Here is a 115,343-nt window from a genome sequence, read left to right on the forward strand (position 1 = left end):
TGATCTTGAAGGAATACGAAGTCCAGTGTCCCGGGTTGGAAGGCTTAAGGATCAAGCGGTCTTCCTGAACGCGCAGTCCGCCGAAGCCATGTACAATCGACATCCAGGTTCCCGCCATGCTTGTAGTATGGCAGCCGTCTTCCGTGTCATTGTTATAATTGTCGAGATCCAGCCTCGAAGTCCGCAGGTACATTTCATAAGCCTTGTCCTTATACCCCAGCTCACAGGCAAGAATTGCATGGATACATGGGGAGAGGGAGGATTCATGAACGGTAATCGGCTCGTAGAAGTCGAAATTCCGTTTCTTGGTGTCCAGATCGTAACGGTCGCCAAGGAAATATAAACCTTGCAGCACATCGGCCTGTTTAATGAAGCAGGAACGCAGAATGCGGTCCCAGGACCATTTTTGATTCAGCGGCAGATTCTCCGGCAGAACATCCTTCACCTGAATGATCTCTTTATCGAGGAAGCCGTCCTGCTGCAGGAAGATGCCGCGTTCTTCATCGGCCGGATAGTACATTTTGGCGATGATTTCATTCCATTGTGTGGTTTCGCTGTCCTGCAGCTCCAGCTTATCGGCAAGCTCTGCGTACCGGGAAGCCTCGTTCTCCTGCAGATATGCCAAGGCTTCCAGCGTGTATTCCATCGTCCAGGCAGCAATCCGGTTTGTATACCAGTTGTTGTTGACGTTATTCTCGTATTCATTAGGTCCGGTTACGCCGAGCATCACATATTTGTCCTTGTGGGCCACGTAGTGAACGCGTTCTTCCCAGAAGCGGGAGATTTCCACAAGCACTTCAAGACCATATTGGCCGAGATAAGCTTTGTCCCCGGTGTAATTAACGTAGTTGTAAATCGCATAGGCAATCGCACCGTTACGGTGAATTTCTTCGAACGTGATTTCCCACTCATTGTGGCATTCTTCACCGTTCATCGTTACCATCGGGTACAGTGCACCTTTTTTATAACCAAGCTTAAGCGCATTTTCTTTGGCTTTTTCCAGATGTTTATAACGGTAAATCAGCAGGTTACGGGCGATTGAGGAATCCGCTGTACTTAAGTAGAACGGCACACAGTAAGCTTCTGTATCCCAATAGGTGCTGCCGCCGTATTTTTCCCCGGTAAAGCCTTTGGGTCCGATGTTCAGACGGTCATCTTCACCGGTGTAGGTCTGGTTAAGCTGGAAAATGTTAAAGCGGATCGCCTGCTGTGCCGACACATCACCTTCAATGATAATGTCGCTTTCCTTCCATTTATCGCCCCACACAGTAGCCTGTTCGGTCAAAAGTGCGACGAATCCGGCTTCCCGGGCACTTTGCAGTGCCGTCTGCGCAGCATCAACCAGCTGTCCCAGGCCGTAATTGCGGGAAGTGACATTGGCAGCATATTTATAGATGACAACCTGATCGCCGGTTTGCACGGGGAGAGTTACCGTACTGCCCACATATTTCTCATCCTCGGTGACTTCAGCTTCTGCAGTAAGCTTTTCGCCGTTGACCAGAATATCAAAGGTAAATGCCGAGGTGACGTGAAAATCAAGTTTTTTCGTCTTCAGGGTGAGGTATCCGCCGTCCGGCTCGCCTTTCTTCTCCACTTCGTTCCAGAATTTCTCGTCATAGTTGGCATCCTTGTTCTTGATGTCGCCGTCAAGGTAAGGGGTAACGGTAAGCTTTCCGGCAAAATTCACCGGAATGATCGAGTAGCGGATCGCGCCGATCTCACGGCGGGCCATGCTGACGATGCGGATACTTTCCACCTTAACTTCCTTGCCGTCCTCAAGAGTGGCGGTGAAGCTGCGGGAAAGTGTACCTTCCTTCATGTTGAGCACCCGGCGGAACTCAGTAACGGTGCAGGTAGCCAAATCCAGCGGTGTGCTGTCGATGTCGATGTTAATACCAATCCAGTTGGTGCTGTTCAGCACTTTGGCAAAATACTCCGGATAGCCGTTTTTCCACCAGCCGACCCGGGTTTTGTCCGGATAATACACACCGGCCATGTAGCTGCCTTGCAGGCTGTGTCCGCTGTATTGCTCTTCAAAGTTGGCTCTTCCGCCCATATATCCGTTTCCGATGCTAAATACGCTCTCAGAAATTTCTTGGGTCTGGGGATCGAAGGATTCTTCAATGATTGACCATTCATCAATTTTTAGATATTGCTTCATTATTACCGGCTCCTTTTTAGGTGGGGATGATATAAATGGAACTATGAGTTCGACTATACAGGTTACGTGCTGGCTGCCCCTCGGGCGAATGGATGTTACGATCGCTGTTGTCCCCGGATGCTCGGAAATGGGGGTATTGGGCAAGCATCCGGGGACAAAGACGAACGCAGGGTCTTCTTCGAAGGTCCGTCCGCCTTCACTGCTGCTCAGCGTAACTTTGTTCTCACATATAGTTCAGGTAAATAGAGTAGGGCAAAAGAAAATTCACAGGGTTGCTGATAGATGTTAATGTTCGTCAAACCGTTGCAAAAGATTCCCGCAATTCCGCTAGTGCGATCTGCTGGAGAGAAGGCACAACGATGTTCGCTGCCCCCAGTGTTGCAGGAGAACCGATGCCTACGCTGCGCATACCGGCGCGGGTGGCAGCGAGGATTCCGGCCTCGGCGTCCTCAAAGACCACGCAGTGCTCAGGGGATACGGCGAGTGCCTGGGCCCCCAGCAGGAACACTTCAGGATCAGGTTTGGCCGCGCTGGTATGTGTGCCGTCGATGATCGCATCGAAATACGGTGTCAGACCGGTGTTATTCAAGATGGTCATCGCGTTTTTGCTGGCGGAGCCAAGGGCGACTTTGATGCCGGATTCCCGGCATTCCTTCAGAAAGTCCAGGGCACCGGGCAGAATCTCCGAGCTGTCCATCTTGGCGATGTATTCGACATAGCGGTTGTTTTTTTGCTCGGCCAGCCGGGCTTTTTCCGCCTCGTCCAGAGAAAGTCCGCCGATTTCCAGCAGAATATCCAGTGAAGCGGCGCGGCTGACACCCTTAAGGCGTTCGTTATCCTGTTCGGTGAATTCAAACCCAAGGTTTTCCGCGAGTTCTCTCCAGGCGATAAAATGATATTTGGCAGTGTCGACGATCACACCGTCCAAATCGAACAGGCAGGCTTTAATTTCTGACATGTTGATCCTCCTAAAAGTTTTGTAAGCATAGCTTCCTTGAATCGACTTCGTACAAAACTCACTTCGAAAGCATAAACTTAAGTTTTGTAAGCTATTTTGACGGATATATTGCGGTTTATAAGTAGCGCAAACGTTTGAACAAAGTTCGAAAAAATAAATGAAGCACTTTCGCTTCATTTATTCTTGTGACTTGGTCATTTCTTCCCTGGAGCATACATAGATGACTCTCTAACGATCAAGCGGTGGGGAATGACAAAACGGTTCGTATATCCTGCCTGAATATCCGGCTTCTTGATGCTTTGGATCAGCACTTGGGAGGCCGTATAGCCAAGATGATAAATTCCGATGTCGATGCTGCTGATCGGCGGGCTGGACAGTTCCGATAGTGGGATGTTGTTAAAGCTGACAATCGCCAAATCTTCCGGAACCTTGTATTTCAGTTCATTCAGTCCGCGCAATACTCCGAAAGAGACCATATCGTCCACTGCAACAAGTGCCGTTGGACGGTTCGGGAGATTCATGAAAAATGACATCGCCCTATATCCGCTGTCCTGCAGAAACTCGCCCTCTACAATCCACTCTGTACGCATCTCCAGGCCACTGTTCAGCATGGCTTTGCGGTATCCTTCGAGGCGGTCGCGTGAAACGATGAGGTTAGGCGGTCCGCTGACAAAACCAATGCGTTCATGTCCCATGGAGATTAGGTGGTTTGTAGCGTCGTAAGCGGCCATGACATTATCATTATCCACGGATAAAATATCCTCATAGCGGTCGCTTCGCCCAACAAGCACGAAGGGGTAGCCGCCTGATTCCAGAAAATCAATAACCGCATCATCTTTGCGTGAATACAGCAGAATAACGCCATCAACACGGCGGCCCTTCAGCAGGCGGGAAACAGCCTCAAGCTCTTCCTTTTCGTTCGCTCCGGAGCTAATCAACACATCATAACCGGATCGGCTCGATTGAGTCACAATCCCTCTGATTAATTCCATAAAAAACAGATTGGAGAACAGCTCCTCAGCTGGTTTCGGTAAGATGATGCAAATACTGTTAGTGGTCTTCGAAACGAGGCTTTTAGCCATCATATTCGGAGTGTAGCCCATTTCCTCCATAATCACTTTGACCTTGCGGGAAGTTTCTAGGCTGATTCTGGGATGACCTGACAACACCCGGGATACAGTGGAGGGAGAAACTCCCGCTTTCTTAGCCACGTCCTTGATGGTAACTGTCATAGAAACCTCCTCATGGAACCGTTTGCTTTACAAAGTAATATTAATCGAAGTGCTGTAAATTGTAAATAGACAAAGTCTTTCTAAAGGCCCTTTAGAGCCGATTTGGGAATAAGGGCTAGAACCTTCGCTTAAAATTTGCACATTTCCACAAATGAAATGGAAAAATATAAGAAATATTTGTATTTTGATGTAAAAATGCTGCCGGGTAATCTGAAATGTAAAGTCATAAAATGCGCAAACGGTTTTTCTTTAAAACTCTTACGCTACATATGTTTATTTTATTGATGATGCAAATCTGTGCAAAAAATGGCATTACTACAGGCCCATTAGTATGAACTCTCTGTCCCGGCTGACGGGTGGTTTAGCAATTTATTTTTTTGGTTGACAACAAGTTGAGACTAAGATTAGTATGTTAAACAAGGTATAAAAGCGCTTACAAGTGCTTATTTTGTGCACCATGTCTGCTGCACAAAATAAAGTTTGCAGTGAATGTGTAGGGTTGTTATTTTTGCAAACGTTTGCGCAATGAATTCAAAATTGAAATCTATAAGGGGGTGTCATTCCATCAGGCTTTAGAAGCATGAAATGTTGGATCAAGGCATATGAAATCAATGTTTTCTCTGTTTAGGAATCGAATGCAAATATGGGGGGATTGAAGGAATGAGATTGGCTTTATGGGGTAAAAAGGCTTTTGCCATTAGTATGATCCTTATTCTTGTGTGCTCTTACTTTACAGGGTACACGGCAAAAGTGGATGCAGCCACATCCAAAGTTGTGCTTGTAGGCGACCTCCAGTCAGAATTGTCTGCTGGTTCAGGGCAAGTGGATGACTGGTCACCAGATGCAACAGTCACTCAGATGACCTACACAAACAATGGTACTTATGTCTTTACAGGCACGCTGCCGGCAGGGACCTATAAGTACAAGGTAGCCCTTAACGGCACCTGGGACGAAAGCTATGGATACAGCAGTTATACCCATACTGAAGGAATCGATGACGGCGGCAACATCGTGATTACGTTGGCTGCTGAAACAACGGTTACCTTCTATTTCAACGAGATTACCAAAAAAATTGCCGACTCGACGTATTACTCGCCAATCGCAGACAACAGACTGCCGCGGCTGGTGGGTACTCTGCAAAGTGAGCTTGGCGATGCGGGCGATTCCTCGCCAGCCGATGCGAAGATGACATTGTCCGATCCGAACTTTGACAATGTATATGAGCGTACGGCTGATCTTCCTAAAGGCGACTATTCGTACAGCGTCTTTGTGCCGGGAGCAACCCCGCAGGAGGATAAGTCTTATCCTGAGCATGAACAGGCCTTGAATCTGCCGGCGGATCTGCCGGTCACCTTCAAATACAACGCGGCGGATCATGCTGTCAGTGCCAAATTTACGGCTCCGGTTGTTCCGGGTAACAATGCCCCTGTACCGGATGGGCATATGCGGGTTCACTACCAACGTACAGCCGGTGATTATGCGGATCAGGGTTTATGGCTCTGGGATGATGTAGCTGTACCTTCCTCCGGGTGGCCGGCGGGTGCCACACCATTCCCTGAAGGTCAAACTGATTCTTATGGGGCGTATACCGACGTGCCGCTTAAGGCAGGAGCCAAAAAAGTCTCCTTCTTAGTCGTCAACCGCAACAATGAGGCCAAAGACGGCGGCGACAAGCTGTTCACAATCAATACTCCGCAAGCTAATGAAATCTGGATCAAGGAAGGTTCGGATCAGGTGACGCCGTATGAGCCGGCAGTAATTCCTGCGAATACCGTCCGGATTCATTACATGAGAGGCGACAATCATCAAAGCCAGTACGGTTTATGGCTGTGGGATGATGTCGCAACAGCACCGGTTAACTGGCCGTCGGATGCTGCTCCGTTTCTCCCTGAGAATGTGGACCGCTTCGGTGCGTATATCGATATTCCGCTGAAAGAAAATGCCAAGAAAATTGGCTTCCTTATCGTTAACCCGACAAACGAGGACAAGGACGGCGGCGATAAAGCTTTCAGCCTGCTGGACCGTTACAATCAGCTGTGGGTAAAGGAAGGGGATAACAATGTCTATGTTTCTCCGTTCGGGGAACAACCGGTAGGACTCGTGTCGGCTGAAGTACTATCGACCAGCAAAATCCTTCTGGGCTTCACCTTAACCGACGGTTTAGATGCTGCTGCATTAAAAGCTGGAATTACCGTCAAGGACAAAGAAGGTACAGCTGTCCCGGTAAATGCAGTAACCATTAAGAGCCCGACTTCCATTGAGGTGGATACAGCAGCTTTTGATCTGGGTAAAACGCCGTTGAGTGTATCTTTTTCCGGCAAAACGGTGTCCGCTTCCGGCGGCTGGAGAATGATCGATGAAATGTACAATTATACAGGGGACGACCTTGGGGCTGAGTATAATGCGGCTGAGAAGTCGGCCACGCTCAAGTTATGGGCTCCTGTGGCCAGTTCTGTTGTAGCAAATGTGTACGATAAGAGTGATGCTACCAAACTTGTCGGCCATATCAGTCTGACTAAGGGCGAACAAGGCGTTTGGTCTGCGAAGCTGAAGGCGTCTGATTTAACCGGCGCTCCCGGGGAGTCAGATGTAAGCGGATACTATTATCAATATGAAGTTACCAATGACGGGGTTATGAAGCAGGTGCTTGATCCGTACGCCAAGTCCATGGCCGTGTTCACTGTGGATACCACAGGTGCTGCGGGCGCTGGCGGAGATACAGTGGGTAAAGCAGCCATCGTTGACCTGAGCCGGACCAATCCGGCTAACTTCCATGAGGCAGATATCGCCGGTTATGAACAACGCGAGGATGCCGTCATTTATGAAGTCCATGTCCGTGATTTCACGTCGGATATTTCAATCGAAAGCAGTCTCGGCGGCGAACGCTGGGGCTCCTATGCCGCTTTTGAGAAGAAGCTGGATTATATTAAATCTTTGGGCGTAACCCATATTCAGCTGATGCCTGTAATGGCATGGTATTACGGCGACGAGACGAAGATGGGGCAAAGAGAAAGTGAATATTCAGCGCAAAATAATCAGTACAACTGGGGATATGATCCGCATAGCTACTTCTCCCCGGATGGTGCATATTCACAGAATCCTGCCGATCCAGAACTGCGGATCAAGGAACTTAAAGGGCTTATCGACGCAGTGCATGAGGCCGGGATGGGCGTCGTTCTGGATGTTGTCTATACCCATATGGCGAAGAAGGAATTCTTGAACGATATCGTGCCTAATTATTATGCGTTCCAGGATGCAAACGGCAACTTTATCGGCGGTTTCGGCAACAACCTGGCGACAAACCATAAGATGGCGGAGAAGCTGATGGTGGATTCCGTCAAGTACTGGTTCAGTGAATACAAAATCGACGGCATGCGCTGGGACATGATGGGCGATGCCACGGCAGATGCTGTGCAGGCTGCCTATGATGCAGCAGCAGCCATTAACCCGCAGGCGCTGTTCATCGGCGAGGGCTGGAAAACGTTCGGCGGAGCCGCTTCCGATCCTTCTCTTGCAGGTAAAGGCGCGGATCAGGATTGGATGAATAAGACGGATAGTGTCGGCGTATTCTCCGATGAATTCCGCAATGAATTGAAATCAGGTTATGGTTCGGAAGGTGAACCAAGGTTTATTACGGGCGGGGCACGTTCCATTGAGACGATTCTGGACAATATTAAAGGCCAGCCGTCCAATATCCCGGCGGATGATCCGGGGGATATCGTGCCGTACATTGAAGCCCATGACAATCTGACACTGCATGATGTAATTGCGCAGTCCATCAAGAAGGATCCGGCAATTCCCGGGAACGAGCTGGAAATACAGAAGCGGATCAGGCTCGGAAACATGCTGGTATTCACTTCCCAGGGTACCTCCTTCCTGCAGGCAGGCCAGGAGTATGGACGCACCAAGCAGTGGAAGGCAGATACTATTCCTGAGCAAAAAGCTACAGAGCTAAAGGACGCAAACAATAATTCATTCGGGTATTTCATTCATGATTCCTATGATTCATCGGATGCGGTCAACATGTTCGATTGGTCCAAGGTAACCGATGAAGTGAACTTCCCGGTGCAGAACATGACCAAAGATTATACCTCAGGCCTCATTAAGCTGAGAAAGTCTACAGATGCATTCCGTCTGGGCGACATGAGTCTGGTGGATTCTAATGTCAGCCTGATTCCGGCGCCGGAAATGAAGGAGACCGGTCTTGTGATCGGGTACAAGAACAAGGCCACTGATGGCACCGGCATCTATTATGTGTTCATGAATGGCGACAATGTATCACGAACGCTGACACTTTCCGAGGATTTAACAGGCGGCAGCGTACTGGTTGATGATGACGAAGCGGGTACTGAAGTTATCCCTGCTGCAGCCCAGTCCGGTTTTGCATTAACGGCTACGTCCATTGAACTGCAGCCGTTGACTGCTGTAATTATCAAGATGGATGCCGCAGCAGCTGTGCTGAGTTCTCTGGAAACGGACAGCAGCAGCTACTCACTGCAAATTGGCAGCACACATCAATCGGTTGTATATGCCAAATATGATGACGGCAGCAAACGGTCGGTTACGAATACTGCCACCTATATTTCCGATAAACCGGAAGTGGCTGCCGTTACAAGCAAAGGTCTCGTAAAGGGGCTCAAGGCTGGAACAGCCAATCTTACCATTACCTATGGCGGAAAAACAACGAAGGTAACCGTGAAGGTAACGAAAGAGCCGGTGGATAGCAAACGTTATGTCCAATTGACCTATGTCCGTGACGACAAGGATTATACGGATTGGAATCTCTGGATATGGAACACTGGAGTTAAAAATGATCAAATTGATTTCACAACGTTTAAGGATGGTAAAGCCAGTGTTCTGATTGAGGTGGCGCCAAATGCCACAAGCGTGGGCTTCGTACTGCGCAAAGGAACGGACTGGAATACGGGCAAACAAGACTACCCGGATGACCGTGTTATTCCGCTTACCCCGGGTGAAAATTTCACAAAGGTCATTGTGACCAGTATGGTGAAGGAGCTTGACATCAAGCCGGTTATTAGCGGTCCGGTCATGAAGGACGGAACGATTACCTTCAAGTACCGTGATGACGAGCTTTTCCGCGGCGGCAACCTGGAATCTATCAGCGAGGCCAAAGTGAAAGTAAACGGCAAAGAATACCCGATGGTGTATGATCCGTCGAGTGAGTGGTTCAGTTATCAACTGACTGGCGTGGAGGAAGGAACGTATAAGTATACCTTCCTGATCACTAAGGATGGAGTTACTGAAGAACTCACCGATCCGAAAAATACGGTGAACGGTGAATCGGTTGCCGTATATCACCGTCCAGACGTTACAGTCAGTGCAAAAGTTCAACCGGAAGCTGTCACATCGAGTGAAAATGCAATTGTGACGGTCAGTGCAGCCTCCGAAGAAGCTGTAACCTATACGCATGGATTCATGGATCTGACTGCCATTGGGGGTCCAAGCGAAGTGAAGCTCGATACCGGGCTCATGAAACAGACCATTGCGGTGAAGGATACCGTAGCCGCGGGCATCAAAACCATTCCGGTCACGCTTATTGACCAGTACGGAAATACGCATAAAGGCAGCACCTCCATTGAAGTGAAAGCCAGAACCTATACGGGAGCCAAGCTGGATTTCGATTGGGATGAGGCACGGATCTATTTTGCCCTGACCGACCGCTTCAAGGATGGTGACCTCACCAACAATGAGAACGTCGATAAAACACATCTTGAAGCCTACCACGGCGGAGACTTCCGCGGGATGATCAACAGTCTGGATTACCTTCAACAGCTGGGGATCAACACGCTCTGGATCACGCCGATTGTCGACAACATTGATTTCAATAAGGGGGTTGACTTCGGCGGTACCCAGCATGCTTACCATGGATACTGGGCCAAGGATTTCACCCAGCTGGATGAACATCTTGGCGATATGGCGACCTTCCGCGAACTGATTGAGAAGGCACATGACAAGGGTATCAAAATCATGGTAGACGTTGTGCTGAATCATGCAGGCTACGGTTTGAAAGCAGAGGATAACTATCCGACCGTTACCGCAGAGGATAAAGCGCGCTTTGACGGCATGCTCCGTACGGACGGTATATCGGCCGATACTGACCCGATCAAGGGAGAACTTGCCGGCTTGCCGGACTTCAAAACGGAAGATCCTGCAGTTCGTGCGAAAATTATTGAGTGGCAAACGGGCTGGCTGGACAACGCACGGACAGCGCGTGGCGATACCATCGACTATTTCCGTGTGGATACCGTTAAGCATGTGGAAGATACGACATGGAAAGCATTCAAAAATGCGCTGACGGCGATTGATCCCGACTTCAAACTGGTCGGTGAATACTACGGAGGCACCATTGACAGCGATGGCGGCATGCTGCAAACCGGGCAAATGGACGGCTTGCTGGATTTCGGCTTCAAGAATGCGGCAAGAGATTTCACGAACGGCAAAATCAGTGATGTGGATGCTTACCTGCAGGACCGTGAATCGAAGATTGACAATACCCGGATGATGGCTCAGTTCCTGAGCAGCCATGATGAGAACGGCTTCCTGTCCGACTATGTAGGCGGGGACAAAGGCAAGCTTAAGATCGCTGCCGCCCTGCAGATCACGGCTAAAGGACAGCCTGTCATTTATTACGGGGAAGAACTTGGACGTTCGGGCAGAAATGCCGGAGACATGTCGAAGGGAGAATTCAGCGAGAACCGTTCGGATATGCCGTGGGATCAGCTTACTGCAGAGCAGGGTCTTCACGATCACTATCAGAAGCTGCTGAATATCCGTGCCAAATACTCTGCGGTATATTCCAAAGGTATACGTACGAAGCTGGCAGGTTCGGATGAACTGGGATATTTAGCTTTTGACAAGCAGTATGGTTCCCAGAATGTTGTGACGCTCATCAACACCAGCACCAAGGCTGTAACTGTAAGTATTCCGGTGCCGTTCACAGCATTTGCTTCTGTCCAAGATGAGTATAGCGGCAGAACATATGCCGTATCGGCCGACCGGAAAGTAACGCTTGAGCTCCCGGGAAGAGATGAGGGAGGAACAGTTATTCTGGCGGTGGTATCTGAGGGTACGCCGGGACCCACTCCGACACCGACACCAGCACCAACGCCAACAACAACTGCAGATCCGCAAAGCATTGGGGTAGACAGTTTGAAAAACGGCAAGGATGGCAAGGTGGAAGTGCAGGTTGCTGCAGGCAAGCAATCAGTGCTCATACCGATTCAGGCAGCGGGCGTCCTCGGAACAAATGATTTGGTGCTTCATATGGGCGGCATTTCTGTAACCCTGCCTAGTGCAGTGCTGAGCGGGATTCAAGGAAGCTTGTCCGGGACTGAGGGGGAGGGTGCGCACATTCTGTTCGCAACCAGTCCGCTTCAAGGCAAGGCGGCAGACACTTTCCTGGCCGGGCTGAAGCTTCAGGATACCAGAGTGACCGCTGCATCGGATGTATATGAGTTTACACTGCATATTGTCAAAAAAGACGGCACCCGTATTCCGGTTACGACCCTTAAAGCGCCGGTTACGCTTGCTTTCAAGATTACCGGCAATCCGGATAAAGATCTGCTCGGTATCTATGTTCTGGGCGATAGCGGAAGTGTGGCATATGCGGGGGGAACCTTGAACGGGAATGTCATTACGGCACAAGTTACACATTTCAGTAAATATGCGGCACTTGAGCTTGACAAGACCTTTAAGGATGTTCCGGCAGCCAATTGGGCGGCAGCGGCAATTAAATCGCTTAGCGCCAAACAAATCGTTACGGGTGTTACCTCTTCCGAATTCAAACCAAAGAGCAATGTCAGCCGCGCGGAATTTACCGCACTGCTGGTTCGTGCGCTTGGTGTGACTGCGGAAGGTCAGGCTGCATTCACTGATGTGAAGCCTGATGCCTGGTACTCTTCGTACGTGGCAACAGCAGTAAGCCGGGGAATTGTGACCGGACGAAGCCAAGAGAGCTTTGCGCCAAATGCTGCCATCAGCCGCGAGGAAATGGCCGTTATGGTTATTCGTGCGCTGGAAGTCAAACAAGGTAAGAAGGTTGAGGTGGCCTCCGGGACAACCCGGTTTGCAGATGCTTCCGGCATCAGTGCCTGGGCGGGCTCTTATGTAAATGCCGCTGCAGAGCTGGGGTTAGTGCAAGGAAAAGCCGATCATAAGTTTGCTCCCAAAGAGCTGATGACCCGCGCTGAAAGCGCACAAGTGATCTACAATCTGCTTGGCAAATAAATAGCCACATAACGAAAACGGCACTCTTCATCGCGAAGAGTGCCGTTTTTTATTTATGAATGATATCAGGTCTGGATTGAATTGATGGAGCTTGTTATACTACCGCCTTAATGACGGTATAGCCGTATGCTGGCAGCTTAACGGACAGCTTGCCGCGCTCAGCGCGCAAGGATTCGCCGGTGAACAGGTTCTCCCATTGACGTTCTTCTACGCCAATGTGGAAAGTCTGGCCTGTCCCTTCTGTGTTCATCAGTACGATGATAATATCATCGCCAAGACTGCGTTCATAAGCCAGCTTGCTGCCCTGCGGGGCCGCCTCCAGGAAGGTGAGAGCACCGGTGCGGAGTGCAGGATGGCTGCCGCGGATCTCAATCAGCTTGCGGAAAAAGCTGAACAGCTCGCGGTCCTGCTTCTCGGGATCCCACTCCATGCATTTGCGGCATCCCGGATCGCCTTCGCCATCCATGCCAATTTCAGCGCCGTAGTAGATGCACGGCGTGCCCATAAAGGTGAACTGGAACAATGTGGCCAGTTTCAGCTTGTTCTTGTCTCCTCCGGCCAAGGTCAAGAGGCGCGGTGTATCATGGCTGTCCAGCAGATTGAAGGCCACTTCACTGGCCTGCAGCGGATAACGCGACAGCTGCTTGCCGATGGCATTGGCAAAACCTTCGGCGTCAAGCGTGCCGGAGACGAAGAAATCAATTACGGCATCGGTGAACGGATAGTTCATTACCGCATCGAATTTATCACCTTCCAGCCAAGGGGCAGATTCATGCCAGATTTCACCCAAAATATAAGCTTCGGGATTTGCGCGTTTTACTACTTTGCGGAAGTCGCGCCAGAATTCATGATCGACCTCATTGGCAACGTCCAGACGCCAGCCGTCAAGGCCTACCTCACGAATCCAGTATTCAGCTACATTCAGCAAATATTCTTTAACTTCAGGATTCTCTGTATTCAGCTTTGGCATCAGCGGTTCGAAGGCAAAGGAATCATAATTCGGGATGTTGTCCACCACTTGCAGCGGGAATTCACGGACATGGAACCAGTCCTTGTAGCGGGAGTTTTCACCGTTCTCCAGCACATCAACGAATGGGGCAAAGGTTCTGCCCGAATGATTGAACACGGCGTCCAGCAGCACGCGAATGCCGCGTTCATGGCAGGCATCGACGAGTTTTTTGAGTGTCTTCACATCACCGAAATGCGGATCAACCTTCATATAGTCCTCTGTATCATACTTATGGTTGGTAGTAGCCGCGAAGATAGGAGTGAAATAGATGCCGGTAATGCCAAGCTCGGTCAAATGATCCAGATGGTCAATGACTCCTTGAAGATCTCCGCCAAAGAAATTTTCCGGTGTAGGCGTACCGCCCCAAGGCTGCACATTCTCGGGATTCAGACTGGGATCACCGTTCGCAAAGCGCTCCGGAAAGATCTGATAGAAGACAGCGTCCTTCACCCATGCCGGTGGTGCGAACACATCTACAGGGTTTATGTACGGAAATTCAAACAGCCGGTTCGGATTCGCCGGACGTTCTGTCTGAAAGTCGCTTTCCGTCATCCAGATTCGCTCATGACCTTTTTGCAGCAGGAAACCGTATTTCAGCCTGCGGTACAGGGGAACCGACTCGCATTCCCAATAATCAAACATCGCATCTGAAGTGAAAAGCTTCATCGGAATCAATTCTTTAGTAGCATCCCAGGCATATTTATCGCCGGCCCAGGCGAACACCTCTGTCAAATCTCCCTTTTTGGCACGTAGACGAAGATGGATGGTTTGGCGGTCATAGGCATAAGACCAATTCAAGCGCGGACGGTGGTATACAGCTTCCAATAACATGATAATTCCTCCTAAAAAGTTGGTTTGTGTTGTGGAATCCCAATGCAGAACTAAGACGGTGCATTATGCGCAATTTGCATGAAGTGGATATATAAGGAACTTAAGGGGTGATATACGGACATGTGCCCGCAGTGCGCAAACATTGTGCCACGATTGCACAATATCGCCCTTACATTCGCCCATAGCAAAGAGGCACAACCGCCGCCGAAGAGATAGTTCCGAGGTTGTACCTGTGTCAAGTAACATTGCCTTTTAGTTATAAAAGAACAAAGGGCGGATGCTTCTGCTGCTTCCAACAGATCAAGCTGCTCATAATGGTTTGGATTATAGCACGGAATAAATAGCCGTTCAATACTATTGTTCAAACCATTGCACAATTATTCACTTGCGATCAGGCGCTTTTACGGTGACCCAATTTTCAAGAAATTCATTAGAGGAGATAAGTGTGGCTATAAATTGTTAATAAAAACAAATGATTGACTTGAGATTGAAGAAAACAAAAGAAAATAAGAGTAATCTTGCGAATAAGGGATATATTGTATTATGATCATGGATAAATAGCCGAAAATGGACGAATACACCATGTGCAAACGTTTTAACAATTAAGATTCCTGTTGTATTATAAATTAAGTAATGAAGCGCTTTCTAGAACTTGACTAAAGCGGATACAGAAGGTTGAAAGAATAAAACAGACATTTTTTTTGGATCTTCTGAAATCGTTTGCGCAAGTTCTGCAGTATCATTGTTGGCAAGCGTACACAAATTAGGAGGGGTTAAAGCATGAAGTTGAAAAAGCTTATGGTTCTTACCGCCGCAGCGTCTATGGCACTTTCTGTTACTGCCTGCGGATCTAACAACAACGGAAATAACGGGGGCAGCAACTCAACCGCAACGAACGCACCATCAGAAAGCACGGCTCCGGCCGGAAACGCAGGCACAGACAACACTGGCGCCGAAACCACACAAATCACCCCAGAAGATGGCGCGACCCTGACCGTATGGGAAAGTAAGGAAGAAAGAGCCTTTACAGACGCAATCGCGAAGGAATTCACTGAAAAATACAATGTTCCGGTAAAAATTGAAGAGTTGTCACCGGTACAGCAAGTTACCAAGCTGTCCCAAGACGGTCCTTCCGGTTTGGCTGCCGACGTTATTCTGATTCCGCATGACAACCTGGGCAGAGCAGCAAGCGCACAGCTTTTGCTTCCAAACGATGTGTTCGAGCAAGAAACAGTAAAGAACAATACAGAATCCTCGATTACCGGTGCCAGCTATGACGGTCTCCTGTACGGCTACCCGCGTGCAGCTGAAACTTATGCTTTGTACTACAATAAGTCTCTTGTTACTGAAGCGCCTAAGAGCTTTGATGATGTACTCACCTTCGGCAAAACCTTCACCGACAAATCCAAAAACCGTTATGGAATCATGTGGGAAGTCGGCAACATGTATTTCGACTATCCGTTCATCGCTTCCAACGGCGGTTATCTCTTCGGGGATAACGGCACGAACAAAGACGATATCGGGATCAATACCGACGGCGCAATCCAAGGCTTGAGTGAATTTAAGAAACTGAAAGAAATTCTGCCAATCAACAGTGGCGATATTAACCCGGATATTAAGCGCAGTCTCTTCAACTCCGGCGATGTCGCAATGGATATCAACGGACCTTGGGAACTGGCCGGATACAAAAAGGCTCTGGGCGACAATCTGGGACTGGCACCGCTGCCGACTGTCGGTGGAAAAACTGCCATCTCCTTGGCCGGCTTCAAGATCTTCGCGGTTAACGCGTATACGCAATATCCAAATGCCGCCAAGCTCTATGCTGAGTTCGCTTCCAGCAAGGATGCCCAGCTTAAGCTGAACAAACTGGTCGGATCGATTCCAACCAACTTGGAGGCTCTGGAAGACCCGCAAATCAAGGATGACCCTTATGTATCCGTTTTTGCTGAACAGGCTAACAACTCCCAGCCAATGCCTTCCATTCCTGAAATGGGCAATGTGTGGAGTCCTGTAAATGCAGCCCTGCCGGAAATCTGGGACAAAGGCGTAGACCCTAAGACTGCAATGGACAAAGCAGCCCAACAGATCAAAGATCTGAACAACGGCGCTTCGAAGTAAACATCTGCAGGTCTATTCCAACAGAATATTTATGAAATCAAATCACCCGCCGCCTGGTAGCGGCGGGCGATTCTCTGATTTCCCAGGAGAGGAGAACGGAAGGGAAATGCAGCGACACCATACTAGAACAGCAACGATACTGTCTACATTGTTTATGGGATTGGGACAAATATATAACCGCCAATTTATCAAAGGTTTTATTTTTTTGATTGTAGAGGCATTAAGCTTAACTTACTTTATTGAGAAGCTGGGACGGGCGTTCTGGGGTATCGTTACCTTGGGTACAACCTCCCAACATTTTGAGAAGGTCAAAGGGATTGCCAAGTTGGTCAAAGGTGATCATTCTATATTTATTCTAATTCAGAGTTTGATTACAATTATATTCTTTGTTCTGTTTCTGCTTGCGTGGTATATGAACATTAAAGATGCCCGAAAGACTGGAGCTGCGCGAGACGCAGGCCAAACTCCGGCTACATTTAAGCAGAGCATCCGTTATATCCTCGATTACAAGTTTGCGCAGACATTTCTTATTCTGCCGTCTGTAGGTATTCTGCTATTTACAGTAATGCCGATCATCTTCATGATCATGCTGGCATTTACGAACTATGCTGCGCCTAACCATATGCCTCCGGCCAAGCTGGTGGATTGGGTTGGCTTTGAAACATTCCGTAATCTGGTGGTACTTAAATCATGGAGCCAGACCTTTTACGGGGTACTTACTTGGACTATTATCTGGGCGATCTTGTCCACGGTTACTACCTATTTCGGCGGCATGCTGGTCGCGATGCTGGTCAGTCAGCAAGGCATTCGTTTCAAGGGCTTCTGGAGAGCCATTCTGATTGTTCCATATGCTATTCCGCAGATGATCTCCCTTCTGCTCATGCGTAACCTGTTCAACGGCCAGTTTGGTCCGATTAACCAATATCTAAAATTTTTCGGGCTCGGTGGCCTTCCTTGGTTAACGGATCCATTCTGGGCCAAAGTAACGGTTATCGTGGTTAACTTGTGGGTCGGTATTCCGGTATCCATGCTGCTGATTATGGGGGTTCTGACAACGATTCCGCGCGATATGTATGAAGCGGCCGAAGTGGATGGGGCGACCAACTACCAGAAATTCCGCATCATAACATTGCCTATGGTGCTGTTCTCGACGGCGCCTACACTGATTGCCCAGTTTGCAGGCAACATCAATAACTTTAATGCGATCTTCCTGTTAACAGCCGGTAATCCCCCAAACGGGGATTATCAGTACGCCGGTTCCACCGACTTGCTCGTGACGTGGCTTTACAAGCTCACGCTTGACCAGAACAAATATAACATGGCATCTGCGGTCGGAATCATTATCTTCTTGATCGTAGCCAGCTTCTCGCTTTACAATTACCGGCGGTCGAAATCATTCCAGGAGGAGGACATGATCCAATGAGCGGAGCAAAAATTAAAACAAAAATACGGCTCGGATTAAGTTATTTGATGTTGCTGATTCTGTCTGTTGCAGCACTCTATCCTGCCATTTGGATTCTGTTATCGTCGCTGCGGCCGGGCAAATCCCTTTACAGTAAAACACTGATTCCTGAAACGTTTACGCTTGAACATTACCGGGCGCTATTCTATGATAACACCCTGCTGTTCCCTACCTGGTGGCTTAATACGTTTAAGATTGCCTTGTTCTCAATGATCCTGGGCGTTTTCTTGACATTGCTTACAAGCTATGCAGTTTCCCGGTTCAGATTCAAGGCGCGCAAGACCACCATGTCCGGACTGCTGGTGCTTGGAATGTTTCCAGGCTTCATGAGTATGATTGCCATCTATTTGCTGCTGAAAGAGTTTGATCTGCTGGATAAACATCTGGCTCTGATTATCGTATATGCAGCCGGTGCTCCGCTAGGCGGGACCCTAATCGCGAAAGGGTTCCTCGATACGATACCGCGTTCGCTGGACGAAGCTGCCCGCATTGACGGAACAAGTAACTTTGGAATCTTCTGGAGAATTATTCTGCCTCTGTCGAGACCGATGATTACCTACATGGCGCTTACCCAATTTGTCGGACCGTGGGTTGACTTTATCTTTGCAAGACTCATTCTGCGGACCAAGGATAAATGGACCGTTGCCGTCGGTATGTGGGACATGGTGGACTCGAATCAGAACTCCAATTTCACGACTTTTGCTGCAGGCGCTGTACTGATCTCTATTCCGATCATGATTCTCTTTGGCTTCCTGCAAAAATTGCTCGTCGAAGGGTTGACGGCTGGGGCGAGCAAGGGGTAATCTGGCCCTTTGCCACTTTGCACGATTTAACGAAAACAAGGTACAGCCTTCATTTGACTGCGAAGGGTGTACCTTGTCTTATGTATTTTTATTTAATTTAGGGGTTTAATAGCGGGGCCCTTGCAAAGGATCTGAACCGGCATCCAGGCAAATCACCACTTTGTGGAGTTATTCAGGGCCTTCAGCTGGGCACCTGATTAGGCTTCAAGGATAAAACCCACTAATGTGGCGTTATTTTATTCTATGGGAGAGTAGACTTATGAAACGGCAGCGAAGCCTGCATCTGCAATCGGTTGGCGTCAAATTATTTGTAATCCTGTTCAGTACCATTCTGTTGTTGTCCTCCGTGCTTGGTTTGACTTCTTATTACGCCGCCAAAGGTATTATTACCGATGAAGTAGCTGCTGCTTCATCGCAAGCGATTGTCCAGGCCGCTGATAAACTGGATTTCCTCTTTGTCGAGTATGAAGCGCTCTCGCGGCAATTTGCCGTAGATCAGGCGCTCAAGGCAGATCTGGAGGCGGTAAATGATCCCGGTATCGGGATCGTGGCTAAGGTTGCCACCGAAGGGCGTATCAGCAGCAAGCTGGATGCAGTCAAAAGCTCCGATGAGCGTCTATTGGGCATCCGGCTTGTTTCCCGCAGCCTCGCCGAAGTTGAATCTTATAAAACCTCGGGCGTTACGGGGATCCGCACCGATGAAGGGATCCTGGCGAGATTCAAGCAGATTGACGAGGCCAAGGGCAATCCAGTGTGGTTCCCGGTCCGGCCGACGGGTTTCTTCGATACATACTCGGAAGCTTCTCTCACGATGGGACGGCTTCTGCGCAATATGCAAAATCCGCAAGCGGAATATTATATGCTGATTGAGATCAAGCGAAGCTCTCTCAACGACATGTTAGCGAATCTGCGCATCGGAGAAGACGGTGAGCTGCGCATCCTTGATGCTGACCGAGAGGTTGTGTATGCGAAGGATGATGCTCTGCTGGAGCAGACCTCATTCATCAAGCCCTCGAGGGCAGAGGTCGAGCCGCAGCCGGGCCAAGAATTGGATCGTTCCTTTATGGCAGACGATGAAGCCGGAACAGAGCAACTGGCGGTGTACCAGCCGCTGACCACAGGTGGTTGGACACTGCTTGGCTATGCGCCGGTCAGTGATTTCACCAAGTCGGCCGACCGCCTGTTGTACATTACAATGCTCGTAGTATTCGCGGCGGCGCTGATTGCTCTCTTGATCGGCTATGTGCTGGTCCGTCTGATTGGCCGGCCGCTCGGTAAGCTGGCCCTGCTGATGGAGGAAGGGGAGCGAGGCAACCTTAATGTTCGTACCAACTTCAAGGGCCGCGATGAAATCGGCCGGCTTGGACATAGCTTCAACCAAATGATGGAGCAGATTTCCCGGCTGGCCGGCCAGAGCGGCGCTTCGGCGACAGAGGTTCTGGCGACATCCGAACAGCTGGTTCATGCTTCGGCAACGATCTCGGACCACGCCCGTGAGCTGGCGGTAGCCACGGATGAAATTGCCCAAGGTGCTGCCAGTCTGGCGGCGGAAGCCGAGAGCAGCAACCATGATGTGGAGCTGATGGGCGGCAAGATGCATGAGGTGGACCAGATTAACCGGGTAATGGATGCGGCAGCCGAGAAAGTGATCGCAGTCAGCGAGCAGGGAGCGGCGCTGATGAAGACACTGGTTGCACAAAGTGAGTCGACGGTGGAGATGATGCGGCTGATTGAAGAGAATTCGGCCAAGCTGCAGGAAAGCACTCATTTGATCCGCAATATTCTGGCGCCAATGATTGCCATGAACAAGCAGACCAATATTCTGGCGCTTAATGCTTCCATTGAAGCAGTCCGTGCCGGAGCGGCCGGCAGAGGCTTTATTGTTATCGCCGACGAGATCCGTGCCCTGGCCGGCCAGTCCAGCCAATCGATTACCTCCGTCTCGCAAATTACGGAGGAGATCGGGCGGAGTATCGAGGACACCGTCAAGGTGGTGGGCGAGGCCGTGCCGCTGTTCAGCGAGCAGATCGGCTCGGTGCGGGAATCGTCCCAGATTTTCGCGGCTGTACGCAAGGAAATGGAAGACTTCATTGAATACCTGGGTCAATCCTCGGCTGCGGTTTCTGAGTTGACTATTTTCCAGGCACGCCTTGGCGAGTCGATGGGCAGTGTCCGTTCCGTGGTGCAGCAGACCAGTGCATCTACGGAAGAAGTGGCGGCGATGTCTTCCCGGCAATTGACGGTAAGCAGCGAACTGGTGGCGCTGTCCAAGCAGCTGGAGGAACTGGCAGAGAGCTTGAAGCAATCGCTGATATCTTTTCACGGGCAAGCTGAAAATCCGGAAGCGGACAGTCCGGAACAATTGCAGTAGAGTTGTTCCGAAGAACCTCAAAATTAGTTGTGTATCTTTCCAGGCAGGCAGCGGATAGCAGAATTTCAGCATGTTGCCTTACATCAAGATTCCTCTAACCCCGCTGATGCGGGCTGGAGGGGTCTAGTCTGGATATCCTCATTCTAAGTTTAGTAAGTATTACTTCGAACTACCCTGGTTATTTTATTCTAATCAGTTAATTGGGATTTTCTTTCAAATATTAAAAAAACATGAAAGAGATGGACTATGAAATTATTCTGTATACCTTATGCAGGTGGTTCGGCCTTCTTCTACAGTCAATGGTCAAGCCATTTAAACGGAATCGCTGAGATTATTCCTGTGGAGTTAGCTGGCAGAGGCAGGAGAGTGCACGAGCCGTTTTATCGATCTTTTGAAGAAGCAGTTGAAGATATTACATCGATTATTGTGCCGCAATTAAGTGGAGATCCCTATGGGATTTTCGGGCATAGCTTGGGGGCAATTCTTGCCTATGAAACGATTCATCAACTGAAAAGTAGGGGGTATAAGGAGCCTGATGCCGTTTTTTTCTCAGGAAGATCTGCTCCGCATATACCAGACAAGGATGAAACCATCGTTCACACGCTCCCGGATGAAGAGTTTAAGCGGCACTTAATGGAATTAGGCGGAACGCCGCCGCAGTTTTTTGATAATACGGAATTGATGGATCTTTTTTTGCCTATTATCAGGTCGGATTTCCGGTTGTCAGAGACTCATATGTTCAAAGAAAGAAACAGTAAACTTGGGTGTGACGTCTACATATTCTTCGGTTACAAGGATGACACCCTGTCAGGAGATATAGAAGAGTGGGACCAAGTTTCTGACAACGCTTGCAAGTATGTTGGTTTTGATGGAGATCATTTTTTTATTCATAGTCATTCGCAATTGGTTATAGAGGCTCTTATGAAGGCTCTCAATTTCCGCTAATCGCAGCAAGATGTGTTTTTACAACAAGAACCTATAATCCAGGCCAATCATCATACTGCCTAATTCGACCTCACTTTCTCAGATTGGTTTGCGGTTGCCTTCAGAAGCATGCAGTTCATTCAGAGTCAGCATAATTAATGAGGGGGACTTACTTGTATGAGACCGTTAAGCGGGAGCAAATCTGCATTTCCATTAACGCACGCACAGAAGAGAATTTGGATGATGGAGCAGCATTATCCTGACACTTCGCTCAATAATATAACGCTGTATTTTATTTTTAAAGGAGAAGCGAATTTAGATTGGATTGAAGCAGCCATCCACTATAATCTTAGCAACCACGCAGGCTTTGGATTGCGAATCTCCCGCAACCAGGACGGTGAGCCCTATCAATATTATGTGCCCCATCATAAAACCCCGTTCCCACTAATCGATTTCAGTACTTCAAATAACCCTAATGAGGCGCTTGAGCTTTGGACGCAGCAGCAAGCGGCAATCCCCTTCCAATTCGAGAATAACCCATTATATTACGTAGCCCTCTTCAAAATCAGTGACGATGAGTTCGGATATTTAATCAAGGCACATCACATCATTGCTGATGGATGGTCAGGGCAAGCATGGCTTCAAGATACACTGGCAATTTATGAAAAGCTGGCGAAAGGTGAAAACAATCCGGTTGGCAGGTCCAGCAATTTTCTTGATTTTGCAGATCATGAAGAAAATTATTTAACGTCTAACCGGTACATAAAAGACAAGCAGTTTTGGTTAAACCGTTATCAGGACTATGAGTCCCCCACGATTATGGGAACTTCCAGAGTTGTCACCAGCGATTCGGCCGGAACACGGAAATCATTCCAGCTGAACAAAGAGCTCTCTGACCGGATCAGAGAAAGACTTGATGAGAACCGGGTTTCACTAAACGCCTGGTTTGTCTCGTTAATGCTCGCCTATTTGTATCGGACGACAGGGCAAAGCGATTTAGTAATTGGGACTCCAGTCCTGAATCGTTCCGGAGCGAAAGAAAAATCTGCAATAGGTATGTTTGTAAGTACAATGCCGCTTCGGGTTCAGATCAATGCTATGCAGAGCTTCGACTCGTTTAGCAGGGAAGTACAGCGGGAATTGATGTCATGTTACTTTCATCAAAAATATCCTTACGATAATCTGGTGCAAGAATTAGAACTGCGCAAAAGGGGAATAGATCAGCTATTTTCTGTTGTTGTAAATAATCTTGGCACCAGACTTGTGACGAATTTGGCAAACCTGACTGTAAAAGCGAACGAGGTTTACAATGGGCATCAATTTTATCCATTTCAGCTTATGATTAAAGACTGGTCTCTGACTGGTGAACTCGAATTGGCTTTTGATTACAAAGCTGACCATTCGGATGGAATTGTAGAACAGATATTTAACTCTTTTAATGTCATGCTTCAGGATATCCTTGGGGAGCCTAGTCTCATGATGCAAGATATCCGTCTATTAGATGAAGAGGGGACCCGTCAACTTACAGTTGGATTCAACGACACGGCGGCGGAGTATCCGTGGGAAGCGACAATCCACGGTCTGTTCGAGGAGCAGGTGGAGAAGACGGCGGATGCGGTAGCGGTTGTTTACGGGGAACAGCAGCTCACCTATACGGAGCTGAATGCGCGGGCGAATCAGCTGGCGTGGACGCTGCGCGGGCAAGGTGTGGGGCCGGACCGTATTGTGGCGATCATGGCGGAACGCTCGCTGGAACTGATTGTAGGGATCTATGGCATCCTGAAGGCCGGCGGGGCGTACTTGCCGATCGATCCGGCATACCCGAAAGAGCGCATCCAATACATGCTCGGGGACAGCGGCGCGGAAGCGCTGCTGATTGACGCTGGCCTTGATCCATGCGGATTTGAGGGCGCGGTCATCGAGTTGACTTCCAGAAGGCATGCACAATCCGTGGCTAACCCGCCGCTAGAGCTGGATTCCCGGCATTTGGCGTATGTGATGTATACCTCGGGGACCACAGGCAACCCCAAAGGGGTCATGATGGAGCATCGCGCGGTCATTAACCGCCTGCAGTGGATGCAGAATTGGTACCGCATCGGAGAAGAGGATGTCATTCTGCAGAAGACGCCGATAACGTTCGACGTTTCGGTGTCGGAGTTGTTCTGGTGGGGAATGACCGGGTCCCGGGTCTGCATGCTTTCTCCGCAGGGAGAGAAAGATCCAGCGGTGCTGGCCGAAACCATCGAGCGTCACGGGGTCACGGTGATGCACTTTGTGCCGTCGATGCTGAGCGTCTTCCTGGAGCAGGCCGGGCAAGCATTTAGCCCGGAGAAGCTCGGCAGCTTGCGCCGGGTATTTGCCAGCGGAGAAGCGTTGAAGCCGCAGCATGTGGCCGGGTTCTACAAGTTAATGGAAGGGAGCGGAGCCACGCTTCACAACCTGTACGGGCCGACGGAAGCAGCTGAGGTTTCCTATTTTGATTGCATGCCACTCATCGCGGAAGCGGCGGTGCCGATTGGCAAGCCGCTTGCCAATACGCAGCTGTACATTGTAGATGACGACTTGCAGCTGAAGCCGATGGGCACCGCTGGAGAGCTGTACATCGCGGGGGACGGTCTGGCGCGGGGTTACTTCAATCGGCCGGAATTGACGGCGGAGAAATTCGTAGACAACCCGTTCGAGCCGGGTGCGCGGATGTACCGGACCGGGGATTTGGCGAGATGGCTGCCGGACGGCAACGTGGAGTACCTGGGCCGGATCGACCACCAAGTGAAGATCCGCGGCTACCGGATCGAGTGCGGGGAGATCGAAGCACAGCTTATGGCGCATGCGCAGATCCGCGAAGCGGTGGTCATGGCCCGCGAGGATGAGCAAGGACAGGCGTACTTGTGCGCGTATCTCGTAAGTGAAGAAGCGGTTCCGGTACCGGAGCTGCGGGCGCAACTGGCAACACAGCTGCCGGATTACATGATCCCGTCCTACTTTGTGGAGCTGGAGAAGCTGCCGCTGACCCCTAACGGCAAAGTCGACCGCAAGGCGCTGCCTGCGCCGGACCGGGAGGCGTACAGCGAAGGCTATGAAGCGCCGCGGGATGCGCTGGAGACGCAATTGGCGGAGTTGTTCGCAGAGGTGCTGGGGGTAAACGAAGTCGGCATCGGCGATTCGTTCTTTGAGCGCGGCGGTCACTCGCTGAAAGCGATGACGCTGGTGTCGCGCATTCATCAGCAGCTGGCGGTGGAGCTGCCGCTGCGGGAGCTGTTCGCGCGTCCGACGGTGAAGGCGTTGGCAGTCTATGTGCGCAGCACGGAGGAAAGCGGCTACGGCCGGATCGAGCCGGCAGCGGCGCAGGCATCGTACCCGCTGTCTTCGGCGCAGCGGCGGCTATACGTGCTGCATGAGGTGGAGCCGGAGAGCACGCGCTACAACATGCCGGGGGTCATGGAGTTAACAGGGCAGGTGGATGCGGATCGGCTGGAGGAAGCGATTCGCTCGGTCATCGCCCGTCACGAATCGCTGCGCACGTCGTTCAGGTGGATCGACGGCGAACCGAGACAACAGGTACACGAAGACGTGTCGTTTGAATGGGGATGCCGGGAGGCAGATGAAGTGCAAGCCCGGGAGCTCATCCGGAACTTCGTGCGGCCGTTCGCGTTGGATCAGGCGCCGCTGCTGCGGGCTGGGCTGCTGCGACTGGCAGAGGAGCACCATTGGCTGGTGTGGGACATGCACCATATCGTCTCGGACGGCGTGTCGCTGAACCTTCTGGTGTCGGACCTCATGGCGGCGTATGCCGGTGAGGAGCTGACGCCGCTGCGGATCCAGTACAAGGATTACGCGGTCTGGCAGCAGGACACGCTCGGGGTAGAGCGGATGCAAGGGCATGAGGCGTACTGGCTGTCGGCCTATGCGGAGGAAGTGCCGGTGCTGGAGCTGCCGGCCGACCGGACGCGTCCGGCGGTGCCAAGCAGCGAAGGCGGACAGGTTCATGCGCAGATCAGCGCGGACGTAGCTGAGGCCCTAAAACGAATTGCCGCAGAGACCGGAGCTACGCTGTACATGGTACTGCTGGCCGCCTATAACGTGTGGCTGCACAAGTACACTGGGCAGAGCGATATTGTGGTCGGGACGCCGGTGTCGGGGCGGACGCATGGGGATACGGAGCCGATGATCGGGATGTTCGTGAACACGCTGGCACTGCGCAACGCCCCGTCCGGGGAGAAGCGGTTTATGGACTTCGTGCGCGAAGTGAAGGAGCGGACGCTGACGGCATTCGAGCATCAGGATTACCCGTTCGAGGAACTGGTCGAGAAGCTGAACGTACGGCGCGATATGAGCCGCAATCCCTTATTCGACACGATGCTGGTGCTGCAGAACATGGAGCAGGCGCGCTTTGGCCTGGCAGATGTTGATGTTCGTCCGGTCGAGCTGGACCACCGGGCGACGAAGTTTGACCTGACGCTGAACGTTGCGGAGAGTGAGCAAGGACTTCAGTTGTTGCTGGAATACAGCAGCGCGCTGTTCAATGAGGAGACAGCCGGGCGGTACCTGATACACTTTGTACAACTCTTGTCGCAAATGGCCGGTCAGCCGGAAGCAAGCATTGGGTCGTATGAGCTTGTGACGGCGGAGGAGAAGCAACAGCTGCTGCATGCGTTCAATGACACACTGGCGGAGTATCCGCAGGAAGCAACGATCCACGGTCTGTTCGAGGAGCAGGTGGAGAAGACGCCGCATACGGTGGCGGTAGTGTACGGGGATCAGCAGCTGACCTATGCGGAGCTGAACGCGCAGGCGAACCAGCTGGCGTGGACGCTGCGCGGGCAAGGTGTGGGGCCGGAAACGATTGTAGCAATTATGGCGGAACGCTCGCTGGAGCTGATGGTAGGGCTTTATGGCATCCTGAAGGCCGGCGGGGCATACTTGCCGATTGATCCGGCGCTGCCGGCCGAACGCATCCGGTATATGCTCGGGGACAGCGGTGCGGCGGTACTGCTGATTCAGCCCGGCCAGGATTCATGCGGATTTGAGGGGACGGTCATCGAGTTGACGCATGGAGGGCGGGTGCAATCCGAGGCCAATCCGCCGCTAGAGCCGGATTCCCGGCGTTTGGCGTATGTGATCTATACCTCGGGGACCACTGGCAACCCGAAAGGGGTCATGATTGAGCATCGTGCGGTCATCAACCGCCTGCAATGGATGCAGAACCGCTACCCCATCGGAGAACAGGACGTCATTCTGCAGAAGACGCCGATAACGTTCGACGTTTCGGTGTGGGAACTGTTCTGGTGGGGCATGACCGGGGCCAAGGTCTGCATGCTTCCGCCGCAGGGAGAGAAAGATCCAGCGGTGCTGGCCGAAACGATGGAGCGTCACGGGGTCACGGTTATGCATTTTGTGCCGTCGATGCTGAGCGTCTTACTGGAGCAGGCCGGGCAAGCATTTAGCCCGGAGAAGCTGGGCAGCTTGCACCGGGTATTTGCCAGCGGGGAAGCGTTGAAGCCGCAGCATGTGAGCGGGTTCTACAAGTTAATGGAAGGGAGCGGAGCCACGCTTCACAACCTGTACGGGCCGACGGAGGCCACGGTCGATGTCGCGTATTACGACAGCGCTCCGACCTTCGCGAAAGCGGCGGTGCCGATCGGAGGGCCGATCGCCAATACGCAGCTGTACATTATGAACGACAACCGGCAGCTGCAGCCGATAGGCGTCGCGGGTGAACTATGTATAGCGGGCGACGGTCTGGCCCGGGGCTATCTGAACCGGCCGGAGCTGACGGCGGAGAAATTCGTAGACAACCCGTTCGATCCGGGTGCGCGGATGTACCGGACCGGCGATTTGGCGAGATGGCTGCCGGACGGCAATCTGGAGTACCTGGGCCGGATCGACCATCAGGTAAAGATCCGCGGCTACCGGATCGAGTGCGGGGAGATCGAGGCGCAACTCATGGCGCATGCGCAGATCCGCGAAGCGGTGGTCATGGCCTGCGAGGACGAGCAAGGGCAGGCGTACTTGTGCGCGTATCTCGTAAGTGAAGAAGCGGTTCCGGTACCGGAGCTGCGGGCGCAACTGGCAACACAGCTGCCGGATTACATGATCCCGTCCTACTTTGTGGAGCTGGAGAAGCTGCCGCTGAACTCTAACGGCAAGGTGGACCGGAAGGCGCTGCCGGCGCCGGACCGGGAGGCGTACAGCGAAGGCTATGAAGCGCCGCGGGATGCGCTGGAGACGCAATTGGCGGAGTTGTTCGCAGGAGTGCTGGGGGTAAACGAGGTCGGCATCGGCGATTCGTTCTTTGAGCGCGGCGGTCACTCGCTGAAAGCGATGACGCTGGTGTCGCGCATTCATCAGCAGCTGGCGGTGGAGCTGCCGCTGCGGGAGCTGTTCGTACGCCCGACGGTGAAGGCGTTGGCGGTCTATGTGCGCAGCACGGAGGAAAGCGGCTATGGCCGGATCGAACCGGTGAAGCCGGGCAAGGATTATCCGTTGTCTTCGGCGCAGCGGCGGCTATACGTGCTGCATGAGGTGGAGCCGGAGAGCACGCGCTACAACATGCCGGGGGTTATGGAGCTAACAGGGCAGGTGGATGCGGATCGGCTGGAGGAAGCGATTTGCTCGGTTATCGCCCGTCACGAATCGCTGCGCACGTCGTTCACGTGGATCGACGGCGAACCGAGACAACAAGTACACGAAGACGTGGTGTTTGAATGGGTATGCCGGGATGCAGATGAAGGGCAAGCCCCGGAACTCATCCGGAATTTTGTGCAACCGTTCGCACTGGGTCAGGCGCCGCTGCTGCGGGCCGGGTTGCTGCGACTGGCGGAGGAGCGCCATTGGCTGGTGTGGGACATGCATCATATCGTCTCGGACGGCGTGTCGATGAACCTTCTGGTGTCAGACTTCATGGCGGCGTATGCCGGCGGGGAGCTGGCGCCGCTGCGGATCCAGTACAAGGATTACGCGGTCTGGCAGCAGAGCACGCTCGGGGTGGAGCGGATGCAAGGGCATGAGGCGTACTGGCTGTCGGTCTATGCGGAGGAAGCGCCGGTGCTGGAGCTGCCGGCCGACCGGACGCGTCCGGCGGTGCCAAGCAGTGAAGGCGGGCAGGTTCATGCGCAGATCAGCGCGGACGTAGCTGAGGCCCTAAAACGAATTGCCGCAGAGACCGGAGCTACGCTGTACATGGTACTGCTGGCCGCCTATAACGTGTGGCTGCACAAGTACACTGGGCAGAGCGATATTGTGGTCGGGACGCCGGTGTCGGGGCGGACGCATGGGGATACGGAGCCGATGATCGGGATGTTCGTGAACACGCTGGCACTGCGCAACGCCCCGTCCGGGGAGAAGCGGTTTATGGACTTCGTGCGCGAAGTGAAGGAGCGGACGCTGACGGCATTCGAGCATCAGGATTACCCGTTCGAGGAACTGGTCGAGAAGCTGAACGTACGGCGCGATATGAGCCGCAATCCCTTATTCGACACGATGCTGGTGCTGCAGAACATGGAGCAGGCGCGCTTTGGCCTGGCAGATGTAGATGTTCGTCCGGTCGAGCTGGACCACCGGGCGACGAAGTTTGACCTGACGCTGAACGTTGCGGAGAGTGAGCAAGGACTTCAGCTGTTGCTGGAATACAGCAGCGCGCTGTTCAATGAGGAGACAGCCGGGCGGTACCTGATACACTTTGTACAACTCTTGTCACAAATGGCCGGTCAGCCGGAAGCAAGCATTGGGTCGTATGAGCTTGTGACGGCGGAGGAGAAGCAACAGCTGCTGCATGCGTTCAATGACACACTGGCGGAGTATCCGCAGGAAGCAACGATCCACGGTCTGTTCGAGGAGCAGGTGGAGAAGACGCCGCATACGGTGGCGGTAGTGTACGGGGATCAGCAGCTGACCTATGCGGAGCTGAACGCGCAGGCGAACCAGCTGGCGTGGACGCTGCGCGGGCAAGGTGTGGGGCCGGAAACGATTGTAGCAATTATGGCGGAACGCTCGCTGGAGCTGATGGTAGGGCTTTATGGCATCCTGAAGGCAGGCGGCGCGTACTTGCCGATCGATCCGGCATACCCGGCAGAGCGCATCCAATACATGCTCGGGGACAGCGGCGCGGCGGTACTGCTGATTCAGCCCGGCCAGGATTCATGCGGATTTGAGGGGACGGTCATCGAGTTGACGCATGGAGGGCGGGTGCAATCCGAGGCCAATCCGCCGCTAGAGCCGGATTCCCGGCGTTTGGCGTATGTGATCTATACCTCGGGGACCACTGGCAACCCGAAAGGGGTCATGATTGAGCATCGTGCGGTCATCAACCGCCTGCAATGGATGCAGAACCGCTACCCCATCGGAGAACAGGACGTCATTCTGCAGAAGACGCCGATAACGTTCGACGTTTCGGTGTGGGAGCTGTTCTGGTGGGGCATGACCGGGGCCAAGGTCTGCATGCTTCCGCCGCAGGGAGAGAAAGATCCAGCGGTGCTGGCCGAAACGATGGAGCGTCACGGGGTCACGGTTATGCATTTTGTGCCGTCGATGCTGAGCGTCTTACTGGAGCAGGCCGGGCAAGCATTTAGCCCGGAGAAGCTGGGCAGCTTGCACCGGGTATTTGCCAGCGGGGAAGCGTTGAAGCCGCAGCATGTGAGCGGGTTCTACAAGTTAATGGAAGGGAGCGGAGCCACGCTTCACAACCTGTACGGGCCGACGGAGGCCACGGTCGATGTCGCGTATTACGACAGCGCTCCGACCTTCGCGAAAGCGGCGGTGCCGATCGGAGGGCCGATCGCCAATACGCAGCTGTACATTATGAACGACAACCGGCAGCTGCAGCCGATAGGCGTCGCGGGTGAACTATGTATAGCGGGCGACGGTCTGGCCCGGGGCTATCTGAACCGGCCGGAGCTGACGGCGGAGAAATTCGTAGACAACCCGTTCGATCCGGGTGCGCGGATGTACCGGACCGGCGATTTGGCGAGATGGCTGCCGGACGGCAATCTGGAGTACTTGGGCCGGATCGACCATCAAGTGAAGATCCGCGGCTACCGGATCGAGTGCGGGGAGATCGAGACGCGGCTTCTGGCGCATGCGCATATCCGCGAAGCGGTGGTTATGGCCCGCGAGGACGAGCAAGGGCAGGCGTACTTGTGTGCGTATCTCCTAAGTGATGAAACTGTTCCGGTTGCAGAACTACGAGCGCACCTGACGGCACAGCTGCCGGATTACATGATCCCGTCCTATTTTGTGGAGCTGGAGAAGCTGCCGCTCAGCCCTAACGGCAAGGTCGACCGCAAGGCGCTGCCGGAGCCGCAAGGACGGATGCAGGCGGGAAGTGAATATGTAGCGCCGCGCAGCAAGACGGAGGCGAAGCTGGCAACGATTTGGCAGGACGTGCTCCAAGTCGGACAAGTCGGGATCCAAGACAACTTCTTCGAGCTGGGCGGGGATTCGATCAAAGCCGTTCAGATCGCCGCGCGGCTGCGGGGGCATGGGCTGCACTTGGGGATCCGCGATCTGTTCCGGTATCCGACGATTATGGAGCTGAGCCCGCATGTGCAGAAGTTGGCGCGGCAGATCGATCAGCGTCCGGTAGAAGGCGAAGTACGATTAACTCCGATCCAGCAAGGGTTGTTTGAACGGTCGCCGCAGCTGCCGCACCATTATAACCAGGCGGTCATGCTGCATCGCCGGGGCGGATTCGACGAAGGTGTCCTGCGCCGTGTGTTTGAACGGATCGCCCAGCATCATGATGCGCTGCGGATGAGGTATCGGGAAGAAGCTACGGGCATGGTGCAGTGGAGCCGCGGGCCACTAGAGGCGAGTTTCGGGCTGGACGTGATCGACTTGCGCGGGGAAAATGCCGTGGACACACGGATTGCGGCGGAAGCCGAGCGGCTGCAGCGGGGGCTGCACCTGGAGCAGGGGCCGCTGATACGCCTGGGGCTGATGAAAACCGGCGAGGGCGATCATCTGCTGATCGTCATCCACCATCTGGTGGTGGACGGGGTGTCGTGGCGGATCCTGTTCGAAGATGTGCAGACCGGTTATGAGCAGGCAGAGCGGGGCGAGGAGATCCGCTTTCCGGAGAAGACGGATGCGTTCCAGACGTGGTCGGAGGCACTGGCGCGTTATGCGGACAGTGAGGAACAGCTGAATGAAATCGCTTATTGGAAGCGAATCGAGGAGACGCCGGCTGCGGCGCTGCCGGCGGACGAAGGGCTCAAGGAAGCGGAGCGAACCGGCGGAGCGGTGAGCATCCGGCTGTCACGGGAAGAGACGGCGCAGTTATTGAACCAGGCGGGCCGGGCGTACTATACGGAAATCAACGACATCCTGCTGACGGGGCTGGGCCTGGCGCTGCAGGAATGGATCGGTGATCGGCGGTTTGTGGTGGACCTGGAAGGGCATGGCCGGGAAGAGATCGGGGAAGCGGTGGATGTCAGCCGTACGGTGGGCTGGTTTACAACGATAGTGCCGACGCTGCTTGACCTGGGGGCATGCGAGACGTTGTCCGACTGCATCAAGGCGGTGAAAGAAGGGCTGCGCAGCGTACCGAACAAAGGGCTCGGGTATGGCGTGCTGAAGTATATGACAGCAGCGGAGCACAAACAGGAGCTGACGTTTGACCTTCGCCCGGAGATCTGCTTCAACTACTTGGGCCAGCTGGACCGGGACGTGACCACTGGCGTATTCGAAACGTCGGTGTACGGGACGGGCACCAGCATCGACCCGAACCTCCCCAGTGAGTACAAGCTGAGCCTGAACGGGATGGTGATCGGCGGGGAGCTCGTGTTTACATGCGACTATGCGGCAGACGTGTACCGGAGGGAAACGGTGGAAGGCTGGATGGCGTGTTATGCGGAACAGCTTCGCAGACTGATTGCCCACTGCATGGGGCAGGCGCACAGCGAGAAGACCGCGAGCGATTTTAGTTCTAGTGGATTAGATATTGATGAAGTAGAGAACATTTACTCATTGCTTGAACAAATAGACTAGGAAAAAAAGGGTTAACAGAAGGGGGAGAGATAAAAACATCTCCCCTAACGTTGTTATTGAAGAGAACGAGGTACCAAGTATCTAAACTAAATGGTCGGAGGAATTAGCCCAGGTTTTATAATAGCGTCTCTAAACAACTTGCCGGGAGGTAAACATGAGTAGAAGAAGAGACTCGATAAAAGACATCTATTATCTTACGCCGATGCAAGAAGGTATGTTATTTCATTCTTTGCTTCACAAATCAAATGAGTATTTTGAACAATATACTTTGGAGCTTGCAGGTGATTTAAATGTAACCCTAGTTAATCAATCCTTTGCGAAGCTGATTGAGCGATACGATATACTTCGAACCATCTTCGTCTGGGAAAAGGTGAAGAAATCTGTTCAAGTCGTAGTGAAAAATCAAAAGACGGACTTGATTTTCGAAGATATTTCTCAGTTGAGTGAAAATGAAAAGTCTAGGTATGTGAACGAGTACATGCAAAATGATCGAGATGAGGGCTTTGACCTATTGAGGGGGCCTTTAATTCGATTAGCTGTTCTAAAAAAGGATTCTGATTCACACATAATGATTTGGAGCTTCCACCATATTTTGATGGATGGTTGGTGTGTAAGCATTCTTATGCAGGAATTTATGCATATATATCAATCCTTGAAGACTAAGCAGCCCATTCGACTTGACACGCCAATACAATTTAACAGTTACATGCAATGGCTTGAAAAGCAGGACGGGGAAGCGGCGCGACAGTACTGGAGCCGGTACTTGGCAAACTATGAGCAACAGGCGAGTGTGCCGCGAGCGCTTTGGACAGCAGGGCATGCGGGAGCCGAGCCGCAGGAGCATGCCTTCCGTCTGGATCGGGGGATGACCAGGGAGCTGGAGCAGTTGGCCCGCCAGGCACAGGTGACGCTGAACACAGTGATGCAGACGATCTGGGGACTGCTATTGCAGAAATACAACCAGAGCGGTGATGTGGTATTCGGGACTGTCGTATCGGGGAGACCGGCGGAAGTTCCGGGAATCGAGCGGATGATCGGCCTGTTTATCAATACGACGCCGGTACGGGTCAGCAGTTCCCCCGACCAGAGCGTAACGGCGCTGCTGCAGCAGGTGCAGGAAGCGGCGCTGGCGTCGGAATCACACAGCTATTATCCGCTGTATGAGATTCAGGGGCTGTGCGCGCTGAAGCAAGGATTGGTTGATCATATTTTGGTGTTCGAGAACTATCCGATTGCTGAAGCGATTGGCCAAGCAGGCGGAACGCTTGGGATCCGTGACGTTGAAGTATTTGAGCAGACGAATTATGACCTAACCGTCGTGCTAGCCCCGGGCGAAGCGTTGTCGATTGAATTCCGGTACAACGCCAAGGTATATGATGGAACATTCATCCGGCGAATGGAGGGGCATATCCGAGAGATCGCGCAGCAAATGCTGGCGGATGCGCAGCGGCCGGTGGCCTCGATATCGCTTGTCACGGCGGAGGAAAAGCAAGAGCTGCTGCATGCGTTCAACGACCCGGCGGCGGAGTATCCGCGGGAAGCGACGATTCACGGCCTGTTCGAGGAACAGGTGAAGAAGACGCCGGATGCGGTGGCGGCCGTGTACGGGGATCAGCAGCTGACCTATGCGGAGCTGAACGTGCGGGCGAATCAGCTGGCGTGGACGCTGCGCGGGCAAGGTGTGGGGCCGGACCGTATCGTGGCGATCCTGATGGATCGCTCAGTGGAGATGCTCGTCGGGATGCTCGGCATCCTGAAGGCCGGCGGGGCGTACTTGCCGATCGATCCGGATTATCCGGCAGAGCGAATCGCCTATACGCTGGCGGACAGCGGGGCGCAGTGGCTGGTGACGACCCGTGACGTCGAGCTTCGGACGCCGGCGCTTCCGTTTGCGGGATGCCGGGTATATGCCTTAGAAACGGAGCCGATGCCCGCGGAGAATCCGCCGCAGGCGACGAAGCCGGAGCATCTGGCTTACGTGATCTATACCTCAGGGACAACCGGAAAGCCGAAAGGGACGATGATTACGCACCGGAACGTGGTGCGGCTGTTGTTCAACGACCGCATGGCATTTGATTTCAACGAACGGGACGTGTGGACGTTGTTCCACTCGTATTGCTTCGATTTCTCGGTATGGGAAATGTACGGAGCGCTGCTTTATGGAGGCAAGCTGGTTGTTGTGCCGCTGATGACGGCGAGGGACCCGGAGCAGATGGTGCGGCTGCTGCGGCAAGAGCGGGTGACGGTGTTGAATCAGACGCCGAGCGCGTTTTATGCGTTGTCAGAGCGGGAAATGGAAGAGGCGGACGCGGAGCTGTGCGTGCGAGCCGTGATCTTTGGCGGAGAAGCGCTGGCGCCGGTCCAGTTGCGGGCATGGCAGCGGAAGTATCCCCATACGGAATTGATCAATATGTACGGGATCACGGAAACGACCGTGCACGTGACGTACAAGAAGCTTGGAGAGGCGGAGATCACAAGCGGCATCAGCAACATCGGCAAGCCGCTCCCGACGCTGCGGGCCTATATTCTGGGCGAAGGGCAGCAACTGCAGCCGATGGGCGTCGCGGGGGAGCTGTGCATCACGGGCGACGGACTGGCACGGGGTTATTTAAACCAGCCGGAATTGACGGCGGAGAAATTCGTAGACAACCCGTTCGAGCCGGGGACGCGGATGTACCGGACCGGCGATTTGGCGAGATGGCTGCCGGACGGCAACCTGGAGTACCTGGGCCGGATCGACCATCAAGTGAAGATCCGCGGCTACCGGATCGAGTGCGGGGAAATCGAGGTGCGGCTTCTGGCGCATGCGCAGATCCGCGAAGCGGTGGTCATGGCCCGCGAGGACGAGCAAGGGCAGGCATACTTGTGCGCGTATCTCGTGAGTGACGAAGCTGTTCCGGTTGTAGAACTACGGGCGCACCTGGCGGTACAGCTGCCGGAATACATGATTCCGTCTTACTTTGTGGAGCTGGAGAAGCTGCCGCTGAACTCTAACGGCAAGGTGGACCGCAAGGCGCTGCCGGAGCCGCAAGGGCTGGTGCAGGCGGGAAAGGAATACGAAGCGCCAAGCACGCCGACGCAGCGGCAACTGGCGGAGATTTGGCAGGAAGTGCTGGGAGCGGAGCAGGTCGGCGTCTACGATAACTTCTTTGTGCTGGGCGGCGACTCGATCAAGGCGATCCGCCTTGTCAGCCGGATGAATTGCGACATGGAGGCGGATCTCCCGTTAAGAGAGTTGTACCTGCATCAGACTATCGGAGAGCTGTCCGACTTCTTATCTCAGGAGCGCAAGCCGGACCGGCAGCTGGAGTCGGGGCGGGAGATGCTGGAGCAGATGAAGCGGCGCATCATGGAGGATTCCGAGCAGGCGAAGCACCTGCCGGAGGATTACGAGGACGTGTATCCGCTTAGCAAAATTCAACAGAGCATGGTGTTCTACTCGAGATTGCGGCCGGAGGAGCCGATCTACCACGATCAGTTTTTGCATCACCTCAGGATCGTGTCGGCGGACCGGTTCGCAGAAGCGCTGCAGCGGTTATCCGATAGGCATCCGATTCTGCGCACCACCTTCGATCTCACGCATTTCGAGGAAGAGGTCCAGCTTGTGCACGCCCGGATCGTGCCAGAGCTTTCGGTGGAAGATGTCTCCTCATTTAGCCGGGAGGAGCAGGAGCGCGTCATCCGTGCGCATATCGATCAGGACCAGCGCAACTTGTTCCGGTTTGACGGCAAGGTGCTGTGGCGAGTTCGCTTGTTCCGGATGAATACACAGCATGATTATTGCATGGTGTTTACGGTCCACCATGCGATTCTGGACGGATGGAGCGTGGCGTCCTTTCAGCAGGAGTTTGCAGGCATTTATCAGCAGCTGCTGCAGGGAGAGCCGGCGGAGGTCAAGCCGCTGGATAGCAATTACAAGGATTATGTGGCCATCAACCGGTTCCGGGAGAGCGACGAGGAGAGCCGGCAATATTGGATCCGCGAATTGGCGGGGTATACCCGAAACAAGCTGCCGTTTAACTACGCGGGCAAGAAGAGGGACCGCGGAGCGGCCAGCAAAATTTACCGCAGGCCACTGAGCAGCACGCTGCTGGGAGCCTTGAAGTGGCAGGCGAAGCGGTACGGTTGTACCGTCAAGGAGCTGTGCTTGAGCGCGCACGTGTATTTGCTGGGCATCCTGACGACGGAGGAAGAGATTGTCACGGGCGTGGTCAGCCACGACCGGCCGGCCATCGAAGATGCAGACAAAGTATTAGGCTGCTTCCTCAATACGGTGCCGATCCGCATGGGGCTAGCGCGCGAAGTGTCCAAGCGGGAACTGGTGAACCGTACAAAACGGCAGCTTGGGCAAATGAAGGCGCATGAACTGTTTCTGGCCGACATTGCCCAGGCAATTGGTGAAGTGTCGAGCCCGTCCGTCAACCCGATCTTCGATACGCTGTTTAACTATACGGATTTCCATGTGCTGGAGGAGATGGGGCCGGGGCAAGAGTTGGCATCGGAGATGGCGGCGCTGAGCTTGGAAGCAAACGAAATGACGAATACCTGGTTTGATCTGGAAGTATCGCAATACTTTAACAGGCTGAACATGCAGATCAAATATGCGCCAGCTTATTTTGAGGATCAGGAGATCGAAACGGCGTTCGTTTGGTACGAACGAATCCTTGAGGCCCTATGTGACGAGGAGACCGATATCTTGTCGGTAGAGCGCCTGATGGCGACTGCGGAACGGCAAGATATCGTGTACGAATGGAACCGGACGGATATGCCGTACGCAGCAGAGAAGACGCTGCACCAACTGTTCGAGGAACAAGCGGCGAGGACACCCGGGCGGACCGCTTTAAACTGGAACGGCCAGCCATTGACCTACCGGGAGCTGGACGAGCGGTCGAACCGGTTGGCGCGGCGGCTGCGGGCCCAGGGGGTGAAACTCAATGATCATGTCGGGCTGATGACCGGGCGGGGCTTTGAGATGATCATCGGTATGCTGGCGATTCTGAAAGCCGGCGCGGCGTATGTACCGATGGATCCGGACTACCCGCAAAGCCGGATCGCACATATGATCAGCCATGCGGGAGTGAGCGTCGTTGTCGTCGATCAGGCGTATGCAGAAGCGCCTGCGCAAATCATCGACAGCCGGGACCCTTCGCTAATCGAGCATTCCGGCGAGGCGCTTCGCCTTGCCAAAGATTCGCATGAGTTGGCGTACATTATATATACATCCGGTTCAACCGGGGAGCCGAAAGGCGTCATGATTGAGCATCATTCGGCAGTGAACCTGGTCAGCTGGGTCAATCAGGAATTTGGCGTGCATGAGGAAGACCGGCTGTTGTTCATCACGTCGATGTGCTTCGACTTGTCGGTGTATGACATTTTCGGACCGCTGGCGGCAGGCGCCCAGATTGTGATTGCAAGCCGGGAGCAGGTGCAGGATCCTAAGCAGATGCAGCAGTTGCTGGAAGAGGAAGCCATTACGATTTGGGACTCGGTGCCGACGACGCTGAATCATGTGCTGCATGGCCTAGAGGAACAGGAGGAGGCGATCAGCCAGAAGGTTTTACGGCTGGCGCTGGTGAGCGGGGACTGGATTCCGGTCGATTTGGCGGAACGCGCGAAGGCATACTTCCCGAACGTCCAAATGATAGGACTTGGGGGGGCGACGGAAGCCACCGTATGGTCTAACTACTATCCGATCCAGGAAGTTACGGCGGATCAAACGGGCATTCCGTACGGAAAGCCGCTGGCGAACAATACCTTCTACATTCTGGACGCAGATCGGCATCCGGTGCCGTACGGGGTGGCCGGCGAGCTGTATATCGGGGGAGTGGGCGTAGCCAGAGGCTATTTGAACGATCCGGCGAAGACTAGCGCATCGTTTATGACCAATCCGTTTGTGCCGCAGGGGCGGATGTACCGGACGGGGGACATGGGGCGCATGCTGCCGGACGGCAACATGGAGTTCCTGGGACGCCAAGATTACCAGGTGAAGATCCGCGGCTACCGGGTGGAACTGGGAGAAATCGAGAACCAGTTGCTGAAGCATGAGGCGGTCCGCGAAGCGGTGGTGATCGCCCGGGAGGATGCGGCCGGCGGGAAATACTTGTGCGCGTATGTGGTGCTGCAGCAGGAGACGGCTTCGGCGGAGATTCGGGAGCACCTCGGGCGGGCACTGCCGTCCTATATGATACCGGGGTATATGATGCCGATGGAGCGCTTGCCGCTGACCCCTAACGGCAAGCTGAACCGTAAAGCGTTGCCGGAGCCGGATGCCAGAATGCATTCGGAAGAACGGTATGAGGCAGCGAGTACCGAGACGGAACGGAAGCTGCTCGGGATTTGGCAGGACGTGCTTGGCGTAGAGAACATCGGGATGCGCGACGACTTTTTTGCGATTGGTGGGCATTCGCTGCGGGCAACCACGCTGGTGTCCAAAATCCAGAAGACGATGAACGTAGAGCTGACGCTGCAGGACGTATTCCGACTGCCGACGATCAAGGAGCAGGCGCGGAAGATCGAGGGGATGTCGAAGATGGCATACAACGCCATCGAACCGGTGAAGCTGGGCAAGGATTATCCGCTGTCTTCGGCGCAGCGGCGGCTATACGTGCTGCATGAGGTGGAGCCGGAGAGCACGCGCTACAACATGCCGGGCGTCGTGGAACTGGCCGGGCAGGTGGATGCGGATCGGCTGGAACAAGCGATTCGTTCGGTCATCGCCCGTCACGAATCGCTGCGCACGTCGTTCACGTGGATCGACGGCGAACCGAGACAACAGGTGCATGATGACGTGGCATTGGAATGGGTATACCGGGGTGCAGATGAAGCGCAGGCGCGGGAACTCACCCGGAGCTTCGTACGGCCGTTCGAACTGAGTCAGGCGCCGCTGCTGCGGGCCGGGCTGCTGCGGCTGGCGGAGGAGCGCCATTGGCTGGTGTGGGATATGCATCATATCGTGTCGGACGGCGTGTCGATGAACCTTCTGGTGTCGGACTTCATGGCGGCGTATGCCGGCGAAGAGCTGGAGCCGCTGCGGATCCAGTACAAGGACTACGCGGTCTGGCAGCAGGGCACGCTCGGGGTGGAGCAGATGCAAGGGCATGAGGCTTACTGGCTGTCGGCCTATGCGGAGGAAGCGCCGGTGCTGGAGCTGCCGGCCGACCGGAGGCGTCCAGCGGTGCCAAGCAGTGAAGGCGGACGGGTATACACCGAAGTGAACGTCAAGACGGCAGAGGCCCTAAAACGAATCGCTGCGGAGACCGGAGCCACGCTGTACATGGTGCTGCTGGCCGCCTATAACGTGTGGCTGCACAAGTACACGAGGCAGACCGACATTGTGGTCGGGACGCCGGTGTCGGGACGGACGCATACGGATACGGAGCCGATGATCGGGATGTTCGTGAACACGCTGGCGCTGCGCAACGCCCCGTCCGGGGACAAGCGGTTTATGGACTTCGTGCGCGAGGTGAAGGAGCGGACGCTGGCGGCATTCGAGCATCAGGATTATCCGTTCGAGGAACTGGTAGAGAAGCTGAACGTGCGGCACGATCGGAGCCGCAACCCGCTGTTTGACACGATGCTGGTGCTGCAGAACATGGAGCAATCGAGTCTCTATTTAACAGATATTGAGGTTCGCTCCGTTGAACAAGAGACTTCGACAACGAAGATGGATCTGACGATGATTGTTGTCGAAATCGAACAGGGCCTTCAATTATCTTTAGAGTATAGCCGGGATTTATTCGAGCATGGGACGGCGACGAGACTGCTTCAAGGATTTTGTGAACTTATCAAAGCCACGGCCACCGATCCTTCCGTTTGCATTAGAGAATTAAAAATGGAAATCTTTCAACATGAAAAAGAAGAGGAGGAAGACGAATTATTCGATATTATTCATTTTGAATAACAGGGTCTGTTGTATTACTAGGGTTAATCTTCGGTAACAATGGCCAAGTCGGTTTATATGAATCTAGTTTCTGTGCTGATCGATAGTGTGTACTCTTTTATCTGAAATAGTTACAGAATTCTAGTTCCAGCGATGAAAAGCTTCGGAGCCATTGGCTTGGTAGTTGATCTGGAAAGAAGCTGGAACTAGAATTCACAAAAATCAATTTCTAATTTTGTCAGATTTATTACATGCATAATTTCACGTTCCTATTCATTTTTTAATGCGAATGCATCGATTTTTGTGACTCTTCGATAAAAAACCGATAAAAGTTAATAATTGGACATTATGGACATTAATGGATTTATTATAATGAGGTGTTGTATTTGTATAAAATGGCATTTATATTCCCTGGCCAAGGCTCGCAATATGTCGGGATGGGTCAAGCATGGCATTCAGCGTATCCTATCGCACGGGAATTATTCGAGATGGCCAACGATGCTCTTGGGTTCGATCTTAAAAAAATATGTTTCGAGGGAAGCACGCAAATACTTAGAAAGACGGAAATCGCCCAACCCGCAATTTTAACTGTAAGTTTGATTGCCTATCGCATAATACTTCAAGAGGTTGAAATTGTGCAACCCGTCCTTGCGGGGCATAGCCTTGGGGAGATATCGGCGTTATGTGCAGCGGAAGCTATATCGTTTGCCGACGCAGTCAAGCTAGTGCATGCCAGAGGGAAATATATGCAAGAAGCGGTGCCGGAGGGCCGGGGTTTGATGTATGCCGTGGTTGGACTTTCATCAGAGCAAGTGAAGGAGATATGCAGGGAGATTTCGCTAAATATAGGGACCGTGGTGCCATCTAACTATAATGCCAGCAAACAAACTGTAATATCAGGGGTAAAGGGCGCAGTGGAAGAAGCAGCGATTTCCATGAAACATGCAGGTGCGCAAGTGATACCGTTAAAAGTCAGCGCGCCCTTTCACAGTCCGCTCATGGAACCGGCCTTAGCTCCGTTTCGCGAATTCTTGGGCGGACTTACACTTCATCCTTTGCAGCATCCAGTTGTCTCGAATGTTACAGGGAATTTTTACAAAAGTGAACAGGATATTATTCCGTTGCTCACTGACCAATTAATGAACCCGGTTTTGTGGACGGCTTGCATGAACAGGATGGCGACTCTGCCCGTTCAAGCATTTATCGATACGGGGCCTCGTGAAACACTAGGGCCGCTTTTGAAGGAACATTTTCCAGAAGCGAAGGTATATGCAACAGATTCCATCCATTCGACAATGCAAGATTGTCTTGACAACCTGAGGGGTGATTCGGAGAGAAGTCATCTAAGAAGCACGGGTAATCTGATGGATAAATGCTTATCTATTGCCGTATGCACCAAAAATCACAATTCAAATGCGGATGAATATCAAAGAAATGTGATCGGGCCGTATAAGATGATCCAGAGAATGAAGGAAGAAATAACTGTTTCCGGAAAAGAACCAACATTAGAGCAGACAGAGAAAGTGCTACATCTGCTTCGGACTATTCTTAAAGGGAAGAAGCTGCCTGCCGATGAGCTGAAATTACGTTTGGAACAGGCAATTAACGAAACGGGTATGCCCGGTTATTTCAAGGACTGCTGATGTTTTGACTGACTGGTAGAGATACAGATCGAACGCAAAGCTACTCAATGTATTGGAGGTTCAAAAATGGATTCTTTAACCGTTAGGCTTATGGCTTCTAGTGGTAAATACTCGGAGGCCGTTGATTATTGGCTTGAACAGCTTGCGGAATCTCCCGCACCAACAACCCTCTCTCTAGGCAGAGAAGGCGTTATAGCCGGCCAGTCGTTCCGGCAGGTTGAGCAGCAACTTTCGAATGAGACCTTACATCGTGTAGAGTCGCTATCTAAAAACTCGGAACAGGCAATGTTCATGGTATTAATGTCCGGAACGCTGTTGTTTCTTTCCCGGTATCTGAATCTTACGGATTTATTAGTAGGTATGCCTCCACTGAAAAAAAAAGGAAGCGAAGAAGTTGCTTCGGCTGTATTGCCGATTCGAATCCAAATCCGCTCTGAGAGTACTTTCAGGGACGTGCTAATCCAGGTGCGCAATGGCTTAACGGAAGCCGCCAAACATCAGAAATTTCCCCATCCTTATATAGCCGAGAAAACCGGGCTGCCTATGAACCGTAACGAGTTATTGCGTTTCGGTACGATTGTCTCACTTAACAGCATTCACCAAACGATTGACCCTATCCTCTCTGAATGTCTCATACACATATCTTTTCAAAAGAAGGACGACACACTTTCATTTGTAATGCATTATGATGCAAGTCGCTATGCTCATGAGAGCCTGATCAGGTTGAAGCAGCAGCTCGTTTACTTCCTTGATTTAATAATGGAACAGATAAACACGCCGCTTGCTCAGATCGATATGGTTTCGGATCAGGAGAAGCAAGAGCTGCTGCATGCGTTCAACGACACGGTAGCGGAGTATCCGCAGGAAGCGACGATCCACGGTCTGTTCGAGGAGCAGGTGAAGAAGACGCCGGATGCGGTGGCGGCCGTGTACGGGGATCAGCAGCTGACCTATGCGGAGCTGAACGCGCGGGCGAACCAGCTGGCGTGGACGCTGCGCGGGCAAGGTGTGGGGCCGGACCGTATCGTGGCGATCCTGATGGATCGCTCGGTGGAGATGCTCGTCGGGATGCTCGGCATCCTGAAGGCCGGCGGGGCGTACTTGCCGATCGATCCGGATTATCCGGCTGAGCGAATCGCCTATACGCTGGCGGACAGCGGAGCGGAGTGGCTGGTGACGACCCGTGACGTCGAGCTTCGGACGCCGGCGCTTCCGTTTGCGGGATGCCGGGTATATGCCTTAGAAACGGAGCCGATGCCCGCGGAGAATCCGCCGCAGGCGACGAAGCCGGAGCATCTGGCCTACGTGATCTATACCTCAGGGACGACCGGAAAGCCGAAAGGGACGATGATTACACACCGGAACGTGGTGCGGCTGTTGTTCAACGACCGCATGGCATTTGATTTCAACGAACGGGACGTGTGGACGTTGTTCCACTCGTATTGCTTCGATTTCTCGGTATGGGAAATGTACGGAGCGCTGCTTTATGGAGGCAAGCTGGTTGTTGTGCCGCTGATGACGGCGAGGGACCCGGAGCAGATGGTGCGGCTGCTGCGGCAAGAGCGGGTGACGGTGTTGAATCAGACGCCGAGCGCGTTTTATGCGTTGTCAGAGCGGGAAATGGAAGAGGCGGACGCGGAGCTGTGCGTGCGAGCCGTGATCTTTGGCGGAGAAGCGCTGGCGCCGGTCCAGTTGCGGGCATGGCAGCGGAAGTATCCCCATACGGAATTGATCAATATGTACGGGATCACGGAAACGACCGTGCACGTGACGTACAAGAAGCTTGGAGAGGCGGAGATCACAAGCGGCATCAGCAACATCGGCAAGCCGCTCCCGACGCTGCGGGCCTATATTCTCGGAGAAGGGCAGCAACTGCAGCCGATGGGCGTCGCGGGGGAGCTGTGCATCACGGGCGACGGACTGGCGCGGGGCTATCTGAACCGGCCGGAATTGACGGCGGAGAAATTCGTAGACAACCCGTTCGAGCCGGGGACGCGGATGTACCGGACCGGCGATTTGGCGAGATGGCTGCCGGACGGCAACCTGGAGTACCTGGGCCGGATCGACCACCAAGTGAAGATCCGCGGCTACCGGATCGAGTGCGGGGAGATCGAGGCGCATCTCATGGCGCATGCGCAGATCCGCGAAGCGGTGGTCATGGCCCGCGAGGACGAGCAAGGGCAGGCATACTTGTGCGCGTATCTTGTAAGCGACGAAGCCGTTCCGGTACCGGAGCTGCGTGCGCACCTGGCGGTACAACTGCCGGAATACATGATTCCGGCTTACTTTGTGGAGCTGGAGAAGCTGCCGCTGAACTCTAACGGCAAGGTGGACCGGAAGGCGCTGCCTGCGCCGGACCGGGAGGCGTACAGCGAAGGCTATGAAGCGCCGCGGGATGCGCTGGAGACGCAATTGGCGGAGTTGTTCGCAGAGGTGCTGGGGGTAAACGAAGTCGGCATCGGCGATTCGTTTTTCGAGCGCGGCGGTCACTCGCTGAAAGCGATGACGCTGGTGTCGCGCATTCATCAGCAGCTGGCGGTGGAGCTGCCGCTGCGAGAGCTGTTCGCACGCCCGACGGTGAAGGCGTTGGCGGTCTATGTGCGCAGCACGGAGGAAAGCGGCTACGGCCGAATCGAGCCGGCATCGGCGCAGGCATCGTACCCGCTGTCTTCGGCGCAGCGGCGGCTATACGTGCTGCATGAGGTGGAGCCGGAGAGCACACGCTACAACATGCCGGGAGTCATGGAGCTAACAGGGCAGGTGGATGCGGATCGGCTGGAGCAAGCGATTCGCTCGGTTATCGCCCGTCACGAATCGCTGCGCACGTCGTTCACGTGGATCGACGGCGAACCGAGACAACAGGTACACGAAGACGTGGTGTTGGAATGGGTATGCCGGGATGCAGATGAAGGGCAGGCACGGGAACTCATCCGGAATTTTGTGCAACCGTTCGCACTGGGTCAGGCGCCGCTGCTGCGGGCCGGGCTGCTGCGGCTGGCAGAGGAGCGTCATTGGCTGGTGTGGGACATGCATCATATCGTGTCGGACGGCGTGTCGATGAACCTTCTGGTGTCGGACTTCATGGCGGCGTATGCCGGCGGGGAGCTGGCGCCGCTGCGGATCCAGTACAAGGACTACGCGGTCTGGCAGCAGAGCACGCTCGAGGTGGAGCGGATGCAGGGGCATGAGGCGTACTGGCTGTCGGTCTATGCGGAGGAAGCGCCGGTGCTGGAGCTGCGGGCCGACCGGACGCGTCCGGCGGTGCCAAGCAGTGAAGGCGGGCAGGTTCATGCGCAGATTAGCGCGGACGTAGCCGAGGGGCTGAAGCAGATTGCCGCAGAGACCGGAGCCACGCTGTACATGGTACTGCTGGCTGCCTATAACGTGTGGCTGCACAAGTACACGGGGCAGAGCGACATCGTGGTTGGCACGCCGGTGTCTGGACGGACGCATGCAGATACGGAGCCGATGATCGGGATGTTCGTGAATACGCTGGCGCTGCGCAACGCCCCGTCCGGGGAGAAGCGGTTTATGGACTTTTTGCGCGAAGTGAAGGAGCGGACGCTGGCGGCGTTTGAGCATCAGGACTATCCGTTCGAGGAACTGGTCGAGAAGCTGAACGTACGGCGCGATATGAGCCGCAACCCCATGTTTGACACGATGCTGGTACTGCAGAACATGGAGCAGGCGCGCTTTACCCTGGCGGATGTTGACGTACGTCCGGTCGAGCTGAACCACCGGGCGACGAAGTTTGACTTAACGCTGAACGTCGCGGAGGGCGATCAAGGACTTCAGCTGTTACTGGAATACAGCAGCGCACTGTTCAACGAGGAGACAGCCGGGCGGTACCTGATGCACTTTGTGCAGCTCTTGTCGCAAATCACCGGGCAGCCGGAAGCAAGCATCGGCTCGTATGAGCTTGTCACGCCAGAGGAGAAGCAACAGCTGCTGCACGGGTTCAACGACACGGCAGCGGAGTATCCGCGGGAAGCGACGATCCACGGTCTGTTCGAAGAGCAGGTGGAGAAGACGCCGCATGCGGTGGCGGTAGTGTACGGGGATCAGCAGCTGACCTATGCGGAGCTGAATGCGCAGGCGAATCAGCTGGCGTGGACGCTGCGCGGGCAAGGTGTGGGGCCGGACCGTATCGTGGCGATCCTGATGGGTCGCTCGGTGGAGATGCTCGTCGGGGTGCTCGGCATCCTGAAGGCCGGCGGGGCGTACTTGCCGATCGATCCGGCGCTGCCGGCCGAACGCATCCGGTATATGCTCGGGGACAGCGGCGCGGGGGTACTGCTGATTCAGCCTGGCCTGGATCCATGCGGATTTGAGGGCACGGTGCTGGACCTGGCGGAAGCCGGGCAAGCACCGGCCGGGGTGAATTTCGCACTTCACGCAACGTCGGGCGAGTTGGCGTATGTGATCTATACCTCGGGGACAACAGGAAACCCCAAAGGGGTCATGATTGAGCATCGCTCGGTGGTTAACTTCATCACAGGGATGACGAGAGTGATTCCATTCGCTCCGGCGAAGTCGATTTTATTTGCGACCACACTGTCATTCGACATCTCGGTGGTGGAGACGCTGCTAGCGTTGACGCAAGGCATGCGGGTCGTGGCAGCGAGCGAAGAACAGCAGAAGGACCCTCAGCAGCTGGCGGCGCTGATCGAACGCCAGCGCATTGGCATGGTGCAGATGACGCCGTCGCGGCTGAAGATGCTGTTGTCGGCGGGCTGCGTGGCGTGGCTTGAAGGCGTAACGGAAATACTAGTCGGCGGGGAGGCATGGACGGACGATCTGCTGGCTGATTTGCAAAGCAAATCGAAGGCCGTGCTGTTCAATATGTACGGTCCGACGGAGACGACGATTTGGTCAGCGGTGCGGGAAGCGACCGTCGACCAGACAGTGACCGTCGGGGGGCCGATCGCCAATACGCAGCTGTACATTGTAAGTGACAACCGGCAGCTGCAGCCGATAGGCGTCGCGGGGGAGCTGTGCATCGCGGGGGACGGACTGGCACGGGGTTACTTCAACCGGCCGGAGCTGACGGCGGAGAAATTCGTAGACAACCCGTTCGAGCCGGGGACACGGATGTACCGGACCGGCGATTTGGCGAGATGGCTGCCGGACGGCAATCTGGAGTACCTGGGCCGGATCGACCATCAAGTGAAGATCCGCGGCTACCGGATCGAGTGCGGGGAGATCGAGATGCAGCTCATGGCGCATGCGCAGATCCGCGAAGCGGTGGTCATGGCCTGCGAGGACGAGCAAGGGCAGGCATACTTGTGCGCATATCTTGTAAGCGACGAATCCGTTCCGGTACCGGAGCTGCGGGCGCATCTGGCGGCACAGCTGCCGGATTACATGATCCCGTCCTACTTTGTGGAGCTGGAGAAGCTGCCGCTGAACTCTAACGGCAAGGTGGACCGGAAGGCACTGCCGGCGCCGGACCGGGAGGCGTACAGCGAAGGCTATGAAGCGCCGCGGGATGCACTGGAGACGCAATTGGCGGAGTTGTTCGCAGAGGTGCTGGGGGTAAACGAAGTCGGCATCGGCGATTCGTTCTTTGAGCGCGGCGGTCACTCGCTGAAAGCGATGACGCTGGTGTCGCGCATGCATCAGCAGCTGGCGGTGGAGCTGCCGCTGCGGGAGCTGTTCGCACGCCCGACGGTGAAGGCGTTGGCGGTCTATGTGCGCAGCACGGAGGAAAGCGGCTACGGCCGAATCGAGCCGGCAGAGGCGCAGGCATCGTACGCGCTGTCTTCGGCGCAGCGGCGGCTATACGTGCTGCATGAGGTGGAGCCGGAGAGCACGCGCTACAACATGCCGGGTGTCGTGGAGCTAACAGGGCAGGTGGATGCGGATCGGCTGGAGGAAGCGATTCGCTCGGTCATCGCCCGTCACGAATCGCTGCGCACGTCGTTCACGTGGATCGACGGCGAACCGAGACAACAGGTGCACGAAGACGTGGCGTTTGAATGGGTATGCCGGGATGCAGATGAAGTGCAAGCCCGGGAGCTCGTCCGGAACTTCGTGCGGCCGTTCGCGTTGGATCAGGCGCCGCTGCTGCGCATCGAACTGTTGCGGCTGGCGGAGGAGCGCCATTGGCTGGTGTGGGACATGCACCATATCGTGTCGGACGGCGTGTCGATGAACCTTCTGGTGTCGGACTTCATGGCGGCGTATGCCGGCGAGGAGCTGGCGCCGCTGCGGATCCAGTACAAAGACTACGCGGTCTGGCAGCAGGGTACGCTTGGGGTCGAGCGGATGGAGGCGCATGAGGCATACTGGCTGTCGGCCTATGCGGAGGAAGCGCCGGTGCTGGAGCTGCCGGCCGACCGGACGCGTCCGGCGGTGTTAAGCAGTGAAGGCGGACGGGTATACACCGAAGTGAACGCCGAGACGGCAGAGGCCCTAAAACGAATCGCGGCAGAGACCGGAGCCACGCTGTACATGGTGCTGCTGGCCGCCTATAACGTGTGGCTGCACAAGTACACAGGGCAAAGCGACATTGTGGTCGGGACGCCGGTGTCGGGACGGACGCATGGGGATACGGAGCCGATGATCGGAATGTTCGTGAACACGCTGGCGCTGCGCAACGCCCCGTCCGGGGAGAAGCGGTTTATGGACTTCGTGCGTGAGGTGAAGGAGCGGACGCTGGCGGCGTTTGAGCATCAGGACTATCCGTTCGAGGAACTGGTAGAGAAGCTGAACGTACGGCGCGATATGAGCCATAACCCCTTGTTTGACACGATGCTGGTGCTGCAGAACATGGAGCAGGCGCGATTTGGCCTGGCGGATGTTGACGTTCGTCCGGTCGAGCTGAACCACCGGGCGACGAAGTTCGATCTGACGCTAAACGTCGCGGAGGGTGATCAAGGACTTCAGCTGTTGCTGGAATACAGCTGTGCACTGTTCAACGGGGAGACAGCCGGGCGGTACCTGATGCACTTTGTGCAGCTCTTGTCGCAAATCACCGGGCAGCCGGAAGCAAGGATTGGCTCGATATCGCTTGTCACGGCGGAGGAAAAGCAACAACTGCTGCATACGTTCAACGACACGGCGGCGGAGTATCCGCAGGAAGCGACGATCCACGGTTTGTTCGAAGCCCAGGTGGAGAAGACGCCGGATGCGGTGGCGGCCGTGTACGGGGATCAGCAGCTGACCTATGCGGAGCTGAACGCGCGGGCGAACCAGCTGGCGTGGACGCTGCGCGGGCAAGGTGTGGGGCCGGACCGTATCGTGGCGATCCTGATGGATCGCTCGGTGGAGATGCTCGTCGGGATGCTCGGCATCCTGAAGGCCGGCGGGGCGTACTTGCCGATCGATCCGGATTATCCGGCTGAGCGAATCGCCTATACGCTGGCGGACAGCGGAGCGGAGTGGCTGGTGACGACCCGTGACGTCGAGCTTCGGACGCCGGCGCTTCCGTTTGCGGGATGCCGGGTATATGCCTTAGAAACGGAGCTGATGCCGGCGGAGAATCCGCCGCAGGCGACGAAGCCGGAGCATCTGGCCTACGTGATCTATACCTCAGGGACGACCGGAAAGCCGAAAGGGACGATGATTACGCACCGGAACGTGGTGCGGCTGTTGTTCAACGACCGCATGGCGTTTGATTTCAACGAACGGGACGTGTGGACGTTGTTCCACTCGTATTGCTTCGATTTCTCGGTATGGGAAATGTACGGAGCGCTGCTGTATGGAGGCAAGCTGGTTGTTGTGCCGCTGATGACGGCGAGGGACCCGGAGCAGATGGTGCGGTTGCTGCGGCAGGAGCGGGTGACGGTGTTGAATCAGACGCCGAGCGCGTTTTATGCGTTGTCAGAGCGGGAAATGGAAGAGGCGGACGCGGAGCTGTGCGTGCGAGCCGTGATCTTTGGCGGAGAAGCGCTGGCGCCGGTCCAGTTGCGGGCATGGCAGCGGAAGTATCCCCATACGGAATTGATCAATATGTACGGGATCACGGAAACGACCGTGCACGTGACGTACAAGAAGCTTGGAGAGGCGGAGATCACAAGCGGCATCAGCAACATCGGCAAGCCGCTCCCGACGCTGCGGGCCTATATTCTGGGCGAAGGGCAGCAACTGCAGCCGATGGGCGTCGCGGGGGAGCTGTGCATCACGGGCGACGGACTGGCACGGGGTTATTTAAACCGGCCGGAATTGACGGCGGAGAAATTCGTAGACAACCCGTTCGAGCCGGGGACGCGGATGTACCGGACCGGCGATTTGGCGAGATGGCTTCCGGACGGCAACCTGGAGTACCTGGGCCGGATCGACCATCAAGTGAAGATCCGCGGCTACCGGATCGAGTGCGGGGAGATCGAGGTGCGGCTTCTGGCGCATGCGCAGATCCGCGAAGCGGTGGTCATGGCCCGCGGGGACGAGCAAGGGCAGGCATACTTGTGCGCGTATCTCGTGAGTGACGAAGCTGTTCCGGTTGTAGAACTACGGGCGCACCTGGCGGTACAGCTGCCGGAATACATGATTCCGTCTTACTTTGTGGAGCTGGAGAAGCTGCCGCTGAACTCTAACGGCAAGGTGGAGCGCAAGGCGCTGCCGGCGCCGGAATCGGCGCATACCGGCAGCGTCTACGAAGCGCCAAGCACGCCGACGCAGCGGCAACTGGCGGAGATTTGGCAGGAAGTGCTGGGAGCGGAGCAGGTCGGCGTCCACGATAACTTCTTTGTGCTGGGCGGCGACTCGATCAAGGCGATCCGCCTCGTCAGCCGGATGAATCGCGACATGGAGGCGGCCCTCCCGCTAAAAGATGTGTACCTGCATCAGACCATCGGAGAGTTGGCTGAGCTTTTGGCGCAGGAGCACAAGCCGAACCGGCAGCTGGAGTCGGGGCGGGAGATGCTGGAGCAGATGAAGCGGCGCATCATGGAGGATTCCGAGCAGGCGAAGCACCTGCCGGAGGATTACGAGGACGTGTATCCGCTTAGCAAAATTCAACAGAGCATGGTGTTCTACTCAAGATTGCGGCCGGAGGAGCCGATTTACCACGATCAGTTCTTATATCATTTCAAAATCGTTTCGGTAGAACAGTTCGCAGAAGCGCTGCAGCGGTTATCCGATAGGCATCCGATTCTGCGCACCACCTTCGATCTCACGCATTTCGAGGAAGAGGTCCAACTCGTGCACGACCGGATCGTGCCAGAGTTTTCGGTGGAAGATGTCTCCTCACTTAGCCGTGAGGAACAGGAGCGCGTCATCCGCGCGCATATCGATCAGGACCAGCGCAACTTGTTCCGGTTCGACGGCGAGGTGCTGTGGCGAGTTCGTTTGTTCCGGCAGAACGCACGCTACGATTATTGCATGGTGTTTACGTTCCACCATGCGATTCTGGACGGATGGAGCGTGGCGTCCTTCCAGCAGGAGTTTGCAGGCATTTATCAGCAACTGCTGCAGGGAAAACCGGCGGATATCAAGCCGCTGGATAGCAATTACAAGGATTATGTGGCCATCAACCGGTTCCGGGAGAGCGACGAGGAGAGCCGGCAATATTGGATCCGCGAATTGGCGGGGTATACCCGCAATAAGCTGCCGTTTAACTACGCGGGCAAGAAGAGGGACCGCGGAGCGGCCAGCAAAATTTACCGCAGGCCACTGAGCAGCACGCTGCTGGAAGCCTTGAAGCGGCAGGCGAAGCGGTACGGTTGTACCGTCAAGGAGCTGTGCTTGAGCGCGCACGTGTATTTGCTGGGCATCCTGACGACGGAGGAAGAGATTGTCACGGGCGTGGTCAGCCACGACCGGCCGGCCATCGAAGATGCAGACAAAGTATTAGGCTGCTTCCTCAATACGGTGCCGATCCGCATGGGGCTAGCGCGCGAAGTGTCCAAGCGGGAACTGGTGAACCGTACAAAACGGCAGCTTGGGCAAATGAAGGCGCATGAACTGTTTCTGGCCGACATTGCCCAGGCAATTGGTGAAGTGTCGAGCCCGTCCGTCAACCCGATCTTCGATACGCTGTTTAACTATACGGATTTCCATGTGCTGGAGGAGATGGGGCCGGGGCAAGAGTTGGCATCGGAGATGGCGGCGCTGAGCTTGGAAGCAAACGAAATGACGAATACGTGGTTTGATCTGGAAGTATCGCAATACTTTAACAGGCTGAACATGCAGATCAAATATGCGCCAGCTTATTTTGAGGATCAGGAGATCGAAACGGCGTTCGCTTGGTACGAACGAATCCTTGAGGCCCTATGTGACGAGGAGACCGATATCTTGTCGGTAGAGCGCCTGATGGCGACTGCGGAACGGCAAGCGATCGTGTATGAATGGAACCGGACGGATATGCCGTACGCAGCAGAGAAGACGCTGCACCAACTGTTCGAGGAACAAGCGGCGAGGACACCCGGGCGGACCGCTCTAAACTGGAACGGCCAGCCATTGACCTACTGGGAGCTGGACGAGCGGTCGAACCGGTTGGCGCGGCGGCTGCGGGCCCAGGGGGTGAAACTCAATGATCATGTCGGGCTGATGACCGGGCGGGGTTTTGAGATGATCGTCGGCATGCTGGCGATTCTGAAAGCCGGCGCGGCGTATGTACCGATGGATCCGGACTACCCGCAAAGCCGGATCGCACATATGATCAGCCATGCGGGAGTGAGCGTCGTTGTCGTCGATCAGGCGTATGCAGAAGCGCCTGCGCTATTCGTCGACAGCCGGGACCCTTCGCTGATTGAGCATTCCGGCGAGGCGCTTCACCTTGCCAAAGATTCGCACGAGTTGGCGTACATTATTTACACCTCCGGCTCAACCGGGGAGCCGAAGGGCGTCATGATTGAGCATCATTCGGCAGTGAACCTGGTCAGCTGGGTCAATCGGGAATTTGGCGTGCATGAGGAAGACCGGCTGTTGTTCATCACGTCGATGTGCTTCGACTTGTCGGTGTATGACATTTTCGGACCGCTGGCGGCAGGCGCCCAGATTGTGATTGCAAGCCGGGAGCAGGTGCAGGATCCTAAGCAGATGCAGCAGTTGCTGGAAGAGGAAGCCATTACGATTTGGGACTCGGTGCCGACGACGCTGAATCATGTGCTGCATGGCCTAGAGGAACAGGAGGAGGCGATTAGCCAGAAGGCTTTACGGCTGGCGCTGGTGAGCGGGGACTGGATTCCGGTCGATTTGGCGGAACGCGCGAAGGCATACTTCCCGAACGTCCAAGTGATAGGACTTGGGGGTGCGACGGAAGCCACCGTATGGTCCAACTACTATCCGATCCAGGAAGTTACGGCGGATCAAACGGGCATTCCGTACGGAAAGCCGCTGGCGAACAATACCTTCTACATTCTGGACGCAGATCGGCATCCGGTGCCGTACGGGGTGGCCGGCGAGCTGTATATCGGGGGAGTGGGCGTAGCCAGAGGCTATTTGAACGATCCGGCGAAGACCAGCGCATCGTTTATGACCAATCCGTTTGTACCGCAGGGGCGGATGTACCGGACGGGAGACATGGGGCGCATGCTGCAGGACGGCAACATGGAGTTCCTGGGACGCCAAGATTACCAGGTGAAGATCCGCGGCTACCGGGTGGAACTGGGAGAAATCGAGAACCAGTTGCTGAAGCATGAGGCGGTCCGCGAAGCGGTGGTGATCGCCCGGGAGGATGCGGCCGGCGGGAAATACTTGTGCGCGTACGTGGTGCTGCAGCAGGAGACGGCTTCGGCGGAGATTCGGGAGCACCTCGGGCGGGCACTGCCGTCCTATATGATACCGGGGTATATGATGCCGATGGAGCGCTTGCCGCTGACCCCTAACGGCAAGCTGAACCGTAAAGCGTTGCCGGAGCCGGATGCCAGAATGCATTCGGAAGAACGGTATGAGGCAGCGAGTACCGAGACGGAACGGAAGCTGCTCGGGATTTGGGAGGACGTGCTTGGCGTAGAGAACATTGGGATGAGCGACGACTTTTTTGCAATCGGAGGGCACTCCTTGCGGGCAACCGCGCTGGTGTCCAAAATCCAGAAGACGATGAACGTAGAGCTGACGCTGCAGGACGTATTCCGACTGCCGACGATCAAGGAGCAGGCGCGGAAGATCGAGGGGATGTCGAAGATGGCATACAGCGCCATCGAACCGGCGAAGCCGGGCAAGGATTATCCGCTGTCTTCGGCGCAGCGGCGGCTATACGTGCTGCATGAGGTGGAGCCGGAGAGCACGCGCTACAACATGCCGGGAGTCGTGGAGCTAACAGGGAAAATTGATGCGGATCGGCTGGAACAAGCGGTTCGTTCGGTTATCGCCCGTCACGAATCGCTACGCACGTCGTTCACGTGGATCGACGGCGAACCGCGGCAACAGGTGCACGAAGACGTGGCGTTGGAATGGGTATGCCGGGATGCAGATGAAGCGCAGGCGCGGGAACTCACCCGGAGCTTCGTACGGCCGTTCGAACTGAGTCAGGCGCCGCTGCTGCGCACCGGGCTGCTGCGGCTGGCGGAGGAGCGCCATTGGCTGGTGTGGGACATGCATCATATCGTGTCGGACGGCGTGTCGATGAACCTTCTGGTGTCGGACTTCATGGCGGCGTATGCCGGCGGGGAACTGGCGCCGCTGCGGATCCAGTACAAGGACTACGCGGTCTGGCAGCAGGGCACGCTCGGGGTGGAGCGGATGCAAGGGCATGAGGCGTACTGGCTGTCGGCCTATGCGGAGGAAGCACCGGTGCTGGAGCTGCCGGCCGACCGGAGGCGTCCAGCGGTGCCAAGCAGTGAAGGCGGACGGGTATACACCGAAGTGAACGCCGAGACGGCAGAGGCCCTAAAACGAATCGCTGCGGAGACCGGAGCCACGCTGTACATGGTACTGCTGGCCGCCTATAACGTGTGGCTGCACAAGTACACAGGGCAGACCGACATCGTGGTCGGGACGCCGGTGTCGGGGCGGACGCATGGTGATACGGAGCCGATGATCGGAATGTTCGTGAACACGCTGGCGCTGCGCAACGCCCCGTCCGGGGAGAAGCGGTTTATGGACTTCGTGCGCGAGGTGAAGGAGCGGACGCTGGTGGCGTTCGAGCATCAGGACTATCCGTTCGAGGAACTGGTAGAGAAGCTGAACGTGCGGCGCGATCGGAGCCGCAACCCGCTGTTTGACACGATGCTGGTGCTGCAGAACATGGAGCAGGCGCGCTTTACCCTGGCGGATGTTGACGTTCGTCCGGTCGAGCTAAATCACCTGGCGACGAAGTTTGACTTAACGCTGAACGTTGCGGAGAGTGATCAAGGACTTCAACTGATGCTGGAATACAGCTGCGCGCTGTTCAACGAGGAGACAGCCGGGCGGTACCTGATGCACTTCATGCAGCTCTTGTCGCAAATCATCGGGCAGCCGGAAGCAAGCATCGGCTCGTATGAGCTTGTCACGCCAGAGGAGAAGCAACAGCTGCTGCACGGGTTCAACGACACGGCGGCGGAGTATCCGCGGGAAGCGACGATTCACGGTCTGTTCGAGGAACAGGTGAAGAAGACGCCGCATGCGGTGGCGGCCGTGTACGGGGAACAGCAGCTCACCTATACGGAGCTGAATGCGCGGGCGAATCAGCTGGCGTGGACGCTGTGCGGGCAAGGTATGGGGCCGGACCACATCGTGGCGATCCTGATGGAACGCTCGGTGGAGATGATCGTCGGGGTGCTCGGCATCCTGAAAGCCGGCGGGGCGTACTTGCCGATCGATCCGGCCTATCCGGCAGAGCGCATCCAATACATGCTGGAGGACAGCGGCAGTCAGTGGCTGATAGGCGATGAGGCGCTGCTGGCGGAAACTGCCTTTGCGGGAGCGAAGCTGGGACTGACGATAGCAAAGGCCGAAACCGCTGCGACCGGTACAATGTCTGTCGGGGAAAGCAGCAGTATCGATGGCTGCAATTTAGAAGCGGTCAGCGGGCCGGAGAACCTGGCATACGTCATCTACACTTCAGGCTCGACGGGGCGGCCCAAAGGAGTGATGGCCGAGCACCGGAGTGTGGCCAACTTGACGTCCATGTTTCAACGTACGCTGCAGATTACCGGAGATGACCGGATTCTCCAATTTGCATCGCTCTCGTTCGATGCCTCTCTATCGGAAATCGTGATGAGCCTGTGCAGCGGGGCGCAATTGCATATAGTGCCGGTGGAAGTGATCCATCACCTCGGGGAGTTCGAGCAGTACATCCGGGAAAACGGCATTACAGTAATCACTCTGCCGCCGGCGTACTTAACACGGATGCATCCGGAGCAGGTCCGCCCGTTGAGAACGGTCATCACGGCGGGCTCGGCCTGTCCGCAGGAGGTGGTGCGGAAGTGGAGTCCTTACGTCAACTTAATCAATGCGTACGGGCCGACGGAAACGACGGTGTGCGCCACGATGTGGCCGGCAGACGAGGCGGAAGAAGAGATGGGAATCGTTCCGATCGGTAAACCGGTGTCCAATGTGCGGGTGTATATTCTGGATCAGGAAGGCCGGTTACTGCCCATGGGTGTGCCGGGCGAAATCTGTCTCACGGGAGCCGGCGTGGCCCGGGGCTATCTGAACCGGCCGGACCTGACAGCGGAGAAGTTCGTAGACAACCCGTTCGAGCCGGGGATGCGGATGTACCGGACCGGGGATTTGGCGAGATGGCTGCCGGACGGCAACCTGGAGTACCTGGGCAGGACCGACCATCAAGTGAAGATCCGCGGCTACCGGATCGAGTGCGGGGAGATCGAGGCGCAGCTTCAGGCGCATGGGCATATCCGTGAAGCTGTCGTAGTCGACCGGAAGGACGAGCAAGGGCAGGCATATCTATGCGCTTATCTGGTATGCAGCATGCCGCTGACTGTAGCCCAAATACATGCTCACCTGTCCAGACATCTGCCGGACTATATGATCCCGTCCTATTTTGTGGAATTGGACCATATTCCGCTCAATAATAACGGCAAAGTGAACCGAACACTTCTGCCTGTTCCAGATGTGGCCATGGATGATCAAGAAGAAAAACTGCCGCCTGCTACTGAGATTGAGTCTGGAATTTTGAAAGTATGGCAAGAGGTTCTTCACAAAGACGACATCGGGGTTACGGATAACTTCTTCCATGTGGGTGGAAACTCATTGCGCATTATGGATATATATTCCAAACTAGAGCAAAAGTATCCGGGCGTACTTGTTGTAGCGGATTTGTTCGGAAACCCGAACGTGCGTCAATTGGCTCAGTATATCGAAACGGTCCATGTGCAAAAACAAGCATCTACATGGAAGCACCTCCCCCTCGCATTCCCAACGTCAGGTATGGCCGAGCAAGGTGTCTACATTCCGGGCGATGTATTGCGCTTTGAGCTCTCGGAACGAACGAGTCAAAGCTTGGAACGCATTTCGAGTCACTACAGCATTCAAAAGATGTCTGTGCTGTTGACCGCTTTTGCATATTTAATGTCGGAATACGCACATACAGAAACGGTTACTTTGCCTTGCTTGATAGAAGGCGGCGATGTATACCGGGTTGAGGTTTCGTTCCGGGAAGCCGAAGAGCTGGAGGAAGTTTTTGCAATAGTAGACGGATACCTGAAAACGGAAGGGCGATTTCATTGGGACCAGGTGAAGTATGCTGCTTATGAGCCGCAAGAAGGCCAAATCCTTTGTGCATTTACAGGCGCTGACCCATTGCCGTCAGGCTTTGCAAAGCAGTTTGATCTTGTGCTCAATTGTGGAGAGGCTGGCATTGTCCAGTCCATGACATGTGAGTACAACCAGGGCCGGATTTTACAAACGTCTATAGAGAGGCTGCTTCGCCAGTTCGTAAGCTTATTGGCTAAAATGCTGGAACAATGTGAAAAAAAGGTCGGTTTGTAAGAGACGTGAAGTGAACAGGAGAAGAGAGGAGAAGGCAAGCGAAGGTCCTTCTCTTCTGTTCTACCGATTATACATCAGAGCAGGTTTCGAATTGGAGGGTACGATGTGAAAAAAAGACTAGTCGACTTCGATACTTCTGAAGTGCTATCAACGAACGAGAATATCAAGTTTGAACAAATCTCAAGTAAGGATATTGCAGTGATTGGTGTATCTTGTCAGATTGGGAGCGCAAAAAATACAAATGAATTTTGGAATTGTATGGTTGAAGGGAAGAGTCTAATAGAAGAAATTCCGCAAACACGCAAAAAAGATATTACAGATGTGCTAAAGCAAAGCGGCATCGCCCCTAAGGAATTTAAGAAAGCTACTTATCTTGGTAACATCGACATGTTCGATTATAAGTTTTTTTCTCTGCCGGCTATTGAGGCCCAGTTAATGGATCCGCACCAACGGCTCTTTCTGGAGACTGTCTATGCCACTATGGAGGATGCGGGATACGGGGGGAGGGAGCTCGTTGGCAGCGAAACCGGAGTATTTGTCGGATTATCAAGCGACGGGCTCAATGAATACAAAGCACTCGCGCAAAGGTCCGCTCCGGAGCTTGTGGGTCTGACAACTTCAGGTAATCTAAAATCGATTATTGCCGGGAGGATTTCCTATATATTTGATTTTAAAGGCCCCAGCAGTTTGGTGGATACTGCATGCTCTTCATCTTTGTCTGCACTTCATCTGGCATGCCGCTCTATCCGCGCAGGCGAATGCAATACTGCGATAGCGGGAAGCGTCAGAATCAATATGTTACCGGCCAGTCAGGCGAATGACTACAAAATGGGAACTGAATCATCAGACGGGTACACGCGAACATTCGATGCAGAATCGGATGGAACAAATACTGCAGAGGGAGTCGCGGCTGTTCTGTTGAAACCACTGCATCAAGCGATGCTGGATCATGATCATATCTATGCGGTCGTTAAGGGCAGCGCATGGAATCAAGATGGAAGCTCGGTAGGACTAACAGCACCGAATCCAGCCGCACAGGAGCGGGTTATTCTAAGAGCATGGCAAGATGCGGGAATCGATCCCGAATCCATTTCATATCTGGAAGCCCATGGTACGGCAACAAAGCTGGGAGATCCTATCGAAATCCAAGGGATACACAATGCATTCCGCAAGCATACCTCAAAGATGCAATTTTGCGCCATCGGTTCTGTCAAAACGAATATCGGTCATTTGGATCATGCAGCGGGAATCGCCGGTTTTATTAAGGCCGTGCTGGCCTTAGAGCATCAACAAATTCCACCGATGCTGCATTTTAAACAACCTAATCCTAATATATCGTTTATTAATTCGCCCGTTTATATTGCAGACCGGTTAATCGAGTGGGAGCGTTCACCAGGTTCAAAAAGAAGATGCGGGGTAAGTTCGTTCGGTTTAAGCGGAACGAATTGCCATGTCGTATTAGAGGAGGCTCCTGAACGAACAGAGGCTTCCCCTGACAATTTGCATCATATTTTCACCTTATCTGCCATGGAACAAACGAACCTGTTAGATATGGTAAACAGATATATACTTTTCCTATCGAGTTCTGCCGGCCAGCATAGAATCGGGGATATTTGCTACACCGTTAATACGGGGAGAGGCCACTACGCTCACCGCTTGGTGCTGAAGGCATGCAGCATAGAAGAACTGCTTCAGCAATTGGAGCGATTTCTAAAAACCCCATTCGTTACGATGGAAGAGCATCATATTTATTACGGCAGCCATAACGTCAGCGCTAACAAAGTCACCTGGCCGAATTATGAAACTGCATCCGGTTCCGCTTCCGAGCACGTCAAAGAACTTCTGTCCAATATTAGCAAAGATTCGTCCGGTGCGGGAAGAACGTTTCATGATTTCGCTCAGGCTTATACACAAGGAACAGAGATGAATTGGAAACTGTTATATCCGACACGTTCTTACAATAAAGTCAGTGTGCCGACCTACAGCTATTCGAAAAGCAGATGCTGGATCAACATTCCGGAGAAGCATACACAGCCTGTTGAGAGACGTGAGACTTTAACATCCGTGCATGAAGAGGAGTATTGTTATTACCAGCCAAAATGGGTGCCCCAAAGTATTAATGACAAACTCCCGGAACCCATTGACGGGATGACGGTTTTCTTTCGAACAACGGCTCCGGTTTGCGGCCAGATCTGTACATTGCTGGAAAGACAAAACCGGGATTATATTGAAGTTTATTATGGACCCCAGTACAGCAAAGTAACGGATTATGAATACGTGATTTCAGGCAATGACTCTGACTACCTCTTATTGCTCGAGCAAGTAGGAAAGGTTGGGCATGTCATCCATGCCTTTGATCTCGAAGAACGGCTGCCGCACCATACCTTGGAGCTGCAGGAACGCCTCGTTCGCAGCGTGTACAGCTTGGCTTCTTTATCAAAAGCATTGTTCAAGAAGCAGCGAAGACAAGAAACAGTGATTTCTGTCCTTACCCGATTTGCAAATGCCGTGACAGGGGACGAGCCACAGATCGATCCGATCGGTGCCGCTATGCTCGGGATGGCGAAGGTTATTCATCAAGAACATCCGTACCTGTACACTCGCAGCTTTGATTTGGACATAACGATTGAACCTCCCGTAATTGGGCAAATGTTATCATCAATCAGAGAAGCGACAGAATTTGCATACCGCAACGGCGTTAGATATATAGAAAGCTTACAGGCAGCGGATCTTGGAACAACCGAAGCCGTTTCCATTCGCCACAATGGTGTCTATGTCATTACAGGAGGACATGGGGGGATTGGCTTAGAAGTGGCCAAACATTGGGCGAGACAACAGCAAATCTCCATTGCCCTTGTAAGCCGGACGCCCTTGCCGAGCCGTGAAGAATGGAGCTCTATTAAAGCGGGGGATGATCCTAAACGAAAACGCATCATTGAAAGCATAGAAGAAATGGAGAGTCTGGGTTCAACCATACATTCTTACAGCGCGGATGTTACCGATTTCGATCAAATGGACGTGCTGATCCAGCAGATTAGAGCCAGCTTCGGAAATATTAGTGGAATTTTTCATGCTGCAGGCATCGCAGGAGACGGGATGCTGTTCAGGAGAAGCCAAGAGCAAATGGACGCGGTCTTATCTCCTAAAGTAATGGGGACATGGAACTTACACTTGCTTACGAAAGACAATGACCTTGACTTTTTTGTGCTGTGCTCGTCGCTCGCTTCGCTTACTGGGGGAGTGGGTCAAGGGGACTACACGGCTGCCAACAGGTTTATGGATTCATTCGCTTCCTACCGATCCCGATTAGGTATGACGGCTTGTTCTATCAATTGGCCGGCCTGGAAGGAAGTCGGTATGGCTGCTAATTACGGCGTCAAAGAAAGCGATAAAGATATTAGCCATATTACACCTCGTTCTGCGCTGGCTGCACTTGATCAAATCCTATATTCGAATCGGCCCAGAGTGATTCTGGGAGAGATGAATGCTGTACACGCAAATCAAGTAGCGATGAATGGTCAGATTCAGGAACAACCGTTCTTCAAGAACGTACAGCTGGTTGGAAGAGAATCCGGTGAATACACCGAACTTGAGAAATTATTGGCAAGCATTTGGGGAGAACTGTTCGAACGTGATGTGATGAGGGTGGATGACAATTTTTACGACTTGGGGGGACACTCCTTATTGCTTATCCGGGTGGAGGTTGAGCTGGAAAAGCATGGTGTGGCGGTAGACCATTTAAATATTGAACAAGACCGGACGCTTGAGAAAATAGCGGAAACTCTGGAAAACTCGAATTCTAAGGTTGAGGACTGAGTGCGTGCTTGAAGTGAAAGCGGGGAAAAAGGGATGGCAAAAATCATTGAACCGATAGAACCTTTTAACGAAATCTATTATCAAAGCTGCTTGTATAATTCGTTGTTTCCGGTTATACGGCATTTTCAGCTTAGTATATTGCCGTTACTGATTAACGATTGGGTTGTGTATGAAACGGCCCTGACAGGGGAAGGCGCTCTTTGCGGAATCTCTTACAGAAGCAATAAGGGTCTTATTGAAGCTCTTGCAGGGCTTGGAATCGCAGTCGAGAAGGAACAGTTTGCCGGAACAGTCATTGACAAAATCAAGAGTGCGGTAGACATGGGGAGACCTGTGATACTATGGGTTGATTGTTACGAATTGCCGATTCGCAAAGACACTTTTCGGAAGAAGCATTTGCCACACACCATCTTAGTTCATGGATATAATGATTGTACCGGCCATTTTCATATTATTGAACATTTGCAGATGGAGAACCTGTCCTATGATAAAAAAACAATTCGGATGGAAGATTTGGAGCGGGCTTATATTGAATTTGATCATGAATTCAATCAAGGACAAATGAAGCTGGATTCCTACTATGAATTTTATAAGCTGAATCAAGCTGCTTCCATGATTTCCGGCGAAGCGGAACAATATCAGGAACTCATTCAGGCAAATATGAATGTAATTACAGAAGGTCTAGACCAGCTGCTGGAAGTGTCGGAGCTGTGGTATGGGAGATTGATGCAGCAAGCGCACATATCTATAGATTATGCTGCACAGCAACTCGATAAGCTGAATTCAATCATATTGGCGAAACAAGCGGAGAGCTACAAGCTGAAGCTTTTGCAGATGGAGCAGGAGCCTTTAAGTGCCATTCTACAGAGTATTACTAATGAGTGGAGCATGATTAGAGCGATCGTGGGCAAATATGTATACTCCAATCAGTTTAAAGTTGAACAATTCGCCGAATTGCCGGATCGAATCAGCAGTATTTACGATGCCGAGTTAAAGTTTTACGAAACCTTTTTAACGAAGCGATGAAGAGTACACAGATGAACGGGATTATACAGATCGATGATGGTGTTAACACATACTAGGTCCATACAAAGGAGCGTCTACTATGCATTCCATGGATACGATTACTCAGGAATTGCTTGAAATCATTAATGCTCATCTCTTGCAAAGAGCTGAAGAAGCAGGAAAATCGGGTGAAACTGGATTGCTGACCAGCTTGGAAGGTGACCTGGAGTTGTCCAATTATATTAATTCCCTTGATTTCATCATGATTCTCGTTAATATTGAAAAAAAGTTTAACGTGGTGCTGCAAGGAGACCTGAATATACTAACAGATCGGAGTTTTATCCAAATTGCTGAATTTATTGCAAAAAACAGGAATGATTAATGGTAGCCCTGAAAAAGCTTGTATTTAGGGAAGGGATCTTCAGTCAGGGGCTAGGTGCAGTATAAAAATGCAGCGTGTATCCGCTTAGGCTACGCGCTGCATTTTTATTTTAGGGGATATGTCACTCACGGCAGATGCTGACCGATGCGGTTCGAAGAGAAGCTCTGTTGGATGCCGTCACCTGCGTACCAAGGGACATCGCTTACCCGCCCGATTTGAATTTGTTGAATGAAGCCCGTGGGATACCTTCTTATTATCTTATTAGTTCTCCTCTAAATCCCGCTCATCACGATTTCGCCAAATCTCTTTTGCCGAAAAAGGTCTTGAGCGCCTGGTACACTTCCTTCTTATCCTTAATGACATAATGCATGAACTGCTCCTGCTTCAGATGCCGGTAGGCGGACATCAGCGTGCTGCTGCGGTTGTACTGGTTCACCTCGCCGTATCCGAACATATTGCTGCGTTTCAGCAGCTCCCCGATCAGCTTGACGCAACGTTCGTTATCCGAGGTGAGATTGTCGCCATCCGAGAAATGAAAAGGATAGATGTTGTATTTGGCCGGCGGATACCGGCTGTCGATAATCTCCAGCGCCTTCTGGTAGGCTGACGAGCAGATCGTGCCCCCGCTTTCACCCCGGGTGAAGAAATCATGCTCACTGACCTCTTTGGCTTCCGTATGATGAGCCAGGAACACAATCTCGACCTTTTCGTATTGCCGGCGCAGGAAGCGGGTCATCCAGAAAAAGAAGCTGCGGGCGCAGTATTTTTCGAAGGTCCCCATAGATCCGGAGGTATCCATCATGGCGATGATGACTGCATTGGAATGAGGAACCGTAATATCATCCCAGGTTTTATAGCGCAAATCGTCGGGACTGATGCTGTGGATGCCGGGATTTCCGTTGCTGGCGTTGCGCCGGAGATTCTCCAGCAAGGTGCGCTTCTTGTCGATGTTCGACATCATGCCTTTTTTACGGATATCGTTGAAGACGATGGACTTGACCTCGATCTCTTCTTTATCCTTCGGTGCTAGGTGGGGCAGCTCCAGGTCCTGGAACAGAATGTCCTCCAAATCCTCGAGGTTCACTTCAGCCTCAACCGTATCCTGACCCGGCTGATCGCCGGCCTTGTCACCTTTGCCCGGTTGGGCAGATTGTGAATCACGCCCGAGCACATCACCAACCTGGCTGTCTCCGTCTCCCTGGCCGACATGCTTTTGCTTGCGGAAGTTATAGATAATCCGGTACTCATCCAGACTGCGGATCGGCACCTTCACAATCTGTTTTCCGTCCGACATGATAATGTTCTCTTCGGTAACGAGGTCGGGCAGATTATCCTTAATGGCTTCCCTGACCTTCTGCTGATGACGTTCCTGATCCTGATGGCCTTTGCGGTGAAGGGACCAGTCTTCTTTTGACACGACAAACGCATATGGACCGGGTGATTGCGACAGGATGACCACCTCCCATGGAATATAAATCGGTACGGGCGTAAGCACATGCTTCTTAAAGTGAGTAACTCTGAGGCATGCTGTAACTAAAGTATATTCAGGGGTAGGGAGGATATGTGAAGATATCAATGGGTATAAACTGCGGAGCCGGGAACTTTGATCCCTTATTCACTGATCTCTTCAATATTAAGCTTATAGCTGTTTGACCGGGATTCCCCGGAATATCTCCGGCCGTCAATCGTGAACAGGTACAGCGCGGTCGAGGAGCCTTGAAGGGACCGGCCCATGAAATCGTCATTGATTCTGACAAAATAAGTGAGATGGACCGTCTGACCAGCTTGCACTGTACCCAGCGGCATCGTCCCCCGGTAAGAGGCTTCAGATGAGGTAAGGGTACTGACCGTAACGATGTCGGACTCAATTAGGCTTCCTTGGGGCACGATCCGTATGACAGAAACGTCGGCAGGATAATTGCCGCTATTGATCACTGAAATCCTGAATTGGGCATTCCCCCCGGGCTCGACAATCGGCGGTTCACCATTCATCTCAATGGATATGACCGGCGACAGAATCAAGGTGGTAACCGCATTTGAGCGGGCAACCAGTCTTACATTTCGTCCGTCTGGCAGTGTGAAGGTATATTGCAGATTGCCTTGGTTCTGCACCGCCGGGGTCTGCTTGATATCAGTGGCTGCAGGGATAGACACAAGAAACTCCACGAGGACCACAGAGCCGGCTCTTATTGTGCCCAGCGGGATGAATTCTCCCGGTCTAATACCCTTCATGGGCACACCGTCAACCATAACGCTGTCCCAGATGAACAATGTTCCTGGAGGAATTGCATCCACCAGTGCAGCATTTACAGCCAGATTTCCGCTGTTTTGTACGGTGAACTTATAATGCAGGTTGTCTCCGGGCGCCGCGCTGTAGCGATCAACCTTTAGACTGACTGTAACGCCTGCCTGGATAATGGATATTTCCAAGGTATTGCTCTCGGTGGTATCAGTAGCTTCATCTCCCTGGTAGGTGGTGCGCGCCTGCGTTGTTAACAGGAAATTCTCAGGGACTGACGTGATCCGTACGCGAAAAGAAATTTCGGCGGCTGTGTCTGTACTTAGGCCTCCCAGCCGGATTCCTTCTGCCGGATCAGCATCGGGATAATAGATACCCCCGGCGACAACACTTCCCGGAACGAAAATGGCTCCATCCGGCACGGGAATGAATACGATAATATCGTTCAGCAGCCGTGCTCCCTCGTTCCTGAGCTGCAGCATATAAGTGACTACATCTCCGGTAAAGGTAGTCGGAGTACTTGCGGCCAGAAGGGTGGAGAGCTGGTAGGAAAGCAAAGAAACTGCTACCGGATTGGAAAGGATTTCGCTTTGCACAAGCCTGCCTTCCGGTGTAGTGAAAGAATAAAATCCCCTGGCTTCATTGCGAAGCTCCAGTGAGGGGGGAAGCGAAACGACAATGACCTGGAAGGCGATGCGGACCTGTGCCTGCGGTGATATTATTCCCAGCGGTATGCCGGAAGACGGAGATACCCCGGGAAGGGGGACTCCGTCTCTTAGCACACTATTAGCAATGAAGGATACGCCTTCAAGGAGAATATCTCTGATCGTTGCCAGTGCAGCCACGTTGCCGCTGTTCTTGGCAACAAGCGAGTAAACCAGCGTCTCCCCAAGGGAGACGCTGGTTTTGTCCGCACTTTTGAATAAGGAAAGTACGGGGCTGAGGACCGGGGTATGGACGGTATTGGAATAGGTTATAGCGTCTATACCCGCTGCCGAGCTGAACAGTACCATGGACTGATTCGTCACGACAGGTTGAGGAAATGAGCCAGGGGTCATGTCGCGATTACCTGAACCTTGAAGGTTACAGTTGTTGAAGCTCCGGCAGCAATCGTGCCGATGACAACGCCTGATCCGGGGTTGGCCCCAGGACGGGCGATATCGTCTACGGTAACGCTGCCCGCAACGAATTGGCTTCCGGCCGGAATCGGGTCAACCAGCACAACGTTGTTGACGGCGACGATACCGTTGTTCGTCACGACAATTGTATAGGTAAGGGTGTCGCCGACTACGGCATCGATAGCCGGTGTGCTCTTGACTGCGGTGACGTCCGGAGACGATACAGGGATCACAAGTACATTGGACAAGGAAGAGCCTGAGAGCAGACGTCCGTCCGGCGGCGTGAACGTGAAGGTTGCGGCTGCCTGATTGACGAGTCGCTGCGGTGAAGGCAGCGAAGCCACGGTAACCTGCAGGGTGACTGTCATGACGACTGTAGCTCCAGGGGCAACCGTTCCAAGGTTGATTCCGGCTGCCGGATCGGCTCCCGGTTGCGGCACACCGTTCACCAGCACACTGTTCGGAACAAATACACCTCCTGCAGGGATGGAGTCCGTAAGGGTAACCACAGCCGGCAAGTTCCCGGTGTTTGTGACGCTAATGAAGTAAGTGACAGTGTCTCCGACGGTTGCATTGGCTGTATCCGCGCTCTTTAGGATATTGATTATCGGCTGATACACCGGAGTAATCAGGTTATTGGAATAGGAAGCACCCGAGAAAGCACCGGAGGTAAAGCTCACGGACGCCTGGTTATTAAGGCTCGGTGGATTCGGCAGCGCAGTAACAACAATATTGAAGGAGACCTGGACAGAAGCTCCCGGAGCCAGAGTGCCAAGGGAAATTCCATTGGCCGGGTTCGCTCCCGGCAGAGGAGTGCTGTCGACAACTACGCTGCCTGTGACAAAGGAAGCTCCCGGTGGTATCGGATCGCTAAGCACGACATTGTTGACCGATGCAATCCCGCTATTGGTAACGGTGACTGTGTAGGGAACGGTATCACCTACTACGGCATCTGTTACAGTGGAGGCTTTTGATACCAATACGTTAGGCGATGAAACGGAAATCTGATTGATGTTGGAGACTGCTGATTCGTTGAAGGTCCGGCCGTCCGGCAGGGTATACGCAAAGGTGATGGTAGCCCGGTTGGTCAATTGCTGGTTTGGCGGCAGCGTAGTGATCAGAACAGAGAAAGTGACTGTTAAGCTGGCGCCGGCAGCAATAGAACCGAGCGGAATGCCGGTTGCGGGATCGGCTCCCGGGGACGGGAATCCGTTAATCAGCACACTGTTTGCTACAAGTAGGGTTCCTGCCGGAATCGTATCGGTCAAAGTAGCAGTAGCCGGATAGTTGCCTGTATTGTTTACAATTACGGTATAGGTAATGGTATCCCCGACGGTAGCATTGACAGAGCTTGCGCTTTTGACTGCTGCCACTATCGGTTCGTAGACCGGTGTGGTGACAATATTGGAGAATGCTACGTTGGAAAGTGCTCCGGAAGTAAAGCTGACGGAGGACTGGTTGTTCAGCAGTCCGGTTGCCGGCAGCGAAGTTACGGTTACAGTAAAGGCTACGGTCACTGAAGCCCCCGGGGCGATGCTGCCTATGGTTACCCCGGTAGAAGGTGAAGCCCCGGGCCGCCCGACACCGTCCACAAGCACACTGTTCGGCACAAAGGCGGTACCTGCAGGAAGAGCATCCGTAAAGACAACGTTATTGACGGTTTCGATCCCGTTATTCGTCAAGGTCACGGAATAGGTAATCGTGTCCCCGACGGTAGTTGCCGTTGTCGCGGTGGATTTGAGCACGGCGAGATTCGGGCTGGATACAGGAATCGTGACCGTGTTGGAGAGTGCTGAACCGGTGATTGTGCGTCCGTCAGGCAAAGTAAAGCTGTACGCTGCGGTCCCCTGATTGACCAGCACCTGCGGAGACGGCAGTGAGGTAATCACAACTGAGAAAGTGACGGCGACAGTGGCTCCCGCAGCGACAGTTCCAGCGGCAATACCGGTAGTGGGATCAGCCTGCGGCAGAGGCAGCCCATTGATCAGGACGCTGTTGGGCACAAAAGTGGTTCCTGCCGGAATATTGTCCGTTACGTTCAGAGTGGCTCCATAATTGCCGGTGTTGCTGACAGTCAAGGTATAGGTTACGGTATCGCCGACTGTGGCATTAGCGGTGCTGGCTGTTTTAACCACAGAGACATTCGGCTGGAAGACGGGAACGGCTACCGGGTTCGACAAAGTGGTACCTGAGAAAATACCAGAGGTATAGGTAACGGTCGCCTGGTTGTCAATAGAGGCGTCAGCGGGAACGGAAATGACCGTTACGCTGTAAGAGACGATTGCAGTTGCGCCGGAGGCTAACGTTCCGATCGCAATCCCGGAAGACGGATTGGCATTTGGGAAAGGCACTCCGTTTACTGATACGCTGCCGGGTATAAATGAGGATCCGTCAGGCACGGGATCACTGAGTAATACATTATTTACGGGATCAATCCCGGTGTTGGTAATGCTTACGGAATAGGCAATCGTATCTCCAACGGCAACTGCTGTTGCAGGAGTGCTCTTCACTACGGAAAGATTGGGAGCGGAGACCGCGATAGTTACCGTATTAGATACAGCCGTACCCGTAAGCAGCCGGCCGTCAGGCGGAGTGAAAGTGAAGGAGGAGGAGGCCTGATTGACAAGCTGCTGTGGTGAAGGCAAGGAGACTATAAAGACAGTGAAGCTGACGGTAACACTGGCCCCCGGAGCTACGGTGCCGACGGTAATACCGGTATCGGGTGCGGCTCCCGGCTGCGGAAAGCCGCCAACGATAACGCTGTTGGGATCAAAGGTAGTCCCTGCGGGAATGTTGTCGGTCAAAGTAACATTGGCAGCCAGATTGCCTGTGTTGCTGACAACAATCGTGTAGATAATGGATTCGCCAACTGTTGCATTAAGATCATTGGCACTTTTGACAAGGGAAATCTGCGGCTGTATTACCGGTGTCGTGGTTACGTTGGAAGATGAAGAACCGGAGAATACACCGGAGGTAAAGCTGACGGTCGACTGGTTGTTGATCTGTGAAGGAATCGGCATTGTTATCCTCACCTCGAATGTTACGGCGACTGACGCCCCTGGGGCCAGACTGCCGATTGGAATGCCGGCGGACGGAACTGATTGCGGCTGGGAAACGCCGCCCACAATTACGGTTCCGGGAATGAAGGCAATATTCTCAGGCAGAGGATCACTGAGAATGATGTTGCTGACAGCCGCGATGCTGGTGTTCGTCAGCACCGAGGTGAACTTAAGAATGTCACCCGTAACGGCATCAATGGCGTTCACGCTTTTGACGATACTGACATTGGGAGCGGAGACAGGAACACTGAGCGTGTTCGAAACAGCGTTTGTTCCGAGCTGCCGTCCGTCAGGCAGAGTGAAGCTGATTGCAGCAGCAGCCGAATTGAGCAGCTGCTGGCCCGGGGGCAGCGCCGTCACGGTGACCAGAAAACTGACGGTGACACTATCGCCCGGCACAAGCGGACCTACCGGGATTCCGGTCACCGGGTTGAAACCGGGAAGCGGTGTTCCGCCAATGATGACGCTGTTCGGTTCAAATACTGCTTGCGGCGGTAAACTGTCAGTCAGGTTCAGCGTGGCGGCGATATTACCGGTGTTGCTGGCCAGGATCGAGAAGGATAGGGAACTGCCTACCGAAGCCTGGGCGCTGTTGGCACTTTTAACGAGAGTGATGACCGGAATAAAGATCGGAGTTGTCACTGTATTGGACAGGGCAGTTCCGCTGAACGCTCCTGCCGTGAATGAAGCGCTGGCCCGGTTAACCAGTTCGGCGGGATTTGGCAGGAAGGCAGCGTTCACCTTGAAGGTGACGACCACACTGGCCCCTGCCGCGATGGTGCCAAGAGCAATGCCCGCCCCCGGATTGGCGGATGGTACAGAAGCCCCGTTCACCGTGACGCTCCCAGCCACAAATGCTCCTCCCGCGGGTACGGGATCAGACAGGACGACGTTGTTTACAGCCACCCCGCTCGGATTGGATACCGCTACGGTATAGGTTATATTCTCACCGACAGCGATGGCGGAGAGATTGGCTGTTTTGAATAAGGTGATATTCGGTGCGGAAACCGGGATACTGACCGTATTCGAGAGGCTTCCCCCGCTGAGGGAACGTCCGCTGGGCAACTGGTAGGTATAGCTGCTGCTTCCTTGGTCGGTCAATACCGCCGGAGAAGGCAGTGACTGCACCGTAGTCAGGAAGTTGACGGTTACCGTAGAACCGGGAGCCACGGCCCCCAGTGGAATTCCGGTGAGCGGAGAATCCGCAGGACGAGCGGAACCGTTCACTGTAACGCTTCCCGCAACAAAGGAAGAGCCGGCGGGGATATTGTCGCTTAGGGTGACGGTTGCTGCCAGATTCCCTGTGTTTTGCACCTGAAGGGTGTAAAGCACGTTGCCGCCTACAGTCGCACTGGCCGGACTTGCGCTTTTGACAATGCCAATGACAGGCTGATACACAGGTGTTGTGGTGATGTTGGATTGGGAAATGCCTGTAAACATCCCGGAACTATAGGATGCCGAAGAACGGTTGGACAGCTGTCCGGTTCCCGGTACAGAGGTGACCGTCACTTGGAAAGCTACGGTTGCACTGTTACCAGGAGGAATTGCCCCCACAGAGATTCCCGATGCCGGGTCTGCGACCGGCCGGGATGAGCCGGAAACGGTCACACTGCCCGGAACAAAGGTGCTGCCTGCAGGAATCGGATCGGACAGGACAACATGTGTTACCGCCGAAATCCCGTTATTGCTGATGACGGAGGTATAGGTCAAAGTGTCCCCTACGGCAACGTCAGGGAAGCTGGTGCTTTTGACCACTGTAACATTGGGCAGTGTCACCGGAAGGGTCAGCGTATTCGATGCTGCTGAACCGGCCACGGTACGTCCGTCAGGCACCAGGAAGGTATAGGCTGCAGTGGTCTGGTCGGTTAACTGCGGCGGCGACGGCAGACTGTTCACGGCAACCCTGAACTGAACGGTGGAGCTTCCTCCGGCGGCAATCGTGCCGATTGCGATGCCCGTGGCGGGATTGCCTGCCAAGGGAGTCCCGTTAACGGTAAAGCTCCCGGGAACATAGGTGCTTCCGGCAGGGATATTGTCGGTCAGCGTAGTGGACGCACCGATATTTCCCGTGTTGGAGATTTGCACGGTATAGGTAATCTCATCTCCAACCGTTGCGTTGGCGGTGTTGGCGCTTTTGACCATACCCAGAACCGGCGAGTACACTGGAACCGTTACTGTATTGGATGGGATGACTCCCGAAACAATGGGTCCTCCGGCTACACTCTGGAATGTAAATGCGGCATTGGCGGAGTTGGCAATCGTCTGCGGGCTGGGCGGCAGCGAGGTCACTCTGGCCTGATATGTAACCGTTACAGAAGAGCTGAGTGCCAGTGACCCTAAGGGAATTCCGGCTGAAATATCATAGCTAGGCCTGGAAACGCCGGCGACTACAACGCTTCCGGCTACAAAGGTCAAGCCGCTTGGCAGTGTATCTGACAGTACCACACTCGTAGCACTGGCAGTACCTGTATTGTTGATGGTAACGGTATAGGTTATCGTATCACCAACGATCGGACCGGCCACATTGGAGCCTTTGGTCAGCGTGATTACCGGAGCGTTAATATTGATCTGGAGCGCATTCGCGTTGACTACATAGGCATCGCCAGAGGTGGTCAGCGTCAGCAGTGCAGAGGACTGGTTGTTCACCAGCCTTGCCGAAACGTCGACGTTGGTAATGTCCCAGCCTTGCCGTCCACCGATGATATTGGTGCCTGGACTGCCGTTGGTCTGGTTGCGGGTTCCGAAGGTTCCAGTCGTATTCAGAGCGCCGTTGTCATTATTAATCTGCGAAGCAAAGAAGTTATTGGCAAAGTTGTTGGGACCCGACAAGGCCACCTGTGTGGCGGAGGTCGGGCCGAACAGCGCCTGGTCGCCTGAACGGTTCGCGTCGCCTTCCTGCGCGCTGAACAAGATGCGTCCGCCCAGAGCGCCGGTGACCGGTGTGGCGAAACCCGTAATAGTCGTGACAACCGGGGCTGAAGTGGCCTGTACAAGCACAGCTCCTGCCCGCAGCGACATATTGCGGAAGGGAAGGGAGGGGTTCTGGTAGATCACACCAAGTGTCCAGCCGGCATGGTTGGCGGTTGCATCACCCGTGATTACGATGGTGCCGACGACACCGCCGAGCGTGTAGGTTCCGGCACCGCCGCCCTGAATAATGCTGGTGACATTGGCTGAGCGGACATAGGCGGAGGCCCCGTTTCCCAGATCTATAGTATTAGCAGTGGCTGCATCTGGAGTTACACTGGTCGTACTCCCTGCGGGTGTGGTGAAGGAGACCGGATTATTGATGAAGGCGCTGAGATTAACCGAGCCGTTAATATAGGAGCCGGCCCAGATCAGTTCTGCGTACAGCACGGTGCTTCCTGCGGGAAGCGTCAGTATGGCGGCTGAGCTGTTGTTCTGGTACAGGCTGGTCGTACCGGCTGGGTAGGTGCCGAATACAGAGGCCGTGTTGACCGTACTGAATGCACCTATACTATCCTGTGTACCGGGCACCCCGGCCGTTTCGGATCTGCTTAGTCCAAGTGTATTACCGGTAAATGTAATTGCGCCTGTTGCGTTAATCGTAGCCCGAACGACTAGAGGAATAATTTTCACCTCCTTCAAGGTTGCTGAACTGCGCAGACGAAAAAAAGCAGACCGTCTCCTGGATAAGGACGATGTGCCAAATTTCTTGTGGTATATTAGCCTATGACGGGTGACGGGCATAATTGTTTGTCCACGGGGGATTTTTTTAAAAATACATATTTATATTTCTACTTGCTGAAATCTTGTCTATGCTGTGAGAGAAGCCTCCGTTCCAGCAGCACACGCGGTTCAGGATAATGATTTCTGCTCATGGTTTCGAGCTCCTCCGGGGTGATTTCTTTCTTAACGACGGCAAAATGGTACATGATTTCATGAACTACATTAGATTGCAGCGTCTTGAGAATCTCGAGTTCTTCTGCTTCGTAGAGCGAGTCGTTAAACGGGTATTGATAGAACAGCTCCATCCGCAGCAGTCTGTAATCGAAGGGCGGCGAAGGGACCGGATAATCGGGAATCACCGGAGAGAGCGGACTTGCGGAAGGCTGGAAAAAGCGGTTTGTGAAATACCGGGGAGTGTACTCGTCGAATTTTTGTTTGAAAAAAGGATTGGAGACGTGAGCGAAGCTATGTGCATAAGGTGCGAGAATACAGACTACGGCTTTATGGATGCTGATTCTGTGAATCTCTTTCATCACCGCAAATAGATTGTTTACATAGGGCAGAACTCGGCTGGCCATAATGAATTCGGCAGTATTGTCCGGCAGTGGAATGCCTTTATTAATATCGCAGACCAGATCCACCCCGGGGTATGAAATGCAGTCGATTCCCAGATAACCCAATTCTTTAGCGGAACCGCAGCCGATATCGATTTTCAAGGAAACCACTCCTTTTTAGGGACGTAAATAGGGCTCTTCACCATAGTATTAATTCCGCAGCTGCATGCTTCCGGCTCATGCCCATAGATTGAAAGAAACATGCTTTTAATATAAAAGTTGTTATAACAAAGGAGCAGAAGTACATGACCGCAACCTTATTTAAAAATGGCGTTCTGCCATTTCGCAGCCAATCCGGCGATGACGCTGTATATGTGGAGCACGGCAGGATCACTGCCGTTGGAGAGGGCAGGTACTTGGCCCTGCAGCTTAGCGGCAGAGAATACAACGTTGTCGATTGGGACGGAGCCTATGTGCTGCCCGGTCTGACCGATGCGCATGTGCATCTGGGCATGCACGGGATGAAGCTGGACATGCTGGATTTCACGGGTATGACCTCCAAAGAAGAGATGCTGCATGCAATTGCCAGACGCGCAGAGATTACGCCTCCCGGGGAATGGATCCTCGGGCTGAACTGGAACGAGAATGAATTCCGGCCTGCCGCAGCGCCGCATATATCCGAGCTGGATGCGGTGACAGAGCGGCATCCCGTATTCCTTACGCGTACTTGCTTTCATGCCTTCCTCGGCAATAGCGAGGCTTTCAGGCGGGCAGGCGTGACCGAATCCACTACAGACTTCGCTTCCGGAGCCTACGGCCGTGACGCTGAAGGGAAGCTGAACGGCTGGATTTATGAGGATGCCTCACAGCCGTTTAATGCCGTGCAGCCGGTGCCCGATTATACCGCCAAGAAGAATGCGGTCCGCCGGGGAATTGCCGACGCGCTCTCTCTGGGGCTTACAGCCGTGCATACAGAGGATCTGCGGCTGCTGGACAGTGTGGAGACGATGCTGCAGATTCACCGTGAGCTGCGCGAAGAAGGCCTGTTCTTCCGCACACACCAGCTGCTGTATTATGTCTATCTGCAGGAGGTGGAGGAGCTGCGGCTGCAGGCAGGCAGCGGTGACGAGTGGCTGCGGCTTGGTGCGGTCAAGCTGTTCGCCGACGGTGCCATCGGCGGACGGACCGCACTGTTGGAGCAGCCTTACAGCGATGCCCCGGATACATCCGGCATCGCGATCCATACACAGGAGAAGCTGAATGAAATTGTCGGCGCGGCGAGACGGCTGTCATTCCCGGTTGCTGTGCATGCGATCGGAGATGCGGCAGCCCGGATGACGCTAGCTGCGATGGACCATCACCGGCTGTCTCCGGAAGCCGTCCTGCCGGACCGCTTCATACATGCCCAGGTGCTGAATGGCGCGCTGGTGGAGCAAATGCGCGGACTTCGGCTCATTGCCGATATCCAGCCGCGTTTTGTGGCCAGTGACTTTCCCTGGGTGCTGGAACGGGTAGGCCCGGCAAGAACAGGGCATCTGTATGCCTGGAATAAGCTGATGAAGGCCGGAATTACCTGTGCCGGTGGCAGTGACGCGCCCATTGAGCCGCTGAATCCATTTCTTGGCCTGCACGCTGCCGTTACCCGCCGCAAGCCGGGGGAATCCCATGAGGGCTACTTGCCGGGTGAGAAGCTGAGCATCCCGGAGGCGATAGGTCTGTTCACAACGGGCAGTGCGGCTGCCGCGGGAGAAGAGCGTGAACGCGGACGTATCGCACCGGGCTTGCAGGGGGATTTCACGGTAATTGACCGTGACGTGTTGAGCGATCCCGAGGAACTGCTGCAGGTGAACGTACGGATGACTGTGGTCAATGGGAAAATCGCCTACTGTGCTCAATGAAAAAAGCAGTCCGGGTACCGGATGATGAGCTGAAGAAATGCCGCCTCATACACTTCTAGTGCGCTCCCCATCAATTTCGACAAAGTTTATGCAACCCTGACTATGGGTTAAACGTTAATAAGGGTAGTAAGCAGATATTGACCATACCGCACGTCTATGAGGAGGCAGTCAACATGAAATCACAACGTTCATTACCGGCTATTGCGGCAGTCGCTGTATTGATGCTGACATTAACCGCTTGCGGAGGCAACACTCCTGCTGAGGCTCCGGGTGAGCCTTCGGCAACGGTTTCTCCTTCACCTGTGGCATACACAGCAGCGCCTGCACCTAGTCCTACCGCTACTGCTGAAGCACAGGTCATCCAAGGAACCGGCAGCTATGTCGGTCAAATTGACAGTCATTCGATTGAAATAGAAACGGAAGAAGGCCCTACCGCTTTTGAACTGGGTGCTGGCACCGAGAGTGTGCTTGAAGGTCTTGAGATGGAGGACCCTGTAGTTTTTGAATATGTAGAAAAGCCGGTGGAGGGTGATCCTTCCGTCGTCCAGCGGATTCTTTCTAAGCTGTCCAAGGCGGAAGAAGGGGCAGCCCCGGTGACCAAACTGCCGGAGACCCGAACCATGAAGCTTACGCTGGAAGGTATGGCGGAAGAGAAGACTGCCACGCTTGCGGACGGAGAAGGTTATTCGCTTTATGTATTTGATATCTTTACCTTTGATGCGGCAAGCAACCGGTTATCTATGAAGGTGGATCCTGATTATTACGCTGAAATTGAAAAATTGCCTTCTGATTTTAATCTCGATCTTTTGGAGCAGGAAGGCCGTAAGGAATTGTCTGCTACTGGGATCGACGGGAGTGGCTCTTTTCTATTAATGAAAGTAAATAGCGGGATAATCAGTAGGAGCCGGCATTGACCAGAATGGTAGAAATGAGCAGCATGAACAACAGAAGGATGATAGCATTGATAATGGTGCCGATGACGGCGAACACTTTTCGGCGGTTGCGGAGAGTCAGCCCGATAATTCCGACAACTGCTCCGATTACATTAACAGCTGCAAGTATCAAAACGGTCAATCCCAGAAACATGAAGGTTCCTGCAGACTCATTGATGCCGCTGTTGCTTTCACTAAGAATGGAAGAAGCCTGCTTCCCTACCACCACTAAAGTAATTGCATAACCGATAAACGTGACCAGCGCGATCACAAAAGAGGCGATACCTGGGCCGGAATGTTTGAAATCACGTTTATTCGCTTGGTAGGTGTAAGGTACTTCAGGTTTTGACAGATCATTTTGTCCTGGAAATAGGCTGTCCTGCCGGGATTCCTGTGAGTCGGATTTTGGTGGAGAATTATAGTCCATAATAAAAGTGCGCTCCTTGTAAAAGAATGGATTCTTGATACTATCCACTTTTTCATAAGAACGCTTCAAATGCAAGTCCCACATTGAAAAAATCCCGGAACTCCGCTGGAATTGACCCCTGTTGGTAAGGTAAGATAGGGGAAGTCCAATAATAAGGAGTTGTATTCTGATTATGCAACGGAGATTTATCGCCTGGGGAGCTTTGCTGGCTATGCTGGCAGTGGGGATCGGCGCATTCGGAGCGCATATGCTGAAGGCTTCGATCAGCGAGGATTACATGAAGGTGTATGAAACCGGTGTGCATTATCATATGATTCATGCACTGGGACTGATATTGGTCGCGATTATTGCAGGACAATGGGGAGAGAGTGTCCGCCTGCGCTGGAGCGGCAGGCTGCTGATCGCAGGAATTGTTCTCTTCTCCGGCAGCTTGTACGTACTGAGTATTACCGGGATCAAAATCCTTGGAGCGGTTACCCCGCTCGGCGGCGTTTGTTTTATTGCCGGCTGGATATGTCTGGCCTGGGAAGCCCTTTCCCGCAAGAACTGACTGAAGTCAACCGGAAGGCATAAGCAAATAAAACAAGCACCTTTCACGGAATGCCATTCCGGTAGGGTGCTTGTTTGTGCTGCACAGGTTCGTGCTAATGAAATTCGTCAATTTCATTGAGGTTAAAGGTATAGACCTGTTTCTCATCAACATGGTAGATGCTTATAGAGTTGGCCGCTTCATCAAAATTTAGAATACGGCAGGGCATGGACATCTGCTTACCATGACGGTTCGTCCGGATACGGACCAGTTGATTGTTCTGAATGTACTGTCTGATCTTTCCATAAGCATCCGCACGGCTATCCACTGAGGGCTTATCCTCTGCGGGTTTTTCCGGTTGTTTGTCCGCCGGCTTCACTGGCAATTTAAATGGAACTGGTGGGGCTGACTCTTGTTGCAGAGCTATCTTCGCAGAACGTAGAAGGTTGTCAATGGTTCTTCCCAGCTCAAGACCTGAGTTAATGTTGAAATCTGTGATTTTGTCGCTGTTGTTCAACATTTCAAGTAAATATTGCAGTGCAAGCGGGTTGGTACGGGCATTAATCAGGATGTCGACGTTAAATAAATAATTTCCGTCCGTGTGTTGTAGTTTCTTGTCCATAAATCCCCCAGCTTTTTACTAAATCGATTCCTAAAGTAAATAAACTATACCATTAAATAAACAATAATCATATACTTCTTTGCTTGGAAATAAGGCTTAAAGTCTCTGTATTTTATTAGGATATAGGACCATCGTCTACACACAGCAAGAGGGCTCCGCATACACATAGAGCGTGGATGACGAAAAAAGGAGGCGCTGCTATTGGTTACCATAGAACCTATTCAGGTCGGAGATCACACCTTAGTTGGAGTCGAGGTGAAACTTCCCAAAACAACGCTGCTCACCATCAGCACAAGCCGAGGGTATATTATGTGCGGAGCGCTGGATGTGGGACTGCTGAATAAGATGCTTAGTGACCGGCAGATTATTGCCGCACGGGCCGTAGGTGTACGCACATTGGCGCAGCTCCTGGCAGCTCCGCTGGAGTCTGTTACTATAGAAGCGGAAAATCTTGGGATTTTGCCGGGGATGACAGGCAGTGAGGCATTGCTCCGCATGCTCTGAGCGGTAATGAACGTAATGATTTGGCGTGTTGCACGGGGCCCTTTGGGGGCCCTTTTGTTGAAATATAAGCATTTATATGCTTTACGCTATAAATTATCCTTCTATTTCTCGCTGAAACGGATACCGTCCTTTTGAGGACGGCGAAGCCGTTTCCACTTGTGAGGGCAGTTAAAGGGCATAAGGTGGGCAATCTTGGTCATCCTACGGATAAGGAGTTGGTTTAAGCCCTCGGAGAGAGCTCGATTTCACTGCAGGTGTGGCTTCCATTTTGTTTCGGCTAACCGCTGGAAGGGTAAAGTAAGTATAGACAATTGCAAGGCCGGACCTTGGACAAGCAGCCGGCTAAATTATGGATAAGGATGGGATCATATCATGGCTAAAGCATCTAACAAAGTAAACACTGCATCATTGGAACAAGTCCTCAACCGTCAAGTTGCGAACCTGAATGTATTGTACGTTAAAGTTCATAACTTTCACTGGTATGTCAAAGGCGAACAATTTTTCGCCCTGCATGTGAAATTTGAAGAGCTTTATGATGATATTACGCTGAAAATGGACGAAGTTGCTGAACGCCTGCTGAGTATCAAAGGCAGCCCTGCAGCTACAATGAAAGAATATCTGGAGATTGCCACCATTCAGGAAGCAACGGGCAAAGAAGATGCCCGGGGCATGGTCCAATCCCTCATTGAAGATTTTGCTACGGTATCCGAAGAACTTACGGAAGGCATTGAGCTTGCGGAGAACGCCAGTGATCAGCCGACAGCCGATTTGTTCATCAAGATCCGCTCCGATCTGGAGAAGCAGCAATGGATGCTGCGCTCGTTCCTGGGCTGATTCCAGCCTGACCCGAAATTACATTTGAAATTCTGCAAAGCCTCCTGTGCGGAGGCTTTGTTTTTGTGTTACTGTGGCATGAGCGTTGGCAGGCTGCGAAATTTGTAGACTCCTGCGGCAAGGGATATAATTTATAGTGAAGATGATGATTTTGAACAGGATAAGTGGAAGGAGTGATTGACCTTGAACGCCAACCCCGTAGCCTTAAAAGAATGGGCCGCAGCCATCCAAACGCTGACAGAAGGACGGATGATTATGCTGATGCGCAAAGGGGGGATAGAGGAAGAAACACGGCGTTTTGAACTTAAAAGCCCTTCGTTCTATCTCTATCCCACTTATGAACACCAGCGTGCCGAACTGCTGAAGGAGCCATACCGCCCGCTCGTCTCCCAGACACTGGAAGCAGGCGGCGCTGATTCCGCTGCGATTTCATTGAATGCATACGCTGAAGCGGCTGCTGATTTGGAGGTTCGTAATTTGAATCAGCTGGAACGGCTGTACCCCTATCACATCTGGAGCGAAGGACTTGCGTCCGAAAGATTGCGCTGGAAAGCGAAGGAACCGCTTCATGTCCTGCTGCTTCGTGTATACGTTCCCGAGGCTCCCGCCATTATTCAAGTACGGCCGGAGTATTCAGGCTGCCGCTCCTGGATTGAACTGGAGTCCCCGCCTGAAGCCGGCAACTTGCGCCCGGTTCTGGGCGACGAAGAGTTCCGGATCAGGAAAGAGGAAATCATCTCTGCCCTTGGACAGTAACAGGCTGAGAAAAGCTCTAAACGTGGATGACGGGTATGAAAATTGAAAATAGATATTTGTAAAAAAACTTCCTTTGTAATAAAATTAGTGAGAATCATTGATAATCACTGTGATTCACTTTATAATAATTATAATGTGATATAAAATCTAATTGTGCTGGCAAACAGGAACCCCCTGTTTCAATACAGCTTTCTGATTTTTGCAAATTGATGAGTGGAGGGAATAATTATTATGGCAGCAGATTTTGTCATTGAAGGACTAAAAGCGACAATCGAAGGAAAAGAAATTCTGAAGGGTATCAATCTTCAGATGAAGGGCGGCGAAATTCACGCTATCATGGGTCCGAACGGTACAGGTAAAAGTACACTGGCTTCGGCACTCATGGGTCATCCAAAGTATGTAGTAACTGAAGGCACGGCTGTGCTGGAAGGTGAAGACCTGCTGGAGATGGCAGTAGATGAACGCGCACGCGCCGGTTTGTTCCTGGCCATGCAGTATCCGAGCGAGATCAGCGGAGTAACCAACTCCGACTTTCTGCGCAGCGCCATCAATTCGCGCCGTGAAGAAGGCAGTGAAATCTCCCTCATCCGTTTCATCCGTCAGATGGAAGCTAAGATGAAGGAACTGGATATGAATCCGGAATTCCTGCACCGTTATCTGAACGAAGGCTTCTCGGGCGGCGAGAAGAAACGCAACGAAATTCTCCAAATGATGATGCTGGATCCGAAGATCGTCATTCTTGACGAAATTGACTCCGGCCTTGATATTGATGCACTCAAAATTGTCGCTGAAGGTGTAAACTCGATGCGCAGCCCGGAACGCGGTTTCCTGGTTATTACCCACTACCAGCGTCTGCTTAACTACATCACGCCTGATTACGTGCATGTTATGATGCAGGGCCGCATTGTGAAATCCGGCGGACCTGAACTCGCGCAGCGTCTGGAAGCAGAAGGTTATGAATGGGTTAAAGAAGAACTCGGCATTGAAGATGAAACTGTAGGACAGGAAGCTTAAAGAGACGCCAGGAAGGAGGAAACCACTTATGACGACGCAAACCATTCTTCCGGTGGATGCCGGACGTCTCAGCGAATTATCGCAGAGCAGCGGCGAGCCAAGCTGGCTGAAGGACAGCCGGTTAAAGGCGCTGGAACTGGCAGCAAGCTTGGAGCTGCCGAAACTGGAAAAGACACGGATAGAACGCTGGAACGTGAACAACTATGGAACCTACAAAGCAAGCCAGCCTTTTACAGCACTTAGTGAAGCACCTGCTTCCATAACGGCCCTGATTCAGGGTCAGGAGGAAGGCAGTCTGATTATTCAACGCAATTCAGGCGCTGTCTATACACGGCTGGCTCCTGAGCTTGCTGCGCAAGGCGTGATTTTTACCGATTTGCAGACAGCAGTCAAAGAGCATGGAGATCTTGTGCAGCGTTATCTGCATAAGGCTGTGCTGCCAGACGAGCATTCCATTGCTGCACTTCATGCCGCCCTGTGGAACGGGGGAGTGTTCCTCTTCGTTCCCAAGAATGTGGTTATCGACACTCCGCTGCAAGCGGTGCTGCTGACGGACGACGCAGAAGCTGCTTTCGTTCCGCATATTCTGGTGGTTGCCGAATCAAACAGCTCAGTAACCTATGTAGATAACTATGTATCTGACAAAACTGAAGCCGGACTGCATAACGGTGCGGTTGAAGTATTTGTAGGTGCAGGCGCCAAAGTGCGCTTTGCCTCGGTACATCAGCTTGGCGTGGACACTACAGATGTGACCTACCGCCGTGCAGTGGTTGAGAACGATGGAACTATTGAGTGGATTGTCGGTGAAATGAATTACGGCGATACAGCGAGTGACACGAAGTCGGTGCTGAAAGGCAATGGTTCAAGCTCCGATGCCAAAGTGATCGCAGTAGGATCGGGTTCGCAGAAGCTGAACTATACGACGCAGGCGCAGCACTTCGGAAAGAATACGCCGAGTGACATGATTACCCGTGCTGTTATGCGGGATTCTGCGACTTCTATTATTAACGGAATTACGAAGATCGAAAAAGGCGCGACAAGAGCCGATGGACAGCAGACTGAGAAAGTTCTGATGCTGAGCCCGAAGGCACGCGGCGACGCCAACCCGATCCTTCTTATAGATGAAGATGATGTAACAGCCGGCCATGCCGCTTCCGTAGGACGGGTCAATTACGAGCAAGTGTTTTACCTGATGTCCCGCGGAATTACACGGCACGATGCAGAAACACTGATCATATACGGCTTCCTGGCACCTGTAGTGTCGCAAATTCCACTGGAGGGACTGCGCAATCAGCTCCAATCTCTTGTGGAAAGGAAGTTAGGCCAATGATTAACAGTAACATCCGGGAGCAATTTCCCATCCTGAATCAAAAGATTAACGGCCATCCGCTGGTTTATCTGGACAGTGCGGCAACTTCACAGAAACCGCGCCAAGTCATCGAAGCGGTGAAATCCTATTATGAATGGGATAACGCCAACGTCCACCGCGGTGTGCATACTCTGGGCAGCCGGGCTACGGATGCTTATGAGGGAGCCCGCGAGAAGGTTGCGAAGTTCATTCATGCCCGTAGCACGAAGGAGATTATCTTTACCCGCGGCACAACGACAGCGTTAAATATAGTGGCTTCTTCTTATGGCCCTGCTGTTCTTAGTGAAGGCGACGAAATTGTCATCACCCAGATGGAGCATCACAGCAACTTTATTCCATGGCAGCAGTTGGCCAAGAAGACTGGGGCAACCCTGAAATTTCTACCGCTGCAGAAGGATGGAACGATTACCCTGGAGGATGCCGAGAATACGATTACGGACAAGACCAAAATCGTAGCCATCGCGTATGTATCCAATGTTATGGGGGTTACCCATCCGATTAAAGAGCTTGCAGCCATTGCTCACCGCAAGGGTGCAGTTATCGTGGTGGACGGAGCACAGAGCACGCCGCATATGAAGGTCGATGTCCAGGAGCTGGATTGCGATTTCTATGCGTTCTCCGGTCACAAGATGCTGGCCCCGACCGGCATCGGTGCTTTGTACGGTAAGAAGGCATTGCTGGAAGCTATGGAGCCGGTTGAGTTCGGCGGCGAGATGATTGATGACGTCGGTCTTTATGAATCCACTTGGAAAGAGCTGCCTTGGAAGTTCGAAGGCGGGACACCGATTATCGCTGGTGCCGTCGGATTGGGAGCAGCAATTGATTTCCTGCAGGAGATCGGACTGGATGAAATTCACCGTCATGAAATCCAGCTTGCCGCTTACGCGGAGCAGCGTCTTGCAGAGGTTGACGGCTTGACACTGTATGGCCCGCGTAATCGTCAGGTGGGTGTAGTCACATTCAATCTGGGTGATGTGCATCCGCATGATGTGGCGACGGTGCTGGATGCGGAAGGTATTGCCGTCCGCGCCGGCCATCATTGCTGCCAACCGCTGATGCGCTGGCTTGAGGTAAGCTCAACGGCACGGGCCAGCTTCTACCTCTACAATACGGAACAGGATGTAGATGCGCTGGTCCAAGCTTTAATCAAGGCAAAGGAGTATTTCGCCTATGAACTTGGATGACTTGTATAGACGCGTAATTATGGATCATTATAAAAATCCCCGGAATCGTGGTTCATTTGCAGACGACGCTGTGAAGATTGAGCTGAACAACCCGACCTGTGGCGACCGGATTACGCTGCAGCTTAAGGTAGAGGACGGCATCGTCAAAGATGCCCGGTATAGCGGCGAAGGCTGTTCGATCAGCATGTCGTCGGCTTCCATGATGACGGAAGCCGTCAAGGGACAGACTATAGAGCATGCGCTTGAGCTTGCTGACAAGTTCTCCTCCCTGATGAAGGGTGAGACAGTAGATTTCGGAGACTATGAAGATATAGAAGCCCTTTCCGGTGTTAATAAATTTCCGGCGCGGATCAAATGTGCCACATTGGCATGGAACGCGCTTCGCAAAGGAATAGACGTCGAAGAAGAACACCAACAACATTAGATAACAAGGAGGCTGACACCATGGCTAAGAAAGCGCCTGATATGGAGGAATACCAGTACGGGTTCCGTGATGAGCACAAGTCGATATTTCAGTCTGGTAAAGGACTTACGGCCGAAATTGTGAAGGAAATCTCCGCAATCAAAAACGAGCCGGAATGGATGCTGAACTTCCGCCTGAAAGCTCTGGAGCAATTCCGCAAGATGCCGATGCCTCAGTGGGGCGGCAACATGGATGATCTGGATTTCGAAGACATTCAGTACTATGTAAGACCTTCCGAGAAGCAAGGAAAAACTTGGGAGGAAGTTCCTTCCGAGATTAAAGAAACCTTCGATAAGCTGGGTATTCCGGAAGCGGAGCAGAAGTTCCTCGCCGGTGTATCAGCACAATATGAATCTGAGGTTGTTTATCACAGCATGCAGAAGAGCCTTGAAGACCAAGGGGTTATCTTCACCGATACCGATACTGCGCTGCGTGAGCATCCCGAGCTGTTAAAGAAATTCTTCGGCACGATCATTCCGCCGACAGACAATAAGTTTGCTGCACTGAACAGTGCCGTGTGGTCGGGGGGCAGCTTTATCTATGTTCCGAAGGGTGTGAAATGCGAAGTACCTCTGCAGGCTTACTTCCGTATCAACTCCGAGAACATGGGTCAGTTCGAGCGTACGCTGATCCTCGCGGATGAGGACAGCTTCGTGCATTACGTGGAAGGCTGTACCGCACCAATCTACAGCACTAATTCCCTGCATAGTGCCGTTGTTGAAATTCTGTGTATGAAGAACTCCCGTGTTCGGTATACTACTATTCAGAACTGGGCACCAAATATCTACAATCTCGTAACCAAACGTGCGGTTGCTGAAGAGAATGCTACCATGGAATGGGTGGACGGCAACATTGGTTCCAAGCTGACAATGAAGTATCCTGCGGTTGTGTTAAAAGGCCGGGGAGCCAAAGGTTCCGTATTGTCGATTGCAGTGGCAGGCAAAGGCCAGCACCAGGATGCAGGCGCCAAGATGATCCACTTGGCACCGGACACGACTTCGACGATCGTATCCAAATCGATCAGCAAGCACGGCGGCAAGGTAACTTACCGCGGACTCGCTTCCTTCGGCCGTCAGGCGGAAGGCGCGAAATCGAATATCAAATGTGATACGCTCATTCTGGATAACCAGTCCACTTCGGACACGATTCCATATAATGAGATCATGAACGATAATATCGTGCTGGAGCATGAAGCGACGGTATCCAAGGTTTCCGAGGAGCAGCTGTTCTATCTGATGAGCCGCGGTCTCACAGAAGCCGAAGCCACACAGATGATCGTCATGGGCTTCATCGAGCCGTTCACCAAAGAACTGCCGATGGAATATGCGGTCGAAATGAACCGTCTCATCAAGTTCGAGATGGAAGGAAGTATCGGATAACCTTGCTGTACTAAGGTTTTCCACCTTCCTACAATTTAAATTAATATTTATAGTTGTCACCATAAAGTGTGTCCGCAGCAGCCCTGATGTTCTCATCTTTCAGGCCTGCCGGGCACATATTTTGCTTTTGCCCACTACGTATTCAGGAGGCCCACATGAGAAACTTGATCGTGTCTGAATTTTTAACTGTTGACGGTGTAATGGAGGACCCGCAGTGGACCTTTCAATACAGCTCGGATGAGCAGGATCAGTTTAAATTCGCGGAGTTAAAAGCTGCCGATGCGCTGCTGCTGGGGCGCGTAACCTATGAAGGCTTTGCGGCTGCCTGGCCTAATATGCTGGAGCAGACCGGGGAATACGGCGAGATGATGAATGGTTATGCCAAACATGTAGTCTCCACAACCCTGACAGAAGCCGGGTGGAACAATTCATCTGTGATCAAGAATAATTTGGTAGAAGAAATCACGAAGCTGAAAGAGCAGCCCGGCAGAGACATTCTCGTGTTTGGCAGCTGCACGCTTGTGCAGTCCCTGATCTCGCTGGGTCTAGTGGATGAGTACCGGTTAATGGTTTTTCCGGTAGTGCTGGGCAAGGGCAAACGTCTCTTTGGAGATGGGCTGGAGAAGCAGGGTTTTGAGCTGGTGCAGACTAAGCGGTTCTCCTCCGGTGTGGCAGTAGTCTGCTACCGGCCTGCAAAGAACTAAGAGCTGTACAGCAGAGGAAACAACAAAATGCAATGCAAAAACGCTACCGCTGGAACATGAACCTCATGTTTTGGCGGTTGCGTTTTTTTTGTTGTAACAAGCTTAACGGAAATGGATGAAATATGCATAAAAATACACCCTGAATCTTGTGTTTGCTTAATTGAACAGTATTTGCGAGGAAATGGAAGCAATTAAAGCTATAGGTGGCCTTTTATTATCATATAGGCCACCTTTATTCGGGAAAAACGTGGAAAACGGCGTATTCTACCCTTTGCCGCATTAAAATATGGGTGATAAACTGCTTAAAGTCCCTAAAATGGAAGCGCTAAAAAAGCTGGCTTGCGATGTGAGATTTGCATCGCAAGCCAAATGTATCTTACGGGGCAGGCGCCGCCCAGTAGGAACAAGTTCATGCTTACGAAGTAAGCTTTACTTCGTAAAGCCAAGTTCATGCTTACGAAGTAAGCTTTACTTCGTAAAGCTTTAAGGAGGAGAGATATGGATGTTCTCAGGCAACTGCGGGGCTTTTATCGGGAGAAGCTGCACTATCTGATTCTGTCGATTTTATGCTTGGCTGCCGCAACTGCAGTGGGGCTTATTACCCCGAATTTGCTACGAAGGTTAATTGATGATGTGATTGTTCCCCTGAAGTTTACTGAGGTGCCCGTACTCGCTCTATCTGTACTGGCCGTGGTAATCGTCAAAGCTTGCCTGCAGTTTGCGCATGGTTTTTTTGGAGGACGGCTAGGTAATTTTCTGGCCTACCGGCTGCGCAATGCCTGCTATGAGAAACTGCAATTTCTGTCTTTCCGCTACTATGATACGGCAAAGACTGGCGACCTGATGTCCCGGCTGACCGGGGACCTTGAAGCGATCCGGAATTTCATCGGCTTCGGCTTCGCCCAATTGCTGAATGTATTTTTTATGGTGCTGTTTGGGTCTATTATGATGTTCACGATCAACTGGCAGCTTACGCTCGTCACACTGATCACTATGCCTTTTCTGGCTGCAGTAGCACTCAGATTCGAATCGAAAATTCATCCGGCCTTTCAGGAGATGCGGCTTGCCCTCAGCTCTCTGACCACGGCTGTTCAGGAGAATATTACAGGTGTACGGACGGTCAAATCGTTTGCCAGAGAGGCTTATGAAGTTGAGAAATTTTCGCACCGTAATGAACGTTATAAGGATAACCAGATTTTTGCCGCCGAGCTGTGGAGCAAATTTTTCCCGGTCATGGAGCTTCTGGCCTCCGTCAGTATAGCCATTCTGCTCGGTGTCGGCGGAACGCTGGTCATCAAGGGCCGCATGTCACTGGGGGAACTGGTCGCCTTCTTCAGTCTGATCTGGTATATTATCGGTCCGGTCTGGGGTCTTGGCTTCCATATCAACAACTATACGCAATCCAAAGCTTCGGGAGAACGTGTACTTGAAGTCCTTAACCAGCAGATTGATGTAAAGGATAAGGAGAATGCCCGCGAGCTTGTATCCTCCGAGGTACGGGGCGAGGTCATTTTCGACCATGTTACATTTGCGTACGGGAATAAAATGCCGGCTGTAAAGGACATTCATTTCGAAGCGAAGCCGGGTGCGGTTATCGGGTTCCTTGGCGGTACCGGCTCCGGCAAATCGACGATTACCCAGTTGATGATGCGCGCCTATGACGTAAATAAAGGAAGCATTACACTGGATGGCGTGGATATCCGGGAATACAATATTCGCAGCCTGCGTTCGCAGATTTCGACAGTGTTTCAGGAGACGTTCCTGTTCTCGTCCTCTATCCGCAATAATATCTCTTACGGTCTCAAAAATGTGAGCATGGAGGAAATCATCCGGGCGGCACAGCTTGCCAAAGCGCATGATTTTATCATGGAGATGCCTGATGGATATGACACGGTAGTCGGAGAGCGGGGAATGGGGCTTTCGGGCGGACAGAAGCAGCGGATCGCTATCGCCCGTGCCTTGCTTAAGAATCCGCGTATCCTCATACTGGATGATGCCACGAGCGCCGTGGATATGGAGACGGAACATGAGATCCAGACCGGCTTCCAGGAGGTTATGCGCGGACGGACCACGCTGATCATTGCCCACCGGATTTCCTCTCTGCGTCATGCCGACCAGATCATCGTGATGGATGAAGGACGGATGGTTCAAAAGGGAACGCATGCGGAGCTGATTGAAGTTCCCGGCCCGTATCAGGATGTGTACCGGATTCAATACGCCGATTATCTGGCCCGGAATTCGGTGAGAGGGGAGGGGATTCAGCATGAAGCTTGAAGCCAAACAAGCCACAGCGGCTAGTACAAAGCACAATAAAACCGAGGAACAGACGCTTGAGGAACGTTTTGTATACAAGGATGATGACCAGATCGACAAATCCTTTGACTGGAAGCAGTTCACGAGGTTGTTCGGATATATGAAGCCTTACGCGAAGCAGATGCTTCCGCTCGTCTCTGCTCTGATGGTTCTTGGCACAGTCACGAAGCTTACGGTCCCTTTTCTGACCAGTATGGCTATTGACAAGGCAATTGCCCCGAAAGAGGGGAACCCCAGCTTAACGTTACTGTACACACTTACGGTAAGTGTAATTGTACTGTACCTGATCCAGTGGATCGCAGGGGTGTACCGGATCAAATATACTAATGTTATAGGCCAACGAGTTATTTATGATTTGCGCTCGGACCTGTTCCGGCATATCCAGAAGCTATCTTTTAACTTTTTCGATAAACGCCCGGCCGGCTCGGTACTGGTACGGGTAACGAATGATATTAACTCCCTGCAGGATCTGTTCACCAACGGGGTCGTGAATTTAATGATCGACTGTGTGCAGCTGGTCGGCATTACTGTGATTCTGCTGCTGATCAACTGGAAACTGGGGCTTGCCGTGATGGTTACGGTGCCGGTTATGTTCCTGGTTTCAACCAAGCTGCGGCAGAAGATCCGGATTGCCTGGCAGGATGTGCGGATGAAGAACTCGCGGATCAATTCACATTTGAATGAGTCGATCCAAGGTATCCGGGTAACTCAGGCCTACACACAGGAACAGGAAAATATGCATTACTTTGACGCGATGAACATGGATAGCCGGAAATCGTGGAACAAGGCTTCAGCGATGAACCAGGCTTTTGGCCCGATTATTGAAATAACAGGCGGGTTCGGCACCATGATCCTGTTCTGGTTGGGGGCATACTTGATCCAATCCGGAGAGCTGACCGTCGGTTACCTGGTGGCATTCAGTACGTATGTGAGCAACTTCTGGGACCCGATCAACCGCTTGGGCCAGATGTACAATCAACTGCTTGTAGCTATGGCGTCTTCAGAACGGATCTTTGAGTATCTGGATGAGCAGCCTTCGGTTCAGGATAAACCGGGGGCAACACCACTGCCGAAGATTCAAGGGGATATCCGTTTTAACAAGGTCATCTTCGAATATGAAAAGGGCCGTGCGGCGCTGAAGGGTATTGATCTGGACGTCAAGGCCGGCCAGTCGATTGCGCTTGTGGGCCACACGGGCTCCGGTAAAAGTACGATCATTAACCTGATCGGCCGGTTCTATGACATTAAGAGCGGCGATATTACCATCGACGGCAAGGATGTCCGTGAGGTTACCCTGCAGAGTCTCCGGGAGCAGATAGGTATCGTACTGCAGGATACGTTTATCTTCTCAGGAACGATCCGCGACAACATCCGTTTCGGGCGGCTGGATGCCACCGACAAGGAGGTTGAAGAGGTCGCAAAGGCAGTGGATGCCCATGACTTCATCATGAAACTGCCCGGCGGTTACGAAACCGAGGTGGAGGAGCGGGGGAGTGCGCTGTCCATGGGCCAGCGTCAGCTGCTTTCCTTTGCCCGGGCACTCCTGGCCGATCCGCGTATTCTGATCCTGGATGAAGCTACGGCGAGTATTGATACCGAGACGGAGATCAAAATTCAGGAAGCGCTGAAGATTCTGCTGCAGGGCCGCACCTCCTTTATCGTGGCCCACCGTCTGTCAACGATCCGCCACGCCGATAAAATTATCGTGCTGGATCACGGAGAGATTAAGGAAGAAGGCAATCATGCCGAGCTTACCGCCAGAGATGGCATTTATAACGGTTTAATCGAAGCGCAGTTCCGCTTCTTATAGAAGTAAGAGCAGCCCCATCCGGCATGAGAATTGCTGGAGTCGCTGCTCTTTTTTTAGATTATCCTATTTACAATAGCGGATAAGAAGGGATGCCTAGTGGCGTCGTTTCCCAACTTTGCCGGAAATACGCACTTCAAACATCTGTGCGCTGATCTCCTGCTGCCATTCGGTGTCCTCTGTATGCGCAGCAAGAACAGCCTCATGGGTCAGCCTTGCCATCTCCCAGCAATACATGGTGTTCACCTGCAGGCAATGACGCTGCTCGGCTTCTTCGGCCGCCGTTAGCGGGCGCCTGCAGCTTACAGTATAAAGCTCTGCTAGACGCTGATGAACCGGTAGCATAGGTATTCCTCCTCAAAGGTTGTGAGCAGTTCGCAAACAACTTCAATCACTGCCTCTTTTTAAGCCTCGCCATGCGGTGGTTAATCCAAACCATGCAGAATCACCGGGAATAATAAAATTTTGACAAAAGAACAAAAAATCTTGAAATCGCTTTTTTTTGTGCTACAATAACAGTAATACAGGATTGTGACCGGTAAGGCGGGCAATGCCTAAGTTGATGCGAGTATCATTTTTTTAATGATATTGGGATCAGCTTAGGCTTTTTTTGTACAAACTATATGTCGGGGGGGTGATCAACAGATGATTATAGAGAAGATACTTAATAACAATGTGCTCTTAACCAAGAACCAGAAAGGCAAGGAAGTCATTGTGATGGGCAGGGGGATTTCCTTCAAAAAAGTAGCCGGCGACTATGTAGATCCGGAAAAGGTCGATAAAATCTTTTTGCTGAACGAAAATCAATTCACGGCCAGACTGACTGAACTTCTGAATGACATTCCGGTGGCTCATCTGGAATTAGCCAATGAAATTGTCACCTATGCGAATGGAGTTCTTGGTACAGAGCTTAGCGACAATCTCTATCTGACCCTGACAGATCATATCCATTTTGCTGTCCAACGTTTTGAAAAGGGGATTGCACTGAAAAATGCGATGCTGTTTGAAATTAAACGTTTCTATAAGAAGGAATTCTCCATTGGGATGGATGCACTGAAGATCATTGAAAGGGCTACCGGACTTTCGCTGGGCGAGGATGAAGCCGGGTTTATCGCGCTGCATCTGGTAAATGCCAGAATGGACGGCAGTGAAATGAAGTCGACGATCAAGATGACGGAAATTGTCCAGAACATTCTGAATATCGTCACTTACCACTATAAGGTCGTTCTGGACGAGAGCTCACTGAATTATTCGCGGTTCCTTACACATTTGCAATATTTCTCCATGCGGGTATTGAAGAAGGAGAGTAGCAGCAGCGGTGAGGATTTTTTGTACAATCAGCTTAAGCAGACTTATGTGAAGGCGTTTGAATGCGCCAACAAAATCAATGATTATCTGGAAAAGGCCTATAACCAAAGCTTAAGCAAGGATGAATACGTATATCTGACCATCCATATCCAGCGGGTAACGGAACGCAACAATCTGGAGTAAAGCTTGGGTTGAAAGTGAAAATAAAATAGTGATCATCTGACAGGGTGTTACTGGTAAGGCAGGCAAAACCTGAACTGATGGCAAAATGGGCGTGTGATGACGTTTCCTTTTTGCTGTGAGTTCAGGTTTTTCTTGTTTGCAGGAGTATAAGGTCAACAGCTGGCACAACCTATACTTGCTGCAACGATCTATATTCTAAAGCTGTAAAGGAGCAAACTAATATGAGCAGCAAAGACTTGTCCAAACAGATTATTACGCTTGTAGGCGGCGAAGACAATGTGAATTCTGTGTTCCACTGCGCCACAAGATTAAGATTTAAGCTGAAGGATTCGAGGAAGGCAGATAAAGCGGCATTGGAGAAAACTCCAGGTGTTATCACTGTGGTGGAGAACAGCGGCCAGTTTCAGGTAGTCATAGGCAACAATGTAAGCCAGGTGTTCGAGCAGATTATGAAGGAAACCTCACTCCAGGATGCCGAAAAATCCGGCAAAGCCGATGAGTCTTCAGAGAGTACCAGTATTCTGGGCAAAGCCGTCGATATCATTTCCAGTATCTTTTCCCCGATTCTCGGGGCACTGGCAGGGGCAGGGATCCTCAAAGGGCTGCTCGCCTTAATTTTATCTCTGGAGTGGATTAATGCAGCCAGCGGGACCTATTTGGTTCTGAATGCGGCTTCGGACAGCGTATTCTACTTCCTGCCGGTATTTCTGGCAGTTACGGCTGCGCGCAAGTTCAAGGCTAATCAATTTGTCTCCATTGCTGTAGCAGGCGCTTTAGTCTATCCGGCAGTGATAACCGCAGTCAGCGCGCCGGACCCGCTCAGCTTCTTGGGAATACCGGTTGTACTGATCAACTATTCATCCAGTGTCATTCCGATCATTCTGGCGGTCTGGGTACAGTCCTATATAGAGAAGTGGTTCCGCTCGTTCATCCATGAATCGGTTAGAAATATTCTGGTTCCGATGTTCGCACTGCTTATCGTTATTCCGCTGACCTTCCTGGCCTTCGGTCCTGTAGGCTCATTGATCAGTGATGGGCTGGCTTCCGGCTACACCTGGCTCTACAATTTAAGTCCATTGGTTGCCGGTGCCATTGCCGGAGCGTTCTGGCAGGTGTTCGTAATCTTTGGTGTACACTGGGGTTTCGTGCCGGTTATGCTTAGCAATATTGCCACATTGGGCTACGACACTATGCTGCCTATCCTTACTGCTGCAGTCTTGTCACAAGCGGGTGCGGTATTCGGCGTGTTCCTGAAATCAAAGAATCCGCAGCTAAAAGCTTTGTCCGGCTCCTCAACACTGGCTGCCGTGTTCGGGATCACCGAGCCGACGATCTACGGCGTCACCTTGAAGCTGAAGAAACCGTTCATCTATGCCTGCATCTCCGGAGCCATCGGTGGTGCGATCATCGCTATCGGCGGAGCCAAAGCAATAAGCTTCTCCTTACCGGGCCTGTTGGCTCTGCCGACCTATTTTGGCGACGGATTCTCCTGGGTTGTCATCGGTATCGTTGTTGCTTTTGTATTAGCGGTTATTCTGGTGTATATGTTCGGATTCGATGATCCTGCAGTACCTGCTGAGGAGGCTCCCGGGCCTGTTGCCGCATCGTCACCCTCGCAGATTGACAAGGAGACGGTGGTCAGCCCGCTGACAGGAACGCTTATGCCGCTGGAAGCTTTGCCGGACGAAGCTTTTGCCTCCGGAGCCATGGGCCAGGGGATCGTGATTGAACCGGATTCAGGCCGGCTGACCTCTCCAGTGAAAGGAACCGTAACAACTGTATTCCCGACAGGCCATGCGATTGGCATTACCTCTGAGAGCGGCGCCGAGCTGCTGATTCATGTCGGGGTCAATACCGTGAAGCTCAAGGGAAAACATTTTGACAAACGGGTACAAGAGGGAGATCAGGTCGAGCAGGGCCAACTGCTGCTGGAATTCGATGTAGCAGCGATTCGTGAAGCCGGCTTTGTGACTGCAACACCGGTGATCGTGACCAACTCTGCAAATTATCTGGATGTGCTTAAGACTACTGCAGCCAAAGTACAAAATGGCGACCTGCTGTTGACCATTATCAATTAGAAAAGAGGAGATTAAATCATGACAGTGATCAAAAAAGGATTTCCGCAGAACTTCTTATGGGGCGGCGCTACAGCCGCAAATCAGCTGGAGGGGGCATACGATGCCGACGGCAAAGGATTGTCCAGTGCGGACATGGTTGCCTACGTGCCTAAGGCCGAGCGTACAAATGACCATGCTATAGAAATTACCTCCGAGCGGATTGAACAGATTCTGTCCGGGGAATTCAGCGTACGTTTCCCGAAACGTGAAGGGGTGGACTTCTATCACCGTTATAAGGAGGACATTGCCTTGTTCGCCGAAATGGGCTTCAAAGTGTTCCGTCTGTCGATCAACTGGGCGCGCATCTTCCCGAACGGCGATGACGCCGAGCCGAATGAAGCAGGACTGCAATTCTATGATGATGTTTTTGACGAGCTGCATAAATATGGCATCGAGCCGCTTGTAACACTGGCCCATTACGAAACACCACTGGGCTTGACACACAAATATAACGGCTGGGCAGGCCGCGAAGTTATCGCTTGCTTCACCCGTTATGCGGAGACCGTATTCCGGCGCTACAAGGACAAAGTGAAATATTGGATCACATTCAACGAGATCAATATGATGACGCTAAGTCCATTCACAGGCGGCGGCGTTGTAATCGACCGGGCAGAGAACAAGCTGCAGACGATCTACCAGGCGCTGCATCACCAGTTTGTCGCCAGCTCTCTCGCCACCAAGCTGGTGCATGAGATCATCCCGGGTTCGCAGATGGGCTGTATGCTGGCCCGGATGGAAAGCTATGCGAATACCTGCAATCCTGAGGATGTCCTGAAGAATCAGCAGGAGAACCAGATGAATCTCTACTTTACGGATGTGCATGCCCGCGGGGAATATCCGAAGTATATGGAGCGGTTTTTCGAGGAAAACAATGTGGTTATTCATAAAGAGCCGGGTGACGATGAAATTCTGAAACTCCACACCGTTGATTATGTAGCTTTCAGTTATTACATGACGCTGACTGTGTCTGTAAGTCCAGAGGGAGAACGCGCACAGGGCAATCTGTTCGGCGGTGTGAAGAACCCTTACCTGAAGGCTTCGGAATGGGGCTGGCAGATTGATCCCATCGGTTTGCGGATTATGCTGAATACGATGTATGACCGTTATCAGAAACCTTTGTTCATCGTCGAAAATGGTCTTGGCGCGTATGACAAGGTTGAGGAAGACGGCTCTGTCCATGACAGCTACCGTATTGATTACTTAAGACAGCATATTGCTCAAATGAAGGAAGCGGTGCTGGACGGCGTTGAGCTGATCGGATATACCAGCTGGGGCCCGATAGACCTGGTGAGCATGTCCACTTCTGAAATGTCCAAGCGTTACGGATTTATCTACGTTGATCTGGATGACGACGGCAACGGTACCTTGAACCGTTCCAGAAAGGATTCCTTCCACTGGTACAAAAAAGTCATCGCCAGCAATGGTGAGGAATTGTAGGACTCGGGAGTAATAATGTGAGTTGCTTCTCACAAGCAATAATTATGGATCATAAAGAAGAGGTTCCCTCAGCCGTCACTGGCGAAAGGGAACCTCTTCTTGCGTGGGAATATCTAAACCGAAGTGAACTATTCCATATAAATTTCAACCACCGTGATTTTGCGTTCGCGGGACAGGTCAAGGAATATGCCTTCGCTTTGCACAAGCGGACGGAAAACATCCAGCGGATTGTTCATGACAATGACACCCATGTCTCCCGTGCTCAGCAGTACGCGTTTACCGATGAAATTAGGCATTAAATGCTGGATAAAGGCTTGTACAGGTCTGCCGTTTAGCTTGCCGAAGCTGAGATTATTGATTTCACGCAGCACAGAGATCAGTTCTTGCTTGGATTGATAAACACGGTGTGTGGTCATTGCACTGTAGATATCAGCTACGGCAGCAATCTGGGCATAAGGGTGGATGTCTGATTTCGTAAGGTTGTTGGGGTACCCGGAGCCGTCTTCACGCTCATGGTGCTGCAGGGCAACCAACGCGGTATGAGGATCGTTCATGGAGCTGCGGATGATTTCGTGACCGTAAATCGTATGTAATTTGACTTGATCGAACTCCTCCGGGGACAGCTTGCCCGGCTTATTCAGAATGGAGGGGGAGATCCGGCATTTTCCGATATCGATCAAGTATCCGGCCCGGCCAATTTCGTAGCACTCTTTCTTGGAATACCCCAGCCATGAGGAGATATAATAAGAAAGCATGCCCACCTGAAGTGAATGGTTATAAGTGTAATTATCATCCCGGTTCAGCAGAAGCAGCAGAGAGACTACATCCTTGTGTTTATCCAAGGAGTTCAGTGACGGCTGGAGAATATCGTCCACTACGGTTTGATTAAAGCTCCCTTTGGTTAACGCTTCCATATATACCGATTCAAAGCCTTCAATACTTGTATCAAAGTTGGCAGCTACGGCTTGAATGATGGAGGATCTGCTGGTTGGGACCGGTGTTATGTGTGCCTCCTCGATATCAACATAATCAACGCCATGCTGTATCAGCTTGGCTATCTCCTCGATCTGGAGAGATGATCCTTTAGGTAGTACATGCAGCCCTCTTGAATTAAAAGTGTCCATCCGCAGGCAATCACCCGGTTTAAGATCCATGACGTGTACTTTCAATGAATATGCCACCTTACATTAGCTATTTTTTCCAGCATAGCAACAAAGTCGGGAATATTCAATGGTTTTGAATTACAGGTTAATCTATCTGGTATTTCTGTGCTTTTAGGTCAGAGCCGAGCCACTGTTCTCCTGATTCATTGATGTCCTTTTTCCACACCGGAACGGAGGATTTAAGCTTCTCGATGGCGTAGCGGCTCGCTTCGTAACAGACATCCCTATGCGCCGCTGACACCGCAATAATAACGCTGGCTTCCTTAAGGCCTACGAGTCCTATCCGGTGCGCAATGGCGCAGCGGGCGTTCCAGCGTTCCTGAACCCCCTTGCCGATTTCCTGCAGCTTGCCCAGCGCCATCGGGATGTAAGCCTCATAATGAAGTGCTGTTGTCCGCTGGTCTCCGGTCATCTCACGCGTAGTTCCGACGAAGACTAAGGAAGCTCCATGATCACTGTCAAGGACTTTATCCAGAAGAGCTTCTGCATTCAGCGGCAGATCGGTAATACTGAACAGACCATCTTCGGTCTCGCTCGTTGAGGGTTCGGCTTCTCCTCCGGAAACGGGAGGAATCAGGGCGACTTCGGAGGTTTCGGAGATCTCAGTATCATCAGGAGCGTATTCATGGTCAACAGCTACCAAAGAAACGCTGATCTGTGCCGCCGCATCAGGGTAGGAGGCAGAGAGAAGCTCCTTTAAACGGCCCGCAGTTACGGAGTTATCGTGAATGTGAAAAGACAGGGTAGAAGAGCCGATTACCTCAGCCAGCCCGGCAAACAGACGTATAGTTATATGCATGGTTTATTCACCTCTTAGGTTCTGATAATGATTCAAATATACCATATTAGCCCTGAAAATGTTATGCTAGGTCTTATAAGATGAGACACCTGCGCTACATTCAGAACGGCTAAACAGGTGGGAGGGATAGAAGCTGATGGAATCCGCGCCGCAAAGATTGACCATATTTCATACGAATGATATACATAGCCACTTCGAAATGATGAGTCCGATTGCTGCGCAGATAGAACTTCTAAAGGCTGAGGCAGGCGAAGATCCCGTGTTGCTCGTGGATATCGGGGATCATATGGACCGGGCAGCTGTGGAAACCGAAGGTACTATGGGCCAGGCGAACATTGATATTCTTAACTTGACCGGATACGACGCTGTCACCATCGGTAACAACGAAGGACTGACCTTCTCGCAGGGAGATGCGCAAGAGACATTGTCTGCGATATTTACCGGCTTACAGTGCCCGGTGGTGTGCTGCAATTTCCTGGATTCGTCGACAGGAGAACCTCCTCACTGGATCAAACGCCATACGATTGTAGAGAAGGAAGGCATCAGAATCGGGATTACGGGAGCTACGGCAGCTTTCACTTCCTTCTATTCCTTGATGGGCTGGGATGTCATGGACCCTGAGGAGGCGCTGCGTGAGGAGTGCCGTCTTCTGGCCCCGCAGGTCGACCTTGTCATTATTCTCTCTCACCTTGGCCTGCCTGCAGACCGGGCGCTGGCGGAGAAGCTGGAAGGTGTGCATGCGATCCTCGGCGGACACACGCATCATATGCTGGAAACGCCGCTCCTCATTAACGGGACCGCCGTATGTGGTGCGGGGAAATTCGGCCGCTATGTAGGAAGTCTTGTGTTTGAACGGACAGCGCCTGGAGATTCGTTCAAGTTCTTGAACGGCGGATGCATTGCTGTTGATCCCAATCTGAGCGAGGATGTCATTGCTCCTGCCGTGAAGATGAATTTGCAGCGTGGTCTTGAAGTGCTGGAGGAAACGGTGGCGATCAGTGACCGCGAGCTGCCGCTGGATCAGCAGGGCGAATCACCCTTTGGCAATCTGCTGGCGCAGGCGGTGCGGCGTTTCACAGGCAGTCCGATCTCATTAGTCAATACCGGACAGCTGCTCGGGCCGCTTCCGAAGGGGAATATCACTGCAGGGATGCTTCATGCGCTCTGTCCCTCACCGATTAATCCTTGTACTATCAAGCTTGCCGGCAAAGATATCCGCACGGCGCTTGAACAGAGCCTGTCAGATGAGTTCTGCAATAAGGCAATCTTCGGTTATGGTTTCCGGGGGAACGTGCTGGGAAGCCTGGCTGTGGATGGATTAAAAATCTTGTACGATCCGGCGGTCATGCCTTATGATAACGATATTGCCATTTTTGTCGATGGAGAACCGCTGGAGGAAAGCCGGGAATATGAAGTAGGGACTTTGGACATGTTCACTTTTCGGAGCGGATATGAGAGTATCGCTAACGGGCGTGATACAGTGTATCTGCTGCCACATTTTCTGCGCGATCTGTTACGGATGGAGCTGCAGCGTCCGGAAAGTCTTGAGGAATGTATGCTCGTCCGCTGGGAGAGCAGAGCGACTTAATGTGGCACCACCTACATATGTAAAAATCTAGAGCAACAAGCTGCAACAAGTTTCATATGTTCAAGAACAGGAGGCTAAGATGGATACTATTACAGCAATTATTCTGGCTATTGTAGAGGGGATTACGGAGTTTATTCCGGTTTCATCGACAGGCCACATGATTCTTACCACGAAACTATTAGGCTATAACGAGCAAGAGCCGATAATGAAGACATACGAAATTGTCATTCAGCTCGGTGCGATTCTGGCCATTGCGCTGGTCTACCGCCAGCGGGTTCTGAATTTGCTGGGGATCGGACGCAGCCGTCAAGGCAGAGGCGGTGTGATGCCTGCTTCACGTCTCAATCTGGTGCACATCATTCTCGGAATTGCTCCGGCGCTGGCCGTGGCATTTTTTGCCCGTGACTTTATCAAGGGGCTTTTCGGGGCTACGACGGTGTTATGGGCACTGGTCGCCGGCGGGATTCTAATGATCGTTGCAGAATGGGTGAACAAACGCAAGATCCGTGTAACTGCGCATGAGCTTGATGATCTATCTTACGGGCAGGCGCTGGCTATCGGCATGTATCAGATTATTTCCGTACTCTGGCCCGGCTTCTCCCGCTCCGGATCTACAATCTCAGGCGGTATGCTGAGCGGTGTCAGCTATAAGGCTTCGGCGGATTTTTCCTTCCTCATCGCCATTCCGATTATGTGTGCGGCTTCGGGTTATGAGCTGCTGGATTCGTACAAGTATTTTACAAGTGATACCATCTGGGATTTTGCCATTGGATTCGTAATTTCATTTATAGTCGCTTATGTGGTCGTAATCCTGTTTATGAAGCTGATTCAAAAGATCAGACCGACGCACTTTGCGATCTACCGGTTTATCCTGGCAGCTGTTTTCTGGCTGTTTATTATGCGTTAATCTCCAAAAACTTGGTACCGGCAAGGATGTAACCGTTCATCACAAATTTCTTGCCGGATCGCTCAAGGCAACGGTATAGACACAGCGTGTTGACCCTAGGATTTTGAAACAGAATAGTAATTTACCGTTAAAGGCAGGAGTGAGCCAAGGTGCGTTTAGTATCCGTGAATCGGCTTCAGGCGGGAATGAAGCTGGGTAAAAAAATTTATAATGATGAAGGACTTGTTCTGTTAGCGGACGGAATAGAACTTACGGATGCCTTAATTAAGCGGCTGGCAAGGATCGACATCGGCTATATTTATATAGAGGATGCCATCACGGAAGATATCGTAATTACTGGAATGCTGCATGATGAGACGCGCAATCAGGCGCTGAAGGTCATTAGGAGCCAGTTTCAGGATATGTCCGGTGCTTCCGGCATAACTAAAGGCTTCTATCATCTCGACAAAAAATTCTCCAAGATGATGGACTCCATTCTGGAAGACATGTCATCACTGGAGGACCCGATGATTATGCTGGCGGATATGCATACAGCTGACAACTATCTGTATGTCCATTCGCTTAATGTCTGTCTGTATACGCTGGTGCTTGGAATTGCCCATGGCTACAGCAAAGAGGAGCTGCGGGTAATTGGGCTGGGCTCGCTGCTGCATGACATTGGCAAAACGCAGATTCCGGTCAAAATCATCCAGAAGCCGGGGATGCTCAGCGACGAGGAATTCCGCCATATGCAGGCTCACACTGAAATTGGATACCGGATTCTCAAGGATGAGCCGAATATCCCGCTGCTCGCGGCGCATTGTGCCCTGCAGCATCATGAACGTATCGACGGCTCCGGCTACCCCCGCGGGCTGACCGGTCTGCAAATCCATGAATATGCCAAGTGGCTGGGGATAGCCGATTCCTACGATGCCATGACCTCGAACCGGATCTATAAAAAAGCGATGCTGCCGCATCAGGCGGTAGAGGCGCTGTATGTCGGATCAGGGACATTGTATGAGCAAAACCAGCTGGAGCTGTTCAGAGACCGTGTAGCGATCTACCCGCTTGGGCTCACAGTGAAGCTGAGCACCGGTGAGAGCGGCGTCGTGGTCAAAATTGATCCCAGTATCCCCCACAGGCCGGTTGTGCGGGTATTTGCCGGCCCCGAAGGTGAGACGGTTATTCCCTTTGAACGGGATCTTGGCAGAGCACTTTCCGTTGTGATCGTCGGCGTGTCAGATGAGGATCAATCTATGGTGAAGGTGACCTAATTGATGTTGGCGGCAGGGAGATATCTATTCGGCTCCCCTGCCGTTTCGCAGCGAGGGAAGAAAGCAGGGTACGCAGCGGTGCGGCCTGCTTTCTTCCCCGCTGTTTTTTATACTCTTCCTAAGGAAAGGTTCCCCGGGCCGCAACAAATGGATCTGGCAATTACACCGCTTGGAGCGGCATAATTGCCAGAAAGTGCAGTTTTTTTGCTGCTCGTGGTATGATATAGGTTAAGTCAACGTTCTTTTTGATTTATTTTGGGTTAATAATAAGGAATACGCACTAAAGGAGCAATAAGAAATGAGTATATTAGAACCATCCTCCACAACTGTCCGTGAACTGTCGCCGAGCTTCGATCCATGGGATCCGATTACTTCACTGCGCAAGCATGGACGGCATGTATTGACCAGTGTGGAGATGACGGTTACCAATCTATGCAACATGCGATGTGAACATTGTGCGGTTGGCGACAGCCTGACGATGAAAGAAGGAGAAATGCTGCCTCTGAAGAATATGCTGGACCGCCTGGAGCAGGTAGAACATCTGCAAACGATCAGTATTACCGGCGGGGAGCCGATGTTCCGCGCATCGACTGTAGAGAATATCATCGTGCCGCTGCTGAAATATGCCCGTGAGCGGGGCATACGTTCGCAGATCAACTCCAATCTGACTATGCCCTACGCCCGTTACGAGCAACTGCTGCCGTATCTGGACGTGATGCATATTTCATTCAATTATGTGAACGGAGACGACTTCCATGAGGTAGGCTTCGCCAACAGCGGTCATCCGGTGTCACGTGAAGCGGCGTATCGTTTATATGACACGATGCTTGAGAATTCACGGCGGCTCAGTGAAGACGGTATGCTGATCTCAGCAGAATCTATGATTAACTACCGTACACACACCAAGCTGCCTGAAATTCATAAGCTGATTGGCGATATGGGTGCAAGACGGCATGAGGTGCATCCGATGTACGCTTCCAGCTTTGCCTCTTCGCTCCCTGTGCTGTCTCTGAAGGAAATGGGTGATGCCATTCATTCCCTGCTGGATCACCGCGATCCGGAGATGTGGATGCTGTTTGGCACTCTGCCGTTTTTTGCCTGCAGCTTCCTGGAACAGGATCAGAAGCTGCTGCGCAGATTGCGTACCGAGAAGAATGTGACGCTGCGCAATGATCCGGACGGAAGAAACCGTGTGAATGTAAATTTATTTACAGGTGATGTCTTTGTCACGGATTTTGCCGATATTTCTGCCTTTGGCAACATCAGTACCAGCAAGCTGGATGACATTTTCGCCGAGTGGCAGACTAAGCATCCGCTTAATCAGAAAGTGAATTGCCACTGTGATGAAGCTGGCTGCTGCGGGCCCAACCTTTTGGTGGCCGATATGTATTATCCAGAGGTAGATTTCAAATCAAGGAAAGCGATCACTCTGTAGAAACGAGGCGTTGTTATAGTGGTGCATACGGAATTTGACATAGGAAGATTGCTGCTTAATCTTTTGCTGGTTCTGGTGCTTGTATTGTTGAATGGTATATTTGTAGCGGCGGAGTTCTCGCTGGTAAAGGTCAGACAGTCCCGTCTGACCCAGCTTGTCAGTGAAGGCAACAAGATGGCTGGATACGCGCTGAAGGTCAACAAAAAGCTCGATTCCTACCTGTCAGCGACCCAGTTCGGTATTACCCTCGCCTCATTGGGTCTAGGCTGGGTCGGTGAGCCGGCCATCTCAGAGCTGCTGGTTGAACCGCTAATGTTTCAGCTCGGCGTCACCGACCATACACTGATTTCCACTGTGTCTGTCGTTGTCGGGTTTTCCATTATTACATTTTTACATATTGTGCTGGGTGAGCTTGCTCCAAAGTCCCTGGCGATTCAAAAAACTGAAGGCTCCGCGCTGCTGCTCTCTGCACCGCTAATGTTCTTCTATAACCTGTTTCTGCCCTTTATCTGGGTGCTGAATGCATCCGCCAATGCTCTTCTTAGACTGGTGGGGGTTGAACCGGCCAGTGAAGCCGAGGCGGCTCACTCGGAAGAGGAAATCCGGATTCTGATGAATCAGAGCGCCAAGAGCGGTGTCATTGATAAAGACGAGATGAAGCTGATGGATAACATTTTTGAATTCTCCGATTTGCTGGCCCGTGAAGTTATGCTTCCGCGTACCGATATGGATGTGCTCTATAGCAATCTTACACTGGAAGAGAATATGCGGATCATTACGGAGACGAAACATTCGCGTTATCCGGTTGCCAACGAGGATAAGGACCGGATTATCGGCTTCATCCACATTACCGACCTGTTGTTCGCACCTTTAGAACAGCAGAATGATCTGGCTTCACTGGTCCGCCCGATTCTGAACGTACCGGAGTCGATGGAGATCAGCCATGCACTGCGCCTGATGCAGAAGAACAAAGCCCAGCTTACGCTGGTTGTCGATGAATACGGCGGTACAGCCGGACTTCTGACCGCTGAGGAGATTCTTGAAGAAATTGTCGGCGATCTGCATGATGAATTCGAGGATGAGCGTCCGAGCGTCGAGCGCAATGGAGATTATATCTCAGTTGAGGGCCGGATGCTGATTGAGGATGTCAACGATCTTACGGGTGTGATTATTGAGGATGATGAGGTCGATTCCATCGGCGGCTGGCTGTTCAAAGAGCTGGAGGGTAATCCGTCCAAGGGTAAGCGGATTGTTGTGGGCGATGTTACCTTTGAAGTAGAAGAATCCACCCGGCTGCGGATTACAAGAATCAATATCCACCGGGAAAAGCCACTTGTCAATGAAGAGGATGATACCGGGACGGATGAAGAAAAGGAATAAGCTTATATAATATTGCCGGTTCAATACAGCCGGATAGTTTAATAACCGTACCTTTACATGGAGAATTCCTTCTCTTTGTAAAGGTGCGGTTTTTTTGCGTGGGCGTTCTGATTCCACCCCAGCCAGTCATAAATTAGTTACGAGGAGATGTGCGTTCAGAAGAAAAGTAAATCAAGCAAATCCTTCGAAGCGTGGATTGTACGAAGCTGAATCAAGGAAGTATTTGCTAACAAAACTTTGAGGAGGGTGTATCTATTGAACTCCGAGGAACGTGTATGGACACCGTATAGGGGACCATTTGACCCTTGTCCGCCGGTGCCGTTCAAAACGTATGTTGTGCCGCCCAACCAATTTATTGCTTTTCAGCCCCCGGGATTGCCGCAGTTTCCGTTACCTGAAGCACTGAGGGCGGGTACACTTTGGCCTGCCCTGTTCAGTCCGTATGAATCCAAAGCCGGCAAAGGAGGAATTTAGGACGATGGAAGCAAATCCTTGCGAGCCCCGTTACTATGAAATGCTGGAGCAGCTGCAGGTTCTGGATTTTGCCCTGGTGGAGCTTAACCTGTATCTGGATACCCATCCCGAGGACTTAAGAGCGATTGAACAGTTCAATCAGCTGACTCAGGAGCGCACCCGGCTGGCCAATCAATTTCAGGAGCTGTACGGCCCGCTGCAGAACTTTGGCCGCGCCTACTCCAAATGTCCGTGGGAATGGAGCCAGAGCCCTTGGCCTTGGCAGGTATAGCGGCACGCTGGCCCCGGCGAAGCGGCTAGGCGAATAAAACTATAAGGAGGGTTCGTTCCCGAATGTGGATATATGAAAAAAAACTGCAGTACCCGGTACGTGTCGGCAAATGCGATGTGCGGATGGCGCGGTATTTGATGGAGCAATATGGAGGCGCGGACGGGGAGCTGGCGGCAGCGCTTCGTTATATGAATCAGAGATATGCGATTCCCGATAAGGTTATCGGCGTACTCACGGATATTTCAACGGAGGAATCAGCGCATTGAGGTTATCAGTTATGAAAAAACCTCAATGCTCCGGTAGTTTTGGATATAATTTTAGATCGAATTTCCGCATCGTTTCCGGTTTTGACCAATGGCCCCTTTTTTCTTTACTGTATACCGCGCCTTGCAGCACTGATTTTAACAGTGTATTACGTTCTGCTGCATCCTCTATAGAATAGTACGTATCAAGTACATACTCCGCTAGTGGTATAATTCCATCTTTTGCCTCTTTACGATTTTTCTCCAGATTTAAATCATCATTCGCAACAGATAATCCCCTTTCAGCATCGGCAATTCTTTCAGATAAGTTTTGTGATCGCTCCATAAATACATCAATACTATAAACGCCACGTTCCAAAAGATCATGCAAAGCACTGGACTGCTTCCGTAATTCACTTAGATTTTTCTCCGAATCTTTAACAATTTGAGATTTTGCATTTAGTAGTTCTTCGGTATCCTCTGTCTCAACGGGCATATTGTTGTCCCATTTGGCCTTATACTGATTGATCCATATCCGCAGGCCTTCAAGGATGCGTTCTTCGACGAGTGAGAACAATGAGCTAACTTGCTTACATAATGGTGTTACACATATGAGGGATGGTTCAGCCTCACGCGAATATGGACGGCGAACCATCAAGCGTCCGCATAATGAACACCTAACAAGACCGGCTAAAGAGCTGGTTATCACTCCAGTAGGGGCAGGGGCATGATATCTACCCTTTAGTATTCTATGAGCTAATTCCCATGTTTCCTTATTGATTATAGCTTCATGCTTGCCTGGAACTCTAATCCATTGAGCTTCTGATACTTCAGAACGTGTTTTTAGCAACTTTCCATCTTTGCGAGATTTCTTCACAGGACGACGGTTCCATACAATATCCCCGACATATACTGGATTCTGCAAAATTCCACTGATTGTAGCAACCGTCCATAGTGATCCTTTTGCAGTTGGAACACCAAGGAGATTGAGCTTCTTTGCAATGTTACCCATTCCCATATTTTGAGTTGTATACATATCATAAATCATTTTAACGATTGGAGCCTGTTCAGGATGGGGCATTAGGCTATATGACTTGTCCTCTAACCGTATTTTACTATAACCATATGGAGGAACATTCCCGATGTAGTTACCATCTTTGACGGATTGAATCCGTCCGGCTTGCTGCCTACGGTTGATAGTTTTGTACTCTCGCCGAGACATGAATAATCCGAATTCAAAATATTCTTCATCGAATTCATTGTCAGGATCATAGACTTTAACAGGTGTGATAATCTTTGTGCCGCTATATTTAAAGGCTTGTGCAACAAACCCTTGATCCATAGTGTCACCCCTGGCAAGTCGTTCTATTTCCATGACCAGAATTCCCGCCCATTTACCATCTTCAACATCCTGAAGCAGTTGTTGCATTTCTGGCCGATCCGCTACCCTCTCGCCTGATACGATTTCTTTATACTCCTTTGATACATTAATATTCATTTTTTTAGCCAATGCAAGCAGCGCCGTCTGATGCTTCTTTAGGGTTTCTCCTTCGCCCCGAGCTTCAGCATCTATATCCGCACGGGATTTGCGTAAATAAAGAGCGTATTCTTCATACGAATTGTTCATGTTCAAATTGGCTACCTCCCAATGACTTCTAACACTATGTGATTATTTTATAGCAGATGGAAGTCAAACACCATAGCGTCATAAGTGGGACTATACGGAAAATTGTTCCACTTATTACAACAAGATTTTTTACTCTGATACCTCTACTATTGATACAACGTCATGATTATCAGAGGGGATTAAGGGTATGGAGATAATAGGAGTAAAAATTGAGGGCAGAACAGGAGAGGAAGCTGACTTCGTGATATTCCCGATTCATTCAGTGAATTACATCTCGATGTTTAGTATTGGCAAATCAGCAGAACCACTTCCTGCCTTTCATACTACCAATGGATCATATGTACCGATTGTAACTCTCCGAGATCTTTCAGTAGCTTTAAAGCAGTTCGGTTTTACTTACTATGATAAATCAACTTTGGTCAATAAGAATCGCATTAAAGGTCGAAAAAGAGACAAAGGTGTCTTAATTGTGACGTTTGTCGATAATTCAGAAATTGCCGTTGCAGGGCGAAGCCGCTATAGATAAATAAACGCTGCAATTGAACCCCCTTGAGTTGTGAATAGGAAACGACATTATATGACATAAAAGTCGCTGCACCACATGTATAATATAAGAACAGACGGTTTACTGCAGTTTTTACTTCAAGAAATCTTGAAGTTCACGCCGGATCGGGAGGAATTACCTCCGCGTCTCCTTAGAATTTTTAGCAGGAACAGCCACTTCACGCCAATGATACAACATATCGCAGTTAGGCAACTTTAAAGCTTCGCTTATTGTCTTTGCAGTTGCATATCCCATGGTAGTGCGATTGTGTGCATAATCGGATAACTGACTTTCGGGATATCCAGTGATGATATGTAAATCTCTTTGGCTAATCCCAGTTTCCTTATAAAATTCCAGAAGTCGACAACGATCCGGTATATACCGCATCGCCTTACTCCTTTTCTATTTAATTACATTAGTCTCCTCGTTTACGAACGTTAGTTCCTATGTTAAGATGAACTAAATAATTCACCATGAACTGGAAGGTGACTCCTATGGACGATAGAGAGTACATAATACAATTAATTACAGAAGCCGAACCTGAAGAAATAAATTTATTAGCTGATTATCTAAGATCGAAGGAAAGAGAATCAAAGAATGCATCAAAATTATTTAATAAATCGTTTGACTAATATTTTTAAATCTGGAAGGTCTTCTTCTGAGGCTTGCTTTATCATTTCAATTAGATCTTTTCTGTTTTTAGATGTTTCATCATCTTCGTATTGTTGCTTCTTTTCTTTGATGTCAGATATGTTATTATAAGCATTCAAATCAACCCTTGCTGAATAATTCGTATTTGCTGCATAGAACTCTTCAAGTCTTTTCGTTATTCTATTTGACAGAAACTCAGAAGCACCAAATGGATTGGATCTAATGAGGTCTTCATCAATTTCAATGTCAGTAAAATAACTAAGGGTACTTAACATATTATTTAGCAAATCTTCCTCTATAACCTCAGTAGTTAGAAACCTATTTTTAAAATCCCTTATTGCATCTAATGCAGATAAACAATGAAATTGTAAAGATTCATTTTTTAGCATACGATGAGAAGCGTTGTACTCAATGAGGCCCTCCTTTATTTCCTCGGGGGCCTTTTCTATGTGCCCAGCCAGTAGTAAAGCGTCAGTATCTCCTCCAGTGACTTCAGCAAGTGCTCTGGTTACATCTTCAGAAGCAGGGGGCTTGTTTCCATTTTTTAGTTTACTGATATAGGAGCGATCAATTTTAATATTTTTATTCGAAAGTCTAATTGCAATTTCCCCTAAACTCAATCCACTTTCTTCAATGTATTTTGACAACAATTCAGAATATTTCACCCTCACTCCTACCTTTCATTTCAAAATCTCAATCTCAATCATATATAGTGTTGACTTTAAAAACAACGATTTGACTATTAAGTGCCAAAAAAGTGTTGACAAGAAAGTCACACGTTGGTACTATGTAGTCAACAGATCAAGTGACTTAGAAGTCACTGGTGATTAAATAGTCAAGGAGGCGCCAAATGAACCGTTATACAAAATTATTAAGGAAGCTTATTCATGATTCGAATCTTTCATTGTCTCAGATTTCTAAACTACTTCAACAAAAAGGCCTTAAAACTGAAAAGTCTTATCTGAGCAAATTGCAAAACGGGAAGTTATCACCAGCAAGTGACCAAATGAATAAAGCATTAGCTGAAGTATTATCATCTGATCCTGTCGAGTTAATGGCAGCTGCCTACCGCGAAAAGATACCACCTGAAGTACTGAAACGACTTTGCACCTCAGCATAGACAGGAGGTAGATACAATGGCTGTCCCACTCAATGAGCTGCATACACATAGATCAAGAGGTGATGCGGCAGTGAGCACTAAAAACACACTACCAGAAGGAAATGTAGTTAAAACCGTTTGGATCGGGGAAAGCAAAATCGAATTCTGTGATGATTTTGTAGCCCGAACACCAGAAGCTATCGCACAAGTAGAACGAGAGTTTCACTTGGCAGGTTGGAACATTGTTAAGAAGCTCCGCAAACAAGGCATTTATATATAACAAATCCCGCCGTGCATAATCGCAGCGGCGGGCGGGGAATGGCATCGGCAAGGGGAATTGCTTGGTTTAATCATACATCATGCCTCTGTCCAATAGCATCCCCATAACTTGGACAAAAAGGAAGGATATTAGGTGGCAATTGGACATTTTCCTACAGCCCTACAAGATGTGATGAAACGTCAGGGCTACACATTAGCACAGGTTGGCAGAGCAGCAAATATTGACGGTTCCCAGGTTGGGAAAATCGTTAAGGGTACGCGAAAGGCATCCGAGCCGGTCATGAGAGCCGCAGCTGAGCATTATGACGATGGACAGTTGTTCCTCGCGGCCGCAGCCGAAGTGACCGGGGGAGCTTTTACCCCATGGCTGGACAACGTAGACCTACATAGAGCAAGTGTCCTATTTAAAACCATAGAGGAAATGCAGGAAGTGCTTGATGCTTCTAAACAAGCTGCAATCAGCAAAACGAATGAGCAGATTAACGAAACCGAGCGCCAACAGATTAAGCGTCTGCTAATGGAAACGGTGGAAGCAATCACGGCGCTGAGTCACTTAGCCGCAGCAATTTGCAAGGAGTATTCGTTCAGTTGGTTGGGGACCTGGAAGGAACATCGGGCTGAGTTGAAGCTTAAAAACTATGTGAAATGAGGTAGAGGGATGGAAAGAACAGCGTTGGTTGCCGAAGCGGTAGCAACCGGGAAGACTGCTCCATACAATTTGCGAGTGATCCGCAAACAGCCGGACAAGATGTTGCCGGGGAAAGTCAAAAATGCAGAAGTTTATCTGAACACCATGATCCGCATAGCAAAAGCAGAAATGAAAAACGACCGCCGGTCAGGGCAGTCGCAGTTGAGATTCCGTCTAAAGAGCCTCATTGTGTCCATTTTAACCTTAGACCGAGCGGAGCGCAAGGGGGGGCAAGCGGTATGATGGACTATGAGTTTTATTATCGCCATAATTTGAATACTTTTGGCGAGTACAAAGATGCATACAAAAATAAATTTGAAGCAAGGTCTATGAGCAGCAGATTTTTTGTTCTTAAGGTCAATCGTATTTTTGAGAGAACAGAAACATCGGATGAAGAGAAATTGACTGAAATTAGAGCTATGAACGACGCTTTCAACGATAGCTTTCCCGCCTGATGAGGCCTGAGGGATACAGGCCGAAACCCCGCAAGGGGTCGCGGATATCCGCAAATTTGCTGAAAGGGGAAAGGCATAATGATTCCAGATCATTTGTTGCAGGATCGTTACTGGCGGGGGCTGATTTACATTTTCACGAAACATGCAAAACTTAGTCATTTTCTTACACCGGAATTTGTTGATTTTGAAGAATTGTCCGTTCACGTTGACAAGCTCAAGAAAGTTTCCAAGGGATGGAGTACTTCTGAAAAGTTCATGCTTGCAGTTGCATTGCACTTGTTCAATGGACGAAACAAGTTTGACATGTCAGAGGCTGACCGCCTGGACGACAGAAACACCGAGATTCTAATACATGCCCTACGGCTGCGTTACGCGATGTAAGGGGGCGGGGAATATGCTCGTACTCAAAGGCGACACCGTTAGGACTAGCTCCGGCCTGTCCGGTGAGATCACAGATACATGGGGTTTAGCTCGACCTTGGGCTAAGCTCCGGCAGGAAGATGGTAATTTAGCCTTTATCCTCCGAACGGATGTGACTGAGATATTAAAGCGACCGCCGGTTAAGAGGGGAAAACGATGATAAGGCAGCAGAGGTGAGAATATGCCCGCAGATAGCTTTCCCTTTCCAATGTTCTCGGGGCTGCTGACGCCGGATCACTGTAAAAAAATTGGCTCAGCATTATGGCTGTTTGTCTGGTGCATTAGCTCCACTACCGCCGAAGTCGAAGACGATGGAACCGTTTGGGGGATTGTCCTTGGTGGCAAGCCGATGAAACTATCTGAAATCGGCGCGAACTTCGGGGTAAAAGACAAAACAGTCAGTAGGTGGATCAGTGATCTGCAGGATCATGGATACCTTCATATCACCAGAGCGCCCCGAGGTTTGATTATCAAGGTCAAACATTCGAAAAAAGGGCTTTTAAAGCGATCAGACAAAAATGTCCGATCATCAGAAAGTGATCAGACAATTTTGTCCGATCAGTCGGACAGTGATCAGACATATTTGTTCGTTCATAGCGAAGGTGATCAGACAAAAATGTCCGATCATGGGCCGGAATTGGGTAGTGATCAGACAAAAATGTCCGATGCAAAAGATATTATTACTACTACTACTATTACTAAATTAGAAAAAGAGTGGTGGGAAGAAGAACCGAATCAAAACCCACCCGCCGACGATGGTTATCTTGCCATCTTGGATGCTTATTGCAAAATGCACTCAAAATTCGATATACACGTCTCAACTGCTGAACGACATGCCATGGGTCAGATAGTCGCCGGAGGGATTACGGCCCCTTTTACTATCCAAACTATGGAAACCATGTATAAGGCGAAGCAGGCCAAGCAAGCCCGAGACAATGAACCTTTTGAGCAGCCAAACAGCTTTGCTTATTACGTAAAAGGCATTGAGGAAGCTTGGCGGAAGTCCCAGGGTGGCAGCAAATCTTCTAGAAAGCCTAAAACTCCGGCAGCTCAGTCAGAGCCGCCGCGCAAAACTAAGCAGCAGCAGGAACTTGAAGACCTGAAGCGTCGAGCAAAGGAGGCTAAGGAGCTTGAAGAGAGCACAAGTTATTGACTTGCTTATTAAGCTCAAAGAGGAATATGCACATCAGATCGACACTAGCGATCCTGAGATAGACAGGCTTTATGAACACCTGAAGGATTTCCCTTTTGATGTGGCAGTTGAAAACGTTCGGAAGCACATTCAGACCAATTCCTTCCCACCAAAAATTAGCCAGATTCGCGGCAAGGTGGGCGACCTTCGAGAAATAGAGCAGCAGAAGAAGGAGACGGCCGAATACTTGGCCCTAAGAGATGCAGAGCGCACCAATGTGGTACTGCCGCCTGCAGGATGGAAGGAGTCACTTTATGCAAAGCTCGGAATTAATACGCGAACTACCGAATAGCCCGGCGGCAGAAGCAACGGTTCTCGGTGCAATCCTTATTGACAAAACAGGGGATGCCGCAGAGATTGCGTCCAGTCTACAGCCTGACACATTCTTTAATCCGGCACATCAGCAGATATTCAAGGCCATTCTTGAACTGCACAGAGAAGATGATCCTATCGAGCTTCCGGCGCTTGTGAATGAGCTAAACCGCATGAAGCAGTTGGAGAAGATCGGAGGGGTTAGCTATCTGGCTAAATTAGCTCATGCAGTTCCGACAGCGGCAAATATTGGCTATTACATCGGCGTTCTCGAGGACAAGCACACTTTGCGCAAGGCAATTTATGCGGCTGAACGGCAGATGAAACAGGCGTACGAAAGTGACGATGCCGGGCTGGTTGTTAACAGTATGTTGAACGAAGCAGCTGCTTTATCGGATCAGGCTTCCTCTGACGATGATTTCCAGCCAATAAAAAAGGTGCTGTTCAAGGTAATCGAATCAACGGAAGAACGTTGCGAAAACGTAAAGAACGGCATTACAACGGGGCTTTATACCGGATACACGGATTTAGATGGTATGCTGGCTGGCTTGCATAAAGGTGATCTAATTATAGTCGCTGCCCGTCCATCCGTAGGCAAGACGGCGTTCGCGCTTAACATCGCTCAGAACGTGGCAGTCAAAACCAAGGAAACTGTCGCAGTGTTCAGCCTTGAAATGTCGGCCCCGCAGCTAGTACAGCGCATGGTTAGCGCTGAAGTTAATCTGGATGCCAACGCAATGCGGACAGGTGAAATGAAGGCTCATGATTGGGATAAGATGGCCGGGGCTGCTTCCATTCTTGGCGAAGCTAATATCTTCATTGCAGATCCGGGTGTTATCACTGTTCAGGAGATACGCACGCGCTGCCGCCGATTGAAGAAGAGCCAAGGTCTTGGGCTGATTGTTATTGATTATCTGCAATTGATTCAGGGCCGGGGCAAAAGCGGCGATAACCGCCAGCAGGAAGTATCCGAAATCTCGCGGACGCTGAAGCAAATTGCCCGGGAACTGGACGTGCCGGTGATTGCACTTTCCCAGCTCAGCCGGGGAGTGGAGCAGCGCCAGGACAAGCGCCCGATGATGAGCGACCTTCGCGAGTCTGGAGCTATTGAGCAGGATGCGGATGTTGTGGCCTTCCTTTACCGGGATGATTACTACAACGCCGATTCGGAGAAAAAGAACATCATCGAAATTATCATTTCCAAGCAGCGTAATGGCCCGGTAGGAACCGTTGAACTGGTGTTCCTGAAGCAATTTAATAAATTTGTCAATTATGAACGGTCGCATGCTTCATGAAGCAGTGCGAAGTAAACGCACATAGAAGGGTAGTGAGAAATCGAATGAAGGATACCAAAATATTAATTCCTGAAATTCCGAAGGAATGGACGGAGCGTATTCGTTCCGGTAATACGAATGTCTTTAGAAGAGATGAATTTCCGGAAATTCGCCTTGAACCTCCAATCATAGGCCTCTACGCTGAAAAATTCGATGATGCTTGGTACTGGGTATGTGGGTGCCACAAATGCCTGGGTAACGGAAAACCCTACTCTTATATTATCTGCTATGAACATGACAGATGCGTGACCTGCGGTACACATCGAACTGAGCTGAACGAAATACCCTGGGGTAGACCGGACGGATTTCAGTGTAAGCCATGCGCAGAGAGGGAGCATGAAGAATATAAACGCGAGGCTCTCGAAGAAGCTCGGGAACGAGGTCATTCTGAGAATGACTGCTGGTACACGGCAGATGTTCTTTGCCCGGTGTGCGGATCGGAATGTTCTGATGATGGTATGCATGACAGCAGGCAGCACGAAGTTACCTGTAATGTCTGTGACACAGAATTCATTGTAGAAGTGGAGTACGAGGCAAGGTATACATCCAGGCTGAAAGAGTAATGTCGCAGTAGACGCATATAGCGAAGGAGTGAAAGTAAAGTGACCTTTAAAATTCTTAAAGAACAGAAGTACTTTCTTAATATTGGAGTGAAACGTCCTGAAGGATTCACTGGAATTATGACATCCAGTGAGCATATTGCAATATACAAAGGGAAAAGGGAAGACGGAACTTTCATCTTTGATGAAAATGGTTCTGAATTACTGGTAAATCCAAGCGATATCAGAGGTATATCAAATTTCTGAGTTTTATTGAACAGTTCGAAAAGAAAAGCGAAGGAGGAATAAATCATGTCTGTAATTGATGTGAGGTATGTAGGGACGACAACTGACGTTTTTACGGAAGGAAAGATATATGAGCGAGCTTTACTTATCACTGACGGTAGTCTCATCGTCGTTAACGATCAGCGTAAATCAATTGATTTTGAAGCTGGGGACTGGGAAAGCCTGTTTGTAAAGTTGGGAGTACACGGGAGTGTGGTTCGCAGAGAAGGACTCTATAACAAGTATCAGGTCTTCAACCGCAAAAGCGGACAGGAAGCAGAGGGTCAGTACTTTGTGCTTAAGCCCGAAAGTGATTATGCTGC

Annotated in this window: 65 protein-coding genes and 1 pseudogene (2 of these 66 only partly in view); 51 read left to right on the forward strand and 15 right to left on the reverse strand. The window is 51.9% G+C overall.

Translation table 11 applies throughout. The features are described from left to right. From H70357_RS09765 to H70357_RS09775, 3 genes are all read right to left on the reverse strand, one after another. Positions 1–2,161, reverse strand: partial view of a glycoside hydrolase family 65 protein gene (locus H70357_RS09765; protein WP_038588473.1) — the 5' portion only. Its footprint begins 158 nt before the window's first position; only the first 2,161 of its 2,319 coding nucleotides appear in the window; the start codon lies at positions 2,159–2,161; the stop codon falls past the left edge of the window. A gap of 295 nt (positions 2,162–2,456) precedes the next feature. Next, positions 2,457–3,119 (reverse strand): beta-phosphoglucomutase, encoded by a 663-nt coding sequence (gene pgmB, locus H70357_RS09770; RefSeq protein ID WP_038588476.1) that lies wholly within the window; start codon positions 3,117–3,119, stop codon positions 2,457–2,459. A 194-nt stretch (positions 3,120–3,313) separates the two neighbouring features. Further along, positions 3,314–4,351: a LacI family DNA-binding transcriptional regulator gene (locus tag H70357_RS09775; RefSeq protein ID WP_038588479.1), complete on the reverse strand. Its 1,038-nt coding sequence runs from the start codon at positions 4,349–4,351 to the stop codon at positions 3,314–3,316. A gap of 660 nt (positions 4,352–5,011) precedes the next feature. Here H70357_RS09775 and H70357_RS09780 point away from each other — a divergent pair. Continuing rightward, complete coding sequence (locus H70357_RS09780) at positions 5,012–12,598, forward strand: pullulanase (protein ID WP_038588483.1); 7,587 nt, start codon at positions 5,012–5,014, stop codon at positions 12,596–12,598. Positions 12,599–12,692: 94 nt separating this feature from the next. Here the strand turns inward: H70357_RS09780 and H70357_RS09785 are convergent, their stop codons facing one another. Beyond that, positions 12,693–14,438 (reverse strand): alpha-glycosidase, encoded by a 1,746-nt coding sequence (locus H70357_RS09785; protein ID WP_038588486.1) that lies wholly within the window; start codon positions 14,436–14,438, stop codon positions 12,693–12,695. 780 nt (positions 14,439–15,218) lie between these two features. On the opposite strand from H70357_RS09785, the gene H70357_RS09790 reads away from it, so the two are divergent. The 12 genes from H70357_RS09790 to H70357_RS09845 all read left to right on the forward strand — a co-directional run bounded on the left by H70357_RS09790 (position 15,219) and on the right by H70357_RS09845 (position 63,643). Next, positions 15,219–16,556, forward strand: coding sequence for a sugar ABC transporter substrate-binding protein (locus tag H70357_RS09790; protein ID WP_038588489.1), 1,338 nt, complete (start codon positions 15,219–15,221; stop codon positions 16,554–16,556). Positions 16,557–16,662: 106 nt separating this feature from the next. Continuing rightward, positions 16,663–17,979 (forward strand): carbohydrate ABC transporter permease, encoded by a 1,317-nt coding sequence (locus tag H70357_RS09795; protein WP_038588492.1) that lies wholly within the window; start codon positions 16,663–16,665, stop codon positions 17,977–17,979. Then, on the forward strand, positions 17,976–18,821 hold the full coding sequence (locus H70357_RS09800; RefSeq protein ID WP_038588495.1) for a sugar ABC transporter permease: 846 nt from the start codon (positions 17,976–17,978) through the stop codon (positions 18,819–18,821). The genes H70357_RS09795 and H70357_RS09800 overlap by 4 nt, the downstream gene beginning before the upstream one ends. Before the next feature lie 259 nt (positions 18,822–19,080). Beyond that, a complete protein-coding gene (locus H70357_RS09805) occupies positions 19,081–21,192 on the forward strand; it encodes a methyl-accepting chemotaxis protein (protein WP_038588498.1) in 2,112 nt (703 codons plus the stop codon). A gap of 246 nt (positions 21,193–21,438) precedes the next feature. After that, the gene (locus H70357_RS09810; RefSeq protein WP_038588501.1) at positions 21,439–22,137 is read left to right on the forward strand and encodes a thioesterase II family protein; all 699 of its coding nucleotides are present in this window, start codon (positions 21,439–21,441) and stop codon (positions 22,135–22,137) included. Between the two features lie 156 nt (positions 22,138–22,293). Beyond that, positions 22,294–33,099, forward strand: a complete 10,806-nt coding sequence (locus H70357_RS09815; RefSeq protein ID WP_038588504.1) for a non-ribosomal peptide synthetase — start codon at positions 22,294–22,296, stop codon at positions 33,097–33,099. Positions 33,100–33,253: 154 nt separating this feature from the next. Further along, the gene (locus tag H70357_RS09820; RefSeq protein WP_081965754.1) at positions 33,254–40,999 is read left to right on the forward strand and encodes an amino acid adenylation domain-containing protein; all 7,746 of its coding nucleotides are present in this window, start codon (positions 33,254–33,256) and stop codon (positions 40,997–40,999) included. 374 nt (positions 41,000–41,373) lie between these two features. Beyond that, complete coding sequence (gene fabD / locus H70357_RS09825; protein ID WP_231578470.1) at positions 41,374–42,621, forward strand: ACP S-malonyltransferase; 1,248 nt, start codon at positions 41,374–41,376, stop codon at positions 42,619–42,621. Between the two features lie 90 nt (positions 42,622–42,711). Beyond that, the gene (locus H70357_RS09830; RefSeq protein WP_442950469.1) at positions 42,712–58,440 is read left to right on the forward strand and encodes a non-ribosomal peptide synthetase; all 15,729 of its coding nucleotides are present in this window, start codon (positions 42,712–42,714) and stop codon (positions 58,438–58,440) included. 105 nt (positions 58,441–58,545) lie between these two features. After that, a complete protein-coding gene (locus H70357_RS34250; RefSeq protein ID WP_052091943.1) occupies positions 58,546–62,256 on the forward strand; it encodes an SDR family NAD(P)-dependent oxidoreductase in 3,711 nt (1,236 codons plus the stop codon). Positions 62,257–62,289: 33 nt separating this feature from the next. Further along, positions 62,290–63,282 (forward strand): BtrH N-terminal domain-containing protein, encoded by a 993-nt coding sequence (locus H70357_RS09840; RefSeq protein ID WP_038588509.1) that lies wholly within the window; start codon positions 62,290–62,292, stop codon positions 63,280–63,282. A 79-nt stretch (positions 63,283–63,361) separates the two neighbouring features. Beyond that, a complete protein-coding gene (locus tag H70357_RS09845; RefSeq protein ID WP_038588511.1) occupies positions 63,362–63,643 on the forward strand; it encodes a hypothetical protein in 282 nt (93 codons plus the stop codon). A 286-nt stretch (positions 63,644–63,929) separates the two neighbouring features. On the opposite strand, the gene yhbH is transcribed toward H70357_RS09845, so the two are convergent. The 4 genes from yhbH to H70357_RS09865 all read right to left on the reverse strand — a co-directional run bounded on the left by yhbH (position 63,930) and on the right by H70357_RS09865 (position 74,465). Further along, positions 63,930–65,093 carry a sporulation protein YhbH gene (yhbH, locus tag H70357_RS09850; protein ID WP_038599129.1) on the reverse strand — a complete coding sequence of 388 codons (1,164 nt, stop codon included), beginning with the start codon at positions 65,091–65,093 and terminating at the stop codon, positions 63,930–63,932. A 161-nt stretch (positions 65,094–65,254) separates the two neighbouring features. After that, on the reverse strand, positions 65,255–66,940 hold the full coding sequence (locus H70357_RS09855; RefSeq protein ID WP_038588513.1) for a DUF11 domain-containing protein: 1,686 nt from the start codon (positions 66,938–66,940) through the stop codon (positions 65,255–65,257). Then, positions 66,937–73,659, reverse strand: coding sequence for a DUF7507 domain-containing protein (locus tag H70357_RS09860; RefSeq protein ID WP_156131006.1), 6,723 nt, complete (start codon positions 73,657–73,659; stop codon positions 66,937–66,939). Before H70357_RS09860 ends, H70357_RS09855 begins: the two co-directional genes overlap by 4 nt. 158 nt (positions 73,660–73,817) lie before the next feature. Then, positions 73,818–74,465 (reverse strand): class I SAM-dependent methyltransferase, encoded by a 648-nt coding sequence (locus tag H70357_RS09865; protein WP_052091944.1) that lies wholly within the window; start codon positions 74,463–74,465, stop codon positions 73,818–73,820. A gap of 143 nt (positions 74,466–74,608) precedes the next feature. On the opposite strand from H70357_RS09865, the gene H70357_RS09870 reads away from it, so the two are divergent. Continuing rightward, positions 74,609–76,201 carry an amidohydrolase gene (locus tag H70357_RS09870; protein ID WP_038588516.1) on the forward strand — a complete coding sequence of 531 codons (1,593 nt, stop codon included), beginning with the start codon at positions 74,609–74,611 and terminating at the stop codon, positions 76,199–76,201. A 173-nt stretch (positions 76,202–76,374) separates the two neighbouring features. Further along, positions 76,375–77,115 (forward strand): DUF8580 domain-containing lipoprotein, encoded by a 741-nt coding sequence (locus H70357_RS09875; RefSeq protein ID WP_052091945.1) that lies wholly within the window; start codon positions 76,375–76,377, stop codon positions 77,113–77,115. On the opposite strand, the gene H70357_RS34255 is transcribed toward H70357_RS09875, so the two are convergent. Then, entirely contained in the window at positions 77,096–77,560 is a 465-nt protein-coding gene (locus H70357_RS34255) for a hypothetical protein (protein WP_156130844.1), read from the reverse strand. The genes H70357_RS09875 and H70357_RS34255 overlap by 20 nt on opposite strands. Before the next feature lie 172 nt (positions 77,561–77,732). Between H70357_RS34255 and H70357_RS09885 the strand changes: the two genes are divergently transcribed. Next, positions 77,733–78,110, forward strand: coding sequence for a DUF423 domain-containing protein (locus H70357_RS09885; RefSeq protein WP_038588519.1), 378 nt, complete (start codon positions 77,733–77,735; stop codon positions 78,108–78,110). A gap of 94 nt (positions 78,111–78,204) precedes the next feature. On the opposite strand, the gene H70357_RS09890 is transcribed toward H70357_RS09885, so the two are convergent. Beyond that, complete coding sequence (locus H70357_RS09890; protein ID WP_038588522.1) at positions 78,205–78,711, reverse strand: hypothetical protein; 507 nt, start codon at positions 78,709–78,711, stop codon at positions 78,205–78,207. Between the two features lie 201 nt (positions 78,712–78,912). Here H70357_RS09890 and H70357_RS09895 point away from each other — a divergent pair, with 201 nt between their 5' ends. From H70357_RS09895 to H70357_RS09945, 11 genes are all read left to right on the forward strand, one after another. Next, entirely contained in the window at positions 78,913–79,215 is a 303-nt protein-coding gene (locus tag H70357_RS09895; RefSeq protein WP_038588525.1) for a YunC family protein, read from the forward strand. Between the two features lie 372 nt (positions 79,216–79,587). Continuing rightward, positions 79,588–80,049 (forward strand): Dps family protein, encoded by a 462-nt coding sequence (locus H70357_RS09900; protein ID WP_038588528.1) that lies wholly within the window; start codon positions 79,588–79,590, stop codon positions 80,047–80,049. Between the two features lie 183 nt (positions 80,050–80,232). After that, positions 80,233–80,805 (forward strand): DUF1802 family protein, encoded by a 573-nt coding sequence (locus H70357_RS09905; RefSeq protein WP_038588531.1) that lies wholly within the window; start codon positions 80,233–80,235, stop codon positions 80,803–80,805. Positions 80,806–81,036: 231 nt separating this feature from the next. Beyond that, positions 81,037–81,819: a Fe-S cluster assembly ATPase SufC gene (gene sufC, locus H70357_RS09910; protein WP_038588534.1), complete on the forward strand. Its 783-nt coding sequence runs from the start codon at positions 81,037–81,039 to the stop codon at positions 81,817–81,819. Positions 81,820–81,847: 28 nt separating this feature from the next. Continuing rightward, the gene (gene sufD, locus H70357_RS09915; RefSeq protein WP_038588537.1) at positions 81,848–83,149 is read left to right on the forward strand and encodes a Fe-S cluster assembly protein SufD; all 1,302 of its coding nucleotides are present in this window, start codon (positions 81,848–81,850) and stop codon (positions 83,147–83,149) included. Further along, positions 83,146–84,372: a cysteine desulfurase gene (locus tag H70357_RS09920; RefSeq protein WP_038588539.1), complete on the forward strand. Its 1,227-nt coding sequence runs from the start codon at positions 83,146–83,148 to the stop codon at positions 84,370–84,372. Before sufD ends, H70357_RS09920 begins: the two co-directional genes overlap by 4 nt. Further along, complete coding sequence (sufU, locus tag H70357_RS09925; protein ID WP_038588542.1) at positions 84,359–84,796, forward strand: Fe-S cluster assembly sulfur transfer protein SufU; 438 nt, start codon at positions 84,359–84,361, stop codon at positions 84,794–84,796. The genes H70357_RS09920 and sufU overlap by 14 nt, the downstream gene beginning before the upstream one ends. A 20-nt stretch (positions 84,797–84,816) precedes the next feature. Next, positions 84,817–86,214: a Fe-S cluster assembly protein SufB gene (sufB, locus tag H70357_RS09930; RefSeq protein WP_038588545.1), complete on the forward strand. Its 1,398-nt coding sequence runs from the start codon at positions 84,817–84,819 to the stop codon at positions 86,212–86,214. A 155-nt stretch (positions 86,215–86,369) separates the two neighbouring features. Continuing rightward, complete coding sequence (locus tag H70357_RS09935; protein ID WP_038588548.1) at positions 86,370–86,918, forward strand: dihydrofolate reductase family protein; 549 nt, start codon at positions 86,370–86,372, stop codon at positions 86,916–86,918. Positions 86,919–87,416: 498 nt separating this feature from the next. Beyond that, positions 87,417–89,192, forward strand: coding sequence for an ABC transporter ATP-binding protein (locus H70357_RS09940; RefSeq protein WP_038588551.1), 1,776 nt, complete (start codon positions 87,417–87,419; stop codon positions 89,190–89,192). Beyond that, positions 89,182–91,041 carry an ABC transporter ATP-binding protein gene (locus tag H70357_RS09945; RefSeq protein WP_038588554.1) on the forward strand — a complete coding sequence of 620 codons (1,860 nt, stop codon included), beginning with the start codon at positions 89,182–89,184 and terminating at the stop codon, positions 91,039–91,041. Before H70357_RS09940 ends, H70357_RS09945 begins: the two co-directional genes overlap by 11 nt. A gap of 93 nt (positions 91,042–91,134) precedes the next feature. On the opposite strand, the gene H70357_RS09950 is transcribed toward H70357_RS09945, so the two are convergent. Further along, positions 91,135–91,383 (reverse strand): DUF7667 family protein, encoded by a 249-nt coding sequence (locus H70357_RS09950; protein WP_038588555.1) that lies wholly within the window; start codon positions 91,381–91,383, stop codon positions 91,135–91,137. A gap of 300 nt (positions 91,384–91,683) precedes the next feature. Here H70357_RS09950 and licT point away from each other — a divergent pair, with 300 nt between their 5' ends. The 3 genes from licT to H70357_RS09965 all read left to right on the forward strand — a co-directional run bounded on the left by licT (position 91,684) and on the right by H70357_RS09965 (position 96,083). Further along, complete coding sequence (gene licT / locus H70357_RS09955) at positions 91,684–92,529, forward strand: BglG family transcription antiterminator LicT (RefSeq protein ID WP_038588557.1); 846 nt, start codon at positions 91,684–91,686, stop codon at positions 92,527–92,529. Between the two features lie 221 nt (positions 92,530–92,750). Beyond that, the gene (locus H70357_RS09960; RefSeq protein ID WP_038588559.1) at positions 92,751–94,607 is read left to right on the forward strand and encodes a beta-glucoside-specific PTS transporter subunit IIABC; all 1,857 of its coding nucleotides are present in this window, start codon (positions 92,751–92,753) and stop codon (positions 94,605–94,607) included. A gap of 18 nt (positions 94,608–94,625) precedes the next feature. Continuing rightward, positions 94,626–96,083 carry a glycoside hydrolase family 1 protein gene (locus tag H70357_RS09965; RefSeq protein WP_038588561.1) on the forward strand — a complete coding sequence of 486 codons (1,458 nt, stop codon included), beginning with the start codon at positions 94,626–94,628 and terminating at the stop codon, positions 96,081–96,083. 128 nt (positions 96,084–96,211) lie between these two features. On the opposite strand, the gene H70357_RS09970 is transcribed toward H70357_RS09965, so the two are convergent. Continuing rightward, positions 96,212–97,252, reverse strand: a complete 1,041-nt coding sequence (locus H70357_RS09970; protein WP_038588564.1) for an HD-GYP domain-containing protein — start codon at positions 97,250–97,252, stop codon at positions 96,212–96,214. 79 nt (positions 97,253–97,331) lie between these two features. After that, positions 97,332–98,045, reverse strand: coding sequence for a molybdenum cofactor biosynthesis protein (locus H70357_RS09975; RefSeq protein ID WP_038588566.1), 714 nt, complete (start codon positions 98,043–98,045; stop codon positions 97,332–97,334). 136 nt (positions 98,046–98,181) lie between these two features. Between H70357_RS09975 and H70357_RS09980 the strand changes: the two genes are divergently transcribed. From H70357_RS09980 to H70357_RS10020, 8 genes and pseudogenes are all read left to right on the forward strand, one after another. Then, a complete protein-coding gene (locus H70357_RS09980) occupies positions 98,182–99,633 on the forward strand; it encodes a bifunctional metallophosphatase/5'-nucleotidase (RefSeq protein WP_038588569.1) in 1,452 nt (483 codons plus the stop codon). Positions 99,634–99,712: 79 nt separating this feature from the next. Further along, a complete protein-coding gene (locus tag H70357_RS09985; RefSeq protein ID WP_038588572.1) occupies positions 99,713–100,540 on the forward strand; it encodes an undecaprenyl-diphosphate phosphatase in 828 nt (275 codons plus the stop codon). Between the two features lie 149 nt (positions 100,541–100,689). Beyond that, on the forward strand, positions 100,690–101,793 hold the full coding sequence (locus H70357_RS09990) for an HD-GYP domain-containing protein (RefSeq protein WP_038588576.1): 1,104 nt from the start codon (positions 100,690–100,692) through the stop codon (positions 101,791–101,793). 298 nt (positions 101,794–102,091) lie between these two features. Continuing rightward, complete coding sequence (gene yfkAB / locus H70357_RS10000; protein ID WP_038588582.1) at positions 102,092–103,228, forward strand: radical SAM/CxCxxxxC motif protein YfkAB; 1,137 nt, start codon at positions 102,092–102,094, stop codon at positions 103,226–103,228. Between the two features lie 21 nt (positions 103,229–103,249). Then, positions 103,250–104,608, forward strand: a complete 1,359-nt coding sequence (locus H70357_RS10005; RefSeq protein ID WP_038599143.1) for a hemolysin family protein — start codon at positions 103,250–103,252, stop codon at positions 104,606–104,608. A 255-nt stretch (positions 104,609–104,863) separates the two neighbouring features. Continuing rightward, positions 104,864–105,082: a spore coat associated protein CotJA gene (locus tag H70357_RS10010; protein ID WP_038588585.1), complete on the forward strand. Its 219-nt coding sequence runs from the start codon at positions 104,864–104,866 to the stop codon at positions 105,080–105,082. Positions 105,083–105,086: 4 nt separating this feature from the next. Next, entirely contained in the window at positions 105,087–105,353 is a 267-nt protein-coding gene (locus H70357_RS10015) for a spore coat protein CotJB (protein ID WP_038588588.1), read from the forward strand. A 62-nt stretch (positions 105,354–105,415) separates the two neighbouring features. Then, positions 105,416–105,616 (forward strand): annotated as a pseudogene (locus H70357_RS10020) (manganese catalase family protein); the annotation flags it as partial. 25 nt (positions 105,617–105,641) lie between these two features. On the opposite strand, the gene H70357_RS10025 reads toward H70357_RS10020, so the two are convergent. Beyond that, positions 105,642–107,222: a recombinase family protein gene (locus tag H70357_RS10025; protein WP_038599150.1), complete on the reverse strand. Its 1,581-nt coding sequence runs from the start codon at positions 107,220–107,222 to the stop codon at positions 105,642–105,644. A gap of 187 nt (positions 107,223–107,409) precedes the next feature. Here H70357_RS10025 and H70357_RS10030 point away from each other — a divergent pair, with 187 nt between their 5' ends. Beyond that, positions 107,410–107,748, forward strand: a complete 339-nt coding sequence (locus tag H70357_RS10030) for a LytTR family transcriptional regulator DNA-binding domain-containing protein (RefSeq protein ID WP_038588592.1) — start codon at positions 107,410–107,412, stop codon at positions 107,746–107,748. Positions 107,749–108,374: 626 nt separating this feature from the next. Here the strand turns inward: H70357_RS10030 and H70357_RS34260 are convergent. After that, positions 108,375–109,082, reverse strand: coding sequence for a helix-turn-helix domain-containing protein (locus H70357_RS34260; protein ID WP_052091949.1), 708 nt, complete (start codon positions 109,080–109,082; stop codon positions 108,375–108,377). 185 nt (positions 109,083–109,267) lie between these two features. Here H70357_RS34260 and H70357_RS10045 point away from each other — a divergent pair, with 185 nt between their 5' ends. From H70357_RS10045 to H70357_RS36255, 12 genes are all read left to right on the forward strand, one after another. Further along, positions 109,268–109,537 carry a helix-turn-helix domain-containing protein gene (locus H70357_RS10045; protein WP_038588597.1) on the forward strand — a complete coding sequence of 90 codons (270 nt, stop codon included), beginning with the start codon at positions 109,268–109,270 and terminating at the stop codon, positions 109,535–109,537. 16 nt (positions 109,538–109,553) lie between these two features. Continuing rightward, positions 109,554–109,796: a hypothetical protein gene (locus H70357_RS10050; protein WP_038588601.1), complete on the forward strand. Its 243-nt coding sequence runs from the start codon at positions 109,554–109,556 to the stop codon at positions 109,794–109,796. A 132-nt stretch (positions 109,797–109,928) separates the two neighbouring features. After that, positions 109,929–110,444 (forward strand): helix-turn-helix domain-containing protein, encoded by a 516-nt coding sequence (locus H70357_RS10055; RefSeq protein ID WP_038588606.1) that lies wholly within the window; start codon positions 109,929–109,931, stop codon positions 110,442–110,444. A 9-nt stretch (positions 110,445–110,453) separates the two neighbouring features. Continuing rightward, positions 110,454–110,726, forward strand: coding sequence for a hypothetical protein (locus H70357_RS10060; RefSeq protein WP_038588609.1), 273 nt, complete (start codon positions 110,454–110,456; stop codon positions 110,724–110,726). Then, complete coding sequence (locus tag H70357_RS10065) at positions 110,723–110,938, forward strand: hypothetical protein (RefSeq protein ID WP_038588612.1); 216 nt, start codon at positions 110,723–110,725, stop codon at positions 110,936–110,938. Before H70357_RS10060 ends, H70357_RS10065 begins: the two co-directional genes overlap by 4 nt. 78 nt (positions 110,939–111,016) lie before the next feature. Continuing rightward, positions 111,017–111,319 carry a hypothetical protein gene (locus H70357_RS10070; protein WP_038588615.1) on the forward strand — a complete coding sequence of 101 codons (303 nt, stop codon included), beginning with the start codon at positions 111,017–111,019 and terminating at the stop codon, positions 111,317–111,319. Positions 111,320–111,539: 220 nt separating this feature from the next. Continuing rightward, positions 111,540–112,511: a hypothetical protein gene (locus H70357_RS34265; protein ID WP_052091950.1), complete on the forward strand. Its 972-nt coding sequence runs from the start codon at positions 111,540–111,542 to the stop codon at positions 112,509–112,511. Next, on the forward strand, positions 112,489–112,842 hold the full coding sequence (locus H70357_RS10085; protein WP_038588621.1) for a replicative helicase loader/inhibitor: 354 nt from the start codon (positions 112,489–112,491) through the stop codon (positions 112,840–112,842). The genes H70357_RS34265 and H70357_RS10085 overlap by 23 nt, the downstream gene beginning before the upstream one ends. Beyond that, a complete protein-coding gene (dnaB, locus tag H70357_RS10090) occupies positions 112,805–114,157 on the forward strand; it encodes a replicative DNA helicase (protein ID WP_038588624.1) in 1,353 nt (450 codons plus the stop codon). Before H70357_RS10085 ends, dnaB begins: the two co-directional genes overlap by 38 nt. A gap of 44 nt (positions 114,158–114,201) precedes the next feature. Beyond that, on the forward strand, positions 114,202–114,759 hold the full coding sequence (locus tag H70357_RS10095) for a hypothetical protein (RefSeq protein WP_038588627.1): 558 nt from the start codon (positions 114,202–114,204) through the stop codon (positions 114,757–114,759). 39 nt (positions 114,760–114,798) lie between these two features. After that, the gene (locus tag H70357_RS10100) at positions 114,799–115,002 is read left to right on the forward strand and encodes a hypothetical protein (RefSeq protein WP_038588630.1); all 204 of its coding nucleotides are present in this window, start codon (positions 114,799–114,801) and stop codon (positions 115,000–115,002) included. 45 nt (positions 115,003–115,047) lie between these two features. After that, positions 115,048–115,343, forward strand: partial view of a hypothetical protein gene (locus H70357_RS36255; protein WP_197073674.1) — the 5' portion only. It continues 109 nt past the right edge of the window; the window shows 296 of its 405 coding nt (coding positions 1–296); its start codon is at positions 115,048–115,050; the stop codon falls past the right edge of the window.

It is taken from the genome of Paenibacillus sp. FSL H7-0357 (assembly GCF_000758525.1).
In the GTDB taxonomy this organism is placed as follows: domain Bacteria; phylum Bacillota; class Bacilli; order Paenibacillales; family Paenibacillaceae; genus Paenibacillus_AQ.

What these genes read in the sequence shown, in the direction of transcription:
- pgmB (WP_038588476.1), bottom strand. Translation starts at nt 3,119, where the DNA reads ATGTCAGAAATTAAAGCCTGCCTGTTCGATTTGGACGGTGTGATCGTC.
- H70357_RS09775 (WP_038588479.1), bottom strand. Translation starts at nt 4,351, where the DNA reads ATGACAGTTACCATCAAGGACGTGGCTAAGAAAGCGGGAGTTTCTCCC.
- H70357_RS09780 (WP_038588483.1), top strand. Translation starts at nt 5,012, where the DNA reads ATGAGATTGGCTTTATGGGGTAAAAAGGCTTTTGCCATTAGTATGATC.
- H70357_RS09785 (WP_038588486.1), bottom strand. Translation starts at nt 14,438, where the DNA reads ATGTTATTGGAAGCTGTATACCACCGTCCGCGCTTGAATTGGTCTTAT.
- H70357_RS09790 (WP_038588489.1), top strand. Translation starts at nt 15,219, where the DNA reads ATGAAGTTGAAAAAGCTTATGGTTCTTACCGCCGCAGCGTCTATGGCA.
- H70357_RS09795 (WP_038588492.1), top strand. Translation starts at nt 16,663, where the DNA reads ATGCAGCGACACCATACTAGAACAGCAACGATACTGTCTACATTGTTT.
- H70357_RS09800 (WP_038588495.1), top strand. Translation starts at nt 17,976, where the DNA reads ATGAGCGGAGCAAAAATTAAAACAAAAATACGGCTCGGATTAAGTTAT.
- H70357_RS09805 (WP_038588498.1), top strand. Translation starts at nt 19,081, where the DNA reads ATGAAACGGCAGCGAAGCCTGCATCTGCAATCGGTTGGCGTCAAATTA.
- H70357_RS09810 (WP_038588501.1), top strand. Translation starts at nt 21,439, where the DNA reads ATGAAATTATTCTGTATACCTTATGCAGGTGGTTCGGCCTTCTTCTAC.
- H70357_RS09815 (WP_038588504.1), top strand. Translation starts at nt 22,294, where the DNA reads ATGAGACCGTTAAGCGGGAGCAAATCTGCATTTCCATTAACGCACGCA.
- H70357_RS09820 (WP_081965754.1), top strand. Translation starts at nt 33,254, where the DNA reads ATGAGTAGAAGAAGAGACTCGATAAAAGACATCTATTATCTTACGCCG.
- fabD (WP_231578470.1), top strand. Translation starts at nt 41,374, where the DNA reads ATGGCATTTATATTCCCTGGCCAAGGCTCGCAATATGTCGGGATGGGT.
- H70357_RS09830 (WP_442950469.1), top strand. Translation starts at nt 42,712, where the DNA reads ATGGCTTCTAGTGGTAAATACTCGGAGGCCGTTGATTATTGGCTTGAA.
- H70357_RS09840 (WP_038588509.1), top strand. Translation starts at nt 62,290, where the DNA reads ATGGCAAAAATCATTGAACCGATAGAACCTTTTAACGAAATCTATTAT.
- H70357_RS09845 (WP_038588511.1), top strand. Translation starts at nt 63,362, where the DNA reads ATGCATTCCATGGATACGATTACTCAGGAATTGCTTGAAATCATTAAT.
- H70357_RS09855 (WP_038588513.1), bottom strand. Translation starts at nt 66,940, where the DNA reads ATGACCCCTGGCTCATTTCCTCAACCTGTCGTGACGAATCAGTCCATG.
- H70357_RS09870 (WP_038588516.1), top strand. Translation starts at nt 74,609, where the DNA reads ATGACCGCAACCTTATTTAAAAATGGCGTTCTGCCATTTCGCAGCCAA.
- H70357_RS09875 (WP_052091945.1), top strand. Translation starts at nt 76,375, where the DNA reads ATGAAATCACAACGTTCATTACCGGCTATTGCGGCAGTCGCTGTATTG.
- H70357_RS34255 (WP_156130844.1), bottom strand. Translation starts at nt 77,560, where the DNA reads ATGGACTATAATTCTCCACCAAAATCCGACTCACAGGAATCCCGGCAG.
- H70357_RS09885 (WP_038588519.1), top strand. Translation starts at nt 77,733, where the DNA reads ATGCAACGGAGATTTATCGCCTGGGGAGCTTTGCTGGCTATGCTGGCA.
- H70357_RS09890 (WP_038588522.1), bottom strand. Translation starts at nt 78,711, where the DNA reads ATGGACAAGAAACTACAACACACGGACGGAAATTATTTATTTAACGTC.
- H70357_RS09900 (WP_038588528.1), top strand. Translation starts at nt 79,588, where the DNA reads ATGGCTAAAGCATCTAACAAAGTAAACACTGCATCATTGGAACAAGTC.
- sufC (WP_038588534.1), top strand. Translation starts at nt 81,037, where the DNA reads ATGGCAGCAGATTTTGTCATTGAAGGACTAAAAGCGACAATCGAAGGA.
- sufD (WP_038588537.1), top strand. Translation starts at nt 81,848, where the DNA reads ATGACGACGCAAACCATTCTTCCGGTGGATGCCGGACGTCTCAGCGAA.
- H70357_RS09920 (WP_038588539.1), top strand. Translation starts at nt 83,146, where the DNA reads ATGATTAACAGTAACATCCGGGAGCAATTTCCCATCCTGAATCAAAAG.
- sufU (WP_038588542.1), top strand. Translation starts at nt 84,359, where the DNA reads ATGAACTTGGATGACTTGTATAGACGCGTAATTATGGATCATTATAAA.
- sufB (WP_038588545.1), top strand. Translation starts at nt 84,817, where the DNA reads ATGGCTAAGAAAGCGCCTGATATGGAGGAATACCAGTACGGGTTCCGT.
- H70357_RS09935 (WP_038588548.1), top strand. Translation starts at nt 86,370, where the DNA reads ATGAGAAACTTGATCGTGTCTGAATTTTTAACTGTTGACGGTGTAATG.
- H70357_RS09940 (WP_038588551.1), top strand. Translation starts at nt 87,417, where the DNA reads ATGGATGTTCTCAGGCAACTGCGGGGCTTTTATCGGGAGAAGCTGCAC.
- H70357_RS09945 (WP_038588554.1), top strand. Translation starts at nt 89,182, where the DNA reads ATGAAGCTTGAAGCCAAACAAGCCACAGCGGCTAGTACAAAGCACAAT.
- H70357_RS09950 (WP_038588555.1), bottom strand. Translation starts at nt 91,383, where the DNA reads ATGCTACCGGTTCATCAGCGTCTAGCAGAGCTTTATACTGTAAGCTGC.
- licT (WP_038588557.1), top strand. Translation starts at nt 91,684, where the DNA reads ATGATTATAGAGAAGATACTTAATAACAATGTGCTCTTAACCAAGAAC.
- H70357_RS09960 (WP_038588559.1), top strand. Translation starts at nt 92,751, where the DNA reads ATGAGCAGCAAAGACTTGTCCAAACAGATTATTACGCTTGTAGGCGGC.
- H70357_RS09965 (WP_038588561.1), top strand. Translation starts at nt 94,626, where the DNA reads ATGACAGTGATCAAAAAAGGATTTCCGCAGAACTTCTTATGGGGCGGC.
- H70357_RS09975 (WP_038588566.1), bottom strand. Translation starts at nt 98,045, where the DNA reads ATGCATATAACTATACGTCTGTTTGCCGGGCTGGCTGAGGTAATCGGC.
- H70357_RS09980 (WP_038588569.1), top strand. Translation starts at nt 98,182, where the DNA reads ATGGAATCCGCGCCGCAAAGATTGACCATATTTCATACGAATGATATA.
- H70357_RS09985 (WP_038588572.1), top strand. Translation starts at nt 99,713, where the DNA reads ATGGATACTATTACAGCAATTATTCTGGCTATTGTAGAGGGGATTACG.
- yfkAB (WP_038588582.1), top strand. Translation starts at nt 102,092, where the DNA reads ATGAGTATATTAGAACCATCCTCCACAACTGTCCGTGAACTGTCGCCG.
- H70357_RS10015 (WP_038588588.1), top strand. Translation starts at nt 105,087, where the DNA reads ATGGAAGCAAATCCTTGCGAGCCCCGTTACTATGAAATGCTGGAGCAG.
- H70357_RS10025 (WP_038599150.1), bottom strand. Translation starts at nt 107,222, where the DNA reads ATGAACAATTCGTATGAAGAATACGCTCTTTATTTACGCAAATCCCGT.
- H70357_RS10030 (WP_038588592.1), top strand. Translation starts at nt 107,410, where the DNA reads ATGGAGATAATAGGAGTAAAAATTGAGGGCAGAACAGGAGAGGAAGCT.
- H70357_RS10045 (WP_038588597.1), top strand. Translation starts at nt 109,268, where the DNA reads ATGAACCGTTATACAAAATTATTAAGGAAGCTTATTCATGATTCGAAT.
- H70357_RS10050 (WP_038588601.1), top strand. Translation starts at nt 109,554, where the DNA reads ATGGCTGTCCCACTCAATGAGCTGCATACACATAGATCAAGAGGTGAT.
- H70357_RS10060 (WP_038588609.1), top strand. Translation starts at nt 110,454, where the DNA reads ATGGAAAGAACAGCGTTGGTTGCCGAAGCGGTAGCAACCGGGAAGACT.
- H70357_RS10065 (WP_038588612.1), top strand. Translation starts at nt 110,723, where the DNA reads ATGATGGACTATGAGTTTTATTATCGCCATAATTTGAATACTTTTGGC.
- H70357_RS10070 (WP_038588615.1), top strand. Translation starts at nt 111,017, where the DNA reads ATGATTCCAGATCATTTGTTGCAGGATCGTTACTGGCGGGGGCTGATT.
- H70357_RS34265 (WP_052091950.1), top strand. Translation starts at nt 111,540, where the DNA reads ATGCCCGCAGATAGCTTTCCCTTTCCAATGTTCTCGGGGCTGCTGACG.
- dnaB (WP_038588624.1), top strand. Translation starts at nt 112,805, where the DNA reads ATGCAAAGCTCGGAATTAATACGCGAACTACCGAATAGCCCGGCGGCA.
- H70357_RS10095 (WP_038588627.1), top strand. Translation starts at nt 114,202, where the DNA reads ATGAAGGATACCAAAATATTAATTCCTGAAATTCCGAAGGAATGGACG.